The sequence below is a fragment of the Variovorax sp. GW821-FHT06D12 genome (assembly GCF_059419205.1).
The window spans coordinates 56,348-164,690 of the sequence record NZ_JBWKRI010000007.1 but is presented as its reverse complement, the minus strand read 5'-3'; the positions used below and the strand labels follow the sequence as shown (position 1 = coordinate 164,690).

The following is a 108,343-nucleotide window of genomic DNA, read 5'->3' as shown; positions in this document are numbered from 1 at the left end:
CACCGGGCCGCTGCGGATGTCGACGTCGATGCCTTCCTCGGCGAGGTCGACGGTGCGGTTGGTCAGTTGCAGGCTGATGCTCACGTCGGGGTAGTGGCGCATGAAGTCGGCCAGCAGGTCGGGAAACTCGCCGTTGCCCATGCCGTGCGGCGCCGAGATGCGCAGCCGGCCGCCGGGCTGGCTGGCGCGCTCCTGCAACTCGGCCTGGGTGAGCTCGACCATTTCGAGCATCGGGGTGCTGCGCTCGAGCAGCAGCTGGCCGGCGTCGGTGAGGCTGACGGAACGCGTGGAGCGGTTGAGCAGCCGCACGCCGAAGCGGGTCTCGAGTTCGGCGACGTACTTGCTGACCGTGGCCTTCGACATGTCGAGCCGCTTGGCGGCCTGGGAGAAGCTGCCGTGCGAGGCGACTTCCCGGAAGGTTTTGATCAGATCGAGACTGTCCATGTCAGTGAAACCCGTTGTTTTTCGCGAGGGAGCGCGGTGTGTCGATTCTCGGGGGTTTTGCCGGATAGGACCGGCGCGGGGTTCTGGTGTAAGCCGGAAGCAGTCAGGCGCCTTGTGCCCGGTTTTTTGCGTGCACGACTTTGTTGACTGATTGTTTCGCTACAGGAAACACCGTGTCTCTGAACCGAGTGTTTTCCCGAAGGAATTCCGGCTGACACTCGCCGCACAGGCGAGCCAACGTGCAAGCCTGGTGGACATCCCATCTAGCCGAACACAAGGAACAGACATGAAGACCTCGCACATTTTCGCAGCCGCCGCCCTGACCCTCCTGGCCGCCACCGGCGCCCAAGCCGAGACGTACCAAGGCGTGACCCAAGTGATCTCGTCCAAGAGCCGCGACGAAGTCAACGCCGAAGCCCAGCGCACCGCCGCAGCCCCGAACCAGAACGTCGTGCGTGGTTCGCGCGGCGCGGAAACCGTGGCCGTGTCGAAGGACCGTTCGATCGTCGAAGCCGAAGCCATCCGCACCGCCTACGCTCCCGACCAGAACGTGACCTCGGGTTCGCGCGTCAACAGCAAGGTCATCTCGACCATGGTGAACCCGATGGACGCACGCGTTCAAGCCCAGCAAGGTTCGGGCGCCGTCGCCAAGTAATTGGCCGCGAAGCCAGCCGCCTTCCGGGGCGGCCCGAGCTGACAAGAAAAGCCACGCATCTGCGTGGCTTTTTTCATGGGCGCTCGGAAGTGGGGAGGGCGTTCAACGTGTGCGGGCGAGGTAGCGCTTGCGCCAGAAGATCAGGACCAGCAGCACCGCGATGACCAGCATGGCCGACATCGCGATCCAGAAGCCGTCCGCCTTGTGCACCAGTGGGATGAACTCGAAGTTCATGCCGAAGATGCCGGCGATGAGGTTGAGCGGCAGGAAGATGGCGGTGAGCACGGTCAGCACCCGCATGATGTCGTTGGCCCGGTGGCCTTGGACGCTGAAATGCATCTGCACGGCCGTCTCGGCGTTCTGCTCGAGCCGGTGCACGTGGTGCACCACGCGCTGGATGTGCTCCAGCACGTCGCGGCTGCGCACCATGATCAGGTCGCGCTCGCGCTGCGCGGTCTCGCCCTGCGGCACGGGCAGGGTTTCGAGCGAATCGATCCAGTCCTGCATGGCGGCGCGCTGGTCTTCGCAGATCTCGTCCAGCCGGTGCAGCGACTGGCGCGCCTCCATCAGCGCGCTCCAGTTGGTGAAGCGGCTGCGCGGGTCGATGAGCTCGGTCTGCCAGTGGTCGAGCTGCTTCGTGAGCTCGCGCCGCATGTCGAGGTAGCCGTCGACGATCAGGTTGACGATGCGCAGCATCAGGTCGGCGGGGCTCGCCGGCAGGCGGGCCGAGGTGGCGCGCACGTCGAGCGCCGGCGTGCCGCGGTCGTCCGACGAGGCGGCCGCCAGCAGCCGGGCGGCGAAGGCGTCGCGCACCGTGCCGTCCTCGGGGTGCACCGACAGCAGCACGCGGTCGAACACCGCGAAGCCGACCGGGCGGGTGTCGATGCGGCGCAGCACCGGCGGGCCGCCGCGCGACGGGCGTTGCGGCAGTGAGGGTGAGGGTTCGGCGCTGTCCTGGCCGTTGCCCGTGGCCAGGCGACGGAACACCAGGACGTCGTACAGCGAGGTGTAGTCGTAGTGCGAGGGCAGCTGGTCGTTGAGCAGGTCGGCCACGTGCAGGTCGACCAGCTGGGTCTGGCACAGCGTCTGCAGGATCTGCTGCACCTCGGACTGGGCGGCGCGGAATTCGTCGCGCGTCAGCGAAATCCAGAGGTAGCTGGCGGCGGCGCAGGCGCCCGGCACGGCCAGCGGCGCCAGCGAGGCGTGCTCGCTGACCTGCGAGCGGCTGATTTCGAAGATGCGCATGGACACTCGCCCCCGGTGGTTCTTCTTCCACGCCAGAAGTGCCGTGGAGGTGCGGCAGGTATGCCGCAGCAGCTATTATTTTTGTAGCAACCGGGCGGCGTCAAGCGCGAAGTAGGTCAGCACGCCATCGGCGCCGGCGCGCTTGAAGGCCAGCAGGCTTTCGAGCACCACGGCGTCGTGGTCGAGCCAGCCGTTCTGGGCAGCGGCCTTCAGCATGGCGTACTCGCCGCTCACCTGGTAGGCGAAGGTCGGCACGCGGAACTCGTCCTTCACGCGGCGCACGATGTCCAAGTAAGGCATGCCGGGCTTCACCATGACCATGTCGGCGCCTTCGGCGATGTCGATGGCGACCTCGCGCAGGGCTTCGTCGCTGTTGCCGGGGTCCATCTGGTAGACCTTCTTGTTGCTCTTGCCGAGCGTGGCGGCCGAGCCGACGGCGTCGCGGAAGGGGCCGTAGAAGGCGCTGGCGTACTTGGCGCTGTAGGCCATGATGCGCGTGTGGATGTCGCCGCGGGCTTCGAGCGCGGTGCGGATCGCGCCGATGCGGCCGTCCATCATGTCGCTCGGGGCCACAATGTCGACGCCGGCTTGCGATTGTGTGAGTGCCTGCTTCACCAGCACTTCCACGGTGGCGTCGTTGAGGATGTAGCCGGTGTCGTCGAGCAGGCCGTCCTGGCCGTGGCTGGTGTAGGGGTCGAGCGCCACGTCGGTCATCACGCCCAGCTCGGGGAAGCGCGCCTTGAGGGCGGCCACCACGCGGGGAATCAGCCCGTCGGGGTTGAAGGCCTCGTCGCCCGCGGGCGTCTTGAGGCTGGCGTCGATCACCGGGAACAGCGCCATCACCGGGATGCCGGCCTGCACGCACTGCTCGGCCACGGGCAGCAGCAGGTCCAGGCTCAGGCGATCCACGCCGGGCATCGAGGGCACGGCGTCGCGGCGCTTCTGGCCTTCCTGCACGAACACCGGGTAGATCAGGTCGTTCGTCGTCAGCGCATGCTCGCGCACCAGGTTGCGGGTGAAGGCATCGCGGCGCAGCCGTCGCGGGCGGCCGGCGGGGAACATGGCGAGCGGGGAAAATGGTGACGTCATATATCTAAAATTGTGCCTGAAGCGGAAAAACGCAGCCCAGGGCTCCGGGAAGCAAGTTGTCTGACAACTACGGGAATTAATAGAACTTAAGTTCTAGATTTTTGTTGTAAAAGTCAAAGAAACTGCCTCAATCGCTTGAAACCTTGTTTCGTCTTTGTTAAATTCTGAAGCGGGCGGCTTGCCGCTCCCCGCTTTTCCTCCCTGAGCGGGTGCCTTGATGTGTGACAGCAAAAGGGCTTCCCAGCCCGACGTGAAGACGTCGGGCTTTTTTTTGCCCGAAACCTTGGCAAAGGGCCCCAAAAGGGCTCAGTGTGCAGCCACCACTAAACTGCCGCCATGCTCTGGGTCAAATCTCTTCACATTGTTTTCATTGCCAGTTGGTTTGCCGGGCTGTTCTATCTGCCGCGGATCTTCGTCAACCTGGCGATGGTGCCGCCCGAGTCGGTCGCGGAGCGCGAACGCCTGCTGCTGATGGCGCGCAAGCTGCTGCGCTTCACCACCTTTTTGGCCGTGCCGGCGCTGGTGTTTGGCGCCTGGCTCTGGCTGGGCTACGGCATCGGGCGCGGCCCGGGCAACGGCTGGATGCACGCCAAGCTGGCGCTGGTGCTGGTGGCCATCGGCTATCACCATGGCTGCGGCGTGCTGTTGCGCCGTTTTGCGGCCGGCGGCAACCGCCGCAGCGACCGCTGGTACCGCTGGTTCAACGAACTGCCCGTGCTGCTGCTGCTGGGCATCGTGATTCTGGTGGTGGTGAAACCTTTCTGATGCCGTGTCGACGGTAGACATGCCGCACAAGTCTGCCGCGCTCCCCCTGGCGCTGGCCTATGCGGCGCTGATCGTCTATGCCAGCCTGTACCCCTTCGCCGACTGGCGTGACCAGGGGATCGCGCCCTGGGCCTACCTGTCGGCGCCCTGGCCCAAGTACTGGACGGGTTTCGACTTCGGGGTGAACGTGGTGGGCTACGTGCCCTTCGGTTTCCTGTGCGCGCTGACCGTGCTGCGCACGGGGCGCAGCCACAGTGTCTGGCGCGCGCTGCTGCGCGCCACGGTGGCGGGCGCGGCGATCGCTTTTGCCATGGAGACGCTGCAGAGCTATTTGCCGGCGCGCATTCCTTCCAATGTCGACCTGGGGCTGAACACCGCCGGCACGGTGCTCGGCGCGGTGCTGGCCGCGGCGCTGGAGCGGCTGGGGGCGATCGCGCACTGGAGCCGCGTGCGCTCGCAATGGTTCGTCGAAGACGCGCGCGGCGGCCTCGTGCTGCTCGCGCTCTGGCCCTTTGCGCTGCTGTTCCCCGCCGCCGTCACCTTCGGCCTCGGCCAGGTGTTCGAGCGGCTGGAGGCGACGATCTCCGAGTGGCTGCTCGACACGCCCTTCATCGACTGGCTGCCGGTGCGCCAGTTCGAGCTGGAGCCGCTGGTGCCGGCCGTGGAGCTGCTGTGCGTGATGCTCGGGGCGCTGGTGCCGTGCCTGCTGGGCTACTTGGTGGCGCGCAACGTGGTGCAGCGCGCGGTGCTGCTGCCGCTCATCCTGCTCGCGGGCGTCGCGGCCTCGGCGCTGTCGGCGGCCATGAGCTACGGCCCCGAGCATGCGTGGGCCTGGCTCGATCTGCCGGTGCAGGTCGGGCTGGCCGCGGCGGTGTTCGCGGGCGTGCTGCTGCTCTTTGCGCCGCGCCGGCTGTGCGGAGCGCTGCTGCTCATGGGGCTCGTGCTCCAGCTGAGCCTGCTGAACCAGGCGCCCGAGAGCGCCTACTTCGCACAGACCCTGGCCACCTGGGAGCAGGGCCGCTTCATCCGCTTCCACGGCCTGGCCCAGTGGCTGGGCTGGGGTTGGCCCTTTGCGGTGCTGGTCTACGTGGTGGCCGCGCTGTCGCGGCGCCGTCGTCCGGCGCTGCCCTGAGCGCGCTCATAAAATCGGTCGATGCCCAGCACCACTCCCGCCGCGCCGTCCGGCTACTACGGCCGCCACATCTTCTTCTGCCTGAACGAACGCAAGAACGGCGAAGACTCCTGTGCCCTGCACAACGCGCAGGAAGGCTTCGACCGCTGCAAGGCCAAGGTGAAGGAGCAGGGGCTCGCCGGGCCCGGCAAGGTGCGTGTCAACAAGGCCGGCTGCCTCGACCGCTGCGCGGGCGGGCCTGTCGCGGTGGTCTATCCCGAGGCGGTCTGGTACACCTTCGTGGACGCGGAAGACATCGACGAGATCGTCGAGTCGCATCTGAAGAACGGCCAGGTCGTCGAGCGGCTGCTGCTGCCGCCCGACGTCGGCCGCTGAACTTTCCTGCGGACCCCGTGCTCGTACCGTGCACGTTGCCGGCATCGCCGGCCCAGCCAACCCCAGCGCCATGAACTCCCAGACCGAAAAAATCAGCCTCCAGGGCGCCGCGGGCGTGATCGAGGTGCAGCGCGACCTGCCGTCCGGCGACGCGCGCGGCATCGCGGTGATCGCCCATCCGCACCCGCTGTTCGGGGGCACGATGGACAACAAGGTCGTGCAGACCCTGGCCCGCGCCTTCGTGTCCTGCGGCTGGACGGCCGTGCGCTTCAACTTCCGCGGCGTGGGTGCCAGCGAAGGCGTCCACGACGAAGGGCGCGGCGAACTCGAGGACATGCTGCATGTCGTCGGCGAGCTCGCGCCTGAAGGCCAGCTGGCGATCGCCGGCTTCTCCTTCGGTGCCTTCGTGGCCAGCTGCGCGGCCGAGAAGCTCTGGGCCGCGCGCGACGTGCGGCAGCTGGTGCTGGTCGGCACGGCCGCCTCGCGCTTCTCGGTGGCCACGCTGCCGGCCGAGGCGCACGAGCGCGCGCTGGTGGTCCATGGCGAAGCCGACGACACCGTGCCTCTCGCCGCCGTGATGGACTGGGCGCGTCCCCAGTCACTCCCTGTCACGGTAATTCCCGGGGGCGGCCATTTCTTTCACGGACAATTGCCGCTGCTCAAAAGCCTGGTCGCCCGCCATCTGCGCGCGGGCACCGAATGAAAGCCTTTCAGGCTTGTTTCCGCCTCTTCCCACACTCTCCATGAATCGTTTTTTCACTGCGCTTCGCGCACTGGTGCTGACCGCTGCTGCCTCGGTTGGCGTGATCGCCGCCGCCCAGATGCCGGCCCCGCCTGAAATCGCCGCGCGCAGCTACCTGCTGCTGGACGTGACCGCGAACCAGATCCTGGCGCAGAAGGACATCGACAGCCCCGTCGAGCCGGCCTCGCTCACCAAGCTGATGACCGCGTACGTCGCGTTCGATGCGCTGCGCGCCAAGAAGATCACGCTGACCCAGACCCTGCCGGTGAGCCCGCGCGCCTGGAAGATGCCCGGTTCGCGCATGTTCATCGATCCCAAGATGCAGGTGCCGGTGGAAGACCTGATCAAGGGCGTGATCGTGCAGTCGGGCAACGACGCCACGGTCGCGCTGGCCGAAGGCGTGGGCGGCACGGTGGAGCACTTCGTCGAGATGATGAACGCCCAGGCCAAGGTGCTGGGCATGAAGAACACCACCTACAAGAACCCCGAAGGCCTCACGGCGCCCGGCCACACGACCACGGCGCGCGACCTGAGCATCCTGGCCACGCGCCTGGTGCGCGACTTCCCCGAGGAAGCCAAGTACTACGCCATCAAGAAGTACCGCTACCCGGGCACGCCGTCGACCAACGACACCAACCGCAACCTGCTGCTGTTCCGCGACCCGACGGTCGACGGCCTGAAGACCGGCCACACCGACGCCGCCGGCTACTGCATGATCGCCACCGCCAAGCGCGATTTCCCGAACCTGACCGGCGGCCGCCGCCTGCTGTCGATCGTGCTGGGCGCCAGCAGCGAGGCCGTGCGCGCCAACGAGTCGCAGAAGCTGCTGAACTGGGGCTACACGGCCTACGACGCCGTGCGCCTGTTCGACGCCGGCCAGCCGGCCGCCACGCCCGCCGTCTGGAAGGGCAAGGCCAACGTGCTGAAGCTGGGCCGCCCCGAGGCCATCGTGGTCGCCGTGCCGACCGGTTCCGCCAGCAAGATCAAGACGCAGGTGTCGCGCCCCGATCCGCTGGTCGCGCCGTTCACCAAGTACCAGGCTGTCGGCTCGCTCAAGGTCACGCTGGACGACCAGCCCCTGGCGGACGTGCCGCTGGTCGCCCTGGAACCGGTCGAGCAGGCCGGCGTCTTCGGCCGCGCCTGGGACGCCGTGCGTCTCTGGATCAAGTAAGAAGCAGGGAAAAGAGGCCTTGAAACGGGTGGCGGCGGGCGCTCCAGGCGCGTGACATTGCCATTTCAGACCTGCCTGCTATACTCGTGGGCTTTTCGGAATTTTCCGAAGGGTTTCACGTTTTCGTTATTCCCGGCTTCCTTGAGTCACGACCAAGGGCGGTTTCACTACCAAAGTCGGGTTGTTTTGGGACTAATTCATTCATGCCAACCATCAATCAACTGGTGCGTCAGGGTCGAACGGTCGAAAAGATCAATTCGAAGAGCCCTGCCATGCAGAACTCGCCGCAACGTCGCGGTGTCTGCACCCGCGTCTACACCACGACGCCCAAGAAGCCCAACTCGGCGCTTCGTAAAGTTGCCAAGGTCCGTCTGACCAATGGCTTCGAAGTCATCTCCTACATCGGCGGCGAAGGCCACAACCTGCAAGAACACAGCGTCGTGCTGGTTCGCGGCGGTCGTGTCAAGGACTTGCCTGGTGTGCGTTACCACATCGTGCGCGGTTCGCTGGACCTGCAAGGCGTGAAAGACCGCAAGCAGTCGCGTTCCAAGTACGGCGCGAAGCGTCCCAAGAAGGCCTAAGCCTTCCTGTCAGAAAACAAGCGGTGTTCGATGGCCTTGGCGGGCTTGTCGAACGAAGTGACCCAATGTCGGGTCGAGTAAGTGAGAGTCCTGACTGGCTCTCGCGGTATCGGAAACGATGCCAACTGAAGCAAAGAGGTTAGAAAAATGCCACGTCGTCGCGAAGTCCCCAAACGTGAAATCCTGCCGGATCCCAAGTACGGCAATGTCGAGCTGTCCAAATTCATGAACGTGATCATGGAAGGCGGCAAGAAGGCTGTGGCCGAGCGCATCATCTACGGTGCCCTCGACTTCATCGAGAAGAAGAACCCGGACAAGGACCCCCTCGAAGCGTTCACCGTTGCCATCAACAACGTGAAGCCGATGGTCGAAGTGAAGTCGCGCCGCGTCGGTGGTGCGAACTACCAGGTGCCGGTCGAAGTCCGCCCTGTCCGTCGCCTCGCCCTGTCGATGCGCTGGATCAAGGAAGCTGCCCGCAAGCGCGGTGAGAAGTCGATGGCCCTGCGTCTGGCCAACGAACTGATGGAAGCCACGGAAGGCCGTGGCGGTGCCATGAAGAAGCGCGACGAAGTGCACCGCATGGCAGAAGCCAACCGCGCCTTCAGCCACTTCCGCTTCTAAAAAACACACGTCTCTTGAGCGTTGGGGGTTGAGTACCGGGCGAAATCGCCCGTGCTCGACGCCCAGCGCTCAACGCATTTAAACCCGAAAGTACATCATGTCCCGCAAGACCCCCATCGAGCGCTACCGCAACATCGGTATCTCCGCGCACATCGACGCCGGCAAGACCACCACCACCGAACGTATCCTGTTCTACACGGGCGTGACCCACAAGCTCGGCGAAGTGCACGATGGCGCGGCAACGACCGACTGGATGGAGCAGGAACAAGAGCGTGGCATCACGATCACCTCGGCTGCCGTGACCTGCTTCTGGAAGGGCATGGACCACTCGCTGCCCGAGCACCGCATCAACATCATCGACACCCCCGGCCACGTGGACTTCACCATTGAAGTCGAGCGCTCGATGCGCGTGCTGGACGGCGCCGTCATGGTGTACGACTCGGTCGGCGGCGTGCAGCCCCAATCGGAAACCGTCTGGCGCCAGGCCAACAAGTACAAGGTGCCGCGTCTGGCGTTCGTCAACAAGATGGACCGCATCGGCGCCAACTTCTTCCGCGTTCGCCAGATGATGGTCGACCGCCTGAAGGCCAACCCCGTGCCGATCGTGATTCCGATCGGTGCCGAAGACAAGTTCCAGGGCGTGGTCGACCTGCGTCTGATGAAGGCGATCTTCTGGGACGAAGCCTCGCAAGGCATGAAGTTCGAAACGCGCGAGATCCCCGCCGAGCTGGTCGAGCTGGCCAAGGAATGGCGCGAGAAGATGGTCGAAAGCGCGGCCGAAGCTTCGGAAGAGCTGATGAACAAGTACCTTGAAGAAGGTGACCTGACGCTCGAGGAAATCACCCACGGTCTGCGCACGCGCACGATCGCCGGCGAAATCCAGCCGATGCTGTGCGGCAGCGCGTTCAAGAACAAGGGCGTGCAGCGCATGCTCGACGCCGTGATCGAACTGATGCCTTCGCCGCTGGACATTCCTCCGGTGCACGGCACGGACGACGACGAGCAGGACGTGACCCGCAAGGCCGACGACGGCGAGAAGTTCTCGGCGCTGGCATTCAAGCTCATGACCGACCCCTACGTCGGCCAGCTGACCTTCGTGCGCGTGTACTCGGGCGTTCTGAGCAAGGGCGACACCGTCTACAACCCGGTCAAGGGCAAGAAAGAGCGTATCGGCCGTATCGTGCAGATGCACGCCAACGAACGTCTCGAAATCGAAGAAATCCGTGCCGGCGACATCGCCGCCTGCGTGGGCCTGAAGGACGTCACCACGGGCGAAACCCTGTGCGACCCGAACGCCATGATCACGCTGGAGCGCATGGAATTCCCCGAGCCCGTGATCTCGCAGGCCGTCGAGCCCAAGACCAAGGCCGACCAGGAAAAGATGGGCATCGCCCTGCAGCGCCTGGCTTCGGAAGATCCGTCGTTCCGCGTGCGCACCGACGAAGAATCCGGCCAGACCATCATCTCCGGCATGGGCGAACTGCACCTCGAAATCATCGTGGACCGCATGAAGCGCGAATTCGGCGTGGAAGCCAACGTGGGCAAGCCGCAAGTGGCTTACCGCGAAACGATCCGCAAGACCGTCGAAGAGGCCGAAGGCAAGTTCGTTCGCCAGTCGGGTGGTAAGGGCCAGTACGGTCACGTCATCCTGAAGATCGAGCCGCAGGAAGCCGGCAAGGGCTTCGAGTTCGTCGACGCCATCAAGGGCGGTGTGGTTCCTCGCGAATACATCCCCGCAGTGGAAAAGGGCGTTGTGGAAGCACTGACGCAAGGCGTGCTGGCGGGCTACCCCGTCGTCGACGTCAAGGTCACGCTGCACTTCGGTTCGTACCACGACGTGGACTCGAACGAAATGGCGTTCAAGATGGCCGCGATCTTCGGCTTCAAGGAAGGTGCCCGCAAGGCCAGCCCGGTCATCCTCGAGCCGATGATGGCCGTGGAAGTCGAAACGCCTGAAGACTACGCCGGCAACGTGATGGGCGACCTGTCCAGCCGTCGCGGCATGGTGCAGGGCATGGACGACATGATCGGTGGCGGCAAGCTCATCAAGGCTGAAGTCCCGCTGTCGGAAATGTTCGGCTACTCGACGACGCTGCGCTCGGCCACGCAAGGCCGCGCCACGTACACGATGGAGTTCAAGCACTACGCTGAAGCTCCGCGTAACGTCGCCGAAGCCATCGTGGCTGCGCGTTCGAAGTAAGTTTCAAGAATGTGGGGCCGCGCAGTGCGCGGCCCTTCTTGTCTGCGATCCGGTGCCGCCCTGTTCCCGTGCGGGGCGAACCAGCAATCGGATGCAGACATAAAACCAACACACGGGACATGCTCTTTCAAGGATTGAAAAATGGCAAAAGGTAAATTCACCCGCACCAAGCCGCACGTGAACGTGGGCACGATCGGTCACGTTGACCACGGCAAGACCACGCTGACGGCTGCGATCGCCACCGTGCTGTCGGCCAAGTTCGGCGGCGAAGCCAAGGCTTACGACCAGATCGACGCAGCGCCTGAAGAAAAGGCCCGCGGCATCACGATCAACACCGCGCACGTCGAGTATGAAACGGCCAACCGCCACTACGCACACGTGGACTGCCCCGGCCACGCCGACTACGTGAAGAACATGATCACCGGCGCTGCCCAGATGGACGGCGCCATCCTGGTGTGCTCGGCCGCTGACGGCCCGATGCCCCAGACCCGTGAGCACATCCTGCTGGCTCGCCAGGTGGGTGTGGGCTACATCATCGTGTTCCTGAACAAGTGCGACATGGTCGACGACAAGGAGCTGCTCGAGCTGGTCGAAATGGAAGTTCGCGAACTCCTCGACAAGTACGAATTCCCCGGCGACGACACCCCCATCATCCACGGCTCGGCCAAGCTCGCCCTGGAAGGCGACAAGGGTGATCTGGGCGAAGGTGCCATCATGAAGCTGGCCGAAGCCCTGGACACGTACATCCCCACGCCTGAGCGCGCTGTGGACGGCACGTTCCTGATGCCCGTGGAAGACGTGTTCTCGATCTCGGGTCGCGGCACCGTGGTGACCGGCGCTGTCGAGCGCGGCGTGATCAAGGTCGGCGAAGAAATCGAAATCGTCGGTATCCGCCCCACCGTCAAGACCACCTGCACCGGCGTGGAAATGTTCCGCAAGCTGCTGGACCAGGGTCAAGCCGGCGACAACGTCGGCGTGCTGCTGCGCGGCACGAAGCGCGAAGAAGTCGAACGCGGCCAAGTGCTGTGCAAGCCCGGCTCGATCAAGCCGCACGTGCACTTCACCGCCGAGGTGTATGTCCTGTCCAAGGACGAAGGCGGCCGTCACACGCCGTTCTTCAACAACTACCGTCCGCAGTTCTACTTCCGCACGACGGACGTGACCGGCGCGATCGAGCTGCCCGCGGACAAGGAAATGGTCATGCCCGGCGACAACGTCAGCATCACCGTGAAGCTGATCAACCCGATCGCGATGGAAGAAGGCCTGCGCTTCGCCATTCGTGAAGGCGGCCGTACCGTGGGTTCGGGCGTCGTGGCCAAGATCCTCGACATCTAAGCCGGACGCAAAGGAATCACCATGGCTACCAAGCAAAAGATCCGCATCCGCCTGAAGGCATTCGACTACAAGCTGATCGACCAGTCGGCCGCTGAAATCGTGGACACCGCCAAGCGCACCGGCGCGATCGTCAAGGGCCCGGTGCCCCTGCCGACCCGCATGAAGCGTTTCGACATCCTGCGTTCGCCGCACGTCAACAAGACGTCGCGCGACCAGCTGGAAATCCGCACGCACCAGCGCCTGATGGACATCGTCGACCCCACCGACAAGACCGTGGACGCGCTGATGAAGCTCGACCTGCCGGCCGGCGTCGACGTCGAGATCAAGCTGCAGTAATTCGACCTCGCGTCGCATTCCGAGCACAGCCCGCCTGCAGAAATGCAGGCGGGCTTTTTTGTGCTTCACGTTTGTTTCTCAAGTGTGGCATCCTCGCGCACCGGCCTGCGGGACGCAGTGCGCCGGGGCTGAAACGAGGGCAGCACACGTGATGAGCCAGAAGTTCTCTTTTGCATTCGGTGCGGCGTGCATCGCAGCGGCATTGCTGGCAGGTTGCGGTGGGGGAGGCGGTGGTGGCGGAGGCGGCGGTGGGTTTCCCATCGGCCTGCCGATCGTGCTGAACCCGGTCGCCCTGAGCGGGAAAGCCACTTACGACTCGGTGCCGAACAACAACGGGCCCCTCCTGTACGCGAACACCACGGCCAAGCCCGTGCGCGGCGCCACGGTGGAGGTGCTCGATGCCACCACATCGGCGCAGCTCGCGTTGACCACCACAGATGACGGTGGCAATTACGCGGTCTCGGTGCCGGCGAACACGAACATCACCGTGCGCGTCCGGGCCCAGCTGACCCGGACCGGTCCGGGCGCGACCTGGGATGTCACGGTGCGCGACAACACCCGCAGCGACGCGCTGTACTCGATGCAGTCGGCGAGCTTTTCGTCGGGCAGCGCGGCGCTGACGCGCGACCTGCGCGCGGACAGCGGCTGGGATGGCTCGCGCTACAGCGGGACGCGGGTCGCGGCGCCGTTCGCCGTGCTCGACACGGTCTACACCTCCATGCAGAAGGTGCTGTCGGTGGCGCCGGCTTCGGCGTTTCCTGTGCTGAAGGTTTTCTGGAGCGTCAACAACGCGCCGTCGGACGGAATCAATCTTTCGGCGGGGCAGATTGGCACGACCTTCTTCTTCAACAGCGGAAGCAACGGTCGGCAGATCTACGTGCTGGGCAAGGAGGATGTGGACACCGACGAGTTCGATGCACCAGTGATCGCGCACGAATGGGGGCACTACTACCAATCGGCCTTCAGTCGGGATGACTCGATCGGAGGCGGGCATTCGATGGACGATCGTCTCGATCGGCGACTTGCTTTCTCCGAGGGTTGGGGTAATGCGTGGTCGGGCATTGCCCTGGAACGAAGCAACTATGTCGACTCAAAGCTGCCGCAGCAAAGGGGGGGCAGCCCGTTGGATCTCTCGCGTGGTCCTGCAAGCAATCCCGGCTGGTCCCGCGAGTCATCTGTCCAGGCCATCCTGTGGAACCTCAACCGGCAGGCCGGCTTCAAGCCCATCCACGACGCCTTAACCGGCTTCCAGTTCCGAAGCGGCGCGCCGGTCACGTCGATCCACGCCTTCGCCGCCGCGTTCAATGCGACGTCGCCTGGCAACGCCTCGGCGCTGAACAGCCTGCTGAGCGCGCAGAACATCACCTCCAGCGATGCATTCGGCGCGGGCGAATCGAACGACGGCGGGTTGCCCAGCGTGCCCGGCGTGCTGCCGATGTACCGGGCCTTGGCTGTTGGTGCGGTGGTCAACAACGTCTGTGTCTCCAGCGTGGCGGGCACGGGCAACAAGCTCGGCAACATTGCCTACCTGCGCTTCACCGCGCCGGCGAACCGGGACTACCAGGTCACGGTCGGGGGCGCCACGCTGCCGGACTTCGACGTCTTCCGGGGCGGAGAGATCGCCCGGTCGGGCAACCGGGTCAGCCTGAGCGCGGGTGAGTACGTTCTGGCAGTGCGGGATGCTGCAATGACGAGCTCCTCTGCTTCGCCGCTGTGCCTCAGCGTGCTTGTTCAATAGGAAGGGAAGGCTCGCGATGATCCTGAACACTCGCCTCTCTTTGGCTGCCGCGTTGGCGGCGGGACTTGCACTGTCCGCGCTCCCGGTCTCTGCCCTGGCCGACGGCATGCCGCCGGCGCGCACCACTGCGAAGCTGTCGGCTGCAACCTCGAAGGATGCGGCCACCCCCTGGGTGACCGCATCGAGAAAACCCAATGACTCCGGTGTCAAGCTGCAGTACCGGCTGGACGGCGCGCCTCAGGCCGGCAAGCCAACTGTCGTCGTTCTGCAGTTTGACGGCGTCAGCGACCCCGCGGGCGCCAGCGTGACGCTGACGGTCGATGCGGGCCTGACGCTGTCCGGCAGCGCGTCGCTGAGTCTGCCGTCGGGGCAGCGCTCCGACACTTCCGTCACGGTGGTCAGCCAGGGTGACGGTCTGGCCTACCTGAACGTGTTCATCAAGCAGGCTGGTCGGACCAGCGCCATTTCCATCCCGATCCAGACCGGCGCGGCGGCGCCTGCCATGAAGGCCGGCGGCGAGATCAAGTCGCTGCCAGGCGGCGACAACATCATCTCGCTGCCCGCGAAATAGGCCCGAAAGCCAGCCGAAACGGGGCCGGAACCCCCTGAATCCGGCCCGAAAAGGGCCACTTGCGCCCCGGTTCGACTGCGGGCTATAATCTCTGGCTCTGCCCTTGTTGCGTCCGTTCGGGCGCCGTTCTGGCAGAGATTTATCAACCTTCTCTCGCAGGCCGGGAAACCAGCCAAACGCTGTCGCCAATTGAAGTGGCAGCGGCGAAGGAAGTCTTCCATTTTTGGAGAAAACAAATGAGTCTGAGCAACTCCCTCGGGTTGCTGGGCCGCAAGGTGGGGATGATGCGTCTCTTCACCGATGACGGGGACGCAGTTCCTGTCACGGTGGTGGATGTGTCCAACAACCGTGTGACCCAGATCAAGTCCCAAGAGACCGATGGCTACGTCGCCCTGCAGGTGACGTTCGGTTCGCGCAAAGCATCGCGCGTGACCAAGCCCCAAGCCGGCCACCTTGCCAAGGCAGGTGTCGAAGCTGGTGAAATCATCCAGGAATTCCGCGTCACCGCCGATACCGCAGGTCAGCACAAGGCTGGCGGCGTGATCGCGGCGAGCAGCGTGTTCTCCGTGGGCCAGAAGGTGGACGTGCAAGGCACGACCATCGGCAAGGGCTACGCCGGCACGATCAAGCGTCACAACATGAGCTCGCAGCGCGCGTCGCACGGTAACAGCCGTTCGCACAACGTGCCCGGCTCGATCGGCATGGCACAAGACCCCGGTCGCGTGTTCCCCGGCAAGCGCATGACGGGCCACCTCGGCGACGTCACCCGCACGACGCAAAACCTCGACGTGTTCCGCATCGACGAAGCACGTCAGCTGCTGCTCATCAAGGGCGCGATCCCGGGTTCGAAGGGTGGCTTCGTCACCGTGCGTCCCGCCATCAAGGCCAAGCCGCAAGCGGCTGAAGGAGCGAAGTAATGCAACTCGAACTCCTGAACGAACAAGGCCAGGCCGCGTCGAAGTACGACGCCCCCGAGACCGTGTTCGGCCGTGACTACAACGAAGACCTGGTCCACCAGATCGTCGTTGCATTCCAGGCCAACGCCCGTCAAGGCACGCGCGCCCAGAAGGACCGCGAACAGGTCAAGCACTCGACCAAGAAGCCTTTCAAGCAAAAGGGAACGGGCCGCGCCCGCGCCGGTATGACGTCCTCGCCCCTGTGGCGCGGAGGCGGCCGGATCTTCCCGAACATGCCTGACGAAAACTTCTCGCAGAAGATCAACAAGAAGATGTACCGCGCCGGCATGGCCTCCATCTTCTCGCAGCTCGCTCGCGAAGGTCGTCTGGCCGTGGTCGATTCGCTGACCGTGGATTCGCCCAAGACGAAGCCGCTGGCAGCCCGTTTCAAGGCAATGAATCTCGAGTCCGTGCTCGTGATCGCCGAAGAAGTCGACGAAAACCTGTACCTTGCCTCGCGCAATCTGGTCAACATCCTCGTGGTCGAACCCCGTTACGCCGATCCGGTGTCGCTGGTTCACTACAAGAAGGTGCTGGTCACCAAGGGTGCTGTCGACAAGCTCAAGGAGATGTTCGCATGAGCCGCGTGAACCCCACCCCTGCACAACGTAAGTTCGACGAAGGCCGTCTCATGAACGTGCTGGTCGCACCGATCGTGTCCGAAAAGGCCACGATGGTCGGCGAGAAGTCGAACGCTGTCACTTTCAAGGTGCTGCAAGACGCCACCAAGCCCGAGATCAAGGCCGCTGTTGAACTGATGTTCAAGGTCGAAGTCCAGGGCGTGTCGGTGCTCAACACCAAGGGCAAGACCAAGCGCTTTGGCAAGTCCATCGGCCGCCGCGACAACGTGCGCAAGGCTTATGTGACGCTGAAGGCCGGTCAAGAGCTCAACCTCGTCGGGGAAGGCGCTTAATCATGGCCGTCATCAAGATGAAACCCACTTCGCCGGGCCAACGCGGCGCGGTGAAGATTTCGCGTGACCACCTGCACAAGGGTGCGCCTCACGCAGCCCTGCTGGAACCTCAGTTCCAGAAGGCCGGCCGTAACAACAACGGTCACATCACGATCCGCCATCGTGGCGGTGGTGCCAAGCACCACTACCGCATTGTCGACTTCGTGCGCAACAAGGACGGCATCCCGGCCAAGGTCGAACGCATCGAGTACGACCCGAACCGCACCGCCCACATCGCTCTGGTCTGCTACGCCGACGGCGAGCGCCGCTACATCATCGCCCCGCGCGGTCTGGAAGCCGGTGCAACCCTGATGTCGGGCGCCGAAGCCCCGATCCGCGCCGGCAACACCCTGCCGATCCGCAACATCCCCGTGGGTTCGACGATCCACTGCATCGAACTGCAACCCGGCAAGGGCGCGCAGATCGCACGTTCGGCCGGTACCTCGGCCACGCTGCTGGCCCGTGAAGGCGTTTACGCCCAGGTCCGCATGCGTTCGGGCGAAGTCCGTCGCATTCACATCGAATGCCGCGCGACCATCGGTGAAGTGGCCAACGAAGAACACAGCCTGCGCCAGCTCGGCAAGGCCGGTGTGAAGCGTCACATGGGTATCCGCCCGACCGTTCGCGGCGTGGTGATGAACCCGGTCGACCACCCGCACGGTGGTGGCGAAGGCAAGACTGGCGAAGGCCGCCATCCTGTCGACCCGTGGGGCAACCTGACCAAGGGCTATCGCACCCGTAACAACAAGCGCACGCAGGTCTTCATCGTGTCGCGTCGCAAGAAGTAAGGGATAGCCAATGACTCGCTCTCTCAAAAAGGGTCCTTTCGTCGACCACCACCTCGTGGCCAAGGCCGACAAGGCCGTGACGAACAAGGACAAGAAGCCGATCAAGACCTGGTCGCGCCGCTCGATGGTTCTGCCCGAGTTCATCGGTCTGACCATCGCTGTGCACAACGGCAAGCAACACGTGCCCGTGTACATCACCGACCAGATGGTCGGCCACAAGCTCGGCGAATTTGCGCTCACGCGCACGTTCAAGGGGCACCCCGCGGACAAAAAAGTCCAGAAGAAGTAAGGAACGACCATGTCTGAAACACGTGCAGTCCTCCGCGGTGTCCGCCTGTCGGTCGACAAGGGCCGTCTGGTCGCGGACCTGATCCGCGGCAAGAAGGTCGATCAAGCGCTCAACGTTCTGCAATTCACGCAGAAGAAGGCCGCTGTGATCATCAAGAAGGTGCTCGAGTCGGCGATTGCCAACGCCGAGCACAACGACGGTGCCGACATCGACGAGCTGAAGGTCAAGACCATCTACGTCGAGCAAGGTGCAACGCTCAAGCGCTTCACGGCGCGCGCCAAGGGTCGCGGCAATCGCATCAGCAAGCCCACGTGCCATGTGTACGTGACGGTTGGCAACTAAGAAGGCCTGGAAGAAATATGGGACAGAAAATCCACCCAACCGGGTTCCGCCTTGCGGTCACCCGTAACTGGTCCAGCCGTTGGTACGCAAGCGACCGCGATTTCGCGGGCATGCTGGCCGAAGACATCAAGGTTCGCGAATACCTGAAGAAGAAGCTGAAGAACGCTTCGGTGTCGCGCGTCATGATCGAGCGTCCCGCCAAGAACGCACGCATCACGATCTACTCGGCTCGTCCGGGCGTCGTGATCGGCAAGAAGGGCGAAGACATCGAGAACCTCAAGCGCGAACTGGGCAAGCAGCTCGGCGTGCCGGTGGCAGTGAACATCGAAGAAGTGCGCAAGCCCGAAATCGATGCGCAGCTGATCGCCGACAGCATCACGCAGCAGCTCGAAAAGCGGATCATGTTCCGCCGCGCCATGAAGCGCGCCATGCAGAACGCCATGCGTCTGGGTGCCCTGGGCATCAAGATCATGTCGGCTGGCCGCCTGAACGGCATCGAAATCGCACGTACCGAGTGGTACCGCGAAGGCCGCGTGCCGCTTCACACCCTGCGCGCCGACATCGACTACGGCACCTCGGAAGCCAAGACCACCTACGGCGTCATCGGCGTCAAGGTCTGGGTCTACAAGGGCGATACGCTGGGTCGCAACGACCTGCCGGCCGTCGAAACGCCGCGTCCGGACGAAGAGCGCCGCCCGCGTGGTCCCCGCCGTGATGGTCGCCCTGGCGACCGTCCGGGTGGCGACCGTCGTGGTCCCGGCCCCCGTGCCGGTGCCCGTGGTCCGATCGGTGGCAACACCGCTCCGGCCGATGGCAGCGACAAGCCCGCAGAAGCAACCGGCGGTGCCGGTGCAGACTCGAAACCCGCCGTTAAGCGCGTCCGCAAAGCCGCGCCCGCTGCAGCAGCGGACGGTGCCAAGACCGAGTAATCGGTCGCTCCCGGGCACGCAAGTGCCTGGGGCCCTCACGGAGTAACAAAACATGCTGCAACCTGCACGCAGAAAGTTCCGCAAGGAACAAAAGGGCCGCAACACCGGCATCGCAACCACGGGTAACTCGGTTGCGTTCGGTGACTTCGGTCTCAAATGCACCGACCGCGGTCGCCTCACGGCGCGCCAGATCGAAGCCGCTCGTCGCGCGATCTCGCGTCACGTGAAGCGCGGTGGCCGTATCTGGATCCGCGTGTTCCCGGACAAGCCGATCTCTACCAAGCCCGCTGAAGTGCGGATGGGTAACGGTAAGGGCAACCCCGAGTACTACGTCGCTGAAATCCAGCCTGGCAAGATCGTGTTCGAGATCGTCGGCGTGCCCGAAGAACTCGCCCGCGAAGCGTTCCGCCTGGCCGCCGCCAAGCTTCCGCTGCGCACGACGTTCGTCGCTCGCCAGCTCGGCGCCTGAGAGGAGAACATCCATGGCAACACGTAAGAAGAAAGAAACCGCGGCTTCGGCCAAGGTGACGAAGGCCGCAACCCTGCGCACGAAGGACGTCGCAGGCCTGCAAGCCGAAATCAAGGATCTGCAGAAGGCCCACTTCGGCCTGCGCATGCAGAAGGCCACGCAACAGCTGTCGAACACCACGACGCTGCGCGTGACGCGTCGCGACATCGCTCGCGCCAAGACCATTCTTGCTCAGAAAGAGCAAGAGACCCAAGCCGCCAAGTAAGGAGTGAACATGACGGAAGCTAAAAAATCCCTCAAGCGCACCTTGATCGGCAAGGTGGTCAGCGACAAGCGTGCCAAGACCGTGACCGTGCTGGTCGAGCGCCGTGTGAAGCACGAGCTCTACGGCAAGATCGTGGCCAAGACGAGCAAGTACCACGCCCATGACGAAAAGGGCGAGTACCACCTCGGCGACACCATCGAGATCACGGAAAGCCGTCCGATCTCGAAGACCAAGAACTGGGTCGTGACCCGTCTGGTCGAGAAGGCCGTCCTGGTCTGATCAGGCACTCGGTCGCCCTTGAGGCAACCCATCCGGAAACGGCCCACAATGTGGGCCGTTTTTCTTTTTCAGGAGCAATTCACATGATCAAAGTCGGCGACACCCTTCCTTCGGCCACCCTGCAGGAATATTCCGAAGTGGAGGGCGAGGGCTGCAGCATCGGCCCGAACCCGGTCGACGTGACCAAGGCCACGGCGGGCAAGACCATCGCGCTGTTCGCACTGCCGGGCGCCTTCACGCCCACCTGCTCGGCCAAGCACGTGCCGGGCTACGTGCAGCACTTCGACGACTTCAAGGCCGCTGGCGTGGACGAGATCTGGTGCGTGAGCGTGAACGACGCGTTCGTGATGGGCGCCTGGGCGCGCGACCAGAAGACCGGCGCCAAGGTGCGCATGCTGGCCGACGGCAGCGCGGACTTCGCGAAGGCCACCGGCCTGACGCTCGACCTGACCGGCCGCGGCATGGGCCTGCGCAGCAACCGCTACTCGATGCTCGTGAAGGACGGCAAGGTCGCGACGCTGAACGTCGAAGGCCCGGGCAAGTTCGAAGTGAGCGACGCCGACACGCTGCTGGCGCAAGCCCGCGGCTGAGCCCGGTCTAGAGCTCTACCTTGAGGTAGTGAGCCCCGGCGACGGGGTTGTGATAGTAGGGCGGCACCTCCGCGAAGCCCAGGTCTTCGTAGAGGGCGCGCGCCGACTCCATGTCGTCGAGGGTGTCGAGCAGCACGCAGGCATAGCCTGCGCTGCGGGCCGCATCGAGGATGGCCTCGGCCAGCTGCCGGCCGAGCCCGAGCCCCCGGAACCCGGGGCGCACATACAGCCGTTTCATTTCCGCCGCGTTCGCGTAGTCCGTGGTGTCGAGCGGGCGCAGCGCGCAGCAGCCCGCCACATGGGCGATCGTGCCGTCGGCGCGCGTCAGCGTGGGCGCGGCGCGGCCGGCGTCTTCGTTCACGTGGGCGGGATCGACCAGCGCCAGCAGCAAGGTGCCGCGCGGCTCGGCGTATTCGCCGGGCAGTCCGGCCAGCTCGCCGTCGAAATCCTGGAAGTCGAGGTCGATGGCCAGCGAGTCCGCGTAGTCGCGGAAGATGGCGCGCACGGCGTCGACTTCGTGCGGCTCGTCGGGCGTGAGCAGCACCACCGCCGGCGTGTCCGACAGCGGCAGCGGGCGGGAGACGGAAAAGCCGCTCATACGCGCAACGACGCCACCCAGAACGCCACGCCCGCGCACAGCGCGAACAGCACCAGCGCCAGCGTGCGCGACACCGCATCGTCGCGGCTCGGGGCCACGCCGTTGCCATTGCCGTTCCCGTTGGAGGCCGCGCCCGCGACCACCAGCTTGTCGCCCGACAGCATCGGCCCGACCAGCCGGTGCCGCTTGACCAGCACATAGAACAGCACCGCCAGCACATGCAGGCTCACCAGGGCGATCACGATCCACTTGCCCTGCGCCTTGTGCCAGCCTGTCGCCAGGCTCACCATCGCGCCCGACACGAAGCGGGTCAGCGGCCCGGAGGCGGAAATCTCGTCGTCGGCCATCAGCCCGGTGGCGACCTGCAGGATCAACAGCGCCAGCACCGCGAACACCGACAGCGCACCCAGCGGCGTGTGTCCGATCAGGTGGTCGGGGTGCGACTTGCCGCGCAGGTAGGCGATGACCGAGCCCGGCGCATAGATGAAGGCCGCGAAGCGCGACCAGCGCCCGCCCACGACCCCCCAGACCAGCCGGAACAGCAGCAGCGCCAGCACGGTGTAGCCGAGGCGGAAATGCCATTCCATGATGCCGTTCAGGCCCGTCACGATCAGGCCGATCACGGCGAAGGCGAGCGCCCAGTGAAAGAGGCGGGTCGGCAGGTCCCAGACGCGTGTGCGGGCCACCGAGAGGGTGTCGGTCATCGAAAAAGGCGCCGGGGCGCGAGGCTGCGGAAGGCGCAGATTAGCAAAGTCCGGCCCGGTCGTTCCACCGGGTTGTTGCTATGCGCCCGACACGGGCAGCCCCTACACTGCCTGCAGCACCGCGTTCGACGGTGCCCAAACCCCCACACAAGGACCCACGATGACCCGTTTTGCTTCGTTCGCCCTTGCAGCCGCCTGCGCTGCGATGTCCCTGCCCGCCGCGGCACAGTTCGCCAAGCCCGAAGATGCCATCAAGTACCGCCAGAGCGCGCTGTTCGTGATGGCTCAGCACTTCGGCCGCCTCGGCGCCATGGCCAACGGCCGGGCGCCCTACGACGCCGCCGCCGCTGCCGCCAACGCCGAGATCGTCGCCGACATGGCCAAGCTGCCCTGGGCCGGCTTCGGCGCCGGCACCGAAGGCGGCAAGGCCAAGCCCGAAGTCTGGAAGGAAGCCGCGAAGTTCAAGGAGCACCAGGACAAGGTGATCGCCGAGACCGGCAAGCTGGTGGTTGCCGCCAAGGCCGGCAACATCGACGCCCTCAAGGCCCAGTTCGGCCCGACCGGCGCGAGCTGCAAGGCCTGCCACGACAGCTTCCGCAACCAGTAAGCCGCGGGCTTTCGCAATGAAAAAGGCGCTCCGCAAGGAGCGCCTTTTTCGTTCCAGGGATACCGCGGAACCGGCTTTGCCGGGCCGCTGGTATCGCCCCCGGCAGGGGGGTGGCGAAGCGACACGAAGTGCGCGCAGCCTGGGGGCGAGTCAAGCTTCCGCCAGGAGCTTTTCGATCAGCTTGTGCAGCTCGGCGAAGTCGGGCTCGCCCACGTAGCGCTTCACGATCTCGCCCTTTTTGTTGACGATGAAGGTGGTCGGCGTGAGCTTCACGTCGCCCCAGGCCTGCGCCACGCTGCCGGTGTTGTCGATCGCCACCTTGAACGGCAGCTTGCGGGTTTCGGCGAAGTTGACGACGTAGCTCGGCGGGTCGTAGCTCATGGCCACCGCCAGCGTGTCGTAGCCCTGGGCCTTGTACTTGTCGTAGGTCGAGATCACCTTGGGCATCTCGGCCACGCAGGTCACGCAGCTGGTGGCCCAGAAGTTGACCAGCGTGACCTTGCCCTTCAGGTCGGCCGTGCTCTTGGTTGTGCCATCGAGCAGCACAAAGGTCGAGGCCGGGGCGGCCGTGCTGCCCGAACCGAGGTACACGCCCACGCCGGCGGCCAGGGCGATCACGACGGCGGCGGCAGCGATGTATTTTTTCATGGGCACCTGAATGAGAGAGGCGGCGCGATTTTAGTTCCGCGTGCCGGAACGCGTCGGCGCACGCGCTTCATTCCCCGAAGGCCGCTCGATAATCGTCCTCCGATGCCATCGCTTCCTTCCCCCTCCTGGCCCGTGCTGGCCCTGGCCGCCGCGCTGGGCGCCTGCAGCCCCACCTTCAACTGGCGCGAAGTGCCGATCGCCGACGCCGGCCTGGTCGCGCTGCTGCCCTGCAAGGCCGACCGCGCCCAGCGCGCGGTGCCGCTGGGCGCCGAGTCGGTGCAGGTCGACATGACCGGCTGCGAAGCCGGCGGCGCGACCTTCGCCGTGGCCCATGCCGCCGCCACCAGCCCGGCGCAGGCCGAGGCCTGGCTCACGGCCTGGCGCACGGCCACGCACGGCCAGTTGGGCGTGGCACAGGTGATCCAGGGACCGGCCACATTGCCGCGCGCCACGGCCATTCCTGCACCGTGGCGGCTCGACGGGCAATCGGCGCAGCAGGGCGTGGCGCCGGTCCAGGTGCTCTGGTTCGCGCAGTCGCAGAAAGACGGCAGCGTGTCGCTCTACCAGGCCACCGTGCTCGGCCGGCCGTCCTCGCCCGAGGCGACCAAGACCTTCTTCGAGGGCCTGCGCCTGCCATGAGCGAGGGCCGGCCGGCGGGCCGCGATGCGCGGGCCAGCTATCGTTTTCATAGCTGTTGCCGCCGCGCCAACCGACACCCCGGTCACGCGCCCGCCATGGCCGCTTTCCCCGGCTGCCGCGTTGTGTCCTCGATGTCTCTACTTCCTTTGGGCGCCCCCGCATAATCGACGCGTCGTCCTCCGAGCCGCATGAACAGCATCCTCATCATTGCCCACTCCCCGTTCGCACAGGCGCTGCGGCAGTGCGCGCTGCATGTGTTCCCCGACTGCGAACAGGCGGTCGTGGCCCTCGACGTGCTGCCCAACGTGTCGCCCGAGGAAACGCTGGCCGCCGCGCGCATCACGCTCGCGCAGCAGTTGCATGCCCCGCGCTCGCAGGTGCTGGTGCTGGCCGACGTGTTCGGCGCCACGCCCTGCAACGTGGCGCAGAAGCTGGTGGACGGCGTGCGCTCGCGGCTCGTGGCCGGTGTCAACCTGCCGATGCTGCTGCGCGCCGTCACCTACCGCCACGAACCGCTCGACACCCTGGTGCAGCGGGCCCTGGCGGGCGGCACCGCCGGCGTGATGCAGGTGGCGGTGGCGGCTCCCCAGAACCAGGCGAAAAGAAAGCACAGTGATCAAGAAATCCGTGACCATCAGCAATAAGCTGGGCCTGCACGCACGCGCGTCGGCCAAGCTGACCAAGCTCGCCGGCAGCTTCCCCTGCGAGGTGTGGCTGTCGCGCGGCGACCGCCGCATCAACGCCAAGAGCATCATGGGCGTCATGATGCTGGCCGCCGGCCTCGGCGTGACCGTCGAGCTCGAAACCAACGGCCCGCAGGAAGACGAAGCCATGAACGCCATCGTCCAACTGATGGACGACAAATTCGGCGAAGGCGAATAAGGACCCGCGCATGACCTTCGCAGTCCACGGTCTCCCGGTCGCCCGTGGCATTGCCATCGGCCGCGCGGTGCTGGTCGTGTCCAGCCGCATCGACGTGGCGCACTACTTCATCAAGCCCGAAGAGATCGAGACCGAGATCGACCGCGTGCGCACCGCGCGCAATGCGGTGGCCGACGAGCTCACCAAGCTGCAGGCCAGCGTGGCGCAGATGGGCCCCAACGACGCGCCGCACGAGCTCGCGGCGCTGCTCGAGGTGCACCAGATGCTGCTGCAGGACGACGTGCTCAGCGGCGGCGTGAAGCACTGGATCAGCGAGCGGCTGTACAACGCCGAATGGGCGCTGACCACGCAGCTCGAGATCATCGCGCGCCAGTTCGACGAGATGGAGGACCCGTACCTGCGCGAGCGCAAGGCCGACCTCGAGCAGGTGGTCGAGCGCATGCTGCATCGCATGAAGGGCACGGCTGCCGTGCTCGCGCCGAGCCCGCCGCGGCGCAAGCGCGCCGCCGCCGCGCACGACGACGAAGACGACGACCCCACCGCGGGCGACGGTTTCGACGTGCCGCTGGTGCTCATTGCGCACGACCTCTCGCCGGCCGACATGCTGCAGTTCAAGAAGAGCGTGTTCGCGGGCTTCGTGACCGACGTGGGCGGGCGCACCTCGCACACCGCCATCGTCGCGCGCAGCATGGACATCCCGGCCATCGTCGGCGCGCGCTCCGCGAGCCAGCTGGTGCGCCAGGACGACTGGGTCATCATCGACGGCGAGGCCGGCGTGATGATCGTCGACCCGTCGCCGATCATCCTGGCCGAGTACGGCTTCAAGCAGCGCCAGGGCGACCTCGAGCGCGGGCGGCTCGCGCGGCTGCGCCACAAGCCCGCCGTCACGCTCGACGGCCAGCGCGTCGACCTGCTGGCCAACATCGAGATGCCCGAGGACACGGCCGGCGCCGTCAAGGCCGGCGCCGTGGGCGTGGGCCTCTTTCGCAGCGAATTCCTCTTCATGGGCCGTGAGAACTCGGCGCGCCAGACGCGCCTGCCCGACGAAGAAGAGCAGTACCAGGCCTACAAGCGCGCGGTCGAGGGCATGCAGGGCATGCCCGTCACCATCCGCACCATCGACGTGGGCGCCGACAAGCCGCTGGACGGCAAATCGGGCAGCAAGCAGGAGCACCTGAACCCCGCGCTCGGCCTGCGCGCCATCCGCTGGAGCCTGGCCGATCCGGCGATGTTCCTCACGCAGCTGCGCGCCATCCTGCGCGCGGCGGCGCACGGCGAGATCCACCTGCTCATTCCGATGCTCGCGCACGCCAGCGAGATCCGCCAGACGCTGTCGCTGATCGACTTCGCGCGCGCCGAACTCGACAACCGCGGCGCGGTGTACGGCCCGGTCAAGCTCGGCGCCATGATCGAGATCCCGGCCGCCGCGCTCACGCTCAAGACCTTCCTGAAGCACTTCGACTTCCTGTCGATCGGCACCAACGACCTGATCCAGTACACGCTGGCCATCGACCGTGCCGACGAGGCCGTCGCCCATCTCTACGACCCCGCGCACCCCGCGGTGCTCAAGCTCGTGGCCGACACCATCACCGAGTGCCGCCGCCAGGGCAAGGGCGTGTCGGTGTGCGGCGAGATGGCGGGCGATGTCGCCTTCACGCGCCTGCTGCTGGGCCTGGGCCTGCGCAGCTTCTCCATGCACCCTTCGCGCATCCTCGCTGTGAAGCAGGAAGTGCTGCGCGCCGACACCGGCAAGCTCGAGCCCTGGGCGCAGGGCGTGCTCGACGCGGACGATCCCGCGGCGGCACTCGCGGGCTGAGCCCGCGCTTTCGCATACCTTTGTCTTCGTGATGCACCGTGAAAACGGTGGATTGCGGGGCGGACGAAACAAACCGAAATATGGCGATACGGCGGTGAAAGGACTCGCCGCGCCTTGACGCGCACCATCAGGTCTCCTCTTCCAACCCCTGAAAGAAAGGCCTGCATCATGATCGTCAAGTCGTCCTTCTCCCTCGCGCAGCTCGTCGCTGTCGGTTCCTTCGCCATGCTCGCCGCCGCCGGCGCCAAGGCTGAAAGCTACGAGGGCGTCCACGCGCCCGTGTCGGCCATGAGCCGCGCCGATGTCAACGCCGAAGCCGTGCGTGCCGCCGCCGCACCCGACCAGAACGTCGTGCGCGGTTCGCGCGGCCCCGAGACCGTGGCCGTGTCGACCGACCGCGCCCGCGTCATCGCCGAAGCCGTGCGCACTGCCGCCGCCCCCGACCAGAACGTGACCTCCGGCTCGCGCGTGAACAGCAAGGTCATCTCGACGATGCAGAACCCCGTCGACGCGCGTGCCGCCGCCGCGCGCGACAGCGGCAACCGTCTCTGAGCCGACGATGCGGCGCCCCGGGCGGCGCCGCCGTCGCCTCGTCCATCACTGAAGCAGCCCCGCGCAGGGGCGCATGAAGGAGCACCCCCATGAAGCACTGGATCAAACGAACCCTGTTCGGATTCGCCGGCCTGGCCGTCGTCGCCGGCAGCATCGCCGGCTGTGCCGGCCATCGCCACGGCTGGGGCGGCGACAGCGCCGAGTTCCGCGCCAAGATGGTCGAGCGCGTCGGCAGCAAGCTCGAGCTCGATGCCGCGCAGAAGCAGAAGCTCACCGTGCTGGCCGAGAAGCTGCAGGCGCAGCGCCAGGCCATGCGCGGTGCGGGCGGCGCGGGCGATCCGCGCTCGCAGTTCAAGGCGCTGTTCGCGGGCAACACGCTCGACCAGGCCGGCGCCGCGCGCCTGGTCGAAGAGAAGACCGCCGTGGTGCGCACTGGCAGCCCCGAGGTCATCGCCGCCGCGGCCGATTTCTTCGACCACCTGAATCCGGCGCAACAGCAGAAGGTGCGCGACTTCATGGAGCGCGGCGGCCGCCGCTGGTCCCGCCATGGCTGAAATGGGCTCGCCCCCGGGCTGGGGGCGCTTCGTGTCGCTGCATCGACCCGCCCTGCGGGCGCCGCAGCACCACGTCGCCTCCGTGGTGTCCCGCGAACCCGAAGCCCCGGCCATGGACGGCGTGCGCACCGTGCTGCGCTTCGAAGGCGCGGTGGTGCTCGCAGTGGCGCTGGTCGGCTATGCCCAGTTCGGCATGGGCTGGGGCGTGTTCGCGCTCTGGCTGTTCGCGCCCGACCTCTCGCTGCTCGGCTACCTCGCGGGGCCGCGCGTCGGCGCGGCGCTGTACAACGCCGCGCATGCGCTGATCGGGCCGGTGCTGCTGCTGGCGCTGGGCGTGTTCGCGGCGCAGCCGTGGGCGGTGGCTGGTGGGCTGATCTGGCTGGCCCGCGTCGGGCTCGACCATGCGCTGGGCTTCGGCCTGAAGTACGCGACGGGCTTTGCGTCCACCCACCTCGGCCGCATCGGCCGCGCCGATCCGTGGTGAGTGCCGTGGCCCGTTCGCGTCCCCTGATGCGCCCCGCGCTCGCGCGCACCGTGATGCTGGGCGAGGCGTTCACGCTCGCCGCCGCATCGGCGGTGCACGGCGGCTGGCTCGTGGCCGGCCACGCGCATCCGCAGGCGCGCACCGCCGAGGCCGTGATCGCCACCGTGCTGGTGTTCGCGGCGCTCGAAACCTGGCGCCGCCCCGCGCATGCCCGCACGGCGGCGATCGCCGGACAGGGCTTTGCCCTGCTGGGCACGCTGGTCGGCCTTGGCACCATCGTCGCGGGCATCGGCCCGCGCACGGTGCCCGACGTGGTCTACCACGTGCTCTTGCTCGCCAGCCTCACCGCCGGCCTGGTCTGGACGGTGCGATGCCGGCCGGATTGATTGCAAGCCTTGCCATTCGCGCTCTCTTTGCCAGGAGGCACAATCCCGCCATGCCGCGCATCCTGCTGATCGACGACGACGAACACCTCGCCGCGCCGCTGACCACCTACTTCGCACGCTTCGGCTGCACGCTCGACAGCGCCAAGCGCCCGAGCGAGGGCATCGCCAAGCTGCGTGCGGGGCACTACGACGCGGCCATCCTCGACGTCATGCTGCCCGAGATGGACGGCTTCGAGCTGTGCCGCGAGATCCGCAAGGAAAGCGACATCCCCATCGTGATGCTCACCGCGCGCGGCGAGGTGATGGACCGCGTGGTCGGCCTCGAACTCGGCGCCGACGACTACGTGCCCAAGCCCTTCGAGCCGCGCGAACTGGTGGCGCGCGTGCAGACCATCCTGCGCCGCCAGCGCAGCGCGCCGGCGGCGGCCGCCGCCAACGCGCAGCTGCGCGTGTTCGACGGCCTGTCGATCGACCTCGACCGGCGCCAGGTGCTGCGCCACGGCGAGCGCGTGGAGCTCACCGGCACCGAGTTCGACCTGCTCGCGCTGCTGGCCGGCGAGCCCGGCAAGGTGTTCAGCCGCGACGACATCCTCAACCGGCTGCGCGGCCACGAGGCCGAGCTCTTCACGCGCGCGGTCGACATCGTGGTGAGCCGGCTGCGCAAGAAGCTCGAGCCGCTCGACTGCATCAAGACGCTGCGCAACGCCGGCTACACGCTGGCCGTGGCGCCGGGCGAGCCTTCTTCATGAGATTTCCCCGCAGGCGCGCAGGCGCCGTGCCCGCCGACAACGAAGGCCTGTGCCCCGGCAAGGAGCGGCGTCGGCACTGGCATGCGCGCATGCACGCGCACATGCAGCAGCGCTGGCGCAGCTCGGTGCGCGTGCGGATCGTGATGATGTTCGTGGTGCTCGCGCTCGTGATGGCCGCGGTGTTCGTGGGCGGCATGAAGCGTTCGTTCTCCAGCACCTGGGCCGAGGCCGCGCAGCCGATGCTGATGGACTACGCCGACCGCCTCGTTGCCGAACTCGGCACGCCGCCCGACACGGTGCGCGCGCAGGCGCTGGTCGACCGGCTGCCGATCACCATCCGCATCACCGGGCCCACCGTGAACTGGGAGTCGAACCCCGGCAACGACATGCACGCGCGCGGCGGCTGGTTCTACGACCGCGACCGCGAGGAGTCGATGTTCTCCACCGAGCGCTGGTTCGTGCGCCCCACGGCCGACGGGCACAAGGTCATCTTCGGCTGGGCGCCCCGGCTGTGGCAGCTCGCGCCGCGCGCGGCGGGCTGGACCACGCTGTGCGTGCTGCTGCTGCTCGTGGTGGTGGCCTACGCGCTGGTGAGCCGGCTGCTGCGTCCGCTGATCGACATCCGCGAGGGCGCGCAGCGGTTCGGTCGCGGCGAGTTCACGCAGCCCATTCCGATCCGCCGCAACGACGACCTGGGCGACCTCGCGCAGCGCGTCAACACCATGGCCAGCGACATCCAGGCCATGCTCGATGCCAAGCGCGGCCTGCTGCTGGCGCTGAGCCACGAGCTGCGCTCGCCGCTCACGCGGGCCCGGCTCAACGCCGAGCTGCTGCCCGCCACGCCCGAAGGCGAGGCCGAGCGCGAGGCGCTGCTGCGCGACCTCAACGAGATGCGCGACCTGATCAGCGACCTGCTCGAAAGCGAACGCCTCGCGAGCCCGCATGCCGCGTTGCAGCGCGAGCCGGTCGACCTGGCTGCGCTGGTGCGCGAGATCGTGGCCGAGATGCCCGGCGCGCAGGCGGTGCAACTCGACCTCGCGGACGGCCTGGCGCCGCAGCCCGTCGACCGCATGCGCGTGCGCCTGATGGTGCGCAACCTGCTGGACAACGCGCTGCGCTACAGCGCCGGCGCACCGCAGCCACCGACCGTGAGCTTGCGCGCGCCGGCCGACGGCGGTGCCGAGCTGGAGGTGCGCGACTTCGGTCCCGGCGTGGACGACGCGCAGCTCGAACGTCTGACCGAGCCCTTCTATCGCACCGACGGCGCGCGGGCGCGCGCCACCGGCGGTGTCGGCCTCGGCATGTACCTGTGCCGGCTCATCGCTGAAGCCCACGGTGGGCGGCTCACGGTGCGCAACGCGCACCCGGGCCTGCAGATCAGCGTGCGGTTCGGCTGAGGCGCGTGGTGGCTGCCGCTTCGGCAGACCATCCACCGCCGAGCGCGTGGTACAGCGCCACGCTGGCCTGCAAGCGCGCCTGCAGCAACTGCGCACGCGCGTCCTGCGCGGCGAACAGCGTGCGCTGCGCATCGAGCAGCGTGAGCAGCGTTTCGGCGCCCGCGCGGTAGCGCGATTCGGCGAGCGTGCGCGCGCGCTCGGCCTGTGCCAGTTCCTCGTCTTGTGCCACGCGCTGCGCGTCTAGCGCGGCCACGGCCTCGAGCGCGGTCAGTGCGTCGGTGAAGGCAGCCACCGTGGCGGCGCGGTAGTTCGCGAGCAGTTCCTCGCGCCGCGCGGCCGACAGGTCACGCGCCGCCGCGCGCCGGCCACCATCGAAGATCGGTGCCGCGAGCGCCGTCGCCAGGCTGTACACCGGGTGGTCGAACAGCGTGCCGAAGCGCGGCCCCGCGGCCGCGAGGCCGGTACTCAGCGTGAGTGTCGGGAACATCGCCGCGCGCGCCGCGGCCACGTCCGCATCGGCCGCGGCCACGTCCGCATCGGCCGCGGCCAATGCGGCCTCGGCGCGTGCGATGTCGGGCCGGCGCGCGAGCAGGTCGGCCGGCAGGCTGGCGTCCACCGCGGGCAGCGCGAGCTGCTGCAGGCTGGTGGCCGTGATCCGCACCTCGCTGCCGGCCTGGCCGAGCCAGCGCGCCATGCGGATGTCCGCCGCGCGCGACTGCTGGTACAGCGTGGCGGCCGTGCGCCGCTGCGACGCGACGATGCCGCGCTGCTGTGCAAGCTCGAGCGGCGAGGCCGCGCCCGCGCGCGCACGGGCCTCGACCAGTTGCAGCAGCCGTTCGGCATCGTCCAGGCTGCGGCGCGCGATGGCCGTGCGCTCGCGCAGGCCCAGCGCTTCGAGCCAGGCCGCGCCCGCGCCTGCGCGCAGTGCGAGCCGCACCGCGTCGCGGTCGAAGGAACTGGCCTGTCGCGAGGCGCCGGCGCTGTCGCGCTGCGCGCGCAGGCGGCCCCACAGGTCGACCTCGTAGCGCGCGTCGAGCCCGAGCGCGCGCCGGTTGCCGCTCACGTTCGCATCGCCGCCGAGCCGGCCCTGGCGCTGCACGTCGGCGGTGGCCGACAGTTCAGGCCAGGCCGAGGCGCCGGTGATGCGCTCCTGCGCTTCGGCCTGGCGCAGGCGGGCTTCGGCGGCGTCGCCGTCGGGGTTGCCGGCATCGACCGCGGCAACGAAGGCCGGCAGCTCGGTGCTGCCGAAGCCGCCCCACCACGGGTCTGCGACGGGTGGTGTGCGCGCAGGCGCATCGGCCGAAGGCGTCGCGCAGCCTGCGAGCAGCAGCGCCGCCAGGGCCAGCGCGGCGGGAGAGAAGAAAAGGCGCGTCATGGCAGTCGTCATTCGGAAGACAGGGCCGCGACCGGGTCGAGCGCGGCGGCCTTGCGGGCCGGCATGAAGCCGAACACCAGGCCGGTGAGCACGGCGCAGCCGAAGGCGCCTGCGATCGCCGTGAGGGAAAAGATCACCGGCACGCTCCACACGATGAGCGCGGCGCCCACGAGCAGCCCGCCCGCCACGCCCGCGACGCCGCCGGTCACGGTGACCAGCACCGCCTCGACCAGGAACTGCCGCAGGATGTCGCGCTGGCGTGCGCCGGTGGCCATGCGGATGCCGATCTCGCGCGTGCGCTCGCGCACGGTCATGAGCATCACGTTCATCACGCCGATGCCGCCGACCACCAGCGACACCGCCGCGATCAGCCCGAGCATCACGGTCATGGTGCGCTGGGTCTGCGCGCGCGCCTTGATCGATTCGGTCTGGTTGAACACCTGCACGTCGCGCACGTGGCGCTGCGCGGCCAGCACCTCGACGATCTCGGCCGCCGTCTCGGAGGCCTTGTCGACGTCGTGCACGGCCACCGCCACCCAGGTCGGATGGTTGCTGCCGTACAGCCGCGCGGCAGCGGTGGAGAAGGGCACGATCACGCGCTCGTCCTCGCTGGCCTGGCCGCCGCCCGCGCCCTTGGCGGCGAGCACGCCCAGCACGTCGAAGGGCACGTTGTCCAGGAGGATGCGCTGGCCCACGGGGTCGGTGCCGTCGGCGAACAGCGCGGCCTGCACGCGCTCGCCGATCACCGCGACCTTGGCCAGGCTTTGCTCGTCGCTCTCGTCGAAGAAGATGCCGCGCGCGGTCGGCCACTTCAGCGCCTGCTCGAAGTCGGTGGTGGCACCGCCGCCCTCGGTGCGGTGGTCCACGTTGCCGCGCCGCGCGACCACGAAGCCCTCGATGTAGGGCATGGCCACGCGCACGTTGGGCAGGCGGCGGATGGTGTCGACGTCGGCCAGCGTGAGCTTGCCGCCGCGCCCGCGCGCGCTGTCGGGAATGGCGGCCACGTACATCTTGTCGGCGCCGAACAGCGAGATCTGCTTCATCACCGCCTCCTGCGAGCCGGTGCCGACCGCGAGCATCACGATGACCGAGGCCACGCCGATCACGATGCCCAGCAGCGTGAGGCCGGTGCGAAAGCGGTGGATCCACATCACGCGCCAGGCCGCGCGCAGCGCCTCGTGCAGCTCGGAGAGCAGGGCGCGCGGCGTGTCGGCGGCGTCGGCTGTGGTGGCAGGCGAGGGCAAGGGAAGCGGCTCTGGCGGCGCTTCGACGGGCGCGCGTCCGCTGTCCGACACGATGCAGCCGTCGCGGATCTCGATCACGCGGCGCGCGCGCTGCGCCACCTCGCGGTCGTGCGTGATGAGGATCACGGTGTGGCCGGCGGCGGCCATCTCGTCGAGCAGCGCCATCACCTCTTCGCCGCTGCGCGAGTCGAGCGCGCCCGTGGGCTCGTCGGCCAGCACGATGCGCCCGCCGTTCATGAGCGCGCGCGCGATCGACACGCGCTGCTGCTGGCCGCCCGACAGCTGGTGCGGCCGGTGGCCCAGCCGATCGCCCAGGCCCAGCCGCGTGAGCAGCCCGCGTGCGCGCGAGGCGCGCTCGGCGGGCGCCGCGCCGGCGTAGATGGCGGGCATCTCGACGTTCTCCTGCGCCGACTCGGTGGAGATCAGGTGGTAGCCCTGGAACACGAAGCCGAAGGCCTCGCGCCGCAGCCGTGCGAGCGCGTCGGCGTCCATGCCGGCCACGTCCTGGCCGGCGAACAGGTAGCGCCCGCCGGTCGGGCGGTCGAGGCAGCCCAGCAGGTTCATCAGCGTCGACTTGCCCGAGCCCGAACTGCCGACGATGGCGACGAACTCGCCCGCATGCAGCTCCAGCGTGATGCCGCGCAGCACCTCGACGGCCGGCGCGCCGTCGTGGCCGCCGTAGGACTTGCGCAGGTCGTGCAGCGCGATCAGCGGGGTCGTGTCCGTCTCGGTCGCACTCACAGCTGGAACTTCCGCGTGCCGCCGCCGGCCGCGCGCTCGCCGGTGATGAGGCGCTCGCCCTCGGCCAGGCCTTCGAGCACCTCGCCCGAGAGCCGGTCGCGCACGCCGATGCGCACCTCGCGCGGCGCGGGCTGGCCGTCGGGGCCGAGCACGCGCGCGGTGAAGCGCCCTGCCTGGCCCTTCACGGCCGTGAGCGCGGGCAGCGGCGCCACCACCACGTTGCGCGCCGAGGCGGCGACGAAGCTCACCTGCGCGGTCATCTGCGGCATGAGCTCGCCGTCGGCGTTGTCCACGTCGAACAGCACCGTGTAGAGCACGACCTTGCTGGCGGCGGGCGCCTGCGGCACGTCGCCGCCGCCCTTGCCCGCGGGCACGGGCGGCGAGGGCAGCACCTGGCGCACCGTGCCTTCCCAGCGGCGGCGGTCGGCGCCGAGCGTGGTGAAGTACACGGCCATGTCGCGCTTCACACGGCGCACGTCGGCTTCCGAGACCTCGGTCCACACGGTCATGCTCGACAGGTCGGCCACGCGCAGGATGTCGGGCGTCTGGTAGGTGGCGTTGAGCGTCTGGCCCTCGCGCGCCTGCACCGAGACCACACTGCCGGCCATCGGCGCGTAGATGCGCGTGTAGCCCAGGCGCGCCTCGTCGGCCTTCAGCGTGGCCTGGGTCTGGGCGATCTGGGCTTCGAGGTGCGCGATCTTCGCGGCGGCCGAGGCCAGCGTGGCTTCGGCGGTCTGCACGTCTTCGGCGCGCGTGGCGCCCTCGGCGGCCATCTGCTGCTGGCGTGCGAACTGCTGGCGCGCCAGCCGGTGCTGCGCGTGCTGGTCGGCCAGTTGCGCGCGCAGCCCCGCGAGCGAGGCGCGGCCGGCGTCCACCGTGGCCTGCTGCACGCTGGGGTCGATCTCCACCATCAGCTGGCCCTTCTTCACCGCGTCGCCGGGCTGCACGTGCAGCCGCAGGATCTGGCCCGACACCTGCGCGCCCACGTCCACATAACGGCGCGGCTGCAGCGTGCCGATGGCGGTCACGCTGCTTTCGATGTCGCCGCGGCGCAGCACGGCGGTGTCCCAGCCGGGGTCGCGCGGACTCGCCCAAACGTAGGCCACCGCGACGGCGGCCAGGGCCAGCGCCGCGAAGGCGGCGATGCGCAGGCGTGTGCCGGCGCGCGAACGGGAAGCGGGCGCCATCACCGGGCGTCCCTGCAGAAGAAAGCGAGGGTCATGCTGCTAAGACGTGCGAGGCGCGGAAACGGGTAGCCCGCGCGGTGCCTCATGCGGAATGAGACGTTTCGGAGGACAGGACAAACTTTACAAATCTATAATGAGAATAACTCTCAATTGCGTCGCTGCCCGCGATGCCCCTTCACACCATGTCCCATCCGGAAGTCCGGCAGCTGTACGTCGACCACCAGGGCTGGCTGCGCAGCTGGTTGCTGGGCCGCCTGCGCTGCGGCTTCACCGCGGCCGATCTCACGCACGACACCTTTCTCAACCTCATCGAGCTGCCGCAGCAGCCGGTGCTGCGCCAGCCGCGCGCCTTCCTGCAGGTGGTGGCCAGCCGGTTGATGATCAACCGTTTTCGCCGCATGCAGGTCGAGGCCGAGGTGCTGCGCACCGTCGCGCTGATGGCCGAGGACGCCTGCGCGCCCAGCGCCGAGGACAAGGCCTGCGCGCGCGAGCTGCTGGGCCAGGTGCTCGCGCTGCTGGCGACCGAGCTCGACGTGAAGAGCCGCACCGCCTTCCTGATGGCGCGCGTCGAAGGTCGCTCGTACCGCGAGATCGCGGCCGAGCTGGGCGTGTCCGAGACGCGCGTGAAGCAGTACCTCGCGAAGGTGCTGGCGCATTGCCACGGCCGCATGGCCGCGGCCGTGCCCGAAGCGGAAAGCGCCGACGCCCCGGCCCATGCCTGACGCGGCCGCCGAGCGCCTGCGCGAGGAGGCGGCGCTGTGGGCCGTGACCCTCGCCGACGACAGCGTGGACGACGCCACGCGCGCCGCCTGCGCCGCGTGGTGCGCGCTCGACGAGCGCCATGCGCGGCTCCTGGCCGAGATGCGCCGCATGTGGGAGTCGGTCACCCCCGACACCCCCGCGCCGCAGCCCGCGCGCCGCGGCCTCTCGCGCCAGGCGCTGGGCGCGCTTGTGCTGCTGCCCTGCCTGCTCGTGGCGGGCGCCGCGATGCCGTGGCAGGCCTGGCTGGCGGATGAACGCACCGGCACCGGCGAGATCCGCCACCTCACGCTCGAGGACGGCAGCCGCGTCGCGCTGAACAGCGACTCGGCCATCGACATCGATTTCTCCGGCAGCGTGCGCCGCGTGCAGCTGCTGCGCGGCGAGGTCTTCGTCGAGGTCGCGCACGGCGACAAGCCCTTCGCCGTGGTCGACCGCGACGGCAGCGCGCAGGCGCTGGGCACGCGCTATGCCGTGCGGCGCGAGGCGAGCGACACGCTCGTCACCGTCACCGAATCGCGCGTGCGCGTGCAGCCGCTGGACGGCGGCGACGACCGCTGGGTCGACGTGCAGGCGGGGCAGCAGGTGCGCTTCGACCGCCGCGGCGTCACCACCGACACCGTGCCCGCCGCGCCCGGCGGCCTGGCCTGGCCGCAGGGCCGGCTGGTGTTCGACGACGCGCCGGTGGCCGAGGTGCTGCGCCAGCTCGGGCGGCACCGGCCCGGCCTGCTGCTGGCCGACGACGAGGCCTTGGGCGCGCTGCGCTTCACCGGCGTGCTGCCGATCCAGCAGAGCGACGCCGCGCTCGCGCTGCTCGCCAGCGCGCTGCCGAGCTTGCGCGTGTCGACGTTGTCGCCGTGGCTGGTGCGGGTGACGACCACGGCGCCGCCGTGACCGGGCGGGCGAACTTTTTCCGCGCGCGCCGCTACCCGTTTCCCGTGCCCGCTTGTCATAGGTGGTGAAAAGAGATTCACCACACCATGACAGGACCCGCAGACCCGACCGAGACCGCGCACGACGGCGCGCAGCGCTGGCATCGCCTGCGCCGCGCCTTCGCGCTCGCGAGCCTGGTGCTGCTTGCCATGCCGGCTGCCGCGCAAGCGCCCACCGCCGATGCGGCCTTCGAGTGGCACCAGCCCGCGCAGCCGCTGAGCAGCGCGCTGACCGCGCTCGCCGTGCGCACGGGGCTTCTGCTCGGCGTCGATGCCGAGGTGGTGCGCGGCAAGCGCGCGCCTGCGCTGCAGGGCCGCTACACGGCGCGCGAGGCGCTGCTGCAGCTGCTCGAAGGCAGCGGCCTCGAAGCGGTGCGCGGTGCTTCGGGCGGCTACGCACTGCGCGTCGCGGCGCAGCGCCCGTCGGGTCCGAAGCCGCAGGCCGAAGCGCCCGCCGCCGGTGGTGCGCTCAGCGAAGTCACGGTCACCGGCGGGCGCGACACCGGCACCGTCACCGAAGGCACCGGCTCCTACACCACCGACGGCGCGATCGGCACCGCGACGCGGCTCGAGCTCAGCTTGCGCGAGACGCCGCAGTCGGTCAGCGTGCTCACGCGCGACCGCATCGACGACCAGGGCCTGGGCCAGATCAGCGACGTGCTGCGCCAGGCGCCCGGCCTGAGCTTCGTGCAGAGCGGCAACGCCGGTACCGACGCCAACGCCGTCTATGCGCGCGGCTTCGAGGTCGAGAACTACCAGGTCGACGGCATCCCGCAGGCCGGCACCTGGCTGCTGCAGACCGGTGACCTGGCCTTCTACGACCGCGTCGAGGTGGTGCGCGGTGCCACCGGTCTGCTCAACGGCGTGGGCACGCCCGCGGCCACCGTCAACCTCGTGCGCAAGCGCCCGGGCAACGCGCTGCAGGCCAGCGCCTCGTTCAGCGCAGGCACCTGGAACCGGCAGCGCGCCGAGCTCGACATCGGCGGGCCCGTCACCGCCGACGGCCGCGTGCGCGCGCGCATGGTCGCGGCCGTTCAAGATGGCGACTCGTGGATCGAGCGCCACCACGAGAACAAGCGCCTGTTCTACGGCATCGTCGAAGCCGATCTCGCGCGCACAACGCGCCTGAGTGCCGGCTTCGAGCTGCAACGACACGACAACGACGGCGTGGCGCGCGCCGGCCTGCCGCTGCATTTCAGCGACGGCAGCGAGGCCACCTACGGCCGCTCGCGCAGCGCCGCCGCGCGCTGGGCCCATTCGTACCAGGACCAGCGCCAGTATTTCGCCGCGCTCGACCACCGCTTCGACAACGGCTGGGCCGTGCACGCGGCTTTCAACCGCTCGCGCCGCGCCTACGACGACGTCATCGGCTACGCGCTGCGCGGCTACATGGACCGCGCCACGGGTGCGGGGCTCGGCCTGTGGACGAACCGCTGGAACGCGGTGCCGGTGCAGAACGCATTCGACCTGTACGCCAGCGGCCCCTTCGAACTCTTCGGCCGGCGGCATGAGCTGGTGCTGGGCTACAACGCCTCGCGCACGCACAGCGACGCGCCGCTGTACGCGGGCTGGAACGTGGCGGGCTTCGATCCGTGGATCGCGAACTTCAACAGCTGGACCGGCGACCTGCCCGCCCAGCCGCACCAGCCCGTGACCGGCAGCCAGGAAACGGCCACGCGCCAGTCGGGCGCCTATGCCACGGTGCGGTTGCGGCCGACCGATGCGCTCTCGGTCATCGTTGGCGCACGTGCGAGCGACTGGAAGGACGTGACGCGCACCGTCCCCCTGCAGCGCGCCGCCACCCTCACCACGCGCAGCGAGAAGGGCGTCGTCACGCCGTACGCGGGCGTGGTGGTCGACCTCGACAAGCACTGGTCGGCCTACGCCAGCTACACCAGCATCTTCAAGCCGCAGGCCAGCAAGGACCGCAGCGGCACCTACCTCGACCCGCTCGAGGGCCACGCCTACGAAGCCGGCGTGAAGGGCGCCTTCCACAACGACCGCCTCAACCTCAGCGCCGCCGTGTTCCAGGTGAAGCAGGACAACCTCGCCGTGCGCCTGGACAACGAATTCGCGCCCGACGGCTCGGCCGCCTACCGCGCCGCCAAGGGCACGACCACGCGCGGCTACGAATTCGAAGTGGCCGGCGAGCTGCTGCCCGGCTGGCAGGTCGGCGGCGGCTTTGCGCATAGCGTGGCACGCGACGCGGCCGGCCAGCGTCTGAACACGCAGGTGCCGAAGAACCTGCTGAAGCTCTTCACCAGCTACCGCATCGCGGGCATCGGCAACGGCCTCACGGTGGGCGGCGGCCTGAACTGGCAGAGCGACACCTACAGCACGGGCCTGGGCCCCTCGGGCCACGCGCGCTTCACGCAGCGGGCCTACACCACGCTCGACCTCATGGCGCGCTACCCGATCAACAAGCACCTCGCCGTGTCGGTGGCGCTGAACAACGTCTTCGACACGCGCTACCGCACCAGCACCAGCAGCAGCTTCTACGGCGCCCCGCGCCACCTGCTCGTGACCTTGCGCGGCACCTACTGACGCACCGCGTTTTTTCTCCGCAGCCAGGTCGCTGCCGGCCCCTTCGCGGGCGGGTGCGTCGCTAGCCATCTCCTGCCAACGGGCGTTGCCGACATTTCGGGTCGGGCCGCCCCCTTTCTTCATGCCATGAACCAGCATTCGTTTTCACGCGCCCGCTTCCGGCGGTCTCCCGTGGCCCTCGTCGCCCTGCTTTGCTGCGGCGTCGTCAGCGCGCAGCAACAGCCCGCCGCCAGCGGCGCGGCGCTGTCCGAGGTCACCGTCTCGGGCGACCGCAGCGGCCGCACCGAGGGCAGCCGCTCCTACACCGCCGAGCAGGCGTCCACCGCGACGCGCATGGACCTGTCGATCCGCGAGACGCCGCAGTCGGTGACCGTGATCACGCGCGAGCGCATGGACGACCTGGGCAGCGCCCGCATCGACGACGTGCTGGGCCAGACCACCGGCATCATGGTCGGGCAGGCCGACAGCGAGCGCGTGAACTACTCGGCGCGCGGCTTCTCGATCAACAACTTCCAGATCGACGGCATGCCGCGCGGCCCGAATTCGCCGCTGTCCGACACCGTGCTGTACGACCGCATCGAGGTCATCCGCGGCGCCACCGGCCTCATGGGCGGCACGGGCGACCCGTCGGCCACCATCAACTCGGTGCGCAAGCGCCCCACGCGCGAGTTCCAGGGCAGCGCCTCGCTCAGCTACGGGCGCTGGAACCACAAGCGCGCCGAGGTCGACCTGTCGGTGCCGCTCACCGCCGACGGCCGCATCCGCGCGCGCACCGCGCTGGCCTGGCAGGATCGCGACTCGTACATGGACCTGTACCACGAGCGCAAGACCGTGGGCATGGTGATCGTCGAGGCCGACCTCACGCGCTCCACGCTGCTCACCGCCGGCATCGACTTCCAGGACAACAAGCCCACGGGCGCGACCTGGGGCGCCATTCCCTACTGGAACCACGACGGCACGCTCGCCAACCTGCCGCGCAACACCAGCCTGAGCGCGCCGTGGAGCACCTGGGCCAACAAGCAGCACACGGCCTTCGTCTCGCTGCAGCACCGCTTCGACAACGACTGGAAGGTGCACCTGGGCTATGCGCGCACCACCAGCACCAACAACACCACCGTGGCCAACGGCGGCGCGGGCTACCCCAACCGCTTCACCGGCCAGGGCATGAAGCTGTGGAGCGGCGTGTGGGGCGAGGGCGAGTACGTCAACGACAACTTCGACCTGTACGCCACCGGCCCCTTCAGCCTGTTCGGGCGGCGCCACACCTTCATCGCCGGATGGAACGGCGGCAACCAGACCTACACCTCGCAGGGCGGCACGCCGGTGATCCCGTACCCCGAGGCCATTCCCGACTACCGCACGTGGACCGGCAACATCCCGCGCCCGATCTTCCTGGCCGACGGCTCCAAGACCGTGGGCTTCACGCAGCTCAACGGCGGCTACGTGGCGGGCCGCTTCAGCCTCACCGACCCGCTGAACGTGATCGTCGGCGCGCGCGTGAGCAACTACCGCAGGTACACGCACGCCTACAACACGGCACTGCAGTACACGCGCACCACGGGCAAGTCAGAAGCGAAGGACGAGGTCACGCCTTACGTCGGCCTGGTCTACGACCTCGACAAGCGCCACTCCCTGTATGCCAGCTACACCACGCTGTTCAACCCGCAAAGCTCGAAGGATCGCAACGACCAGTACCTTGCACCCGAGACCGGCACCAGCGCCGAGCTGGGCCTGAAGGGCGAGTACTTCGGCGGTGCGCTCAATGCGTCGGCCGCCGTGTTCCAGGTCAAGAAGAAGAACCTGGCCGAGCTGGACCGCAGCGTGCCCGCGGGCTTTCGCCTGCCCGATGGCGGCCAGGCCTACGTGGCCAGCGGCGACGGCGTGACCGCGCGCGGCCTCGAGTTCGACGTGTCGGGCCAGATCACGCCCGACTGGAACGTGGCCGCCGGCTATACGTACCTCGATGCCAAGACCGCCAAGGGCGCGCGTGCCGTGCCCAACCAGCCCAGGCACCTGCTGCGCCTGTCGACCGCCTACCGCTTCAGTGGCGCCTGGCGCGGCCTGAAGGTCGGCGGCGACATGACGGCGCAAAGCGGCATCTACGGCGAGTCGTGGTATGGACAGCCGCCGCTGTTCAGCATGAAGGACCCGCTGCCGCGCATCTCGCAGAAGGCGTACGCGGTCTTCAGCCTCATGGCCAGCTACGAGATCAACAAGAACGTCACGGCGCAGCTGAACATCCGCAACGTCTTCGACAAGAAGTACTACCGCAACGTGGGCTTCTACGACAGCGTGTTCTGGGGCGAGCCGCGCAACGTGAGCCTGACCCTGCGCGCCAAGTTCTGAACAAGCAGCCTTCCATTCCGTCTCAATCCTCAACCAACCCTGGAGCATCGACCATGAAGAAACCCCTGTTCTCCCTTGCCACCCTCGCGGCGGCCGCGTTCGTTTTCTCGGGCGCCGCGCACGCCCACTTCGTCTGGCTCGAACCCGCCGCAGGCGGCGAGGCCAAGGCCTACTTCGGCGAATGGGCCGACGACCTGCGCGAGACCGAGGCGGGCCACCTGAAGCTGGTCAGCGCGCCGCGCGGCATCGCCGCCGACGGAAAGCAGACGCCCGCTACGCGCCATGCCGATCACTTCGTGGTCAAGGCCGACGCCAGCGGCGACGCGCGCCTCGTGGGTGCCTACGTCAGCGACAAGGGCGTGGCGAGCCTCTACCAGGCACGCACCGGCCGCACCGAGACCGTCGCGCGCCACACGCTCGAGCTCGTGCCGCAGGCCGCCAACAGCAACAGCTTCACGCTGCTGCTGGCGGGCAAGCCGCTGCCCAAGGCCGAGGTGGTCGTGTTCGGCCCGCCCAAGTGGGAGAAGAAGTTCACCACCGACGACGCCGGCCAGGTCACGTTGCAGACGCCCTGGCCCGGCCAGTACGTGGTCGAGGTGAACCACACCGACAAGGACGGCAAGGGCACCTGGGACGGCAAGCCCTACACGCAGACGCGCCACGTCGCCACGCTGAGCTTCGTCGTCCGGTGAGGGCGGGGCTTCCGGCGCGGGGGGGCTTTTGATGAGCACCTTCGCGCTGGTGTGCGCCCTGTTCGCGTCGGCGCTCGGCGGCTTCGTCACGTTGAGCCTGGCGATGGACCGGCATTACGAAGACGCCCACGGGCGCGGCCGCACGCCGGGCCCGTCGCGGCCCTGGCAGCAGCTGGGCGGCGCGGCGCTGCTGGGGCTGTCGCTGGTCGCCGCGCTGCGCCTGCGCGGGCCGGCCATGGGATGGGTGCTGTGGCTGGGCGCCCTCACGGCCGCCGCGCTCGTGGTGGTCGGCCTCGTGAGCTACCGGCCCGGCTGGGCGCGGCGCGTCGGCGCCGTGGCCTCCGTGCTGGGCGTCGCCACGGCGGCGGCGTACGGGCTGCTCCTGCTTCCATAGCAGGGTGCCCGGAGGGCGCGCGCGGGCTGTCGCCTGCGCTACGCGCGGGGTCGGGGCCCGCGACTACGATGCGGCTGCGTCGCCGATGCCCGGCACATTCACCCATCAAGGAGACACCATGAGCAGCGCCCTCACCAACCACCAGGTCCGTCTTGCCAAGCGCCCCGAGGGCACGGCCACGCGCGAGCACTGGCGTTTCAGCACCGAGCCCGTGGCCCAGCCCGACGAGGGCGGCGTGCTGGTCAAGACGCTGTCGCTGTCGCTCGACCCCGCCATGCGCGGCTGGCTCAACGACGCCAAGAGCTACATCCCGCCCGTGGCCATCGACGAGGTGATGCGCGCCGGCGGCATCGGCCGCGTGGTGGCCTCGAAGAACCCGCAGTTCGCCGTGGGCGACACCGTGTACGGCACGCTCGGCGTGCAGGAATACATGCTGATCCCGCAGGACCAGATCAAGCGCAACGGCCTCGTGAAGGTCGACCTGCGCGTGGGCACCATCACCCAGTGGCTCAACGTGCTGGGCATGCCCGGCATGACCGGCTACTTCGGCCTGATGGACGTGGGCATGCCCCAGGCGGGCGAAACCGTGGTCGTTTCGGGCGCGGCCGGCGCCGTGGGCCAGACCGTGGGCCAGCTGGCCAAGATCAAGGGCTGCCGCGTGGTCGGCATCGCCGGCGGCGCCGCCAAGTGCGACTGGGTGGTCAAGGAGCTGGGCTTCGACGCCTGCATCGACTACAAGGCCGGCGCGGGCGCCGTGCGCGAAGGCCTGAAGACCCACTGCCCGAAGGGCGTGGACATCTACTTCGACAACGTCGGCGGCGACATCCTGGACGCCGTGCTGGCGCGCCTGGCCCGCAAGGCCCGCGTGATCATCTGCGGCGCCATCAGCCAGTACAACAACGCCAACAGCATGCCGGCCGCCGGCCCGAAGAACTACCTGAGCCTGCTGGTGAACCGCGCGCGCATGGAAGGCATCGTGGTGTTCGACTACGCCGACCGTTACCCGATCGCGATCGCCGAGATGGCCGGCTACCTGAAGGACGGCCGCATGAAGAGCAAGGAAGACATCGTGAAGGGCCTCGACACCTTCCCCGAGTCGCTGAACAAGCTGTTCGCGGGGGAGAACTTCGGCAAGCTGGTGTTGCAGGTCGCCGAGGAATAACCAAAGGGGCGCCGCGGCGCCCCGAACCTCAATCGTCGGTGGGCCGCATCGGAATGTCGCCCATCGCATCGTCCTCGCGCAGGCCGCGCGCGGCCTTCAGCAGTTCGATCGAGAGGCCGTCGCCGTGGCCTGCGAAGCCCTGGGCGATGCCTTCGAGCACGGTCGACAGGTTGGTGTCGCCGTCGGTGCGGGCGTCCATGCTGATGTTCAGGACCCGCGCCGCCATCTGCCGGTAGGTGACGGCGCCCGCGCCCTCCAGCGCGGCCACCAGGTCGAGGTACAGCGCCAGGTTCATGTCGAACACCAGCTTGGGCGTGATCTCGAAATCCTCGGTCTTGTTGTTCTTCTGATCCATGGGGGTGACTCCTTTTTCCTGAGCCTCCACTCTAGCCACAAAAAACGACAAGCTCTGTCGGGCATCGCCCTGATTTGTCTCATTTCGCACGCGTGCCCATCACGGCGGCCGAGATGATCAGCGCCGCCGCCAGCGCGATGCTGGCCGTGAGCGCCCGGCCGGTCACGGCCAGCAGCAGCGCGGTGGAGGCCAGCGGCGTGAGATAGCTCAGGATGCCGATCTGCCGCGCGTCACCGCGCTTGAGCGCCATGTCCCACACGAAGAAGGCCGCGCCCAGCGGGCCCAGGCCGCACAGCGCGACCAGCAGCCAGTCCTTGGCCGACAGCGCCACCGCCGGCTCCAGCAGCGCATGGCAGGCCAGCGAGAGCGCACCCGACACCAGCCCGAACAGGCCGATGGCCGAGGTCGGGAAGGGCGTGACGCGCTGCGTCCACAGCGAGTAGCTGGCCCAGATGAAGGCCGAGCCGGCCGCCGGCAGGAAGCCCCAGTACGTGGCGGGCGCGCCCGGAAGTGCTGCGCTGCCGTTGCGCGCACCGAGGATCGCGATGGCCGCGCCCGCAAAGCCCAGCAGCGCCGCCACCACATGCAGCGGGCGCAGCGACACGCCCGGCAGCAGCACCGGCGCCAGCACCACCATCAGCAGCGGCCAGAGGTAGTTCACGAGGTTGGCCTCGACGGGCGGCGCATGTCGCAGCGCGATGAACAGCAAAAAGTGAAAACCGAAGAGCCCGTACACCCCGAGCGCCAGCGTGCGCGGCGGCACGCGCCAGGCGCGGCGGTCGCGCAGCACCAGCGGCCAGCTCGGCACGCTGCCGACGATCAGCGCCAGCCCGGTCAGCAGGAAGGGCGGCAGGTGCGACAGCGCGGTGCCGAAGGTGGCGAGCGTGGCCCACAGCGCGATGGCGAGCAGGGCGTAGAAGGTGGCGGGCATGGACGCCGAGGCTACGCGCGGCGCTCGTCGCGGCCCGACGGTGCGTCGTCGCGCAACGACGGAGTCAGCGGCGCAGCGCGGCCGTGAGCGCCGACGGCGACCGGTAGCCCGTGCGGCGCGCCGTCTCGGCCACGCTCAAGCCTTCGAGCCGCAGTTCGCGCGCATGGGCCAGCCGCAGCGTGCGCAGCCAGAGCATCGCGCTGCGGCCCTGTTCCTCGCGGCAGCGCTGTGCGAACTGGCTGGGGCTCAGGCAGGCGACCTCGGCCAGGTCGGCGACGCCCAGCGGCCGGTGCCAGTTCGCCTGCGCCCAGGCCGCGAGGGCCGGCCAGTCGATGCGGCGGCGGCGCGTGTCGCTGACCGACGGGGCGGCGCCCCAGGCTTCGAGCAGCAGCGCCGGGCCGTGCTGCAGGGCGAGGGCCGCGTGCTGCGGCTGCTGCAGGCAGTGCGCGAGGTAGCGGGCCAGCGCGTGCAGCCGGGGCGCGTCGGCCGGCGGCTGTTCGACGCAGCGTGCCCACGGGGCGTGCGGGGTGTCGAGCACGAGGCAGACGCTGCCATCGCGCCGGGCCTCGAAGTCGTGCCGGTCGCCGGGCGCGACCACCTGGGCCTGGCCCGTGCCGATGCCCGAGCCGCGGCCTTCGACTTCGATCTCGAGCACGCCGTCGAGCCCGAGCAGCACCTGGAAGTGGTCGTGCGCGTGGCTGCCGCGCGATTGGGTGTAGTCGCGCAGCGAGAGGACAGGGGCGGGCGTGGGCATGGCGGGAGCGATTGTCCGCGCCGCCCCGCCGCCTGTCATCACCCCAGCCGCAGCAGCAGCGCCGAGGCCGCGCACACCAGCAAGAACGGAATGCTGATGCGGTGGAACTCGCGCAGCCCGTGCGGCAGCTTGGCCAGCCGCAGCGCGATGAGGTTGGCCAGCGAGCCCAGCACGCAGCCGAAGCCGCCCACGCTCACGCCGGCCGCGAGCGCGGGCAGGTCGTGCACGTAGCGGTCGAGCAGGATCGCCGCCGGCACGTTGCTGATGACCTGCGAGGCGGCAATGGCCGCGAGGTAGGCGCGCCAGCCCTCGCCGATGGGCCCGTGGCCCAGCAGCGCCGCGATGGCGGGCAGCTCGGCGGCCTGGCGCAGGTCGACGAACATCAGCGCGATGATCGCCAGCAAGGCCCAGTCGATGCCGCGCAGCACGCGCGGGTAGGTGAGCAGCAGCACGCCGAACACCACGCCCAGGCCGGGCAGCAGCCAGTGGCGGTCGAGCGCGACCACGAAGCCGACGAACAGCACGCCGGCCAGCGCCAGCAGGCGCGGCTGCACGGGCGCGGCCTCGGTCTCCTCGCGCAGCGCGATGGGCGTGCGCGGCACCAGCCACCACACGGCCACGAAGAGCCAGAACAACATGATCGCCACGGTCGGGCCCATCATGGCCATGAAGCCGAAGAAGCTCTCGCCCGAGCGGTGCCACAGGTACAGGTTCTGCGGGTTGCCGATGGGCGTGAGCGCCGAGCCGGCGTTCACGGCCAGCGCCTGCAGCACCACCAGCCGCGCCAGCGGCAGGTGCGCCTGCACGGCCAGCACGCGCGTGAGCGGCACCAGCAGGAACAGGCTCACGTCGTTGGTCACCAGCGCCGACAGCAGCGCGGCCGTGGCCGTGAGCGCCATCGCCAGGCCGCGCTGGCTGTGCGTGTGGGCCAGCAGGCGCCGCGCGGCGGCCTGCAGCATGCCGCTCTTCTCGACGCCCTGGGTGATGGCGAGCAGGCCCGCCAGCGCGCCCACGGTCTGCCAGTCGACCAGCCGCAGCCAGTCCATCGGCGCGCGCGGGCGCACGAAGGCGAACACGACCGCCACGGCCACGAGCACCCACAGCAGGCCGTTGCCGCCGCCGTGTTCGGGCGGGGCGGTGTCGGTGCTTGCGGCGCTCACTCGGTCAGACGCTCAGGTCGCGCAGCTCGCGCTTGAGCACCTTGCCGATCGCGCTGCGCGGCAGCTCGTCGATGAAGCGCAGGCGCGCCAGCCGCTGCGTCTTGCCGACCTGCGCGTTGGCCCACTGCAGCAGCGCCTCTTCGGTGGTGGCGTCGCCCTCGCGGCGCACCACGAAGGCCACGGGCGTCTCGCCCCACTGCTCGGACGGCACGCCGACCACCGCCACGTCGGCCACCGCCGCATGGCCGCGCAGCACGCCTTCGAGGTCGCTGGGGTAGATGTTGAAGCCGCCGCTGATGATCATGTCCTTCTTGCGGTCGAACAGCGTGAGGAAGCCGTCGGCGTCGAAGCGGCCCACGTCGCCGGTGCGGATGAAGCGCTTGCCGGTGGCGTCGAACCACTCGGCCTCGCGCGTCTTCGCGGGCTGGCGGTGGTAGCCGGTCATCATGCCGGCCGAATGGCCCACCACCTCGCCGGCCACCTCGGTGTCGCCGCGCGGCAGCTCGTTGCCTTCCTCGTCGATCAGGCGGATGTCGCTGCCCGGCGCGGGCTGGCCCACGGTGTGCAGCTTGGTCGGGTTCAGGTGCGCTTCGAGGATGCAGGTGCCGCCGCCCTCGGTCATGCCGTAGAACTCGACCAGCCCGCCGGGCCAGCGCTGGAGCACGTCGGCCTTGAGCGCCGCGTTGAAGGGCGCGCTGGTGCTGAATTTGTGGCGGAAGGTCGACAGGTCGTGCGCGTCGAAGCGCGGGTGCGCCATCAGGCGCTGGTACTGCACCGGCACGAGCATGGTGTGCGTCACGCGGTGTTGCACGGCCAGCTGCAGGTAGCCCAGCGCGTCGAACTTGGGCATCAGCACCACGCAGCCGCCGAAGGCGAGGGTGGGGAAAAACACCACCAGCGTGGTGTTGGAGTACAGCGGCGTTGACAGCAGCGTGACCGTCTCGGGCCCGTACTCGTACTTGGCGCCGCGCTGGATGTGCGACCAGCGCATGCCGTGGCCCTGCACGATGCCCTTGGGCTCGCCGGTGGTGCCCGACGAATAGATGATGTTGAAGGCCCAGTCGGGCTGCACCTCGACGGGCTCCGGCTTCGCGCCGGGGGCCGCGAGCCAGTCGTCGAGCGCGCGGCCGACGTTGGAACCGTCGAGCGCGATGTGCGGCAGGCCCGTGGCCTGCGCGGCGCCCACCACCTCGGCGGCCGAGGCGTCGGTGAACAGCAGGCGCGCGTCGGCGTCGGTGATCATGCGCGCCAGGCTGGCGGGCGCCGAGCCGGGGGCCAGCGGGGCCACCGCGACGCCGGCGCGCAGCGCGCCCAGGAACACGGCGGCGTAGGGCACCGACGAGGCGGCGCAGACGGCGATGGCGTCGCCGGCGCGCAGGCCGTCGCGCTGCAGGGCGGCGGCGATGCGGTCCATGAGCGCGTCGAGCGCGCGGTAGTCCAGCGTCTGCTGGGCATCGGCCAGCGCGGGGCGCTCGGGCGTGTGTTGGGCGTGGAGGCGGACCAGGTCGGCAAGGGTGCCGAAGTCGCGCGCGGCGGCGTCCTGGAGGGCGGGGTGCAAGTTCAAGGTCGATCCTTCGTCTGGGGCCAGACGGCAGGATAGCGAAGAAGCCCGCCGCGGGGTGTGCCGCCCGCGACGAAACCCGATCAGCCGGCCGTGTCGTCGCCCTGCTGCGCCACCTCGAACAGCGCGCGGATCAGCGGCCGGTCCTTGCGCACCGCCAGGCAGCACAGCGAGTAGCTGATCGACAGCTCGTCGTCATCGATTTCCACCATCTTCAGGCCGGGCAGCGGAATGCACTCGATCTGCGTCACGAAGCCCACGCCCATGCCGTTGGCCACGGCGTGCAGGATGGCCTCGCGGCTGTTGATCTCCATCACGCAATTCATCTGCACGCCCTGCTGCGCGCAGGCGCGCTCCACGCGGTGGCGCGTCTTGGAGCCGGGCTCGCGCAGGATCACCGGCTCGCCCGCGATGTCGCGCGTGGCGATGGTGCGTTTCTTCGCCCACGGGTGCTTCGCGGGCACCACGGCCACGATGCGCTCCACGCGGTACGGCACCTGGTGCAGGCCTTCGATCTCGGGCGGCTCCACGAGGATGCCCACGTCGATGTCGAAGTCCTGCAGCCCGCCGAGCGTGGAGGCCTCGGAGCCGATCGACACCGTCAGGTCGAGCCCGGCATGGCTGCGCTTGAAGCTGCGCGCCAGCTCCAGTGCAATGGGCGGCGACACCGCGCCCACGCGCACCAGCCCCGTGCGCAGCTTGTGGGCGCGCTGCAGGAACTGCATCGCCTCTTCCTCCTGCCCGAACAGGCCCTGCGTGATCGCATACAGCTGCTCTCCCGCGGCCGTGAGCCGCACGGCGCGCCCGCTGCGCAGGAACAGCTCGACGTTGAAGCGCTCTTCCAGCGCCTTGACCTGGTCGGTCACGGTGGGCTGGCCGATGTGCAGGTAGCGCGCGGCCGTGGTGAAGCCGCCGGTCTTGGCGACGGCGTGGAAGCAGCGGATCCACTTGTAGTACTGGTGAAACATGGGGCGATCGTGAGGGGCGTGCGCCGAGCCTCCCTCAGATGCGGCGCTGGCGCCTATGCAGGCTTTCCCGAAGGCATCCATCGGTTTTGGACGGGTTGCACGCGCGAAATGCGATTGGACGCCCCGGTGCGCCGCTTCGACACTGCGGTCCAGACAGAAACCGGAGACAAAAAACATGCCCCACGCCTACCGCAACCCCGTGTCCATTCATTCCGGGCGAGGCAGCCTCGCACGGCTGCCCGCGCTCCTGGCGGGGCGCCGCGTCGCGCTCGTCACCTTCCCCGAGGCCCGCGGGCTCGGCCTGGTCGATCGCCTGCAGGCGCTGCTGGGCGACGCGCTCGTCACCGTGATCGACGACGTGCGCCCCAACCCCGACGTCGCCCACCTGCGCGACCTGTACAACACCTTCTGGCAGTCGGACGCGCCCTGCGACGCCATCGTGGCGGTCGGCGGCGGCAGCGCCATCGACACGGCCAAGGCCCTGATGGTGGGCACGGCCAACGGCCAGTTCGACGAGCTCGTCGCGCTGCTGGCCACCGGCAAGCCCTTCGTGCCCGCCAGCGTCAAGCCGCTGATCGCCGTGCCGACCACCGCCGGCACCGGCAGCGAGGTGACGCCGTGGGCCACCATCTGGGACGCCGGCAACCAGAAGAAGTACTCGCTGCACCTGGACGCCACCTGGCCCGAGGCCGCCATCGTCGACCCCGAGCTCATGCTCTCGGTGCCGGCGGGCACCACGGTGTCGACGGGGCTCGATGCGCTCTCGCACGCGCTCGAAGCGATCTGGAACGTCAATGCCAACCCGGTCTCCGACACCTTCGCCGTCTCGGCCGTGCGCGACATCTTCGACTGCCTGCCGGCGCTGCTGAAAGACCTGGGCAACCTCGACCTGCGCGAGCGCATGGCATTGGCCGCGCTGAAGGCCGGCATGGCGTTTTCCAACACCAAGACGGCGCTGGCGCATTCCATCTCCTACGAGATGACGCTGCGCCACGGCCTGGCCCACGGCATCGCCTGCTCGTTCACGCTGCCCCTCGTGCTGGAAAAAGCCTGGGCCCGCTCGCCCGACCGCGACCAGACGCTGCAGCTGCTGTTCGGTACCGACCTGGCGACCGCCACGCAGCGACTGCGGGCTTTCCTGCAGGGGCTTGGCGTGAAGACCGAGTTTGCCGACTATGGCGTGGCGGACAGCGAGGCGGCGGCCATGATCGCGCGCGCCATGGACGGGGCGCGCGGCAAGAACTTCATCGGCGCGGCGGCGTTGGCCTGACAGGCAGGGACTGCGCAGCGAGAAAAGACAGAGACAGCCAGGCAAGACAGACAGCATGCCGGCCATCGAGCCGGCCCCACGGGCCCCACGCCCGTCAAGACAAGGAGACATACCATGCAAGCGGCCAATCCCATCCTGCAGGCGGGCACCTACGCCCGCCCCCTCGACAATTCGTTCCGCAAGGCGCAGTGGCGGATGCTGCTGGCGGCCATGTTCTGCTACTTCTTCTTCTACACGGGGCGCCAGACCTTCGGCTTCGCCATCCCCGGCATCCAGAAGGAGTTCGGCCTCTCCAAGGAAATGCTCGGCTGGGCCTCGACCTCGCTGCTGTGGTGCTATGCCGTCGGGCAGGCCATCAACGGCAACCTGGGCGACAAGTTCGGCGGACGCCGCGTGATGACCGCCGGCGCCATCCTCTCGTGCGCCGCCAACTGGGTCGTGAGCTTCGCGGTCGGCTTCAAGAGCCTGGCCATTCCGTGGGGCATCAACGGCTACTTCCAGGCCCTGGGCTGGGCGCCGGGCAGCCGGCTGCTGTCGAACTGGTGGGGCGCGGGCGAGCGCGGCAAGGTCTACGGCTTCTACGTGTTCGCCGCCGGCTGCGCCTCGGTGCTGTCGTTCGTGACCTCGATCATCGTCGTCAACGTGCTGCACCTCGACTGGCGCTGGATCTTCCGGCTCCCCGTGCTGCTGATGCTGGTGGGCGGCATCGCCTTCTACCTGATCGCCCGCGAGCGGCCGGAAGACCTGGGCTTCAAGTCGCCCGACACCGGCGTGGCCAGCAACAACCCGCAGGAAGCCGACAAGGCCGGCGTGGCCGACGGCGAGCCGCAGGAAAGCTCGTGGTCGCGCTACAAGGCCGTGCTGAGCAACCCCAAGCTGATGATCGCCGCGCTGGCCATCGGCTTCCAGAACGCGGCGCGCTACGGCCTCATCGTCTGGGTGCCCGTGCACTTCCTGGGCAAGGACTGGGCCAAGGCCGCCGACGGCATGATCGACCCGGCCTGGATCTCGGTGGCGCTGCCCGTGGGCATGGCCTTCGGCGCGCTCACCAACGGCTGGATCTCCGACAAGGTGTTCGGCTCGAAGCGCTACAAGGCCATCGTGCTGTACATGCTGCTGGGCGCCATCGCCTCGATGGGCATGTACCTGCTGCCCACCAGCATCCTCGGCCTGGGGCTGCTGTTCCTGGCGGGCTTCTTCGTCTACGGCCCGGCCTCGTCGTTCTGGGCCCTGTGCCCCGACCTCGTGGGCGCCAAGCGCGCCGGCACCGCCACCGGTGTCATGAACTTCTTCTCGTACCTGCTGGCCGGCCTGGGCGAACCGCTGATCGGCCGGATGCTGGACCACTCGGGCAGCACCTCGGTGGTGTTCCCCATCGTCGCGGCCAGCTGCCTCATCAGCGCCTTCATCGCGCTGTTCATCCGCCGCTGAGGCCTGCGCACCGACACACCCAACTTGCCAAGGAGCATCTCTTCATGAAATCCGACTCACTCGAAGTCAACGGCCGCAGCTACCGCTGGATGGTCCGCCCGGTCGTCGTCGTCTGCGTCGACGGCTGCGAGCCCGCGTACCTCGATGCGGCCATTGCCGCCGGCGTGGCGCCGTACCTCGAGGCCATGCGCAAAGGCGGCGCCGACCTGCTGGCCGACTGCGTCGTGCCCTCGTTCACCAACCCCAACAACCTGTCGATCGTGACCGGTGCACCGCCCGCGGTGCACGGCATCTGCGGCAACTACTTCTTCGACCGCGAGCTGGGCCAGGAAGTGATGATGAACGACCCCAAGTACCTGCGTGCCGGCACGGTGCTCGCCGCCTTCGCCGACGCGGGCGCCAAGCTCGCGGTGGTCACGGCCAAGGACAAGCTGCGCAAGCTGCTGGGCCACAAGATGAAGGGCATCTGCTTCTCGTCCGAGAAGTCGGACCAGGTGACGATGGAAGAGAACGGCATCGACAACGTGCTCGACATGGTCGGCATGCCCGTGCCCTCGGTCTACAGCGCGGAACTCTCGGAGTTCGTGTTCGCCGCCGGCGTGAAGCTGATGGAGTCGCGCCGCCCCGACCTGATGTACCTGTCGACCACCGACTACGTGCAGCACAAGGCCGCGCCGGGCAGCCCTGCCGCCAACGCGTTCTATCAAATGATGGACGGCTACCTCGCGCAGCTCGATGCACTGGGCGCCACCATCGTGCTCACGGCCGACCACGGCATGAACGACAAGCACGGCGCCGACGGTTCGCCCAACGTGATCTACCTGCAGGACGTGCTCGACGGCTGGTATGGCCCGGACCGCGCGCGCGTGATCCTGCCGATCACCGATCCGTACGTGGTGCACCACGGCGCGCTCGGCTCGTTTGCCACCGTGTACGTGCCGAGCGAGGACGAGGTGCCCGGCTGGATCGACCGCATCCAGCGCATCCCCGGCATGCAGCTCGTGCTCTCGCGCAAGGAGGCCGCGCAGCGTTTCGAGCTGCCGCCCGACCGCATCGGCGACATCGTGGTGGTCAGCGAGCAGAGCACCGTCATCGGCACCTCGGCCACGCGCCACGACCTCACGGCGCTCGAAGTGCCGCTGCGCTCGCACGGCGGCGTGTCGGAGCAGAAGGTGCCCTTGATCTGCAACCGCCCCGTCGCGGGCGTGGCGAGCACGCGCCGGCTGCGCAACTTCGACGCGCTCGACCTCGCACTGAACCACGCCCAAGGCCCACTGGTGGCCGCCGCCTGAACTTATTTGACGGAGCATTCCATGAGCAAGTCCGACCACGCCGCCCTGAAGCCCGGCACCGTGTACCGCGAAGCGCTGCGCATCGCGGGCGAGAAAGTCCACCGCGACCGCACCATCGAGGTCACCTACCCGTACACCGGCGAGGTGATCGCCACCGTGCCCAAGGCCACGCTGGACGACGTGCGCAATGCCCTGCGCATCGCCCGCGACTACAAGCCCACGCTCACGCGCTACGAACGCTACAAGATCCTCATGCGCGCCGGCGAGATCATCGCCTCGCGCCTGGATGAAATGTCGCGCACCATCACGCTCGAATCGGGCCTGTCGCGCAAGGACTCGCTGTACGAAGTGGGCCGCGCCTCCGACGTGCTGCTGTTCGCCGCCAACCAGGCGCTGGTGGACGACGGCCAGGTGTTCTCCTGCGACCTCACGCACCACGGCAAGAGCCGCAAGGTCTACACGATGCGCGAGCCGCTCTTGGGCGCCATCACCGCCATCACGCCGTTCAATCACCCGCTGAACCAGGTGATCCACAAGGTGGCGCCGGCCATTGCGACCAACAACCGCATCGTGCTCAAGCCCAGCGAGAAGACGCCGCTCACGGCCTTCCTGCTGGCCGACATCCTGTACGAGGCCGGCCTGCCGCCGCAGATGCTGTCGGTGCTCACGGGCGACCCGAAGGAGATCGCCGACGAGTTGCTGACCAATGCCGACGTCGACCTCGTCACCTTCACGGGCGGCGTGCCCATCGGCAAGTACATCGCGGGCAAGGCCACCTACAAGCGCCAGATTTTGGAGCTGGGCGGCAACGACCCGATCATCGTGATGGAAGACGCGGACATCGAAGAAGCGGCCACGCTGGCTGCCAACGGGTCGTACAAGAACTCGGGCCAGCGCTGCACGGCGGTGAAGCGGATGCTGGTGCATGAGTCGGTCGCTGATCGCTTCGTCGAACTGCTGGTCGAGAAGACCCGCGCGCTGAAGTACGGCGATCCGATGGACCCGGACACCGACATGGGCACCGTGATCGACGAAGCGGCTGCCAAGCAGTTCGAAGCCGTCGTCAACGAAGCCATCGCAGCCGGCGCCAAGCTGCTGTACGGCAACGAACGCCGAGGCGCGCTGTACTCGCCCACCGTGCTCGACCACGTCGACCCCGAGATGACCGTCGCCAAGCACGAGACCTTCGGCCCCGTGTCGCCCGTCATCCGCTTCAAGAACATCGACGAAGCGATCCGCATCTCCAACGGCACGGCCTACGGCCTGTCGTCGTCGATCTGCACCAACCGGCTGGACTACATCACGCGCTTCATCCGCGAGCTGAACGTGGGCAGCGTCAATGTGCGCGAAGTGCCGGGCTACCGGTTGGAGCTCACGCCCTTCGGCGGCATCAAGGACTCGGGCCTGGGCTACAAGGAAGGCGTGCTCGAAGCCATGAAGAGCTTCACCAACACCAAGACCTATTCGCTGCCATGGTGACCGGCGCGGCGCACGAGGCGCATGGCGCGTCGCGCGCCGTGCGTGAGACCCCGCCGCCGATGGCGCTGGCCGTGGCGGCCAAATGGCTGTCGCGCTACAGCCGCGCGCCCGTGCCTTCGTCCAAGGTGACCGACGCGGAAAGCGGGACAGCCGGCGATGGGGACCGCAACGCCGCACGCTGGATCGCCTGACCCGCCAGCACGCGCGCATGCGCATCGGCCGCGAGGATGTCGTCGAGGTTCTCGTGCGCGGACGAGGGCGCGTGCTGCAGGCAGTCTTCCACCACGTGCGCAATGTCGGTGTAGCGCAGGCGCCCGTTCAGGAACGCATCGACCGCCGCCTCGTTCGCCGCATTGAGCGTCACGCTGGCCGCGCACCCCTCGTGCAGCACCTCCAGCGCCAGCCGCAGGCAGGGAAAGCGCTTCAGCTCGGGCGCGGCGAAGCTCAGGTGGGCGAGCTGCAGGAAGTCCAGCGGCGCCACGCCCGAGTCGATGCGTTCGGGCCAGGCCAGCGCGTGCGCGATCGGCGTGCGCATGTCGGGGCGGCCCAGCTGCGCCAGCACCGACTGGTCGGCATAGGCCACCATCGAATGGATCACGCTCTGCGGGTGGATCACCACCTCGATGCGCTCGGGCGGCATCGCGAACAGCCAGCGCGCCTCGATGGTCTCGAGGCCCTTGTTCATCATCGTCGCGGAGTCGACCGAGATCTTGCGGCCCATGCGCCAGGTCGGGTGCGCGCAGGCTTCGTCGGGCGTGACGCGGTCCAGCGCCTCCAGCGGGCGGTGCAGGAACGGCCCGCCCGAGGCGGTGAGCACCAGCCGCTGCACGCCCGCGCCGCCGGCCGGTGCGCCCGCCAGGCACTGGAAGATCGCGTTGTGCTCGCTGTCCAGCGGCAGCAGCGTGGCGCCGTGCGCGGCCACCGCGCGCATGAACAGCGCGCCGGACATCACGAGCGCCTCCTTGTTCGCCAGCAGGATCTTCTTGCCCGCGCGCGCCGCCGCCAGCGACGACAGCAGCCCCGCCGCGCCGACGATGGCAGCCACCACCGTGTCGCAGCCCGCCGACTGCGCGACCTCGCACAGCGCCTGCGGGCCGTGCATCACCTCGGTGCGCAGGCCGGCCGCGCGCAGACGGTTCTGCAACTGCATGGCGTCTTGCGCATCGCCGACCACCGCGACCTCGGGGCGGAAGGCGACGCAGTGCGTGAAGAGCTTGTCGAGGTTGCGGTGCGCCGTCAGCGCGTGCACCGTGAAGCGGTCGGGGTGGCGCGCGACGAGGTCGAGCGTGCTGTCGCCGATCGACCCGGTGGCACCGAGCAGGGTGAGGCGTTGCGTGGCCATGGCGGTGCCTTCAGACGGCAGCGATCGGCACGACGCGCTCGCGCGACGACGGCTTCATCCACGCACCCAGCCGCTCGCGCGCCTCGGCATCGGCGCCGTAGCGCGCGGCCACGTAGGTCTCGACCAGCCGCGTGAAGTCGTCGGCGATGTGCTCGCCCTTGAGCGTCAGCGCGCGCTCGCCGTCGATGTAGACGGGGGCCACGGGCTGCTCACCCGAGCCCGGCAGCGAGATGCCCAGGTGCGCGAGGCGGCTCTCGCCGGGGCCGTTGACCACGCAGCCCATCACGGCGACGTGCATGTCTTCCACGCCCGGGAAGCGCACGCGCCAGGCCGGCGCCTGCGCGTGCAGCCAGCCTTCGATCTGGCTGGCCAGCGACTGGAAGAAGGTGCTCGTGGTGCGCCCGCAGCCGGGGCAGGCGGTCACGCTGGGCGTGAAGGCGCGCAGGCCCATCGACTGCAGGATCTGCTGCGCCACCAGCACCTCGCGCGTGCGGTCGCCGTTCGGCTCGGGCGTGAGCGACACGCGGATGGTGTCGCCGATGCCCTGCTGCAGCAGCACGCCCATCGCGGTGGCCGAGGCCACGATGCCCTTGGAGCCCATGCCGGCTTCAGTCAGGCCCAGGTGCAGCGGGTAGTCGCAGCGCGCGGCGAGCTCGCGGTACACGGCGATCAGGTCCTGCCCCTGGCTCACCTTGGCCGACAGCACGATGCGATCGGGCGGCAGGCCGACGTCTTCGGCGCGCGCGGCGTTCTCCAGCGCCGAGACGATGAGCGCCTGGCGCATCACCTCGTCGGCGGGCTGGGGCTGCGCCGCCTGCGCGTTCGCGTCCATCAGGCGCGCCAGCAGCGCGGGGTCGAGGCTGCCCCAGTTCACGCCGATGCGCACCGGCTTGCCGTGGCGGCAGGCGATCTCGATGAGCTGGCAGAACTGCGCGTCGCGCTTGTCGCCCCGGCCCACGTTGCCGGGGTTGATGCGGTACTTGGCCAGCGCCTGCGCGCAGTCGGGGTACTGCGCGAGCAGGCGGTGGCCGTTGAAATGGAAGTCGCCCACCAGCGGCACGTGCACCTGCTGGCGCGCGAGCGCGTCGCGGATCGGCGCCACCTGCGCGGCGGCCTCCTCGTTGTTGACGGTGAGGCGCACCAGCTCGGCCCCCGCGCGCGCGAGCGCAGCGACCTGTGCCACGGTGGCGGCCGCGTCGGCGGTGTCGGTGTTGGTCATGGCCTGCACGGCCACGGGCGCATCGCCGCCGATGCGCACGGTGCCGACGCGCACCTGCCGCGAGCGGCGGCGTGCGACGGGCGGTTTCATGGCGTGGCCTTGCCGACGCGCGTTGATGATCCGGGCATGGTCGAGGCTCCTTGGTCCATCGTGGCGGCACCCTGGCGCTACGGGCGGTCGAGTACGACGTGGCGCGAGCGCGTCCAGTCCCAGCCGTTGCCGCGGCTGTCCACGTAGCGGTCGTTCTCCAGGATCCAGCGCAGGTTGCCGGCGCACATCAGGCCGAAGCTGTCCAGGTACAGGCCGAAGCGATCGGCGTCGGGGCGATGGGCGTAGCGGCGGCGCAGCAGCTCGCAGGCGTCGACGCGCGTGCGGTCGGCCTCGCGGATGCGCTGGCAGAGGATGTCCGCGGCCTCCTGCGGGCTGTGGCCGTGCGCCATGCGCAGGCTTTCCATCGCGTTGAGGGTCACGCCCACGGCATGCTCCTTGTGATGGGAGAGCAGGTCGTTGACCAGCGCGACGTGCTCGTTGGTGGCCAGGATGGCGCGCTGCAGGTCGGCGTCCTGCGCCAGCAGCTCGGTCAGGTCCAGGTCGTAGATGAACTCGGAGACCGGGAAGTAGGGCAGCAGCCCCGTGTTGGGATGGCGCAGCGCAAGAAACTCGTCGTACGGCAGCACCTTGCCTTCGGCCACCAGCCCGGCCTCCACTTCCACGCTGTCGAACCAGGCCTTCCACTCCAGGCAATAGCGGCGGTAGACCTGCGGCGACATGGACTGCCTGAGCCGGCCGAAGATGTCCGCGGCCGCGCGTGCCAGCGGGTGGCCTTCCAGCAGCGCGACGTCGCCGTCGCCGCACACCGCGTGCCGGCCCAGCGGCATGTCGTCGATGGCCAGGATGAGGCCCGTCACGCACGAGGTCAGGAAGATGCGGTCGGCCGAGCCGATCGGAAACAGCAGGCAATCCCACATCGGAAGGTGCAGGCGCAGGAATTTCAGCCGCGTCGCTTCGTCCGGAAACGGCAGGAACTCGCGGCCCCAGGCGGCATTGCGCTCGTCGATCACCGGGTAGTCGGTGTGGATCTTCGGGGGCACGCTGCAGAACATCTCCGGGATATGGAAGCTCACTTCGGGAAAGACGATGCGGTCGGGGTAGTTCATGGTGGGGTTCCGGTGGTCTTGGGGTGGGCCGTGGGTCAGGAAACAGGCGCGAGGGGCTCTGCCGATGCACCGGCTGCGCCCGCACTCGAGGCCGCCGACGAGACCGGCGGCACCGGGCGGATGGGAAAGACGCGCTTGTCGGTGGACGACGGCGGATAGAACCGGGCAGACCAGCGCCGGAACTCCGCAATCCCGCGATCGCCCCGGAGCAATTTGGGACGGCCGAGGAAGGCGCGGGCGTTCCAGATCGGAAAGTCGATCTGGGCAAAGCTGGCCAGCCAGCGCTTGGCCACCGGACCCAGCAGCGCATAGGCGGCCCGTCGCAGCGGCCGGGGCAGGCGTTCGAAGAGCGCGAGCTCAAAGGTGTCGATCCAGCTCATGGTCCATTCCATGGGCGCGGTGGGCGTGGAGTACAGCATCGTGATCACGCGAAAACCGATGCGGGACATCTCGCTTTCCGCCTGCACATGGCCCATGCCGAACTGCCGCATGCGCATGCGCATCGGCTGCCCGTGCCAGCGCGCGGTCAGCAGCGTTTCCATCCAGCAGTCGCCCACCTCGTAGGTCGCGGCGGTGTCCGTCAATCCGTGGAGCCAGCCGAAATGCACCTGGTCGACGCTGTTCTCGCCAGTGTCCTGGGGATAGCCGCGCATCTCGTGGCTGCTGTGCTGCGGCGGCGATGCGAACGCGCTCAGGTCGCGCTCGGGCACCTCCCAGTTCGGCGGCCGGTTCTCGTGGTCCGCCCACACCATCACCGCGCCGTTGACTTCCTTCGTGTAGCGCAGCGTGAGCGATGCATCGGGAGGCGTGGTGCCCTGCCCGGTGCGCACGCAGCCGCCCTCGGGGCTGAACGCCAGGCCATGGAACGGGCAGACCAGTTCCTCGCCCTGCACCTTGCCTCCCACGCCGAGGTGGGCCCCCAGGTGCGGACAGTAGGGGTCGATGGCGCAGGCGCGCCCCGCGGCCGTCCGGTACAGCACCAGGTCCTGGCCCATGAAGGGCACGGTGCGCACGGTGCCCGGTGGGAGGTCCCGGCTGAAGCAGACCGAGAACCAGCCGTCGGGGTAGGGCAGCGGTGCGCGTGTTTCACCCACGGTGCTGCGCCTGTTCGATGGCATGCCGCCGGATGCGGGCGGGGCGACGTCGCTGGCCGTGGCCTGGGGGAGGGCTGCAGTTCTCGTCATCATCTTCTCCGTTGACGGTGGGCGTGCGCGGGCGCGGCGATGCGCGCACCCGGCGTCATGGCGTGGCCACCTCGGCGGCGGCGGCCTCCGCGGCGAGTTCGGCCGGCAGCCGGAACACCACGTGCTCCTCGCGCCCGGGCAGCGTCAGCAGTTCCACCTCGGCCAGGCGGCGCAGCGCGGCGACCACGTCCTGCACCATGGTCTCGGGCGCCGAGGCGCCGGCGGTGACGCCCACCGCGCCGGCGTCGCGCACCCAGTCGGGCTTGAGCTCGCTGCCCTGCGCGATGAGGTAGCTGCGCACGCCGGCCTGCGCTGCGATCTCGCGCAGGCGCTGCGAGTTGGAGCTGTTCTGCGCGCCGACCACCAGCACCACGTCGACCTGCTGGCTCAGTTCGCGCACGGCCGTCTGCCGGTTCTGCGTGGCGTAGCAGATGTCGCGCGTGTCGGGCCCGACGATCTGCGGAAAGCGCCGCTGCAGCGCGTCGATGATGCCGCGCGTGTCGTCCACCGACAGCGTGGTCTGCGTGATGTAGGCCAGTGGCGTGTCGGCATCGAGCACCAGCGCGTCCACGTCGGCCTCGGTCTGCACCAGCGTAACCGGCGCGGGAATCTGCCCCAGCGTGCCCGTCACCTCGGGGTGCCCGGCGTGGCCGATGAGGATCAGCGCGTAGCCCTTGGCGGCATAGCGACGCCCCTGCTCGTGCACCTTGGTGACCAGCGGGCAGGTGGCATCGATCGCGCGCAGGCCGCGCGCGCGGGCTTCTGTTTCCACCGCGCGGCTCACGCCGTGCGCGCTGAAGATCGCGACCGCGTCGGTGGGCACCTCGGCGAGTTCTTCGACGAACACCGCGCCCTGCGCCTTCAGGCCGTCGACGACGTGCTTGTTGTGGACGATCTCGTGGCGCACGTACACCGGTGTGCCGTGGCGCCGCAGCGCGTGCTCCACCGTGTCGATGGCCCGCACGACGCCGGCGCAGAAGCCTCGGGGCTGGGCAAGGATGACGCGCATGGTGGGAGCTCCTGGTGGGGGTGGTTCATCGTTCCGCCGACGCTCTCAGGACCGGCTCGGTGTCCGCGTCGCCGGGCGGGGTGGCGGGATAGAACTGCGCGGACCAGCGGCGGAAGGCGGCGATGGAGCGGTCGCCCGCCATGAGGGCGGGGCGCTTGAGGAAGGCGCGGGTGCGCCAGAACGGCATGTCCTCGCTGGAGAACGAGATCAGCCAGCGATGCGCCATGGGGTTGAGCACGCGGTAGGCGAGCTTTCTGGCGGGCGAGGGCCAACCGTCGAACCGCGCGACGCTGGGGATGTCGATCCAGCGGAAGGTCCAGCGCAGCGGTGCGATGGGCGTGGCATAGACCAGCGTCGTGACCCGCAGGCCGAACTCCGGCATCTCGTTTTCCGCCCGGGTGTGCCCGAGGCCGAAGTTGGTCAGGCGCATGTTCAGCCGCTTGCCCTTCCAGCGCGCGCTGATCGAGACGGTGAGCGTGTGCTGCTCCATCTCGTGCGTCATCGCGGCCTCGGTGAGGCCGTGAAGCGATCCGAAATGGATCATGTCCACGCTGTTCTCTCCCACGGCGTCGCCGTAGCCGTCGAGTTCCCGCTGTCCGTACTGCGGGTAGATGCGGTCGTCGAGGTCGAGGCTCGGAAAGTCCCATTCGGGCGGGATGTCCTCGCTGTGGCGCCACACCATGACCACGCCGTTCGCTTCCTTGGCGTAGCGGCTCGTCAGCGCTGTGCGCGGCGGGGTCTGGCCCGGGCAGGCGCGCACGCACGCGCCATCGGGACCGAACACCAGGCCGTGGAACGCGCAGGTCAGGTGCTCGCCGTCGATCGTGCCGCCGTGCCCGAGGTGGGCGCCCAGGTGCGGGCAGTACGGCTCGATGACGCGAAGCAGGCCCGACGCCGTGCGGTAGACGACCAGGTCCTGTCCCATGAACGGGACGGTGATCAATGCGCCCGGCCTGACTTCGTGGCTGAAGCACACGGCGAACCATCCGTTGGTGTAGGGCAGCGGCATGCGCGTGTCGCCCGAGGCGCTGCGCGTGTGCAGCAGCGGCTTGCGGGCACTCACGAGCCGCGGGGCGTGCTCGCCGGCGTGGGGGCCGGTCATGAGGCGGGTCGAGGGTTCAGTCATGGCCGAGGCTCCTTGTTCGAAGGCGGGGGGACGCACCTGTGCGCGGGCGGCTCAGTGCGCGCGCTGGATGACCAGGTCGGCCAGCTGGCCGAGACGCCGGGCCCCGGGCCCGAGCGGTGCAAGCGCGGCGTGGGCGCGTTCGCGCAGTTCGCCGGCCAGCGCGCGCGAGGCCGCCAGGCCGAGCATCGACACGCAGGTCGGCTTGTCGTCGTCGGCGTCCTTGCCGGCGGTCTTGCCCAGCGTGGCCGTGTCGGCGGTCGCGTCGAGGATGTCGTCGACCACCTGAAAGGCCAGGCCGATGGCGTTGCTGTAGTCGTCGAGCGCGCGGTACAGCGCGGCGTTGGCCGGCGTGTCGGCCAGGCCGCACAGCGCGCCCATGCGCACGGCCGCACGGATCAGCGCACCGGTCTTCATGCGGTGCATCTGTTCGAGCGCCGGCTGGCTCAGCGACCGGCCCGCGCTTTGCAGGTCGATGGCCTGGCCGCCCACGAGGTGGCGAGAGCCGGCGGCCTGCGCCAGCTCGCGCACCAGCGCGGTGCGACGCTCGGCCGGCAGCGGCAGTTCGCTCAGCGTAAAGAAGGCCTGCGCCTGCAGCGCGTCGCCCACGAGGATCGCGGTGGCTTCGTCGTAGGCCACATGCACGGTGGGCTTGCCGCGGCGCAGGTCGTCGTCGTCCATCGCGGGCAGGTCGTCGTGCACGAGCGAGTAGACGTGGACCATCTCGATGGCGGCGCCCGTGGCGTCGAGCGCATCGGGCGGCGCTTCGGCGAGGGCGCCCGCCGCCTGGCACAACAAGGGGCGGATGCGCTTGCCGCCGCCGAGCGCGGCATAGCGCAATGCCTCGTGCAGGCGCGTGGGCCGGGTGTCGGGCGGCGGCAGGTGCAGGCCGAGGGCCGTTTCGATGCGGCGGGTGGTGCCCTGCATCCACGCGTCGAAGGCACCGGCGGGTTCGATGCCGGTGCGCGGGACCGCGCTTGCCTCGTCCTGCCACGGAGCTTCTTGGTTCACTCAGGTCTTCCCGGGGTGGGGTCGGGTCGGTGCGCGGGACTCAGGTCCGCCGCGCAATGAAGCTGAACGACGAGGCCTTGTCCTTGAGCAGCGCGTCCGAGAAGCTCACCGCAATGTCGCGCAGCTCGGTGAACGTGGCGGTCTTGCTGGTCGGGTGGTGCGCGTCCAGGTTGTCCTTGACCAGCCCGTACCAGCGGATCACCTCCGCGTTCGACGGCAGCACGCGCTGGTCGAGCACCGCGAAGCCGTGGCGCTCGAGCACCTGCTTCACGCCGTCGGGCGTCTTGCGGTAGCCCGACGCGGCGCGGTCGACCTTGTCGGGGATGTGCGACTTGTAGGTCGCCAGGTCCACCTTGTAGAGGCTTTCCGAAATGATGACCGTGCCGCCCGTGCGCATGCGTGCCGACAGCGAGGCCATGGCCTGCTCCAGCACCTCGGGCGTGAAGTGGATCAGGCTGCCGCGCAGGATGGCCAGGTCGTAGGGCACCTGCGCATCGGGCAGCTCGCCGATGTCCTTGGCGTTGCACTGGTACAGCCGCACGCGGTCGGCCAGGCCCTCGTGCGCGATGAGTTCGCGCGCGCACTCCAGCTGCGGCCGGCTCACGTTTACGCCGTCGATGCGCGTGCACTGCGGGTAGCGCTGCGCGATGAACTTCAGCACCGGGCCCCAGCCGCAGCCGATGTCGATCGCGCGGCGCACGGTGGCCGGCGAGAGGTCGGCGCCGGCCTGCTCGGCGAGCTCGAACTGGTGCTCCATGTGGCGCCGCCCCGAGGCGTCGAGCGGGAGGTCGTGCGGGTCCATCTTGTCGTCGAACACGCCGTACTGGTACCAGAGCTCGTTGCCGATCGCCTTGCGCCACTGGTCGGGCGTGTCGGCATAGACCTGCTCGATCTTGTCCTGGTAGTGGTCGAGGCTGCGGCTGTGGATGACGTCGATGCCGACGGCTTGCGCGGATGCTTGCATGGTGTGGGCGCTCCTTGTGGGGGAAATTCAGAGGCGTCGCGCGATGACGCTGTAGGTCGAGAACTTGTCCTTGATCAGCGCGACCGAGAGGCTGACCGCCATGACGCGCAGTTCTTCCAGCGGCGGCGGGATGGTGTCCGGCGTGAAGTTCTTCTCGATGTTTTCCTTCACGTCGGTGAACCAGCGCGCCACGTCGATGTTGCGCGGGAGTACGCGCATGTCTTCGACCACGAAGCCGCTCTCTTCGAGCACGCGGCGGAAGTAGGCCGGCGTCTTGCGGTGCTTGCAGGCGAGGCGGTCGACCTCGTCCTCGATGTCGGAGCGGTAGTTGTCCAGCGGGATGTTGTAGAGGTTGTCGGAGATGACGACCTTGGCCCCCGGGCGCATGCGTGCGGCCACCTGCTTCATCGAGCGTTCGTACAGGTCGTTCGGAAAGTGCGAGATGACGCCGCGGATCGTCACCAGGTCGTAGGGCGTGTCGGGGTTCGGCAGCAGGGCGACGTCCTGCGCGTCGCACAGGTACAGGTTCACGCGGTCGCTCAGGTGCTGCTGGGCGTGGTAGCGGGCGCAGTGCGCGAGCTGCGTCTCGCTGATGTTGATGCCGTCGAGCTGGCGGCACTGCGGAAAGTGCTCCGCGAGGTAGCGCAGGCCGAAGCCCCAACCGCAGCCCACGTCGAGGATGCGCCGGATGGGGAAGGGCGGGGGCTGGTCCAGGCCCGCGATCTCCATCTGCTGGTCGAAGTAGCGCAGGCCCGATTCGTTGAGCGAGATCGGCGGCACCGAGCGCGGATCGTCGTAGACGCCGAACTGGAACATCAGGTCCTCGCCGATGGCCTTGCGCCAGTCCTCGGGGTCGTCCTGGTAGGTGTACTCGACCTTGGCGTGGTACGGGTTGGCCTCGGCACCCCGGATCACTTGAAGCGAGGGCGGGGCGGGCGCATCGATACGGCGTGCGGTGGCTGTGCTCATCGGGTTCTCCTGTGGCTGGCGGTCACGGTGGGTTTCAGGAAACGAGGCTCATGCGAGCCGTGCGGAACGCGGGGGCGTTGGCATCGAAGAACGCCTGGATCGACTGCACCAGCCCGTCGGCATCCAGGCCGTGGGCGGCGAGCAATTTGGCGCAGTCGCCGTGCTCGACGAACTCGTCGGGCAGGCCCAGCTGCAGCGACGGAATCAGCACGCCCTGCGCGGCCAGCGATTCGAGGCAGGCGGCGCCGGCGCCGCCCATCACGCAGCCTTCCTCGACGGTCACGAGCACGTCGTGCGTCTCGGCGAGCGAGAGCACCAGCTCGGCGTCGAGCGGCTTCACGAAGCGCATGTTGGCGACCGTGGCGTCGAGCCGTTCGGCGGCGGCCAGGCTGGGCGCGACCATGGTGCCGAAGGCCAGGATGGCGATGCGCGCGCCCATGGGCTGCGTCGATTCGCGCCGCACCTGGCCGCGGCCGATGCGCAGCGGCTGCAGCGCACGCACGGGCAGCGCGCCGGGCCCGCCGCCGCGCGGGTAGCGCACGGCGGCCGGGCCGTCGTGGCGCAGGGCGGTGTGCAGCATCTGGCGGCACTCGTCCTCGTCGGAGGCGGCCATCACGACCATGTTCGGAATGCAGCGCAGGTAGGCAACGTCGAAGGCGCCCATGTGCGTCGCGCCGTCGGCGCCGACGATGCCGGCGCGGTCGACCGCGAACACGACCGGCAGGTTCTGCAAGGCCACGTCGTGGATCAGCTGGTCGTAGGCGCGCTGCAGGAAGGTCGAGTAGATGGCGACCACCGGCCGCATCCCCGCCGCCGCGAGGCCCGCGGCGAAGGTCACGGCGTGCTGCTCGGCGATGCCGACGTCGAAGTAGCGCTCGGGAAAGCGGCGCTCGAAGTCCATCAGGGCCGAGCCCTCGCGCATGGCCGGCGTGATGGCGACCACGCGCGCATCGGCCTCGGCCTCGTCGCAGAGCCAGTCGCTGAAGACCTGGGCGTAGGTCGGCTTGGCGGGGGCCGACGCGGGAGCGGTCTTGATGCCGGCGGCGGGGTCGAACTTGCCGGGGCCGTGGTACAGGACCGGGTCCTGCTCGGCCGGGCGGTAGCCGTGGCCCTTCTGCGTGACGATGTGCAGCAGCTGCGGGCCCGGCTGCGCCTGCAGCTTCTGCAGGGCCGGGATCAGCGCGCCCAGGTCGTGGCCGTCGATCGGGCCGGTGTAGTGGAAGCCGAATTGCTCGAAGAGGGTGGCGGGCGACAGGCCGAGTTCCGAGGGCTCGCAGGGGGCCAGCGCCGGGCGCATGGCGCGCAATCTTTGCCGGCTGGCTTCATTGGCGCTGGCATAGGCGCGTTCTGAAATCAATCCGCCCAGATAAAGGCGCAGCATGCCTACGGGTGGCGAAATCGACATGTCGTTGTCGTTCAATATCACCAATAAGCGGCCGCAGGCCTGCGTATTGTTCATGGCCTCGAAGGCCATGCCGGCGCTCAAGGCCCCGTCGCCGATCACCGCAATGGCGTGGTCGGTCGAATTGGAAATGCGGGCGGCCTGCGCAAATCCCAGGGCGGCTGAAATGGAAGTGCTGGAATGCGCGGTGCCGAAATGATCGTGTTCGGATTCGGTGCGCCTCGGAAATCCGGAAATACCGCCGAATTGGCGCAAGGTGGGCATGGCCTGGCGCCGGCCGGTCAGGATCTTGTGGGCATAGCTTTGGTGGCCCACGTCCCAGACGATGCGGTCGCGCGGGGTGTCGAACACGTAGTGCAGGGCGACCGTCAGCTCGACCGTGCCCAGGTTGGAGGCGAAGTGGCCGCCCGTGCGGGACACGCTGTTGACGATGAAGGATCGCAATTCATCCGCAAGGCCCGGCAATTGCGCAATGCCGAGCTGGCGCAGCGAATGGGGTGAATCGATGGCTTCGAGCAGGGCATGCATTCCGGTTTCTCCGTGAGATGGAAACGCGCGGGCCGTGGCGACTGAATTCTTTATGCAATGCGGTACTGGCTAATTTCGGACGAAAAAATGCCTTGGAAATTGACGGTTCAATTTCCTTGTCAAAGCCTCCGAGGGAACCTGAAAGCGCGTCGGCTCCGGGTTTTTAATTTCGGGTCGGGCGAAATCAGGAGGTCAGCGTAGGGGATGGATTTGACGCACGCAAGCGAATGCGGCTGCAAATTTTTTGATACCCAGGGTTATTTACCCCCGAGGTTTTAATCAGTTTTTTGGATGGCGCGGCGCGCGCGCACGACCGCCACGGCCGTTCGAAAACGGCCGCGGTGCGAGGTCAGGGGGAGAAGGGGGAGAAGGGGGAGAAGGGGGAGGGAAGGGGTGCGCCGACGCCCGCGCATGGCGGGCGGTCGGGCGGTCGGGCGGTCGGGCGGTGCCGTCAGACGCCGGCGGCGTGCGCCTGCTGGTCGGCGTGGTAGCTGGAGCGCACCATCGCGCCCACGGCGGCGTGGCTGAAGCCCATCTTGTAGGCCTCTTCCTCGAACATCTTGAAGGTGTCGGGGTGCACGTAGCGGCGCACCGGCAGGTGCGAGCCCGACGGCGACAGGTACTGGCCGATGGTCAGCATGTCGATGTCGTGGGCGCGCATGTCGCGCATCACCTGCAGGATTTCTTCGTCGGTTTCGCCCAGGCCGACCATGATGCCGCTCTTGGTCGGCACGTTGGGGTGCAGCGCCTTGAACTTCTTCAGCAGGTTCAGGCTGAACTGGTAGTCGCTGCCCGGACGCGCTTCCTTGTACAGGCGCGGCGCGGTTTCCAGGTTGTGGTTCATCACGTCGGGCGGCGCGGCCTTGAGGATTTCCAGCGCGCGGTCGTCGCGGCCGCGGAAGTCGGGCACCAGGATTTCGATCTGCGTCATCGGCGAGAGCTCGCGGATGTTGGCGATGCAGTCGACGAAGTGCTGGCTGCCGCCGTCGCGCAGGTCGTCGCGGTCGACGCTGGTGATCACCACGTACTTCAGGCGCAGCTTGGCGATGGTCTTGGCCAGGTTGAGCGGCTCGTCCTTGTCCAGCGGATCGGGGCGGCCGTGGCCCACGTCGCAGAACGGGCAGCGGCGCGTGCACTTGTCGCCCATGATCATGAAGGTGGCCGTGCCGTTGCCGAAGCATTCGCCGATGTTCGGGCACGAGGCTTCTTCGCAGACCGTGTGCAGGTTGCTCTCGCGCAGGATCTGCTTGATCTCGTAGAAGCGCGTGGTGGGGCTGCCGGCCTTGACGCGGATCCACTCGGGCTTCTTGAGCACTTCGCCGGTCTGCACCACCTTGACGGGGATGCGCGAGAGCTTGGCCGCGGCCTTCTGCTTGGCCAGCGGGTTGTAGGTTTCGGCGCTCTGGGCGTCGCGGACGACTTCGGTGGTGCTCATTGGTGTGTCAAGGAGCCAGGAAAGTCCCGAGCTTTTGGCTCAGCACTTTGGCGGCTTCTTCCCATGTGGTTTGGACGCCGATTGTAGAAAGGTCGACCGTTTGCAGCCCCGCGTAGCCGCAAGGGTTGATGCGCGAGAAGGGTTCGAGGTCCATCGCGACATTGAGCGACACACCGTGGTAAGTGGCGTGGCGGCTCACCTTGATGCCCAGCGCGGCGATCTTGCCCAGGCCCCGGAACGGGTCGGCGCCGGGCATCGGGCCGGTGAGGGCGGCGTGCGAGAACGGGTCGTCCAGGCGCACATAGATGCCCGGCGCGCCGGCCACGCGGTGGCCCGTCACGCCGAAGTGGGCGAGCGTGCGCAGCACCGATTCCTCGATGCGGTAGACGTATTCCTTGACGTAGTAGCCCGCGCGCCGCAGGTCGATGAGCGGGTAGGCCACCACCTGGCCGGGGCCGTGGAAGGTGACCTGCCCGCCCCGGTCGGTCTGCACGACCGGGATCGGGCCGGGGGCCAGGATGTGGTCGGCCTTGCCCGCCAGCCCCTGCGTGAACACGGGGTCGTGCTCGCAGATCCATAGCGCGTCGGGCGTCTCGGACGTGCGCGCCTGCGTGAAGCGCTGCATCGCCGCGTAGGTGGCGAGGTAGTCGGCCCGGCCGAGCCACTGCGCTTCGAGGGGCGTCAAAGAACGACTTTCACCATCGGGTGCGCGGACAGGGCGCGGTAGAGGTCGTCGAGCTGCTCGCGGCTGGTGGCGGTGACGGTGATGGTCACGCCCAGGTAGTTGCCGGCCTTGCTGTCGCGCAGCTCGACCGTGGTGGCGTCGAAGGCCGGGTCGAAGCGCTCGGCGATCTGCGTGATCGCGTGCACGAAGCCGTCGACCTTCGCGCCCATCACCTTGATGGGGAACTGCGAGGGGTACTCGATCAGCGATTCCTTGCGCGGATCGGGGATCGATGCGGTGTCGGTGGGGGGCGTTGTGTCGGTCATGCGGTGGCTCCTGGCGCGTCGGCGTTGCGTTGCTTGGCCTGTTGGTAGGCGGCATACAAGCTCTGGTAGATGGGGCCGGGACGGCCATTGCCAATGGTCTGGCCGTCGAGTGTGACGACGGGCAACACTTCCTTGGTGGCCGAGGACAGCAGCAGCTCGTCGGCGCCGAACACCTCGTTGCGCGACACGCGCCGCAGCGCGAAGGGAATGCCGCTGTCCTGGCACAGGCGCTCGAGCAGGCCGTAGCGGATGCCGGTCAGCACGAGGTTGTCTTTCGGTGGGCCGATGAGCGTGCCGTCCTTCACGATCCACACGTTGCTCGACGAGGCCTCGCTGAGCGAGTCGCCGCGGAACATCACGGTTTCGGTGGCGCCGGCCTCGACGCTGATCTGCCGCGCGAGCACCGCGCCCAGCAGGCTGGTGCTCTTGATGTGGGCCTTCTGCCAGCGGAAGTCATCGGCGGTGACGCAGGCCACGCCCTTGGCGCGCACCGCATCCGCCACCGGCGGCAGGGGGTTCACCATCGCGAACACGGTGGGGCGCAGGCCGCGCACCATCACGTGGTCGCGCGGCGCCACGCCACGCGAGACCTGGAAGTAGATCGCCTGCGGTGCCTTGCCCTGTGGTGCGGCAAGCTGTGTCGCGATGGCACGCCATTCGTCGCGGGTGTAGGGGTTGTCGATCTGCAGCTCGGCCAGCGAGCGCTCGAGGCGCGCGATGTGTTCATCGAAGCAGAAGGGCACGCCGAAGTAGACGGGGATCACTTCGTAGATGCCGTCGCCGAAGATGAAGCCGCGGTCGAGAACGCTGATCTTCGCGTCGCGCAGAGGGGTGAATTCGCCGTTGAGAAAGCACGGCGTGTCGGGCAGTGCCGAGGTGATGTCTTGCATCCGCAAATTATGGGCGGACGCCACACTCGGTGCAGAACTGTCGACGAAGTGTCACGTTATGGCGGGACCCCGCTAGGTTTTACTTATAATCAATGGCTTTGTAAAATTCTCCGGGGACAAACACGGGGTGCATTCGAATGACAACCAACGCCCCTGTCCCTGAGGTTGACGCCGAAGAATCCGATTTCAAGCCACTGACGGCCGAAGAGGCCCAGAAGTTGCGCGAGCAAAACCCCGAGCTGTCACCCTGGTGGGTGATCGCAGCCCAAGTGGCTGCAGGTGTGGTGGTAGCTTGCCTGGCGTGGATCTGGACGGCGCGATCCGAGGCTGCAATCTCGGCGTTTTACGGAGCCATGACAGTAGCGATCCCCGCGGCCTTGTTTGTCCGCGGTGTCCGGCGCAAACCGGGCATGCCGTCGCAAGCTGTCATGTTGAGGTTTTTTGTGTGGGAGATGATCAAGATCGCGCTGACCGTTGCCTTGCTGGCCGCGGCGCCGTGGCTGATCGGGGGGCTCGTCTGGCTGGCCATGGTGGCTGGCGTGGTGGTCGCCATGAAGATGTACTGGGTGGCACTGTTGGTGCGGCCCAAATTTTTGAACCGGATTTGACTGTTTTGGAAGAGAGACGCTGAAAGATGGCCGCCGAAGGACACGCCCCGACCGCGAGTGAATACATCGTTCACCACCTCCAGCACTGGCAAGTCGACTGGAGCCTCAAGCCCGTCGTTCAATCCGCCATTGTTGACTTCAACGTCATCAACCTCGACTCGGTGCTCTACGCGCTGATCATCGGCGCATTGGGCTGCTTCGTGCTGTGGCTGGCTGCCCGCAAGGCAACGCCCGGCGTGCCCGGCCGTTTCCAGGCGGCGGTCGAGATCCTGGTCGAGATGGTCGACAACCAGGCCAAGGCCAACGTGCACAACGCCGCGAGCCGCAAGTTCATCGCCCCGCTGGCGCTCACCGTGTTCGTCTGGATCTTCCTGCTGAACGCGATGGACATGCTGCCGGTCGACCTGCTGCCGGCCATCTGGACCCAGGTCTACTCGGCACTGGGCCACGATCCGCACCACGCCTACATGCGTGCCGTGCCGACCGCCGACCTCTCGACCACGCTCGGTCTTTCCACTTCCGTGCTGCTCCTGTGCCTCTTCTACAGCGTCAAGGTCAAGGGCCTGGGCGGCTGGGGCCACGAGCTGATCACCGCGCCCTTCGGTGCCCACCCTCTGCTGTGGCCCGTCAACCTGCTGATGCAGGTCATCGAGTACCTGGCCAAGACGGTCTCGCACGGCATGCGGTTGTTCGGCAACATGTATGCGGGCGAGCTCGTCTTCATGCTCATCGCCCTCATGGGCGGTGCCATGGCGGCCTCGTTCTCCGGTGTGTTGCTGCCCATCGGGCACATCATTGCCGGCACTGTCTGGGCGATCTTCCACATCCTGGTGATCACGCTGCAGGCTTTCATCTTCATGATGCTGACCCTGATCTATCTGGGCCAGGCGCATGAGGCGCATTGAGTTTCCCTTTTTCTTTTCGTTTGCTTTAAATCTGTTCTAAGGAGTCATCATGGAAAACATTCTCGGTCTCGTCGCTCTCGCTTGTGGTCTGATCGTCGGTCTCGGCGCCATCGGTGCTTCCATCGGCATCGCGCTGATGGGTGGCAAGTTCCTGGAATCGTCGGCCCGTCAACCTGAGCTCATGAACGACCTGCAGACCAAGATGTTCATCTTGGCTGGTCTGATCGACGCGGCCTTCCTGATCGGCGTGGCCATCGCCCTGCTGTTCGCCTTCGCCAACCCGTTCGCCGCGACCCTGCTGGCCAACCTGCCCAAGTAAGCCGGTTCAACGCCACTCCAGAAAGGTGTTGCCGTGAGTATCAACGCGACCCTGTTCGTTCAGGCCATCGTCTTCCTGCTGCTGGTGCTGTTCACGATGAAATTCGTGTGGCCGCCCATCGCGAAGGCTTTGGATGAACGCGCACAAAAGATCGCTGCGGGCCTGGCGGCCGCCGAGAAGGCCAAGGCTGAACTCGCTTCCGCCAACCAGCGCGTCGAGCAGGAACTGGTTCAGTCTCGCAACGAGACCACCAGCCGCCTGGCCGATGCCGAGCGCCGCGCCCAGCAGATCATCGAAGAGGCCAAGGGCCGTGCAACGGTGGAGGCCAACAAGATCGTGGCCGACGCGCACGCCGAAGCCGAACAGCAGTCCGTGCGTGCCCGTGAAGCCCTGCGTGAGCAGGTTGCTGCGCTGGCCGTCAAGGGTGCCGAGCAGATTCTCCGCAAGGAAGTCAATGCCGGTGTCCACGCCGACCTGCTCCAGCGCCTGAAGACCGAGCTCTGAGGACGATATGGCCGAACTTGCGACCATTGCCCGCCCCTACGCGGACGCGCTCTTCGGGGCTACTTCGAGCGACCTCGAAGGCACGGCCGGATGGATCGGCCAGCTGGCCGCCATCACTGCCGATCCGCAGCTCCTGCAGTTCGCTGCCGACCCGAAGGTGTCGCCGGAACAGATCTTCGATCTGATCTCCGGTCTGCTGCCGCAAGCCTTGCCGGACACCGGCAAGAACTTCCTGCGCACGGTGATCGACAACGGCCGGCTTGCTGCATTGCCTGAAGTCGCGGCCCAGTACCGCGAGCTCAAGAACGCCAAGGGCGGCACGGCCGACGCGGTGATCTACAGCGCCTTCCCGATCGACGCGGCGAGTCTCGCCGAGGTCGCCGTGGCCCTGCAGCGCCGTTTCGGTCGCCCGCTGAACACGCGTGTGGAATCCGATCCTTCGCTGATCGGCGGCATCCGTGTGGTGGTGGGGGACGAAGTCCTCGACACCTCCGTCAAGGCGCGTCTCGAACAAATGAAAGCAGCGCTCACCGCCTGAGGCGGCGAGCCGCGGTTGGCCCTATTTATTGAAAGAAGGAAAGAGTCATGCAACTCAATCCCGCAGAAATTTCCGAACTGATCAAGAGCCGTATCGAAGGCCTTGGCGTCAGCGCCGACATCCGCAACCAGGGCACCGTGGTCTCGGTGACCGACGGCATCGTGCGCGTGCACGGCCTGTCGGACGCGATGCAAGGCGAAATGCTGGAATTCCCGCCCACGGCTGACGGCACGCCGTCGTTCGGCCTGGCGCTGAACCTCGAGCGCGACTCGGTCGGCGCCGTGATTCTGGGCGAGTACGAGCACATCTCCGAAGGCGACACCGTCAAATGCACGGGTCGCATCCTGGAAGTGCCCGTGGGCCCCGAGCTCATCGGCCGCGTGGTGAATGCACTGGGCCAGCCGATCGACGGCAAGGGTCCGATCAACGCCAAGATGACCGACGTGATCGAAAAGGTCGCACCTGGCGTGATCGCACGGAAGTCCGTCGACCAGCCGATGCAGACCGGCCTGAAGTCGATCGACTCGATGGTGCCCGTCGGCCGTGGCCAGCGCGAGCTGATCATCGGCGACCGCCAGACCGGCAAGACCGCCGTGGCCATCGACGCGATCATCAACCAGAAGGGTCAGAACATGACCTGCGTCTACGTTGCGATCGGCCAGAAGGCTTCGTCGATCAAGAACGTGGTGCGCTCGCTGGAACAAGCCGGCGCGATGGACTACACCATCGTGGTGGCCGCATCGGCCTCCGAATCGGCTGCCATGCAGTACGTGTCGGCCTACTCGGGCTGCACGATGGGCGAGTACTTCCGCGACCGCGGCCAGGACGCCCTGATCGTCTATGACGACCTGTCCAAGCAAGCCGTGGCTTATCGCCAGGTGTCGCTGCTGCTGCGCCGCCCGCCAGGCCGCGAAGCCTACCCCGGCGACGTGTTCTATCTCCACAGCCGTCTGCTCGAGCGCGCAGCCCGCGTGAACGCCGACTACGTCGAAGCCTTCACCAAGGGTGAAGTCAAGGGCAAGACCGGTTCGCTGACCGCACTGCCGATCATCGAAACGCAAGCCGGTGACGTGTCCGCCTTCGTTCCGACCAACGTGATCTCGATCACCGACGGCCAGATCTTCCTGGAAACCAGCCTGTTCAACGCCGGCATCCGTCCCGCCATCAACGCCGGTATCTCGGTGTCGCGTGTGGGCTCGTCGGCGCAGACCAACCTGATCAAGAACCAGTCGGGCGGTATCCGTACCGACCTGGCCCAGTACCGTGAACTGGCCGCGTTCGCGCAGTTCGCTTCCGACCTGGACGAAGCGACCCGCAAGCAACTCGACCGCGGTGCGCGCGTGACGGAACTGCTCAAGCAGACCCAGTACAGCCCGCTGCCGATCTCGCTGATGAATGCCACGCTGTTCGCAGTGAACAAGGGCTTCATGGACGACATCGACGTCAAGAAGGTGCTCCCGTTCGAACACGGCTTCCACCAGCTGCTGAAGACGAGCCACGCCGCCCTGCTCGAAACCATGGAAAAGCATGGTGCCAAGTGGGACGTCAAGCCGGCCAAGCCGGACGACAGCGCGGAAAAGCAGGCCTTCAAGAAGGTGTGCCAGGACGCTGAAGCCGAACTGCTGGCCGCAGCCACCTCGTTCAAGAAGTCGTTCGCCTGAGCGACCTTTTGACCGACGCAAGAAGGAGCTCATATGGCAGCTGGTAAGGAAATCCGCGGCAAGATCAAATCGGTGGAGAACACCAAGAAGATCACCAAGGCCATGGAAATGGTCTCGGTTTCCAAGATGCGCAAGGCGCAAGAGCGCATGCGTGCCGCACGCCCCTACAGCGAGAAGATCCGCAACATCGCGGCGAACCTTGGCAAGGCGAATCCCGAGTACACGCACGCCTTCATGAAGAAGAACGACGCCAAGGCGATCGGCTTCATCATCGTGACGAGCGACAAGGGCCTGTGCGGTGGCTTGAACACCAACCTGCTGCGTGCCGTGACGGCCAAGCTGCGCGAAGCGCAGTCGGCCGGCGTGGCGATCGAGTCGGTCGCCATCGGCAGCAAGGGCCTGGGCTTCCTGAACCGCATCGGTGCCCGCGTGGTGGCGCACGTCACCCACCTGGGTGACACGCCGCATCTGGACAAGCTCATCGGCCCGGTCAAGACGCTGCTGGACGCTTACGCGGAAGGCAAGCTCTCGGCCGTGTACCTGTGCTACACGAAGTTCATCAACACGATCAAGCAGGAGCCGCTCGTCGAGCAGCTGCTGCCGCTGGCCGCTGACTCGCTGCAAGTCGAGGAAGGCCAGCACTCGTGGGACTACATCTACGAGCCCGATGCGCAAAGCGTGATCGACGAGCTGCTGGTCCGCTATGTCGAGTCGCTGGTCTACCAGGGCGTGGCAGAAAACATGGCGTCCGAGCATTCGGCGCGGATGGTGGCCATGAAGGCTGCCACCGACAACGCAGGCAATGTGATCAGCGAGCTGAAGCTGGTCTACAACAAGACCCGCCAGGCCGGCATCACCAAGGAGCTCTCGGAAATCGTTTCGGGCGCTGCGGCGGCCGCCGGTGTCTGAGCCCTTCGGACCTCAACAGATTTAAATTTTTATCGGAGCAGACATGGCTCAAGCAGAAGCAGTTCAAGGCAAGATCGTTCAGTGTATTGGCGCTGTGGTCGACGTGGAATTCCCGCGCGACAAGATGCCCAAGATCTACGACGCCCTCAAGTTCGAAGGCAGCGCACTGACGCTCGAAGTCCAGCAGCAGCTCGGCGACGGCGTGGTCCGCACGATTGCGCTGGGTTCTTCCGACGGCCTGCGCCGCGGCCTGATCGTGACCAACACGCAAGCCCCCATCACCGTGCCCGTGGGCAAGGCGACGCTGGGCCGCATCATGGACGTGCTGGGCGCGCCCATCGACGAGCGTGGTCCGGTCGACCAGACGCTGACCGCCTCCATCCACCGCAAGGCTCCCGCGTACGACGAACTGTCGCCCTCGCAGGACCTGCTGGAAACCGGCATCAAGGTGATTGACCTGGTGTGCCCGTTCGCCAAGGGCGGCAAGGTGGGCCTGTTCGGCGGCGCCGGCGTGGGCAAGACCGTGAACATGATGGAACTCATCAACAACATCGCCAAGGCCCACTCGGGTCTGTCGGTGTTCGCCGGTGTGGGCGAACGTACCCGTGAAGGCAACGACTTCTATCACGAGATGGCCGACTCCGGCGTCGTGAACCTCGAGAAGCTCGAAGACTCCAAGGTCGCCATGGTCTACGGCCAGATGAACGAGCCCCCGGGCAACCGTCTGCGCGTGGCCCTGACCGGCCTGACCATCGCCGAGTCGTTCCGCGACGAAGGCCGCGACGTGCTGTTCTTCGTGGACAACATCTACCGCTACACGCTGGCCGGTACCGAAGTGTCGGCACTGCTGGGCCGCATGCCTTCCGCCGTGGGCTACCAGCCGACGCTGGCCGAGGAAATGGGCCGCCTGCAAGAGCGCATCACGTCGACCAAGGTCGGCTCGATCACCTCGATCCAGGCCGTGTACGTCCCTGCCGACGACTTGACCGACCCGTCGCCCGCCACGACCTTCGCCCACTTGGACTCGACCGTGGTGCTGTCGCGTGACATCGCTTCGCTGGGTATCTACCCCGCCGTGGACCCGCTGGACTCGACCTCGCGCCAGCTCGACCCGAACGTGGTCGGCGAAGAGCACTACAACGTGGCCCGCGCCGTGCAAGGCACGCTGCAGCGCTACAAGGAACTGCGCGACATCATCGCGATTCTGGGCATGGACGAACTGGCTCCCGACGACAAGCTCGCCGTGGCCCGCGCCCGCAAGATCCAGCGTTTCCTGTCGCAGCCGTTCCACGTGGCCGAAGTGTTCACGGGTTCGCCGGGCAAGTACGTGCCGCTGTCGGAAACCATCCGCGGCTTCAAGATGATCGTGAACGGCGAAGCCGACCACCTGCCGGAACAAGCGTTCTACATGGTCGGCACCATCGACGAAGCGTTCGAAAAAGCCAAGAAGGTCGCCTAAGGCGGCATGGGAACTCAGATGGCAAACACCATTCACGTCGACGTGGTCAGCGCGGAAGAGTCGATCTTCTCGGGCGAAGCCAAGTTCGTCGCGCTGCCCGGTGAAGCCGGTGAGCTCGGCATCTATCCGCGTCACACGCCGCTGATCACGCGCATCCGCCCCGGCGCCGTGCGCATCGAAACGGCCGACGGCGGCGAAGAGTTCGTCTTCGTGGCCGGTGGCATCCTCGAAGTGCAGCCCGACGCCGTCACCGTGCTGTCCGACACCGCGATCCGCGGCAAGGACCTCGACGACGAGAAGGCCAACAAGGCCAAGGCGGCCGCCGAGGAAGCGCTGAAGAACGCGAAGAGCGACATCGATATCGCGATGGCGCAGTCGGAACTGGCCGTGATGGCTGCGCAGATCGCTGCGCTGCGCAAGTACCGCCAAAAGAAGTAATCGATGCCGCTGCCTTCGGGCAGAAGCAAAGAAAAAAGCCGCCTCCGGGCGGCTTTTTTTCGTCCGTCCGAGCCAGGATGAAGGTGCATTTGATCTGAAATAGGTCGAAGTTCAGCCTTGCCCGGCTGAAGATGCCCTCCTAGTATTCGCCTTCGCCCGGCGACCGATCACCCGATCGTTCGACCGGCGCCTTTCCAAAAAGAGCGGAGACAAACGCGTGGCACCCTGGAGCGGCATCACGACCGACGAAATGCGGTTGCTGGAATCGACCTTCTGGTCGGCCGGCGGCTCTCGCCATGCCATGGCCGAGCAGCTGGGCTTCTCCAAGAGCAAGGCCAACGCGCTCATCGCCGGCCTGGTCGACCAGGGCCTGCTGGCCGAGGCCGGCCTGCAGCGCTCCTCGGGCGGTCGCCGCGCCGAAAACCTCCAGCTCAATGCCGAACTCGGCGTGCTCGTCGGCATCGACATCGGCGCCACCAGCCTGGACGTTGCAGTGCTGCGCCCCGACCTCACGGTGCTGGCCCAGCACGAAGAAGCGGCCGACGTGCGCGAAGGCCCGGCCGTGGTGCTGGCGCGCGTGCGGGTGCTGATGCGCGAACTGCTGGCCCGCTGCGGGCAGGGCCCACGGAACGTGCTGGGCATCGGCATCGGCGTGCCCGGCCCCGTCAACTTCGAGATCGGCCAGCTCGTGAACCCGCCGCTCATGCCGGCCTGGGACAGCTTCTCGATCCGCGACTACCTGCGCGAGGACTATGCGGCGCCCGTGTTCGTCGACAACGACGTCAACCTGATGGCGCTCGGCGAGCTGTGGCGGCTGCGGCGCTCGCTCTCCAATTTCCTCGTCATCAAGATCGGCACGGGCATCGGCTGCGGCATCGTCTGCCACGGCGAGGTGTACCGCGGTGCGGCCGGTTCGGCCGGCGACGTGGGCCACATCTGCGTCGACCAGGAAGGCCCGCGCTGCCACTGCGGCAACCTGGGCTGCGTCGAGGCGATGGCGGCGGGCCCCGCGATCACGCGCATGGCGATGCAGGCGGCCGAAGCCGGTGAAAGCGCGACGCTCGCCGAATGCCTGCGCACGCGCGGGCGCATCGATGCCTTCGACGTGGGACAGGCCAGCCGCGGCGGCGACCCGGCGGCCAACGCCATCATCCAGCGCGCGGGCAGCCTGATCGGGCAGATGCTCGCGTCGGTCGTCAACTTCTTCAATCCCTCGCACGTGTTCATCGGCGGCGGCATCACGCGCATCGGGCCGCTGTTTCTCGCGGCCGTGCGCCAGAGCGTCTACCAGCGCTCGCTCGCGCTGTCGACGCGACACCTGGAAATCCAGTACACGCCGCTGGGCACGCAGGGCGGCCTCGTCGGCGCGGGCGTGCTGGCGATGCAGGAAACGCTCAAGGCCCGAGGGGTAGCGCCATGACGAATACCGTGGCAACCAAGGGCAGCGTGGCCGTCGAGTTCGACGGCGTGGTGAAAGCCTTCGGCCCCGTGCAGGTGCTGCATGGCGTGAGCTTTGCGCTGGCGCCGGGGCGCGTGTACGGCCTGCTGGGCGAGAACGGCGCGGGCAAGTCCACGCTGATGAAGATCCTGTCGGGCTACGAGTCGCTGACCAGCGGCACCTTGCGCATCAACGGCCAACCGCAAAGCTTCACGAGCTCGCGCGATGCCGAGGCACTGGGCATCGTGCTGATCCACCAGGAGTTCAACCTCGCCGAAGACCTCAGCGTGGCGCAGAACATCTTCCTGGGCCACGAGAAGAAAAAAGGCTGGCTGCTCGACGACGCCGCGATGGAGCGCGATGCCGCCGCCGCGCTCGCCGCCGTCGGCCTGGCCATCGACCCGCGCACCAAGGTGCGTCGCCTCATCGTCGCCGAGAAGCAGCTCGTCGAGATCGCGAAAGCCATCGCCCGCCGCGCGCGCCTGCTCGTCATGGACGAGCCCACCGCCACGCTCACGCCCGGCGAGACCGAGCGCCTGTTCAAGCTCATCGCCCAGCTGCGCGCCGACGGCGTGACCATCGTCTACATCTCGCACAAGCTCGACGAGGTGGAGCAAGTCACCGACGAGGTGATCGTGATGCGCGACGGCCGCTTCGTGGCGCGCGCACCGACGCCCGAGGTCTCGCGCCAGCAGATGGCCAACCTCATGGTCGGCCGCGAACTCGCCGACCTGTACCCGCCGCGCGACCTCGTCGTGGCCGCCGACGCGCCCGCCCTGCGCGTGCGCAATTTCAGCGTGCCCGGCTGGGCGCAGGACGCGAGCTTCGAAGTGCGCCCCGGCGAGATCCTCGGCTTCGCGGGCCTCGTCGGCGCGGGCCGCACTGAACTCTTCGAGGGCCTGCTCGGGCTGCGCCCCGCCAGCGGCACCGTCGAGATGCGCGGCGAGCCCGTGCCCCACGGCAAGGGCTGGCGCAACCCGCGCGATGCCGCGAAACACGGCCTCACCTACCTCAGCGAAGACCGCAAGGGCAAGGGCCTGCACGTGCACTTCGGCCTGCGCCAGAACCTCACGCTGATGGCGCTGGAGCGCTATGCGCAGCCCTGGCTGAAGCCCGACGCGGAGCGCGCGGCGCTCGGCGAGGCGGTGAAGGACTACGGCATCCGCACCGGCTCGCTCGACGTGCGGGCCTCGTCGCTGTCGGGCGGCAACCAGCAGAAGCTCGCGCTCGCCAAGGTGCTGCAGCCACAGCCCAAGGTGGTGGTGCTGGACGAGCCCACGCGCGGCGTGGACATCGGCGCCAAGCGCGACATCTATTTCCTGATCCAGCGACTCGCCCGCGAAGGCCTCGCGGTGATCGTCGTCTCGTCCGAGCTGATGGAGCTGATCGGCCTGTGCCACCGCGTCGCGGTGATGCGCGCGGGCCGGCTCGTTGCCACGCTGGACGCGACCCACCTGACTGAAGAGGAGCTCATCGCTCATGCCACCGGAACCGCAGACACCCACGCAGCCTGACGCCGCACAGCAGCCGCAGCAGCCACACCGCAGCGAAGGCACGCCGCGCTGGACCGAGCGCCTGCACGGCCTCGGCCCGGTCATCGGCCTCGTGCTGCTGTGCATCGCGGGCACGCTGCTCAACGGCGACTTCGCCACCGTCGACAACGCGATGAACGTGCTCACACGCACCGCCTTCATCGGCATCATCGCGGTGGGCATGTGCTTCGTGATCATCTCGGGCGGTATCGACCTGTCGGTGGGCTCGATGGCCGCGCTCATCGCGGGCAGCGTGATCATGTTCATCAACTGGGCCGGCCCGGCCTCGGGCTCGCCGCTGATGGCGGTGATGATGGGCGCGGTGCTCGCCGTGGTGCTGGGCGCGCTGTTCGGCCTGGCGCACGGCCTGCTCATCACCAAGGGCCGCATCGAGCCCTTCATCGTGACGCTGGGCACGCTGGGCATCTTCCGCGCGTACCTCACGTACTTTGCCGACGGCGGCGCGCTCACGCTCGACAACGAGCTGTCGGACCTCTACGCGCCGGTGTACTACGCGAGCCTCGCGGGCATCCCCGTGCCGGTGTGGGTGTTCGTGATCGTCGCGGTCATCGGCGGCGTCATCCTGAATCGCACGGCCTACGGACGCTACGTGCAGGCCATCGGTTCCAACGAGCAGGTGGCGCGCTACGCGGCGGTGGACGTCGACCGCGTGAAGATCCTCACCTACGTGCTGCTCGGCGTGTGTGTGGGCATTGCCACGCTGCTGTATGTGCCGCGCCTGGGCTCGGCCTCGCCGACCACCGGCCTGCTGTGGGAGCTCGAAGCCATTGCCGCTGTGATCGTCGGCGGCACCGCATTGAAGGGCGGCGCGGGCAGCATCACCGGCACGGTGGTGGGCGCGATCCTGCTCTCGGTCATCAGCAACATCCTGAACCTCACCAGCATCATCAGCGTGTACCTGAATGCCGCGGTGCAGGGCTTCGTGATCATCGTCGTCGCGTTCCTGCAGCGCGGACGCCGCTAGTTTTTCGTTGTTCGTTCCGTTCCCGTTCCACCACCAAGAGGAGACATCCAGCATGACGACTTTCACCCGACGCCTCGCGCTCACGGCGGTTGCCACCGCAGCGTTCGCCGCCAGCCTGCCCGCGCTTGCCGCGGACAAGGTCAACCTCGGCGTGTCGATTCCCGCGGCTACGCACAGCTTCATGGGCGGCATCAACTACTGGGCCAACCAGGCGAAGAAGGACCTCGAGAAGCAGCACAAGGACCTGAAGATCACGATCAAGACCGCCGCCAATGCGCCCGAGCAGGCCAACCAGCTGCAGGACCTGTCGACGGTCACCAAGATCAACGCGCTCGTCGTGTTCCCGTTCGAATCGGCCGCGCTCACCAAGCCGGTCGCGCAGGTCAAGGCCAAGGGCGCGTATGTCACCGTGGTCGACCGCGGCCTGACCGACACCAGCGCGCAGGACGCGTATGTCGCCGGCGACAACACCGCCTTCGGCAAGATCCCGGCCGAGTACATCGTCAAGCAGCTCGGCGGCAAGGGCAATGTGGTCGCCCTGCGCGGCATCGCCACCACGCTGGACAACGAGCGCATGGACGCCTTCAACGCCGTGCTCAAGGGCAGCCCCGACATCAAGCTGCTCGACGCCAAGTACGCCAACTGGAACCGCGACGACGCCTTCAAGGTCACGCAGGACTACCTGACGCGCTTCAAGAGCATCGACGCCATCTGGGCCGCCGACGACGACATGGCCGTGGGCGTGCTCAAGGCCATCTCGCAGGCCAAGCGCGACGACATCAAGATCGTGTTCGGCGGCGCCGGCGCCAAGGACATGGTCAAGACCATCATGGACGGCAAGGACAAGCGCATCACGGCCGACGTGAGCTACTCGCCCAAGTTCATCTACGACGCGATCAAGCTCACAGCCGAGGCACGCCTGAAGGGCGAGAAGCTGCCGGCGACCACGATCATTCCGTCGGTTCTGATCACCAAAGAGAACGCCAAGGATTTCTACCATCCCAATTCGCCGTTCTAAGGTGACCGAGATCGCTTCACGTCCCCTGCGCTGCGCCATGGTCGGCGGCGGTCGCGACGCCTTCATCGGCGCCGTGCACCGCAAGGCCATGGCGCTCGACGGCCAGATCGCGCTGGTCGCCGGCGCGCTGTCGTCGAGCCCGGACAAGGCGCGCGCCTCGGGCCGCGACCTCGGCCTGGCCGACGACCGCAACCACGGCGACTGGCAGGCACTGCTGGCCGACGAGCTGAAGCGCCCGGCCGATGGGCGCATCGACTTCGTCTCGATCGTCACGCCCAACCACGTGCACTACCCGGTGGCGCAGGCCTTCGCGGAAGCCGGCTTTCACGTGGTGTGCGACAAGCCGTTGGTGCACACGCGCGCGCAGGCCGATGCGCTGGTCGCCACCGTGGCGAAGCAGGGCACGGTGTTCGGCGTGACCTACAACTACACCGGTTACCCGATGGTGCGGCAGGCGCGCGAGATGGTGCGCTCGGGCGAGATCGGCGAGGTCCGCAAGGTCGTCGTCGAATACAACCAGGGCTGGCTCGCCAGCCACGTGGAAGCCGCGGGCGGCAACAAGCAGGCCGACTGGCGCACCGACCCCGCGCGCAGCGGCGCGGCCGGCGCCATCGGCGACATCGGCTCGCACGCCGAGAACCTCGTGGCCACCGTCACCGGCCTGGAGATCGAGAGCCTGTGCGCCGACCTCGGCGCGCTGGTGCCGGGTCGCCTGCTCGACGACGACGGCAGCCTGCTGCTGCGCTTCAAAGGCGGTGCGCGCGGCGTGCTGGTGGCCTCGCAGATCAACACCGGGCTGGAGAACGACCTGCGCCTGCGCGTCTCCGGCACGCTGGGCACGCTCGAATGGCGCCAGGAGCAGCCGAGCCAGCTGGTGCACCTGCCGCACGACGGACCCCGGCGCGTGCTCACGCGCGGCGCGCCCTGGCTGTGCGAGTCGGCGCGGCGCGCGAGCCGCCTGCCGGCCGGCCATCCCGAAGGCTTCATCGAGGCGTTTGCGAACGTCTACGCGGGCGTGGCGGCGGACATCCGCGCGCGGCTCGCGGGGCAGGTGGCCGATCCGCTGGCGGCGGACTATCCGCGCGTGGAAGACGGGGCGCGCGGCGTGCGCTTCATCGAGCGCACGGTGGCGTCGGCTGGAAGCGAATTAAAGTGGACGTCCTGGTAGCCGTGCACGAGCCTCGTTGAAACGAGACGAAGCCGCGGCACCAGCGGCCGCCATGACGCATTCCCCATCTTCTTTCGACGCCCCTTCGCCTCAGCCTTCATGGCCGCGCGCCCTCTGGCAGCGCTGCCGGACGCTGTGGCTGCTCAAGCTGGCCGGCAACACCGTCGCCACGCTGGGCTTCTTCCCGCTGTACTTCTGGGTCATGCACCACGCCGGACCGGCGTGGGTGCTGCCGCTCACGGCCGTCGACCGGCTGATCGCGTTCTGGCCGGCGATGCTGCCGGTGTACCTCACGCTGTGGGCCTACATCGCGCTGCCGGTGCTGCTGGCCAGGGACCGGCGCGAGCTGAACACCATCGCCATCGGCTGCGCGGTGATGACGGCGATCGCGTTGGCCGTGTTCTGGTGGATGCCGACGGCGATCCCGAACTTCGCGATCGAGGCCGCGCCGGGCTCGTCGCTGCACTTCCTCAAGACCTTCGATGCGGCGGGCAACGCCTTTCCTTCATTGCATGTGTCGTTCTCGGTGTTCGCCTGCATGGTGCTGGCACGGCAACTGCGCGAGGCCGGCGCGCCGGGCTGGCTGCGGCTGCTCAACCTCGCGTGGGCGGTGGCCATCGTGTACTCGACGATGGCCGTGCGCCAGCACGTGCTGATCGATGTGCTGGGCGGCCTCGGGCTCGGCCTGGCGATGGGCTTCGCGTTGCGCGAGCGCCCATCGGCGGCCCTGGCGCCGGTCGCGGCTTAGACCGATCGCGGTATTCCGCCGCGCGGGCGCCGACGGTACAAAGCGGCATCGCCGTCCACCGAGCCCGCCATGACCTGTCGCCTGTTCTCCCTCGCCGCCGTCGCCTGTCTTCTCGCCGGCCCCGCGCTGGCCATCGACTACCCGGCGCGCAAGCCGGGCCTGTGGGAAATCCAGACCGGCGAGGGCGGCGCGGCCACGGCCAAGGCGCCGGGCCAGACGATCCAGCAATGCATCGACGCGGCCACCGACAAGGCGATGCGCGAGATGGGGCAGGGCATGGGCAAGGACATGTGCTCCAAGCAGGACCTGCGCCTCGAAGGCGTGAAGCTGGTCATCGACTCGGCCTGCAAGATCGGCCCGACCACCGCGACCTCGCGTGCCGTGATGAGCGGCGACTTCAGCAGCGCCTACCGCGTCGAAAGCAAGTCGACCTACAGCCCGCCGCTCATGGGCCGCACCGAAGGCACGAGCGTCGTCGACGCCAAGTGGGTCGGCCCCTGCAAGCCGGGCCAGAAGCCGGGCGACATGGTCATGGGCAACGGCATGAAGATGAACATGCTCGACGCGATGGCGAAGATGCCGCCGCGCAAGTGAGCGCGGCCGGTTGCTGGATCAGCCCGCGCCGTTCGCCTTGACCCAGCGCACGATGTCGGCCGCGCCCATCGCGCCGGCCTGCCGCGCGACCTCGCGCCCGCCCTTGAACAGCGCCAGCGTCGGGATGCTGCGGATGTTGAAGCGCGCGCCCAGCGCCTGCACCGCCTCGGTGTCGACCTTGGCCAGCCGCACCTGCGGTTCGAGCTGGGCCGCCGCCTGTTCGTAGGCCGGCGCCATCTGGCGGCAGGGGCCGCACCAGGGCGCCCAGAAATCGACCAGTACCGGGATCTCGTTGCGCGCGATGTGGCGATCGAAGGTGGCCACGTCGGGCAGTGCCGTGGAGTGGCCGGTGAACAGCGGGCGGTGGCAGCTGCCGCAGTCGGGCGCGCTGCCCAGTTGCGCCGTGCGCACGCGGTTGGTCGTGTGGCAGTGCGGGCAGACGATGTGCAGCGATTCGGATTCGGTCATCTCCGAAAAATAAGGGCCGGATGCGCGGATTGCAAGGCGCCGGCGCCGAGGGCGCCGGGCCTCAGAGCACCACGGGCGCGTCGGGCAGTTCGTTGGTGTCGGGCTGGTCATCGGCCAGCGGGAAGTGGGCCATCAGCAGCGCCGACACCTCTTCCAGCGCCAGCGTGATGCCGTCCTCGAAGCGGCCTTCGCGGAAGGCCACGGCCATGCGTTGCGTCATGGCGGCCCATTCGGCGGAGCCCACATGGGCGTCGATGCCGCGGTCGGCCACGATCTCGATGGCGTGCTCGGCCAGCAGCAGGTAGATCAGCACGCCGTTGTTGTGCGCGGTGTCCCACACGCGCAGCTTGCCGAACAGCGTCACGGCGCGTTCCCGGGGCGGTGCGTGGCGCCACAGGTAGGACATCGGCAGGCCGGCCTCGACGCAGATGCGGATCTCGCCGCTGTGGCGCCGCTCGCTCGCGGCCACGCGGCCCGCGAGCCGCTCCATCGCGTCGGCCGGCAGCACGCGGCGCACCGCGGCTTCGTCGGTCCAGCGATGCCGCCAGATGCGGCCGAGCTTCGAGAAGAGCGTGGGGTCTGCAGTTGCCATGGGTTCACCAGTCTCCCGAGGCGCCGCCGCCGCCAAAATTGCCACCGCCGCCGGAGCTGAATCCGCCGCCGCCACCTCCGCCGCCGCTGCTCCAGCCGCCACCACCCCCACCGCTGCTCCAGCCACCCCCGCCGCCACCGCCTCGGCCGCCACGACCGGGGCCGAAGCCGGCAAGGCCCGAGAACAGCGAGACCATGAGCGCAATCAGCCCTGCGATCACCGCGATGACCGTGCTGGTCGTGAGAAAGAACGCGACCACGCCGATACCGCCGCCCATGGCGACCGAGCCCATCGTCTTGCCCAGGATGGCGCGCGCGATCGGGGCGCCGACGAAGACGCCGACGAACAGGAAGATCGCGAGGTTCTCCCAGTCGAAGCCGTCGTTGCTGCTGCCACTACTGCTGTTGCGCGAAGGCTCGGGCAGCGGCTCGCCGTCGACCAGGCCGATGAGCCGGTCCACCGCTGCGTTCAGGCCGCCCGCGAAGTCGTTGTTGCGAAAGCGCGGCTTCATCTCCTCGTCGATGATGCGCACCGCCGCGAGGTCGGGCACCGCGCCTTCGAGCGTCTTGGCCGTGGCGATGCGCATCTTGCGATCGTCCTTGGCGACGATGACCAGGAGGCCGTCGCCCACGCCCTTGCGGCCGATCTTCCAGGTGTCGCCCACGCGCTGCGCGTAGCTCGCGATGTCTTCGGGCGCCGTGGTCGGCACCATCAGCACCACGATCTGCGAGCCCTTGCGTTGCTCGAAGGCCGCGAGCTTGGTTTCCAGGCCCGAGCGCTGCGCGGCGTCGAGCGTGCCGGTCTGGTCGATCACGCGCGCCGTGAGCGTGGGGATCGGCAGCAGGCCCTGCGCCAGCGCGGGCAGGCCGGCCCAGGCAAGGGCCGCGATGAAGATCGCTGCCAGTGCGCGGCGGATCAGGGCTGCGGCCATCGGCGCCGCTTCTTACTTCTTCGGTGCGCTGAAATCGACCGTCGGCGGCGTCGAGATCTGGGCTTCGTTCTGCACCGAGAAATTCGCCTTCGGCTTGTAGCTGAAGACCATGGCCGTGAGGTTGGTCGGGAAGCTGCGCGCGAGCACGTTGTACTCCTGCACGCTCTCGATGTAGCGGTTGCGCGCCACGGTGATGCGGTTCTCGGTGCCCTCGAGCGTCACGCGCAGGTCGCGAAAGGCCTGGTTGGCCTTGAGGTCGGGGTAGCGCTCGGCCACCACCATGAGGCGCGACAGTGCCGACGACAGCTCGCCCTGCGCCTGCTGGAACTTGTTGAAGGCTTCGGGGTTGTTGAGCGTCTCGGGCGTCACCTGGATCGAGGTGGCCTTGGCGCGCGCCTCGATCACCTTGGTGAGCGTGTCCTGCTCGAAGCTGGCTTCGCCCTTCACGGTGGCGACGATGTTCGGCACGAGGTCGGCACGCCGCTGGTACTGGTTGAGGACCTCGCTCCAGGCCGACTTGCTGGCCTCGTCGAGGGACTGGAACTGGTTGTAGCCGCATCCGCTGAGGGACAGGACGGCCGCGAGAATCAGGAACCAGCGCTTCATCATCATTTGCATTACCTCCGCAGAAGGAGGCCGAAGTTAGCATAGATGGGGTCATGGCCCTCGATCCCCTCCACGCCCTGCAGGCCGCGAACCGCGCGGTTCCGCCCGCTGCCGCGCCGCCCACCGGCACGCTGCTGATCGCGGGCGCGACCGGCGCGCTCGGCCAGGAGCTGCTGCACCGGCTCGCGGGCCGCCACCGCTTCCAGCGCACGCGCGTGTTGGCGCGCGAGCCCATGCACGACGGGCTGCCCGGCGTCGAGACCGTGCAGTGCCCGGCGCTGCCGATCGCGCAGTGGCCGCCCGTCGCGGCCGACGTGGCGGTGATTGCCTTCGATCCGCCTCGCCTGTACCACGGCCGCGAGCGCGCGCTGTGGCACCCCGAGCCCGCCGACCTGCCCGAACTGGCGCGCTGGCTGCGCGCCAGCGGCGTGCGCACGCTGGCCATCGTGCAGCCGCACGACCGCGGCCGGCTGCCCGAGGCGCTCAAGCGCGGGCTGGCCAGCCTCGACGAGCAGGCCGTGGTCGCCTGCGGCTTCGAGCGCCTGATCCTGCTGCGCTCGGCGCGCAAGCCGGCCGACGTGCGCCTGGCCAACCTGGGCGAGCGGCTCGCGGCCTGGATGCTGTCGATCATGCGATTCATGGTGCCGGCCAACGAGCAACCGGTGCGCGCGCCCAAGATGGCCGAGCTGATCGACCTCGCGTTGCGCGTGGCGCCGCCCGGCGTGCACGTGGCCGCGCCCGAGATGGTGTGGCAGGCCGCGCAGGGCGCCACCGAGGCGGCGGCGCGCGCGTGGCTGATTCCCGCGTCCGCGCCCGAAGCACCCACGGCCGGGTCGCCTGCTGCCACATGGCCGTGACATGGGCAGGGCAAAATCCGGCCTACCCCCTTCGCTCTCGCCCTTCACCGCCATGCCCAAGACCCCTTTCCGCGCCGCCGCGGCCATCGGCGGCACTGCCGACGATGTCGAGGCCGCCTTCTATGAAGCGCTGCAACGCGGCGATGTCGATGCGCTGATGGCCTGCTGGGCCGACGAGGACGAGGTGTTCTGCGTCCACCCGGGCGGCCCGCGGCTGGTGGGCGCGGTGGCGATCCGCTCGGCCTTCGAGCAGATGTTCGCCAACGGTGCCATCCATGCGACGCCGGCGCGTGTGCGCAAGATCGAGTCGCTGGCGAGCGCCGTGCACAACGTGCTGGAGCGCATCGAGGTGCTCACGGCCGAGGGGCCGCGCCATGCCTTCGTGCTGGCCACCAACGTGTATCACAAGACCGCGCAGGGCTGGCGCATGGTGGCGCACCACGCGAGCCCGGGCAGCGCGCGCGAGCCGGACGACGCGAACGATCCACCACAGGTCCTGCACTGAGTCCTGCTTCGAGCGATGGCCTCTCCCTTTCCTTCGTCCTCTTTCTCACCGGATTCCGCGTCGCCCGTTGCCTACGGCGCCATGGGCTACGACGCCCCGCGCTGGCTGCCCGGCGGCAACCTGCAGACCATCTGGGCCGCGCTGTGCGCGCGCCGTTTCGACGGGGCGGCGCCGGTGTACCGCCGCGAACGCTGGACCGCGCCGGACGGCGACTTCATCGACGTCGACTTCGCCGATGCGCCGCAGCCCGGCCCCCGGCCGCTGCTGGTGCTGTTCCACGGGCTCGAGGGCTCGTCGCGCAGCCACTACGCCGAGGCCTTCGCGGCCTTTGCCGCCGCGCGCGGCATGGCTTTCGCGGTGCCGCACTTTCGCGGCTGCAGCGGCGAGCTGAACCTCGCGCCGCGCGCCTACCACTCGGGCGACCACGAGGAGATCGACTGGATCCTGCGGCGCATGCACGCGCAGCACGTGGTGCAGGGCGGCGGCGGGCCGGTGCTGGCGGCCGGCGTCTCGCTGGGCGGCAATGCGCTGCTGCGCTGGGCCTGCGAGGCGGGCGAGAGCGCGCGGGCCTCGGTCGACGCGGTGGCGTCGGTGTGCGCGCCACTCGACCTGGCGGCGGGCGGCGAGGCGATCGGGCGCGGCTTCAACCGGCTGGTCTACACGCGCATGTTCCTCGCGACCATGAAGCCCAAGGCGCTGGCCAAGCTGGCGCAGTTCCCGGGCCTGTTCGACCGCGACCGGCTGATGGCCGCGCGCGATCTCTACGACTTCGACGACGTGTTCACGGCCCCGCTGCACGGCTTTCGCAACACCGACGACTACTGGGCGCGCGGCTCGTCCAAGCTGCTGCTGGGCGCGATCCGCGTGCCCGCGCTGGTGGTGAACGCCCGCAACGACCCCTTCATTCCGGCCCGCAGCCTGCCGGGGCCGAACGAGGTCGGGTCGCACGTCACGCTGTGGCAGCCCGCGGGCGGCGGCCACGTGGGCTTTCCGCTCGGCCTGCCGCCGGGGCACGTGGGCGGAATGCCCGAGCGCGTAGGAGGGTGGCTGGCCCACCACCTCTCGTCGACGCGGGCGCAAAATACGGCCCATGGATGACATCGTCAAACAGGCATTAGCCAAGTGGCCGAACGTGCCGCACTGCTACGGCTGGCTCGGCCTGGACGCGCGCGGCAACTGGTACATGCGCGACGACCGCACGCAGGCGCAGGGCCCGTTTCGCAGCGCCAAGGGCTCGATGCTGCGGCACGACAAGCTGATCGACTTCATCCACCGCAACTACGAGCACGACGCCGACGGCCAGTGGTTCTTCCAGAACGGGCCGCAGCGCGTGTATGTCGAGCTGGAGGCGGCGCCACTGGTGTGGCGCGTGGCGCAGCAGGGCGCGGGCGCGTTCACGGTCGCGGCCCACACGGGCGCGCCGGCCGAGGTGTCGGGCTGCCTGCTCGACGAAGAAGGCCGGCTCTATCTCGTGGCCCCGGCGGGGCTGGGGTTGGTGCACACGCAGGACGTGGGCATCGCCGCCGAAGCCGTGGAGCAGGGCGTCTGGACGCCGGAGCCGGTGCGGGCGGCCGACCTGCCGGGGCGCTTCGGCCATGTGCTGAGCCCGGCAGAGCGCCATGCAGGCGTGGCTGCATAGCTACTGAAAAGATAGCAACCCGGATCGTCCGGGCGTAAAAAAACCGGCCTGAGAGCCGGTTTTTTCATGGGCGCGAGGCGCCGTCGATCGCTTACTTGGCAGGCGCGCTGGCCGCAGCCGACGCACCTTCGGCCGGCGCGGCGGCCGCTGCCGGACGGTCCGGCACCGGGAACTTGGCGCCGCCGGCGTTGGCCAGGTACACCACGGCACGGCCGATTTCGATGTCTTCGAAGTCGCCGCCGCCCTGGGCGGGCATCGCGCCCTTGCCCTTGAGCGCGTGCTCGAGCAGCGTCGCGTAACCCTGGCCGATGCGCGGGCCCCAGGCTGCGGCGTCGTTCAGGTGCGGGGCGCCGGGGATGCCGGGCGCGCCGTGGCAGGCCACGCACTGGGCCTTGAACACGGCATCGCCAGCGGCCAGCGGCCGGTTGGCGTCACGGATCTCGATGGAGCCGACCTTCTTGAGGCGCTCGGCCACTTCACGGTCGCGCGATTCCTTGGTCACGCCGTAGAGCGCCATGTTGTCGCCCTCCGCGGTACCGGCGGGCTTGGTGCCCGAGACCACATAGGACACGAGGCCCACGATGATCAGGATCGGAATGATGAAAGAGAAAAATACCGCGAGCAGCAGTTGCTTCGGGTTCTTGATCGGGCCGGTATGGGCTTCTTCTGTGGCCTGGTTGTGCGGGTCTGCGCTCATGGCGTCCTCAATAACGGGGGGCTCGTCGGGGGCTTTTTCTAACCAACCGGCGATTATAGAGAGGCCCTTTGCCCGCGCGGGCAATTGACCTCTCCATATCGGACGCGCAGGTGTCTCAACCGTTGTTGCGTGTGGCCCAGCCGCCACCCAGCGTCTTGTACAGCGTGACCTGGTTCTGCAGCTGCAGCAGGCGCGTGGCCACTGCCGATTGCTGCGCCGTGAACAGCGAACGCTGTGCGTCGAGCAGGTCGAGCGCGCTGGCGATGCCGTTGCGATAGCGCAGGTCGGACAGCTTGTAGCGCACCGCCTCGGCGTCGGCCTGCGCGGTCTGCGCGCGTGCCTGCTCGCCCAGCGTGGCGCGGCCCGCGAGTGCGTCGGCTACTTCGCGGAACGCGGTCTGCACCGACTTCTCGTACTGCGCCACCGCGATCTCGCGCCCGGCCTTGGCCGAGTTGAGCCCCGCGATGTTGCGGCCCGCATCGAAGATCGGCAGCGTGACCGTGGGCGCGAAGCTCCAGGCCTTGGTGCCGCGGTCGAACAGGTTCGAGAACTCGCTGCTCGCGGTGCCGATCGAGCTGGTGAGCGACACGCGCGGGAAGAAGTTCGCGCGCGCCGCGCCGATGTTGGCGTTGGCCGCGATCAGCTGCTGCTCGGCCGCGCGGATGTCGGGCCGCTCGGTCAGCAGGTCGGAGGGCAGGCCGGCCGGCACGTCGGGCATCGGGCGGATGCCCGCGAGTCCCTTGGTGCCGCCGGCGGTGGCCTCGGCCGGCACCGGTGCGCCCAGCAGCAGGGCGAGCGCGTTCTCGTCCTGCAGGCGGGCACGCTGCTGCTGCGCATAGGCGGCGCGCGCGGTCTCGGCCTGCGAGTTCGCGGCCTGGAAGTCGATCTCGGATGACACGCCGTTGTCGAAGCGCAGCTTGGTCAGTCGCACCGACTCGTCGCGCGTGACCATGGTCTGGCGCGTGATCTCGAGCAGCTCGTCGTCGGCCAGCAGCGTGAGCCAGCCGCTGGCCACGGCCGCGATCAGGCTGATCTGCGCGGCCTTGCGCGACTCTTCGGTGGCCAGGTACTGCGACAGTGCCTGGTCCTTCAGCGCGCGGATGCGGCCGAAGAAGTCGAGCTCCCACGCGGTGAAGCCGAAGTTGACGGCGTACTGCGAGGCCACGCTGCCCTGCGTCGGATCGATCGCCTGGTAGGCGTTGGGGCTCGAGCGCGAGCCCGTGCCCGTGAGGCCGAGCGCCGGGAACAGCGCCGAGCGTTCGATCTGGAACTGCGCGCGCGCCTGCTCGATGTTGAGCACCGACACGCGCAGGTCGCGGTTGTTCGCCAGCGCCGTCTGGATCAGGCCCGCCAGGCGCGGGTCGGTGAAGAAGTCCTGCCAGGGCAGGGCGGCCGCGGCGGGGCCCGACGGCTGCGCCGGGTCGCCCGGGTAGGTCGTCGGCACCGGCGCCGCGGGGCGCTCGTAGGTCGGAATCAGCGAGCAGCCTGCCAGCAGCATCGCGGCGGCCAGCACGGTAGGGATCAGAGGTTTCTTAGTCATGGTGTGTGGTGTCTCCCGTGATGCCGGCCGCTGCCGCATGCCGCTTGTCGGCCTCGTGCTGGCGCGCGCTGCCCTTGAACAGCGTGCGCACCACCACGAAGAACACCGGCACGAAGATCACGGCCAGGACCGTGCCGGTCACCATGCCGCCGAGCACGCCGGTGCCGATGGCACGCTGGCTCGCCGAGCCTGCGCCCGAAGCCAGGACCAGCGGCAGCACGCCCAGGCCGAAGGCCAGCGAGGTCATGATGATGGGACGGAACCGCAGGTGCGCGGCCTCGAGCGCGGCCTCGACCACGCCGCGGCCCTGCGCCTGCAGGTCTTTCGCGAACTCGATGATCAGGATCGCGTTCTTCGCGGACAAGCCGATGATGGTGATCAGGCCCACCTGGAAGTACACGTCGTTGGAATAGGCGCGCAGCATCGTCGCCACCAGCACACCCAGCACGCCCAGCGGCACCACCAGGATCACCGACAGCGGGATCGACCAGCTCTCGTACAGCGCGGCCAGGCACAGGAACACCGCCAGGATCGCGAAGCCGTACAGGATCATGGCCTGCGAGCCGGCGAGCTTTTCTTCACGCGACTGGCCGGTCCACTCGAAGCCGAAGCCTTGCGGCAGCTGGCCGGCGAGCTTTTCCATCTCGGCCATGGCCGCGCCCGTGCTCTGGCCCGGCGCCGCGTCGCCGCTGATGCGGATGGCGGGGTAGCCGTTGTAGCGCACGGTCTGCGTGGCGCCCGAGACCCACTTGGTGGTCGCGAAAGCCGACAGCGGCACCGGTTGGCCCTTGGTGTTGACGGCGTTCAGGCGCAGCAGGTCGTCCGGCTGCATCCGTGCCGGCGCATCGGCCTGCACCACCACGCGCTGCAGGCGGCCGCGGTTCGGGAAGTCGTTGATGTAGCTCGAACCCAGCGAGGTCGACAGCGCGCTGTTGATCGCGTCGAAGCTTACGCCCAGGGCGTTGGCCTTGTCGCGGTCGATGTCGATCTCCAGCTGCGGCGCGTCTTCCAGGCCGTCAGGGCGCACCTGCGCGAGGATCTTGCTCTGCGAGGCCATGCCCAGCAGCTGGTTGCGCGCGTTGATCAGCGCCTCGTGGCCTGCGCCCGCGCGGTCTTGCAAGCGGAAGCTGAAGCCGCTGGCGTTGCCCAGTTCGGGAATCGGCGGCGGGCTCAGCGGGTAGATGAAGGCGTCGCGGATGCCCGACAGCGCACCGAAGGCACGGCCGGCCAGCGCGCTGGCCGAGTTGGCCGGGTCCTTGCGTTCTTCCCAGTCCTTCAGCGTCACGAAGGCGAGGCCTGCGTTCTGGCCCTGGCCGGAGAAGCTGAAGCCCATCACGCTCACGATGCTCTGCACTTCAGGCTGCTTCAGGATGAAGCCTTCGACCTGTTGCATCACCGACAGCGAGCGCTCCTGCGTCGCGCCCGGGGGCAGTTGCACGTTCACGATGATGTTGCCCTGGTCTTCCTCGGGCAGGAACGAGCTCGGCAGGTGCGTGTAGAAGTACGCGACGGCGCCGATGATCGCGGCGTAGATCACGAGGTAGCGTGCGGCGCGGCGCAGGATGCGCGCGACCACGCCTTCGTAGCCCTTGGCCGTGCGCGAGAAGCCGCGGTTGAACCAGCCGAAGAAGCCGCGCTTCTCATGGTGGTGGCCGGCTTCCACCGGCTTGAGCAGCGTGGCGCACAGCGCCGGCGTGAGCGACAGCGCCATGAAGGCCGAGAAGCCGATCGAGGCCACCATCACCGCCGAGAACTGGCGGTAGATGTTGCCGGTCGAGCCCGCGAAGAAGGCCAGCGGCACGAACACCGAGATCAGCACCACGGTCACGCCGATGATGGCGCCCGAGATCTGCTGCATCGCCTTGCGCGTGGCGTCGAGCGGCGACAGCCCCTCTTCGCTCATGATGCGCTCGACGTTCTCCACCACCACGATGGCGTCGTCCACCACGATACCGATCACCAGCACCATGCCGAACATGGTGAGCACGTTGATCGAGAAGCCCAATGCGAGCAGCGTGGCGAAGGTGCCCAGCAGCGCGATCGGCACCACGATGGTCGGGATGATCGTGTAGCGCCAGTTCTGCAGGAACAGGAACATCACCAGGAACACCAGCGCGATGGCCTCGAACAGCGTCTTCACCACTTCGGAGATCGAGATCTGCACGAAGCGCGAGCTGTCATAAGGAATGTCCCACTTCACGCCCTTGGGGAAGTAGCGTTCCAGCTCGGTCATCTTGGCGCGCACGGCCTTGGCCGACTTCAGCGCGTTGCCGGTCGGCGTGGGCTGCACGCCGATACCGACCGCGGGCACGCCGTTCAGGCGCGCCGAGGTGGCGTAGTTCTGGCCGCCGAGTTCGACGCGCGCCACGTCTTTGAGGCGCACGGTCGAGCCGTCGGTGTTGGCGCGCAGCACGATGCTCTGGAACTGCTCGACGCTGTTGAGCTGGCCGTTCACCGTGACGGTGGCGGAGATCGCCTGGCCGGGAATGTTCGGCAGGTCGCCGAGCGTGCCCGACGCCACCTGGGCGTTCTGCGCACGGATCGCGGCATTCACGTCGTTGGCCGACAGGTTGAAGCCTTGCAGCTTCGCCGGGTCGATCCAGATGCGCATCGCGTTCTCGGAGCCGAACAGCTGGGCCTGGCCCACGCCGTCGATCCGCTGCAGTTCCGGCACGATGTTGCGCGCGGCGTAGTCACCGAGCGCCACCGGGTCGAAGTCGGGGTTGTCCGAGGACAGCATCGCGAACAGCAGGAAGTTGTTGCGCGACTTGTCCACGCGCACGCCCTGCTGCGTCACGGCCGAAGGCAGCCGCGGCGTGGCGCGCGAGAGCCGGTTCTGCACGTCCACCTGCGCGAGGTCTTCGTTGGTGCCGGCCTCGAAGCTGATGGTGATGGCGCCGGTGCCGTCGGCCTGGGCCACCGATTCCATGTAGATCAGGCCGGGCGAGCCGTTCATCTCGCGCTCGATCACGGACAGCACGCTGTCCTCGAGCGTTTGCGCGGAGGCACCGGGGTAGGCGACGTTGATCACGATGGCCGGTGGGGCCACCGGCGGGTACTGCGAGATCGGCAACTGCGTGATGGCGACGCCGCCCACCACGATGATGAACAGTGCGATCACCCACGCGAAGATAGGTCGGTCGATAAAGAATTTGGCCATGCGAGGCGCTCCTGATTACTTCTTGTCAGCCGGGGCCGAAGCCGGGCTGGCGGCGGGTGCCGCTGCGGCAGCGGACGCTGCCGGTGCCGGTGCCGCGGGTGCAGCCGCGCCGTTCGGCGTCGGCTTTTGCCAAGGCACCGCCTTCACGGGCGTGCCGGGCGGCATCATCTGCAGGCGCTGGAAGCCGTCGACCATCACCTGTTCGCCGGCCTTCAGGCCGTCGAGCACCACCCACTGGTTGTCCTTGGCGGCGCTGATCTTCACGGTGCGCTGGCTCAGCTTGCCGTCGGCGCTGACCACCGTCACGTGGTCGCCCTGCTGGGTGCGCGTGACAGCCTGTTGCGGCACCGTGATCGCGTTCGTCACCTGGGCCTGCTCGAGCTTCACGCGCACGTACAGGCCGGGCAGCAGCTCGCCCTTGGGGTTCGGGATCTCGGCGCGCAGCGTGACCTGGCCCGTGGTCGGGTCGACCGTGAGGTCGGAGAACAGCAGCTTGCCGTCCTGCCCGTAGTCGGTGCCGTCTTCGAGCACCACGCGGATGCTCGCGGCTTCTTCGCCGCTCGCACGCTTGTACTGGCCGGCGGCCACGGCGCGGCGCAGCTTGAGCACGTCGGAGGCCGACTGCGTGAAGTTCACGTACAGCGGGTTGATCTGCTGCACCACGGCCAGCTCGGTGGCGTCGCCCTGGCCGACCAGTGCGCCTTCGGTGACCAGCGCGCGGCCGATGCGGCCCGCGATGGGCGAGGTGACATCGGCGTAGCCCTGGTTGATCTTGGCGGTCTGCAGCAGCGCGCGGTTGGCGGCCACGTCGGCGTCGGCCGTCTTGGCGGAGGCCACGGCCGTTGCATATTCCTGCTTGCTCACGGCGTTGGCCTCGACCAGCGGCTTGTAGCGGTCGGCCAGCGCCTTGGCCTGCACGGCGTTGGCTTCGGCGCGGGCCAGAGCGGCCTGGGCGTTCTGCGTGGCGGCCACCAGCGGTGCCGGGTCGATGCGGAACAGCAACTGGCCGGCCTTCACGTCGCTGCCTTCGCGGAACTCGCGCTTGAGCAGGATGCCCGGGGTGCGGGCGCGCACCTGGGCGATGCGCGAGGCTTCGAGGCGGCCGGGCAGCTCGGTCACGAGGCCCACGTCGGTGGGCTTGACCGTCACCACGCCGACTTCAGGCGCCGGACGGGCGCCACCGCCACCGCCGCCCGGACCGGCCGGGGCTTCGCTCTTGCCGCAGGCGGCCAGGAACAGAAGGGAGACGAGGGCCACGGTCGCGAGACGCGGCGAAAACGACAAGGACGGTTGACGCGAGACATGCAGAAGAGGCATGTGATTCCTTTGATGCGAAGACGGGAGATGGCGCGTTTGCGGGAGAGATCCGTAAACCAGCACGGGCAGGTGGGCCATCCGAGAAGCGCGCTAGTTTACATACATTCATGGATGTATAGTGACAGCCATGCAATGGCCCCACGATACGCAAAGGGCGTTCGCTTTACAAATCAGGAGACTTGGTGGCACGTCGTACGAAGGAAGAAGCACTGGCGACGCGGAATCGATTACTCGATGCCGCAGAGCTTCTGTTTCAGGCGCAAGGTGTTTCGCAGACCACGCTGCAGCAGATCGCGCAGCAGGCCGGCGCGACCCGGGGCGCCATCTACTGGCACTTCAAGGACAAGGCCGACCTGTTCAACGCCATGATGGAGCGCGTGATCCTGCCGCTGGAGACGCCGCCCAAGAGCGACATCCCCGGCGATGACCCGCTGGTCGAGATCGAGGAAGGCCTGATCCATGCGCTGACGCTCATGGTCGCCGACCCGCAGGTGCGGCGCGTGTTCGACATCGCGACCCACAAGGTCGAGTACACGCACGACATGGCTTCGGTGCAGCAGCGCCACCTGGACGCGCGCAACGCCTGCGTGGTCGATTTCGAAAAGGCCCTGCGGCTGGCCGCGCGGCGCGCCCGCATCCGGCTGCCGTTGCCGGGTGCGGTCGCGGCGCAGGGCATGCACGCCCTGATGGGCGGGCTGATCCAGAACTGGTTGCTCGACCCCACGGCCTTCGACCTCGTGTCGACCGGCCGGCGCACCTTCCGTGTCTACCTGGCCGGGCTCGGTTTCCCGCGCACGCCGGCCGGTGGCGTCCCGACGGCGCACGACGCGGAAACCACCGCGGCCTGATAGGCCATAATGTGTGGCTCCGGTGCATTCCGGAGCACCCCTCTCGCTGTATTTCAACGGATAGAATTCGGCCCTCCGAAGGCTGAGATCCAGGTTCGATTCCTGGCGGCGGGACCACCTTCAAGACCGGAAATTCCGCAAGGGCTTCCGGTTTTTTCACTTCTTCCCCGACCCGGCGCGGCCTTGCAAGACAAGGCCGATCCGGAGATCCGCGCGACCGGGCCGTGACACGCCGTTGCACCCTGTCACCCGGACGCACGCATGTAAAAATTCCCCGCATGATGGAGCTCTCCGAACTGGACGAAACCAGCCTCGCAGCACACGCCGCCGAATGGCGTCGGCGCGCGCTGCGCGGCGAGAAACAGGCCCGCGGCATCGCACATGCCCTGGAGGCCGAGATGCGCCGCCGCTTCGGCGATTCGATTCCGCCGAGCCAGAGCGCCGACCTGGACACCCGCCCCCTGGCCCTGCGCCAGCCGCCGCGCCCGTGGTGGAAGTTCTGGTGAGCCGGCCGCGCGCCTTCGCCGCCTGATCTGACATCCCTCGCAGCCGGTCATCGGTTGCAGCGCCCCGTCGGCCCTGACACCATGGCCGCATGGCATACCAACTTCATTACTGGCCCACGATCCAGGGCCGCGGCGAGTTCGTGCGGCTCGCCCTCGAGGCCGCGGGCGCCGACTACGTCGATGTCGCGCGGCTGCCCGCCTCGCAAGGCGGTGGTGAGTCCGCGCTGGGCCGACGGCTCGGCGACCCCGGCAACCCGCGCGCCGCGTTCGCACCGCCGTTCCTTGTCGACGGCGACATCGTGGTCGGCCAGACCGCCGCGATCCTGCTGTACCTCGGCCCCAAGCTCGGGCTGGCCGGCATCGGCGAATCCGACGGCCTGTGGACCCACCAGCTGCAGCTCACCATCGCCGACGCGGTGGCCGAGGCGCACGACACCCATCACCCGATATCGACCGGCGACTATTACGAAGACCAGCGCGACGCGGCCCTTCAGCGTGCGCGTGCCTTCCGCGAAGCGCGCATTCCGAAATTCCTGAACTGGTTCGAGCAGGTGCTGCAGCGCAACCCTTCGGGCGACCTGCACCTGGTCGGCGACGTGCTGACCTATGCCGACCTGTCGCTGTTCCAGCTGGTGGAAGGCCTGCAGTACGCCTTTCCCAAGGCCGCTGCGCGAGCGCTCGACGCCACGCCCGCGGTCGTGAGGCTGCACGCGAACATCCGGCGACGCCAGCGCGTGCATGACTACCTGCAAAGCCCCCGACGCATCGCGTTCAACGAGGACGGGATCTTTCGGTGCTACGCCGAGCTGGACGGTTGAGGGCTACGCGCCGTCATCGTCGCCGGCTTCGTTGCGGATGCGCAGCGCCAGCTCGTACAGCGTGTTGCGCGGCGCGCCGCTGATCTCGGCGGCCAGCTTCACGGCGGTCTTCACCGGCAGTTCCGCCAGCAGCAGGCGCAGCACGCGCTCGCCTTCCGCACCGCCGTCGCCGCTCACCGCCACGGGGTGCAGCACCAGCGCGAACTCGCCACGCGTGCGGTCGCGGTCGGCGCCGAACCAGTCGGGCAGCGCACTGGCGGCCACGGTGGCGATTTCTTCGAACTGCTTGGTGAGCTCGCGGCCCACGGTGATGCGGCGCTCGCCCAGCACGGCCAGCGCGCGGCCCAGGCTGTCGATGCGGTGCGGCGCTTCCAGCAGCACCACGGCGCGCGGCTCCTGCGCGAGGGCCTGCACGGCGGTGTCGCGTTCGCCGGACTTGCTCGGCAGGAAGCCCGCGAACACGAAGGCGCTGCTGTTGTGCGCGTGGCTGCTCTCGCCGCCCTCGGCCACGAGGCCGGCCGCGCTCACGAGCGTGACGACGCTGCTGGCGCCCGGCAGCGGCAGCACGCGCTGGCCGGCCGCGCGCACGGCGGCGGCCAGGCGCGCGCCGGGGTCGCTCACGCCGGGCGTGCCGGCGTCGCTCACGTAGGCGATGCGCTCGCCCTGCGCGAGCCGCGCGACCACGGCCTGTGCGGCCTCGGCCTCGTTGTGCTGGTGCACCGCGAGCAGTTGCGCGCCGGGGCGTTCGATACCGTAGGCGCGCAGCAGGCTCTGCGTGTGGCGCGTGTCCTCGCAGGCCACGGCGTCCACCAGCTGCAGCACGTGCAGCGCGCGCAGCGTGATGTCGGCCAGGTTGCCGATCGGCGTGGCGACGACGTACAGCGTGCCCTGCGGATAATGCTGCGCGCCCGCGGCGTCGAGCGCGGCCGGCAGGGCCGCGCCGAAGGAAGCAGGGGCGAGTGAAGCCAAGAGGTTTCTCCGTAGGGCAGCGAAAACAAGAACAGGGCAGGGAGCCATGACGACCAGCACCACGACCACGAAGCATCGCGGAGATGCGGCGGAAGACGCCGCGCTCGACCACTTGCGCCAGGCCGGCCTCGTGCCGGTCGCGCGCAATTATCGGACTCCGGGGCGCGGCGGCGGCGAGGTCGACCTGATCATGCGCGATCCGCGCGATGGCACGCTGGTGTTCGTCGAGGTGCGACAGCGCAGCGCGGGCTCGCACGGCGGCGCGGGCGGCAGCATCACGGCGGGCAAGCAGCGGCGCATCGTGCTGGCCGCGCGGCACTACCTGGGCCGTTTGCGCGCATTGCCGCCATGCCGTTTCGATGTGGTGCTGATCGAGGAGAAAATCACCTGGCTGAAAGCCGCCTTCGACGCCGGCTGACGCACCCGCCAGGGAACTGAAGCCTTGCTGAAGGCTCCACCACTCAAACTTCTTGTTTCACGACCCCCAGTTATCATCGCGCCCCATGCTCGAGCAACGGATTCAGCAGCACTTCATCGACAGTGCCGACCTCAAATACCAGACCGGCCCGGTCCTCAGCAAACCCATCTCTCAAGCGATGCAGGCCCTGCTGGCCTGCGTGACCAGCGGCGGCAAGGTGCTGGCCTGCGGGGCCGGCGTGTCGGGCCTGCTGGCCGCGCAGTTCGCCTCGAACTTCGTGGGCCGCTTCGAACGCGAGCGCCCCGAGCTGGGCGCCATTGCGCTGCCCGGCGACACCACCGACCCGGCGGCCGACAGCCCGCAGGCCGCCGATGCCGATCGTTTCGCGCGCCAGGTGCGCGCGCTCGGCCAGGCCGGCGACGTGCTGCTGGTGCTCAGCGCCAGCGGGCAGTCGTCCGCGGTGCTGGCTGCCGTGCTTTCCGCGCATGAGCGCGACATGACGGTGGTGGCGCTGCTCGGCAACGCCGCCACGGGGCTGGCCACCGCGGCGCCCGGCGTCGGCGGCACCGGCGGCGCCATCGGCCGCGCGCTGCGCGAAACCGATGTACAGATCAGCGTGCCGCACGAGCGTGCGGCGCGCATTCACGAAATCCACCTGCTCGCGCTGCATTGCCTGTGCGACGGCGTGGATGCCCAGTTACTCGGAGAACAGGAAGTTTCCTCATGACCATGACGACCCTGACCAAGGCCTCGACCCAACGTTTCGCCCTGGCGCTCACCCTGGGCGCGGCCCTGGTGGCCGGACTGTCCGCCTGCGTGCCGCTCGTCGTGGGCGGCGCCGCGGTGGTGGGCGTGGGCATGGTGGCGACCGACCGCCGCAGCTCGGGCGCGCAGCTCGACGACCAGGGCATCGAGCTGCGCGCCGCGGCCCGCGTGCGCGACATCGCCAACGACAACATGTACGTGAGCGTCACCAGCTTCAACCGCCAGGTGCTGCTGACCGGCGCCGTTGGCAACGACGCCGACCGCCGCCGCGTCGAGGACGAGGTGAGCCGCGTGGTCAACGTGCGCTCGGTGGTGAATGAACTCACCATCGGCGCCCCGAGCACCTTCCAGGACCGCTCGAACGACCTGTACATCACCGGCAAGGTGAAGGCCTCGCTGCTCGACGCCAAGGACATCTTCGCCAACTCCTTCAAGGTCGTGACCGAGCGCAGCACGGTCTACCTGATGGGCATCGCCACGCGCCGCGAGACCGACCGCGCCACCGAGATCACGCGCGGCGTGACGGGCGTGGCGAAGGTCGTGCGCGTGGTCGAGGTGGTGAGCGAGGCCGACCTCGCCGCGAGCCAGGCGGCCAACCAGTCCGCTGCGCAGCGCGGCGGCACGGGCCCCGCACCGGTGAGCAATGCGACGCCATCGACGCCGGGTGCTGCCTCCTCGGGTTCGCGCGTGCCGCTGCCGCCGATGGAGCCTCTGCCCGCGCCGGCCGGTGGCGCGACGACCTCGCCGGTCCGCTGAAACCCAAAAGCCCGCTTCCGCGGGCTTTTTTCATTTGAGCCTGGTGATGAGGCTCGAAGTGTCCCAGCGCCTGCCGCCGGCCTGCTGCACGTCGGCATAGAACTGGTCGACCAGCGCCGTCACCGGCACGCGCGCGCCGTTGCGCTTGGCTTCGTCGAGCACCAGGCCCAGGTCCTTGCGCATCCAGTCGACGGCAAAGCCGAAGTCGAACTTGCCTTCGATCATGGTCTTGCCGCGGTTGTCCATCTGCCAGCTCTGGGCCGCGCCCTTGCCGATGACGCCGAGCACGGCTTCCATGTCCAGGCCGGCGCGCTGGCCGAAGGCGATGGCTTCCGACAGGCCCTGCACCAGCCCCGCGATTGCGATCTGGTTCACCATCTTCGCGAGCTGGCCCGCGCCGCTGTCGCCCAGCAGCGTGACCGCGCGCGAGAAAGCCATCGCGACCGGCTTGATGCGTTCAAACACGGCCGCGTCGCCGCCGCACATCACGGTGAGCGCGCCGTTCTGCGCGCCCGCCTGGCCGCCCGACACGGGCGCGTCGATGAAGTGCAGACCGCGCGCCTGCGCCGCCTTCGACAGCTCGCGCGCCACGTCGGCCGAGGCCGTGGTGTGGTCCACGAGCACGGCGCCGGGCTTCATGCCGGCCAGGGCGCCGTCGTCGCCGAGCACCACCGAGCGCAGGTCGTCGTCGTTGCCGACGCAGCAGAACACGATGTCCGCGCCGGCCGCCGCTTCGCGCGGGGTGGGGGCGTGGCGGCCGGGCGCGCCGAACTCGGCGACCCAGGCCTGCGACTTGGCGGGCGTGCGGTTGTAGACCGTGACCGTGTGGCCGGCCTTGGCCAGGTGCCCGGCCATGGGCCCGCCCATGACGCCGAGGCCGAGAAAGGCCACCGTCTGGGCGGGAACGGATTCGTAGGTGCGGGGGTTGATGCTGCTCATGGCCGACAGCTTAAAGCCAAAGAAAGAAACAAGACCGGCGCGCCCCGCGGTGCGCCGGCGGGGCGGCCTCAGACGATCGCGAAGTGCTCGGTGCCGGCCGCCAGGTCGGTGCTGCGCGCGCGCTGGCTGTTGAGCTTGATCTGCAGGCGCAGATCGTTGGCCGAGTCGGCGTTGCGGATCGCTTCTTCGAAGTTGATCGCGTTGCCTTCGAACAAGTCGAACAGCGCCTGGTCGAAGGTCTGCATGCCCAGGTTGCGGCTCTTCTTCATGATCTCCTTGATCTCGCCCACCTCGCCCTTGAAGATCAGGTCGGAGATCAGCGGCGTGTTCAGCAGGATCTCGACGGCGGCCACGCGGCCCTGGCCGTCTTCGGTGGGCACCAGCCGCTGCGACACCAGCGAGCGCAGGTTTAGCGACAGGTCCATCAGCAGCTGCGCGCGGCGCTCTTCGGGGAAGAAGTTGATGATGCGGTCCAGGGCCTGGTTGGCGCTGTTGGCGTGCAGCGTGGCCATGCACAGGTGGCCGGTTTCGGCGAAGGCCACGGCATGCTCCATGGTCTCGCGGTCGCGGATTTCGCCCATCAGGATCACGTCGGGCGCCTGGCGCAGCGTGTTCTTCAGCGCCGCTTCCCAGCTGTCGGTGTCGATGCCCACTTCGCGCTGCGTCACCACGCAGTTCTTGTGCGGGTGCACGAACTCGACCGGGTCTTCCACCGTGACGATGTGGCCGTAGGAGTTCTCGTTGCGCCAGTCGATCATCGCGGCCAGCGTGGTCGACTTGCCCGAGCCCGTGGCGCCCACGAGGATGGTGAGGCCGCGCTTGGTCATCGCCACGTCCTTGAGCACCTGCGGCATGCCCAGCCCGTCGATGGTCGGCAGCTTGGCGGGAATGGTCCGCAGCACCATGCCGACCTTGCCCTGCTGCACGAAGGCGTTGACGCGAAAGCGCCCGATGCCGGTCGGCGAGATCGCGAAGTTGCACTCCTTGGTGCGCTCGAACTCGGCCGTCTGGCGGTCGTTCATGATCGAGCGCGTGAGCGCCAGCGTGTGCTGCGCGCCCAGCGCCTGCTGCGACACCTTGGTGACCTTGCCGTCGACCTTGATGGCCGGCGGGAAGTCGGCGGTGATGAACAGGTCGCTGCCGTTGCGGCTCACCATGAGCTTGAGCAGGTCGTTGATGAACTGGCTGGCTTGATCGCGTTCCATGATGTCTGTGCTCCGGGTGGCTGTTCGAATCAGCCGGGGAAATTCTCGGGAATCTTGGCCTTGCCGCGCGCTTCGGCGGCAGAGATCGTATTGCGGCGCACCAGCTCTGTCAGGTTCTGGTCGAGCGTCTGCATGCCCGAGCCCTGGCCGGTCTGGATGGTGGAGTACATCTGCGCGACCTTGGCCTCGCGGATCAGGTTGCGGATGGCCGGCGTGCCCAGCATGATCTCGTGCGCCGCCACGCGGCCCTGGCCGTCCTTGGTCTTGCACAGCGTCTGCGAGATCACGGCCTGCAAAGACTCCGACAGCATCGCGCGGATCATTTCTTTCTCTTCGCCCGGGAACACGTCGATGATCCGGTCGATGGTCTTGGCGGCCGACGAGGTGTGCAGCGTGCCGAACACCAGGTGGCCCGTTTCGGCCGCGGTCATCGCGAGGCGAATGGTTTCGAGGTCGCGCAACTCGCCCACCAGGATCGCGTCCGGGTCTTCGCGCAGGGCGGAGCGCAGCGCGTTCGCGAACGACAGCGTCATCGGCCCCACTTCGCGCTGGTTGATCAGGCACTTCTTGGATTCGTGCACGAACTCGATCGGGTCTTCCACCGTGAGGATGTGGCCGTACTCGTTCTCGTTGAGGTAGTTCACCATCGCCGCCAGCGTGGTCGACTTGCCCGAGCCCGTGGGGCCCGTCACCAGCACGAGGCCGCGCGGCTTGAGCGCGAGTTCGCCGAAAATCTTCGGCGCGTTGAGCTGCTCGAGCGTGAGGATCTTCGAGGGAATGGTCCGGAACACCGCGGCCGCACCGCGCGCCTGGTTGAAGGCGTTCACGCGAAAGCGCGCGAGGCCGTCGATCTCGAACGAGAAGTCGACCTCCAGGAACTCTTCGTAGTGCTTGCGGTGCGTGTCGCTCATGATGTCGTACACCATGGCATGCACGGCCTTGTGGTCCAGCGCATCGACGTTGATGCGGCGCACGTCGCCGTTCACGCGGATCATCGGCGGCAGGCCGGCCGACAGGTGCAGGTCGGAGGCTTTGTTCTTGACGCTGAACGCCAGCAGTTGGGTGATGTCCACGGGGCTCCTCAGGCAGGCTTTAGTGACGTTTTGATACGAATTCGGAAGATTATGACGATGATTGGCGACGATCTCCAGCAAGTAAGGGCCCGGATCGACCGGGCCTGTGCGCAGGCCAGGCGCGACCCGGCGGCGGTGCGCCTGCTGGCGGTGTCCAAGACCTTCGGGCCGCAGGCCGTGCGCGAGGCGCACGCGGCCGGCCAGGCGGCCTTCGGCGAGAACTACGTGCAGGAGGGCTTGGACAAGATCGCCGCGCTGGCCGACCTGCGCGCGGGACTCGAATGGCACTGCATCGGCCCTCTGCAGAGCAACAAGACGCGGCCCGTGGCCGAGCAGTTCGACTGGGTCCACAGCATCGACCGCCTGAAGATCGCCGAGCGCCTGTCGGCCCAGCGCCCGGCCCACCTGCCGCCGCTGCAGGTGTGCCTGCAGGTCAACGTGGACGGCGGCGCGAACAAGTCTGGCGTGCCGCCGGAAGAGGCCTTGGCGCTGGCGCGCGCTGTGGCGGTCTTGCCACAGCTGACGCTGCGCGGGCTCATGGCGATCCCCGAACCGGCGGCGGATTTCGCGGCGCAGCGCGAACTGTGCCTGCGCGCGCACGCGGTGTTCGAATCGATCCGGGCGGCGGGCATCGCGCTGGACACGCTGTCGCTGGGCATGAGCGGGGACCTCGAGGCGGCGGTCAGTGCCGGCAGCACGATGGTGCGGGTCGGTACGGCGATCTTCGGCGGGCGGGCGCGCAAGCCCGCCTGAAGTCATAGGCCCCTAGCGCAGGAAGAACAGCAAGCTCATCGTCAGCCCCGTGGCGACGATGCCCGCGCGCAGCCAGGCCGGCGGCAGGCGCCGCGCGCCCCGGGCGCCGAGGTAGCCGCCGAGCAGCGCGGCGCCCGCCATGATCGCGGCCTCGCGCCAGGCGATCAGGCCGCCCCAGGCATAGAGGGCGACCGCGATCAGCGTGAGCAGCGCCGACACCTGGTTCTTGAGCCCGTTGGCGGCCAGCAAACGGTTCTGTCCGAGCAGGCCGAACAGCGCAAGCAGCAGGATGCCCAGCCCGCCGTTGAAGTAGCCGCCATAGACCGTGACGGCGAGCACCGAGGCCCTCGCGACCGCCGGACTGCGCGCGCCCGCCTGCCGCGAGGCCGTGAGGCGCGGCGCCAGCACGAACAGCAGCGTGGCCAGCAGCAGCAGCCACGGCACGACGCGGCGGAAGGTGTGATCGGGCGTGATCAGCAGCAGCGCGGCGCCCGTGCTGCCGCCCAGCAGCGAGAGCAGCACCAGCGCCCGCAGGGACAGTCCGGGCGGCGGCTGGGTGTCGCCGCGAAAGCCCCAGGCCGCCGACAGGTAGCCGGGCAGCAGCGCCAGCGTGCCCGTGGCGTTGGCGCTCACGGCCGGCACGCCCGCGAACACCAGGGCCGGCAGCGTCAGGAAGCTGCCGCCGCCGGCCACCGCGTTCAGGGTGCCCGCCACGAAGGCTGCGGCGATCAACGTCGCATCGACAAGCATCGCGCGACCCTCAGGCGAAGCGGCAGGCTTCTTCGAACGCGAGCCTCGGGTGGCGGTCGAACAGCTGGGCAGGGTCGCCGTGGCCGAGGTTGCACAGGAAATTCGTGCGTACCGACGTGCCATGCCAGAACGCTGCGTCCATGCCTGCGGCATCGAAGCCCGACATCGGCCCGCAATCCAGCCCGATGGCGCGTGCCGCGAGCATGAAGTAGCCCGCCTGCAGGCTCGCGTTGCGAAAGGCCGTGCGCAGCGCGTGCACCTCCTTGTCGGGCCCCGTGAAGTCGTCCTGCATCGACGGCCGGTGCGGAAAGAGCCGTGGCAGCTCGCGGTAGAAGGCCGTGTCGAAACCGAGGATCGCGGTGACGGGCGCCGTCATCGTCTTCTCGACATTGCCGGGCGAGAGCAGCGGCCGCAGGCGTTCGCGGCCTTCGTCGGTGCGCACGAAGACCACGCGCATCGGCGAGCAGTTGGCCGAAGTCGGACCCCACTTCACGAGTTCGTGGATCTGGCGCAGCTGCGCCTCGCTGACCGGGCGGGGCAGCCAGCCGTTGTGGGAGCGGGCCTGGAGAAAGAGGGTGTCGAGGGCGCTGTCTGGAATCATGGGGAACGTGGAAGGTCGAAGGACTGCATCAGCCGCAAGGTCGCCGTCGCGATCGCGCCGTCGGCGCGCGTCAGTTCGTCGAGGATCGAAAAATGGTCGTGACCCGGGCACTCGATGTGGCCCGCATGAAC

117 protein-coding genes and 1 tRNA gene (2 of these 118 cut by a window edge) are annotated in these 108,343 nt (G+C 68.3%); 74 read left to right on the top strand and 44 right to left on the bottom strand.

What is annotated here, in order from left to right; all coding sequences use genetic code 11:
• Window positions 1–444 carry the 5' portion of a LysR family transcriptional regulator gene (locus AC07SQ_RS21985; RefSeq protein WP_070061881.1) on the bottom strand. Its footprint begins 447 nt before the window's first position, so only the first 444 of its 891 coding nucleotides appear in the window; the start codon lies at window positions 442–444; its stop codon lies beyond the left edge, outside the window.
• 286 nt (window positions 445–730) lie between these two features.
• On the opposite strand from AC07SQ_RS21985, the gene AC07SQ_RS21980 reads away from it, so the two are divergent.
• Window positions 731–1,099: a hypothetical protein gene (locus tag AC07SQ_RS21980; protein ID WP_062478764.1), complete on the top strand. Its 369-nt coding sequence runs from the start codon at window positions 731–733 to the stop codon at window positions 1,097–1,099.
• Window positions 1,100–1,201: 102 nt separating this feature from the next.
• Here the strand turns inward: AC07SQ_RS21980 and AC07SQ_RS21975 are convergent, their stop codons facing one another.
• Both AC07SQ_RS21975 and hemB read right to left on the bottom strand, forming a co-directional pair.
• Window positions 1,202–2,344 carry a magnesium transporter CorA family protein gene (locus tag AC07SQ_RS21975; protein WP_495272817.1) on the bottom strand — a complete coding sequence of 381 codons (1,143 nt, stop codon included), beginning with the start codon at window positions 2,342–2,344 and terminating at the stop codon, window positions 1,202–1,204.
• Window positions 2,345–2,419: 75 nt separating this feature from the next.
• Complete coding sequence (gene hemB, locus AC07SQ_RS21970; RefSeq protein WP_495272816.1) at window positions 2,420–3,406, bottom strand: porphobilinogen synthase; 987 nt, start codon at window positions 3,404–3,406, stop codon at window positions 2,420–2,422.
• A gap of 363 nt (window positions 3,407–3,769) precedes the next feature.
• On the opposite strand from hemB, the gene AC07SQ_RS21965 reads away from it, so the two are divergent.
• The 23 genes from AC07SQ_RS21965 (at window position 3,770) to AC07SQ_RS21855 (ending at window position 20,859) form a co-directional block, all read left to right on the top strand.
• Window positions 3,770–4,198, top strand: a complete 429-nt coding sequence (locus AC07SQ_RS21965; RefSeq protein WP_062478845.1) for a CopD family protein — start codon at window positions 3,770–3,772, stop codon at window positions 4,196–4,198.
• A gap of 19 nt (window positions 4,199–4,217) precedes the next feature.
• On the top strand, window positions 4,218–5,330 hold the full coding sequence (locus AC07SQ_RS21960) for a VanZ family protein (RefSeq protein WP_495272815.1): 1,113 nt from the start codon (window positions 4,218–4,220) through the stop codon (window positions 5,328–5,330).
• 21 nt (window positions 5,331–5,351) lie between these two features.
• A complete protein-coding gene (locus AC07SQ_RS21955) occupies window positions 5,352–5,705 on the top strand; it encodes a (2Fe-2S) ferredoxin domain-containing protein (protein WP_062478851.1) in 354 nt (117 codons plus the stop codon).
• A 70-nt stretch (window positions 5,706–5,775) separates the two neighbouring features.
• Window positions 5,776–6,408 (top strand): alpha/beta hydrolase, encoded by a 633-nt coding sequence (locus AC07SQ_RS21950; RefSeq protein ID WP_307697109.1) that lies wholly within the window; start codon window positions 5,776–5,778, stop codon window positions 6,406–6,408.
• A gap of 40 nt (window positions 6,409–6,448) precedes the next feature.
• Window positions 6,449–7,618: a D-alanyl-D-alanine carboxypeptidase family protein gene (locus AC07SQ_RS21945; RefSeq protein ID WP_070061890.1), complete on the top strand. Its 1,170-nt coding sequence runs from the start codon at window positions 6,449–6,451 to the stop codon at window positions 7,616–7,618.
• Between the two features lie 203 nt (window positions 7,619–7,821).
• A complete protein-coding gene (rpsL, locus tag AC07SQ_RS21940; protein WP_013543948.1) occupies window positions 7,822–8,199 on the top strand; it encodes a 30S ribosomal protein S12 in 378 nt (125 codons plus the stop codon).
• A 147-nt stretch (window positions 8,200–8,346) separates the two neighbouring features.
• Window positions 8,347–8,820: a 30S ribosomal protein S7 gene (rpsG, locus tag AC07SQ_RS21935; protein WP_007829591.1), complete on the top strand. Its 474-nt coding sequence runs from the start codon at window positions 8,347–8,349 to the stop codon at window positions 8,818–8,820.
• Between the two features lie 97 nt (window positions 8,821–8,917).
• Window positions 8,918–11,020 carry an elongation factor G gene (fusA, locus tag AC07SQ_RS21930; protein WP_062478855.1) on the top strand — a complete coding sequence of 701 codons (2,103 nt, stop codon included), beginning with the start codon at window positions 8,918–8,920 and terminating at the stop codon, window positions 11,018–11,020.
• A 141-nt stretch (window positions 11,021–11,161) separates the two neighbouring features.
• Complete coding sequence (gene tuf / locus AC07SQ_RS21925) at window positions 11,162–12,355, top strand: elongation factor Tu (RefSeq protein WP_062478858.1); 1,194 nt, start codon at window positions 11,162–11,164, stop codon at window positions 12,353–12,355.
• Between the two features lie 21 nt (window positions 12,356–12,376).
• Window positions 12,377–12,691: a 30S ribosomal protein S10 gene (rpsJ, locus tag AC07SQ_RS21920; RefSeq protein WP_007838118.1), complete on the top strand. Its 315-nt coding sequence runs from the start codon at window positions 12,377–12,379 to the stop codon at window positions 12,689–12,691.
• Window positions 12,692–12,842: 151 nt separating this feature from the next.
• Window positions 12,843–14,429, top strand: coding sequence for a hypothetical protein (locus AC07SQ_RS21915; protein WP_495272814.1), 1,587 nt, complete (start codon window positions 12,843–12,845; stop codon window positions 14,427–14,429).
• Window positions 14,430–14,445: 16 nt separating this feature from the next.
• On the top strand, window positions 14,446–15,000 hold the full coding sequence (locus AC07SQ_RS21910; RefSeq protein ID WP_495272813.1) for a hypothetical protein: 555 nt from the start codon (window positions 14,446–14,448) through the stop codon (window positions 14,998–15,000).
• A gap of 236 nt (window positions 15,001–15,236) precedes the next feature.
• Complete coding sequence (rplC, locus tag AC07SQ_RS21905) at window positions 15,237–15,917, top strand: 50S ribosomal protein L3 (protein WP_062478866.1); 681 nt, start codon at window positions 15,237–15,239, stop codon at window positions 15,915–15,917.
• Complete coding sequence (gene rplD / locus AC07SQ_RS21900; RefSeq protein WP_062478869.1) at window positions 15,917–16,537, top strand: 50S ribosomal protein L4; 621 nt, start codon at window positions 15,917–15,919, stop codon at window positions 16,535–16,537. Before rplC ends, rplD begins: the two co-directional genes overlap by 1 nt.
• A complete protein-coding gene (gene rplW / locus AC07SQ_RS21895; RefSeq protein WP_056576559.1) occupies window positions 16,534–16,869 on the top strand; it encodes a 50S ribosomal protein L23 in 336 nt (111 codons plus the stop codon). Before rplD ends, rplW begins: the two co-directional genes overlap by 4 nt.
• A 2-nt stretch (window positions 16,870–16,871) precedes the next feature.
• Window positions 16,872–17,696 (top strand): 50S ribosomal protein L2, encoded by an 825-nt coding sequence (rplB, locus tag AC07SQ_RS21890; protein ID WP_056576555.1) that lies wholly within the window; start codon window positions 16,872–16,874, stop codon window positions 17,694–17,696.
• A 10-nt stretch (window positions 17,697–17,706) separates the two neighbouring features.
• Window positions 17,707–17,985 (top strand): 30S ribosomal protein S19, encoded by a 279-nt coding sequence (rpsS, locus tag AC07SQ_RS21885; RefSeq protein ID WP_062478874.1) that lies wholly within the window; start codon window positions 17,707–17,709, stop codon window positions 17,983–17,985.
• A gap of 9 nt (window positions 17,986–17,994) precedes the next feature.
• On the top strand, window positions 17,995–18,327 hold the full coding sequence (gene rplV, locus AC07SQ_RS21880) for a 50S ribosomal protein L22 (protein ID WP_007838134.1): 333 nt from the start codon (window positions 17,995–17,997) through the stop codon (window positions 18,325–18,327).
• 17 nt (window positions 18,328–18,344) lie between these two features.
• On the top strand, window positions 18,345–19,256 hold the full coding sequence (rpsC, locus tag AC07SQ_RS21875; protein WP_062478877.1) for a 30S ribosomal protein S3: 912 nt from the start codon (window positions 18,345–18,347) through the stop codon (window positions 19,254–19,256).
• A gap of 52 nt (window positions 19,257–19,308) precedes the next feature.
• Window positions 19,309–19,725: a 50S ribosomal protein L16 gene (gene rplP, locus AC07SQ_RS21870; protein ID WP_007838137.1), complete on the top strand. Its 417-nt coding sequence runs from the start codon at window positions 19,309–19,311 to the stop codon at window positions 19,723–19,725.
• Window positions 19,726–19,780: 55 nt separating this feature from the next.
• Complete coding sequence (gene rpmC, locus AC07SQ_RS21865; RefSeq protein WP_056577224.1) at window positions 19,781–19,990, top strand: 50S ribosomal protein L29; 210 nt, start codon at window positions 19,781–19,783, stop codon at window positions 19,988–19,990.
• A gap of 9 nt (window positions 19,991–19,999) precedes the next feature.
• The gene (gene rpsQ / locus AC07SQ_RS21860) at window positions 20,000–20,269 is read left to right on the top strand and encodes a 30S ribosomal protein S17 (protein WP_062478880.1); all 270 of its coding nucleotides are present in this window, start codon (window positions 20,000–20,002) and stop codon (window positions 20,267–20,269) included.
• A gap of 83 nt (window positions 20,270–20,352) precedes the next feature.
• Window positions 20,353–20,859, top strand: a complete 507-nt coding sequence (locus tag AC07SQ_RS21855; RefSeq protein ID WP_070061892.1) for a peroxiredoxin — start codon at window positions 20,353–20,355, stop codon at window positions 20,857–20,859.
• A 7-nt stretch (window positions 20,860–20,866) separates the two neighbouring features.
• Here the strand turns inward: AC07SQ_RS21855 and AC07SQ_RS21850 are convergent, their stop codons facing one another.
• A complete protein-coding gene (locus tag AC07SQ_RS21850; RefSeq protein ID WP_495272812.1) occupies window positions 20,867–21,457 on the bottom strand; it encodes a GNAT family N-acetyltransferase in 591 nt (196 codons plus the stop codon).
• Entirely contained in the window at window positions 21,454–22,161 is a 708-nt protein-coding gene (locus AC07SQ_RS21845; protein ID WP_369630462.1) for a cytochrome b/b6 domain-containing protein, read from the bottom strand. The genes AC07SQ_RS21850 and AC07SQ_RS21845 overlap by 4 nt, the downstream gene beginning before the upstream one ends.
• Before the next feature lie 160 nt (window positions 22,162–22,321).
• Between AC07SQ_RS21845 and AC07SQ_RS21840 the strand changes: the two genes are divergently transcribed.
• Window positions 22,322–22,768: a c-type cytochrome gene (locus AC07SQ_RS21840; RefSeq protein ID WP_062478890.1), complete on the top strand. Its 447-nt coding sequence runs from the start codon at window positions 22,322–22,324 to the stop codon at window positions 22,766–22,768.
• A gap of 150 nt (window positions 22,769–22,918) precedes the next feature.
• On the opposite strand, the gene AC07SQ_RS21835 is transcribed toward AC07SQ_RS21840, so the two are convergent.
• On the bottom strand, window positions 22,919–23,416 hold the full coding sequence (locus tag AC07SQ_RS21835) for a TlpA disulfide reductase family protein (RefSeq protein WP_062478893.1): 498 nt from the start codon (window positions 23,414–23,416) through the stop codon (window positions 22,919–22,921).
• Between the two features lie 102 nt (window positions 23,417–23,518).
• Between AC07SQ_RS21835 and AC07SQ_RS21830 the strand changes: the two genes are divergently transcribed.
• The 10 genes from AC07SQ_RS21830 (at window position 23,519) to AC07SQ_RS21785 (ending at window position 30,875) form a co-directional block, all read left to right on the top strand.
• Entirely contained in the window at window positions 23,519–24,055 is a 537-nt protein-coding gene (locus tag AC07SQ_RS21830) for a hypothetical protein (RefSeq protein ID WP_495272811.1), read from the top strand.
• Between the two features lie 188 nt (window positions 24,056–24,243).
• Complete coding sequence (locus AC07SQ_RS21825; RefSeq protein WP_062478898.1) at window positions 24,244–24,699, top strand: PTS sugar transporter subunit IIA; 456 nt, start codon at window positions 24,244–24,246, stop codon at window positions 24,697–24,699.
• Window positions 24,668–24,937: an HPr family phosphocarrier protein gene (locus AC07SQ_RS21820; RefSeq protein WP_062478901.1), complete on the top strand. Its 270-nt coding sequence runs from the start codon at window positions 24,668–24,670 to the stop codon at window positions 24,935–24,937. The genes AC07SQ_RS21825 and AC07SQ_RS21820 overlap by 32 nt, the downstream gene beginning before the upstream one ends.
• A gap of 10 nt (window positions 24,938–24,947) precedes the next feature.
• Window positions 24,948–26,753, top strand: a complete 1,806-nt coding sequence (gene ptsP, locus AC07SQ_RS21815) for a phosphoenolpyruvate--protein phosphotransferase (RefSeq protein ID WP_139700413.1) — start codon at window positions 24,948–24,950, stop codon at window positions 26,751–26,753.
• Window positions 26,754–26,921: 168 nt separating this feature from the next.
• Window positions 26,922–27,305, top strand: a complete 384-nt coding sequence (locus AC07SQ_RS21810; protein WP_062478905.1) for a hypothetical protein — start codon at window positions 26,922–26,924, stop codon at window positions 27,303–27,305.
• An 89-nt stretch (window positions 27,306–27,394) separates the two neighbouring features.
• Window positions 27,395–27,859, top strand: a complete 465-nt coding sequence (locus AC07SQ_RS21805; protein WP_495272810.1) for a Spy/CpxP family protein refolding chaperone — start codon at window positions 27,395–27,397, stop codon at window positions 27,857–27,859.
• Window positions 27,852–28,343, top strand: coding sequence for a DUF4260 domain-containing protein (locus tag AC07SQ_RS21800; RefSeq protein WP_307588244.1), 492 nt, complete (start codon window positions 27,852–27,854; stop codon window positions 28,341–28,343). The genes AC07SQ_RS21805 and AC07SQ_RS21800 overlap by 8 nt, the downstream gene beginning before the upstream one ends.
• Before the next feature lie 5 nt (window positions 28,344–28,348).
• Complete coding sequence (locus tag AC07SQ_RS21795; RefSeq protein ID WP_495276209.1) at window positions 28,349–28,729, top strand: hypothetical protein; 381 nt, start codon at window positions 28,349–28,351, stop codon at window positions 28,727–28,729.
• Window positions 28,730–28,779: 50 nt separating this feature from the next.
• A complete protein-coding gene (locus tag AC07SQ_RS21790) occupies window positions 28,780–29,478 on the top strand; it encodes a response regulator transcription factor (RefSeq protein WP_495272808.1) in 699 nt (232 codons plus the stop codon).
• Window positions 29,475–30,875 carry a sensor histidine kinase gene (locus AC07SQ_RS21785; protein ID WP_062478917.1) on the top strand — a complete coding sequence of 467 codons (1,401 nt, stop codon included), beginning with the start codon at window positions 29,475–29,477 and terminating at the stop codon, window positions 30,873–30,875. The genes AC07SQ_RS21790 and AC07SQ_RS21785 overlap by 4 nt, the downstream gene beginning before the upstream one ends.
• Here AC07SQ_RS21785 and AC07SQ_RS21780 read toward each other — a convergent pair.
• From AC07SQ_RS21780 to AC07SQ_RS21770, 3 genes are read right to left on the bottom strand one after another with little or no spacing between them, the layout of a single operon-like run.
• A complete protein-coding gene (locus tag AC07SQ_RS21780; RefSeq protein ID WP_495272807.1) occupies window positions 30,856–32,250 on the bottom strand; it encodes an efflux transporter outer membrane subunit in 1,395 nt (464 codons plus the stop codon). The two genes, AC07SQ_RS21785 and AC07SQ_RS21780, sit on opposite strands and share 20 nt — an antisense overlap.
• Before the next feature lie 8 nt (window positions 32,251–32,258).
• A complete protein-coding gene (locus AC07SQ_RS21775) occupies window positions 32,259–34,235 on the bottom strand; it encodes a MacB family efflux pump subunit (RefSeq protein WP_495272806.1) in 1,977 nt (658 codons plus the stop codon).
• The gene (locus AC07SQ_RS21770) at window positions 34,232–35,422 is read right to left on the bottom strand and encodes an efflux RND transporter periplasmic adaptor subunit (protein ID WP_495272805.1); all 1,191 of its coding nucleotides are present in this window, start codon (window positions 35,420–35,422) and stop codon (window positions 34,232–34,234) included. Before AC07SQ_RS21770 ends, AC07SQ_RS21775 begins: the two co-directional genes overlap by 4 nt.
• Before the next feature lie 182 nt (window positions 35,423–35,604).
• Between AC07SQ_RS21770 and AC07SQ_RS21765 the strand changes: the two genes are divergently transcribed.
• The 7 genes from AC07SQ_RS21765 to AC07SQ_RS21735 all read left to right on the top strand — a co-directional run bounded on the left by AC07SQ_RS21765 (window position 35,605) and on the right by AC07SQ_RS21735 (window position 44,251).
• Window positions 35,605–36,144, top strand: coding sequence for a sigma-70 family RNA polymerase sigma factor (locus tag AC07SQ_RS21765; protein WP_174250314.1), 540 nt, complete (start codon window positions 35,605–35,607; stop codon window positions 36,142–36,144).
• Window positions 36,137–37,075: a FecR family protein gene (locus tag AC07SQ_RS21760; protein ID WP_390348192.1), complete on the top strand. Its 939-nt coding sequence runs from the start codon at window positions 36,137–36,139 to the stop codon at window positions 37,073–37,075. Before AC07SQ_RS21765 ends, AC07SQ_RS21760 begins: the two co-directional genes overlap by 8 nt.
• A gap of 86 nt (window positions 37,076–37,161) precedes the next feature.
• The gene (locus AC07SQ_RS21755; protein ID WP_495272804.1) at window positions 37,162–39,657 is read left to right on the top strand and encodes a TonB-dependent siderophore receptor; all 2,496 of its coding nucleotides are present in this window, start codon (window positions 37,162–37,164) and stop codon (window positions 39,655–39,657) included.
• 171 nt (window positions 39,658–39,828) lie between these two features.
• A complete protein-coding gene (locus tag AC07SQ_RS21750) occupies window positions 39,829–42,003 on the top strand; it encodes a TonB-dependent siderophore receptor (protein ID WP_495272803.1) in 2,175 nt (724 codons plus the stop codon).
• A 53-nt stretch (window positions 42,004–42,056) separates the two neighbouring features.
• Window positions 42,057–42,695: a DUF4198 domain-containing protein gene (locus AC07SQ_RS21745; protein ID WP_307588223.1), complete on the top strand. Its 639-nt coding sequence runs from the start codon at window positions 42,057–42,059 to the stop codon at window positions 42,693–42,695.
• A gap of 31 nt (window positions 42,696–42,726) precedes the next feature.
• The gene (locus AC07SQ_RS21740) at window positions 42,727–43,089 is read left to right on the top strand and encodes a DUF3325 domain-containing protein (RefSeq protein ID WP_447747628.1); all 363 of its coding nucleotides are present in this window, start codon (window positions 42,727–42,729) and stop codon (window positions 43,087–43,089) included.
• Window positions 43,090–43,207: 118 nt separating this feature from the next.
• Window positions 43,208–44,251, top strand: coding sequence for an NADP-dependent oxidoreductase (locus AC07SQ_RS21735; RefSeq protein ID WP_369645443.1), 1,044 nt, complete (start codon window positions 43,208–43,210; stop codon window positions 44,249–44,251).
• A 28-nt stretch (window positions 44,252–44,279) separates the two neighbouring features.
• On the opposite strand, the gene AC07SQ_RS21730 is transcribed toward AC07SQ_RS21735, so the two are convergent.
• From AC07SQ_RS21730 to AC07SQ_RS21705, 6 genes are all read right to left on the bottom strand, one after another.
• On the bottom strand, window positions 44,280–44,606 hold the full coding sequence (locus AC07SQ_RS21730; protein ID WP_062482731.1) for a hypothetical protein: 327 nt from the start codon (window positions 44,604–44,606) through the stop codon (window positions 44,280–44,282).
• 79 nt (window positions 44,607–44,685) lie between these two features.
• The gene (locus AC07SQ_RS21725) at window positions 44,686–45,537 is read right to left on the bottom strand and encodes a DMT family transporter (protein WP_495272802.1); all 852 of its coding nucleotides are present in this window, start codon (window positions 45,535–45,537) and stop codon (window positions 44,686–44,688) included.
• Between the two features lie 64 nt (window positions 45,538–45,601).
• Window positions 45,602–46,291: a helix-turn-helix domain-containing protein gene (locus tag AC07SQ_RS21720; RefSeq protein WP_495272801.1), complete on the bottom strand. Its 690-nt coding sequence runs from the start codon at window positions 46,289–46,291 to the stop codon at window positions 45,602–45,604.
• A gap of 38 nt (window positions 46,292–46,329) precedes the next feature.
• Window positions 46,330–47,451 carry an SLC13 family permease gene (locus tag AC07SQ_RS21715; RefSeq protein ID WP_495272800.1) on the bottom strand — a complete coding sequence of 374 codons (1,122 nt, stop codon included), beginning with the start codon at window positions 47,449–47,451 and terminating at the stop codon, window positions 46,330–46,332.
• A 4-nt stretch (window positions 47,452–47,455) separates the two neighbouring features.
• Window positions 47,456–49,009, bottom strand: a complete 1,554-nt coding sequence (locus AC07SQ_RS21710; protein ID WP_495272924.1) for a class I adenylate-forming enzyme family protein — start codon at window positions 49,007–49,009, stop codon at window positions 47,456–47,458.
• 86 nt (window positions 49,010–49,095) lie between these two features.
• Window positions 49,096–49,980, bottom strand: coding sequence for a LysR substrate-binding domain-containing protein (locus AC07SQ_RS21705; RefSeq protein ID WP_159274710.1), 885 nt, complete (start codon window positions 49,978–49,980; stop codon window positions 49,096–49,098).
• A 175-nt stretch (window positions 49,981–50,155) separates the two neighbouring features.
• On the opposite strand from AC07SQ_RS21705, the gene psrA reads away from it, so the two are divergent.
• The 4 genes from psrA (at window position 50,156) to phnY (ending at window position 55,452) form a co-directional block, all read left to right on the top strand.
• Window positions 50,156–51,250 carry an iron-containing alcohol dehydrogenase PsrA gene (gene psrA, locus AC07SQ_RS21700; RefSeq protein ID WP_495272799.1) on the top strand — a complete coding sequence of 365 codons (1,095 nt, stop codon included), beginning with the start codon at window positions 50,156–50,158 and terminating at the stop codon, window positions 51,248–51,250.
• A 114-nt stretch (window positions 51,251–51,364) separates the two neighbouring features.
• Window positions 51,365–52,681: an MFS transporter gene (locus AC07SQ_RS21695; RefSeq protein WP_495272798.1), complete on the top strand. Its 1,317-nt coding sequence runs from the start codon at window positions 51,365–51,367 to the stop codon at window positions 52,679–52,681.
• A 44-nt stretch (window positions 52,682–52,725) separates the two neighbouring features.
• Complete coding sequence (gene phnA / locus AC07SQ_RS21690; RefSeq protein WP_495272797.1) at window positions 52,726–53,973, top strand: phosphonoacetate hydrolase; 1,248 nt, start codon at window positions 52,726–52,728, stop codon at window positions 53,971–53,973.
• A gap of 21 nt (window positions 53,974–53,994) precedes the next feature.
• Window positions 53,995–55,452 (top strand): phosphonoacetaldehyde dehydrogenase, encoded by a 1,458-nt coding sequence (phnY, locus tag AC07SQ_RS21685; protein WP_487847400.1) that lies wholly within the window; start codon window positions 53,995–53,997, stop codon window positions 55,450–55,452.
• Window positions 55,453–55,546: 94 nt separating this feature from the next.
• On the opposite strand, the gene ispC is transcribed toward phnY, so the two are convergent.
• The 14 genes from ispC to AC07SQ_RS21615 all read right to left on the bottom strand — a co-directional run bounded on the left by ispC (window position 55,547) and on the right by AC07SQ_RS21615 (window position 70,675).
• Window positions 55,547–56,794, bottom strand: coding sequence for a 1-deoxy-D-xylulose-5-phosphate reductoisomerase (gene ispC, locus AC07SQ_RS21680; RefSeq protein ID WP_495272796.1), 1,248 nt, complete (start codon window positions 56,792–56,794; stop codon window positions 55,547–55,549).
• Between the two features lie 10 nt (window positions 56,795–56,804).
• A complete protein-coding gene (ispG, locus tag AC07SQ_RS21675; protein WP_159279642.1) occupies window positions 56,805–58,103 on the bottom strand; it encodes a flavodoxin-dependent (E)-4-hydroxy-3-methylbut-2-enyl-diphosphate synthase in 1,299 nt (432 codons plus the stop codon).
• Between the two features lie 77 nt (window positions 58,104–58,180).
• Window positions 58,181–59,170: a terpene synthase family protein gene (locus AC07SQ_RS21670; RefSeq protein WP_070063787.1), complete on the bottom strand. Its 990-nt coding sequence runs from the start codon at window positions 59,168–59,170 to the stop codon at window positions 58,181–58,183.
• A gap of 35 nt (window positions 59,171–59,205) precedes the next feature.
• On the bottom strand, window positions 59,206–60,354 hold the full coding sequence (locus tag AC07SQ_RS21665; RefSeq protein WP_495272795.1) for a Rieske 2Fe-2S domain-containing protein: 1,149 nt from the start codon (window positions 60,352–60,354) through the stop codon (window positions 59,206–59,208).
• A 55-nt stretch (window positions 60,355–60,409) separates the two neighbouring features.
• Entirely contained in the window at window positions 60,410–61,363 is a 954-nt protein-coding gene (gene ispH / locus AC07SQ_RS21660; RefSeq protein ID WP_495272794.1) for a 4-hydroxy-3-methylbut-2-enyl diphosphate reductase, read from the bottom strand.
• A gap of 25 nt (window positions 61,364–61,388) precedes the next feature.
• Window positions 61,389–62,489 (bottom strand): Rieske 2Fe-2S domain-containing protein, encoded by a 1,101-nt coding sequence (locus AC07SQ_RS21655; protein WP_083259397.1) that lies wholly within the window; start codon window positions 62,487–62,489, stop codon window positions 61,389–61,391.
• 51 nt (window positions 62,490–62,540) lie between these two features.
• Complete coding sequence (locus AC07SQ_RS21650; RefSeq protein WP_495272923.1) at window positions 62,541–63,413, bottom strand: polyprenyl synthetase family protein; 873 nt, start codon at window positions 63,411–63,413, stop codon at window positions 62,541–62,543.
• 124 nt (window positions 63,414–63,537) lie between these two features.
• On the bottom strand, window positions 63,538–64,461 hold the full coding sequence (locus AC07SQ_RS21645; protein WP_495272793.1) for an SAM-dependent methyltransferase: 924 nt from the start codon (window positions 64,459–64,461) through the stop codon (window positions 63,538–63,540).
• Window positions 64,462–64,488: 27 nt separating this feature from the next.
• Complete coding sequence (locus tag AC07SQ_RS21640; protein WP_062480112.1) at window positions 64,489–65,430, bottom strand: SAM-dependent methyltransferase; 942 nt, start codon at window positions 65,428–65,430, stop codon at window positions 64,489–64,491.
• A gap of 34 nt (window positions 65,431–65,464) precedes the next feature.
• The gene (dxs, locus tag AC07SQ_RS21635) at window positions 65,465–67,360 is read right to left on the bottom strand and encodes a 1-deoxy-D-xylulose-5-phosphate synthase (RefSeq protein WP_495272792.1); all 1,896 of its coding nucleotides are present in this window, start codon (window positions 67,358–67,360) and stop codon (window positions 65,465–65,467) included.
• 451 nt (window positions 67,361–67,811) lie between these two features.
• Entirely contained in the window at window positions 67,812–68,795 is a 984-nt protein-coding gene (lipA, locus tag AC07SQ_RS21630) for a lipoyl synthase (RefSeq protein ID WP_307696703.1), read from the bottom strand.
• A gap of 7 nt (window positions 68,796–68,802) precedes the next feature.
• Window positions 68,803–69,480 (bottom strand): lipoyl(octanoyl) transferase LipB, encoded by a 678-nt coding sequence (gene lipB / locus AC07SQ_RS21625; protein ID WP_495272791.1) that lies wholly within the window; start codon window positions 69,478–69,480, stop codon window positions 68,803–68,805.
• Window positions 69,477–69,785 carry a YbeD family protein gene (locus tag AC07SQ_RS21620; protein WP_095747011.1) on the bottom strand — a complete coding sequence of 103 codons (309 nt, stop codon included), beginning with the start codon at window positions 69,783–69,785 and terminating at the stop codon, window positions 69,477–69,479. The genes lipB and AC07SQ_RS21620 overlap by 4 nt, the downstream gene beginning before the upstream one ends.
• Window positions 69,782–70,675, bottom strand: coding sequence for a D-amino acid aminotransferase (locus tag AC07SQ_RS21615; protein ID WP_495272790.1), 894 nt, complete (start codon window positions 70,673–70,675; stop codon window positions 69,782–69,784). The genes AC07SQ_RS21620 and AC07SQ_RS21615 overlap by 4 nt, the downstream gene beginning before the upstream one ends.
• Window positions 70,676–70,812: 137 nt before the next feature.
• Here AC07SQ_RS21615 and AC07SQ_RS21610 point away from each other — a divergent pair, with 137 nt between their 5' ends.
• The 16 genes from AC07SQ_RS21610 (at window position 70,813) to AC07SQ_RS21535 (ending at window position 85,499) form a co-directional block, all read left to right on the top strand.
• Window positions 70,813–71,283 (top strand): ATP synthase subunit I, encoded by a 471-nt coding sequence (locus AC07SQ_RS21610; RefSeq protein ID WP_056576477.1) that lies wholly within the window; start codon window positions 70,813–70,815, stop codon window positions 71,281–71,283.
• A gap of 26 nt (window positions 71,284–71,309) precedes the next feature.
• On the top strand, window positions 71,310–72,188 hold the full coding sequence (gene atpB, locus AC07SQ_RS21605) for a F0F1 ATP synthase subunit A (protein ID WP_095747009.1): 879 nt from the start codon (window positions 71,310–71,312) through the stop codon (window positions 72,186–72,188).
• Window positions 72,189–72,237: 49 nt separating this feature from the next.
• On the top strand, window positions 72,238–72,507 hold the full coding sequence (gene atpE, locus AC07SQ_RS21600; RefSeq protein WP_056576471.1) for a F0F1 ATP synthase subunit C: 270 nt from the start codon (window positions 72,238–72,240) through the stop codon (window positions 72,505–72,507).
• A gap of 33 nt (window positions 72,508–72,540) precedes the next feature.
• Window positions 72,541–73,011, top strand: a complete 471-nt coding sequence (locus AC07SQ_RS21595; RefSeq protein ID WP_062480176.1) for a F0F1 ATP synthase subunit B — start codon at window positions 72,541–72,543, stop codon at window positions 73,009–73,011.
• A 7-nt stretch (window positions 73,012–73,018) separates the two neighbouring features.
• Window positions 73,019–73,549 (top strand): F0F1 ATP synthase subunit delta, encoded by a 531-nt coding sequence (locus tag AC07SQ_RS21590; protein WP_062480178.1) that lies wholly within the window; start codon window positions 73,019–73,021, stop codon window positions 73,547–73,549.
• A 47-nt stretch (window positions 73,550–73,596) separates the two neighbouring features.
• Window positions 73,597–75,210 carry a F0F1 ATP synthase subunit alpha gene (gene atpA, locus AC07SQ_RS21585; RefSeq protein ID WP_062480180.1) on the top strand — a complete coding sequence of 538 codons (1,614 nt, stop codon included), beginning with the start codon at window positions 73,597–73,599 and terminating at the stop codon, window positions 75,208–75,210.
• Between the two features lie 33 nt (window positions 75,211–75,243).
• Window positions 75,244–76,119 (top strand): F0F1 ATP synthase subunit gamma, encoded by an 876-nt coding sequence (atpG, locus tag AC07SQ_RS21580; protein WP_062480182.1) that lies wholly within the window; start codon window positions 75,244–75,246, stop codon window positions 76,117–76,119.
• 43 nt (window positions 76,120–76,162) lie between these two features.
• Complete coding sequence (atpD, locus tag AC07SQ_RS21575; RefSeq protein ID WP_062480184.1) at window positions 76,163–77,578, top strand: F0F1 ATP synthase subunit beta; 1,416 nt, start codon at window positions 76,163–76,165, stop codon at window positions 77,576–77,578.
• Window positions 77,579–77,596: 18 nt separating this feature from the next.
• Window positions 77,597–78,016: a F0F1 ATP synthase subunit epsilon gene (locus AC07SQ_RS21570; RefSeq protein ID WP_062480186.1), complete on the top strand. Its 420-nt coding sequence runs from the start codon at window positions 77,597–77,599 to the stop codon at window positions 78,014–78,016.
• Between the two features lie 250 nt (window positions 78,017–78,266).
• Window positions 78,267–79,436, top strand: a complete 1,170-nt coding sequence (locus AC07SQ_RS21565) for an ROK family protein (RefSeq protein ID WP_139705568.1) — start codon at window positions 78,267–78,269, stop codon at window positions 79,434–79,436.
• Window positions 79,433–80,968 carry a sugar ABC transporter ATP-binding protein gene (locus tag AC07SQ_RS21560; protein WP_495272789.1) on the top strand — a complete coding sequence of 512 codons (1,536 nt, stop codon included), beginning with the start codon at window positions 79,433–79,435 and terminating at the stop codon, window positions 80,966–80,968. Before AC07SQ_RS21565 ends, AC07SQ_RS21560 begins: the two co-directional genes overlap by 4 nt.
• Window positions 80,934–81,971 carry an ABC transporter permease gene (locus tag AC07SQ_RS21555; RefSeq protein ID WP_492687275.1) on the top strand — a complete coding sequence of 346 codons (1,038 nt, stop codon included), beginning with the start codon at window positions 80,934–80,936 and terminating at the stop codon, window positions 81,969–81,971. The genes AC07SQ_RS21560 and AC07SQ_RS21555 overlap by 35 nt, the downstream gene beginning before the upstream one ends.
• A 52-nt stretch (window positions 81,972–82,023) precedes the next feature.
• The gene (locus tag AC07SQ_RS21550; protein ID WP_139705524.1) at window positions 82,024–82,989 is read left to right on the top strand and encodes a substrate-binding domain-containing protein; all 966 of its coding nucleotides are present in this window, start codon (window positions 82,024–82,026) and stop codon (window positions 82,987–82,989) included.
• A gap of 37 nt (window positions 82,990–83,026) precedes the next feature.
• Entirely contained in the window at window positions 83,027–84,157 is a 1,131-nt protein-coding gene (locus AC07SQ_RS21545; RefSeq protein WP_495272922.1) for a Gfo/Idh/MocA family protein, read from the top strand.
• 52 nt (window positions 84,158–84,209) lie between these two features.
• Window positions 84,210–84,905 carry a phosphatase PAP2 family protein gene (locus AC07SQ_RS21540; protein WP_495272788.1) on the top strand — a complete coding sequence of 232 codons (696 nt, stop codon included), beginning with the start codon at window positions 84,210–84,212 and terminating at the stop codon, window positions 84,903–84,905.
• Between the two features lie 69 nt (window positions 84,906–84,974).
• Window positions 84,975–85,499, top strand: a complete 525-nt coding sequence (locus AC07SQ_RS21535) for a DUF3617 domain-containing protein (RefSeq protein ID WP_495272787.1) — start codon at window positions 84,975–84,977, stop codon at window positions 85,497–85,499.
• 18 nt (window positions 85,500–85,517) lie between these two features.
• On the opposite strand, the gene trxC is transcribed toward AC07SQ_RS21535, so the two are convergent.
• The 4 genes from trxC to AC07SQ_RS21515 all read right to left on the bottom strand — a co-directional run bounded on the left by trxC (window position 85,518) and on the right by AC07SQ_RS21515 (window position 88,102).
• Window positions 85,518–85,967 (bottom strand): thioredoxin TrxC, encoded by a 450-nt coding sequence (gene trxC, locus AC07SQ_RS21530; protein WP_070063801.1) that lies wholly within the window; start codon window positions 85,965–85,967, stop codon window positions 85,518–85,520.
• Between the two features lie 61 nt (window positions 85,968–86,028).
• Entirely contained in the window at window positions 86,029–86,559 is a 531-nt protein-coding gene (locus AC07SQ_RS21525; protein WP_095950149.1) for a TPM domain-containing protein, read from the bottom strand.
• Window positions 86,560–86,563: 4 nt separating this feature from the next.
• Window positions 86,564–87,490 (bottom strand): TPM domain-containing protein, encoded by a 927-nt coding sequence (locus tag AC07SQ_RS21520; protein ID WP_495272786.1) that lies wholly within the window; start codon window positions 87,488–87,490, stop codon window positions 86,564–86,566.
• Window positions 87,491–87,502: 12 nt separating this feature from the next.
• Window positions 87,503–88,102 (bottom strand): LemA family protein, encoded by a 600-nt coding sequence (locus AC07SQ_RS21515; RefSeq protein WP_175497129.1) that lies wholly within the window; start codon window positions 88,100–88,102, stop codon window positions 87,503–87,505.
• Between the two features lie 47 nt (window positions 88,103–88,149).
• On the opposite strand from AC07SQ_RS21515, the gene AC07SQ_RS21510 reads away from it, so the two are divergent.
• The 4 genes from AC07SQ_RS21510 (at window position 88,150) to AC07SQ_RS21495 (ending at window position 91,097) form a co-directional block, all read left to right on the top strand.
• Window positions 88,150–88,953 carry a Rossmann-fold NAD(P)-binding domain-containing protein gene (locus tag AC07SQ_RS21510; protein WP_495272785.1) on the top strand — a complete coding sequence of 268 codons (804 nt, stop codon included), beginning with the start codon at window positions 88,150–88,152 and terminating at the stop codon, window positions 88,951–88,953.
• 52 nt (window positions 88,954–89,005) lie between these two features.
• Window positions 89,006–89,458, top strand: a complete 453-nt coding sequence (locus AC07SQ_RS21505) for a YybH family protein (RefSeq protein ID WP_495272784.1) — start codon at window positions 89,006–89,008, stop codon at window positions 89,456–89,458.
• Window positions 89,459–89,539: 81 nt separating this feature from the next.
• On the top strand, window positions 89,540–90,556 hold the full coding sequence (locus AC07SQ_RS21500) for a YheT family hydrolase (protein WP_495272783.1): 1,017 nt from the start codon (window positions 89,540–89,542) through the stop codon (window positions 90,554–90,556).
• Complete coding sequence (locus AC07SQ_RS21495) at window positions 90,549–91,097, top strand: DUF2946 family protein (RefSeq protein WP_495272782.1); 549 nt, start codon at window positions 90,549–90,551, stop codon at window positions 91,095–91,097. The genes AC07SQ_RS21500 and AC07SQ_RS21495 overlap by 8 nt, the downstream gene beginning before the upstream one ends.
• A gap of 91 nt (window positions 91,098–91,188) precedes the next feature.
• Here AC07SQ_RS21495 and AC07SQ_RS21490 read toward each other — a convergent pair whose 3' ends face one another.
• From AC07SQ_RS21490 to AC07SQ_RS21475, 4 genes are all read right to left on the bottom strand, one after another.
• Window positions 91,189–91,794 (bottom strand): c-type cytochrome, encoded by a 606-nt coding sequence (locus tag AC07SQ_RS21490; protein WP_062481762.1) that lies wholly within the window; start codon window positions 91,792–91,794, stop codon window positions 91,189–91,191.
• A gap of 115 nt (window positions 91,795–91,909) precedes the next feature.
• The gene (locus AC07SQ_RS21485; RefSeq protein WP_062481759.1) at window positions 91,910–93,334 is read right to left on the bottom strand and encodes an efflux transporter outer membrane subunit; all 1,425 of its coding nucleotides are present in this window, start codon (window positions 93,332–93,334) and stop codon (window positions 91,910–91,912) included.
• Window positions 93,327–96,494 (bottom strand): efflux RND transporter permease subunit, encoded by a 3,168-nt coding sequence (locus tag AC07SQ_RS21480; protein ID WP_495272781.1) that lies wholly within the window; start codon window positions 96,492–96,494, stop codon window positions 93,327–93,329. Before AC07SQ_RS21480 ends, AC07SQ_RS21485 begins: the two co-directional genes overlap by 8 nt.
• A gap of 15 nt (window positions 96,495–96,509) precedes the next feature.
• Window positions 96,510–97,811 carry an efflux RND transporter periplasmic adaptor subunit gene (locus tag AC07SQ_RS21475; RefSeq protein WP_495272780.1) on the bottom strand — a complete coding sequence of 434 codons (1,302 nt, stop codon included), beginning with the start codon at window positions 97,809–97,811 and terminating at the stop codon, window positions 96,510–96,512.
• 182 nt (window positions 97,812–97,993) lie between these two features.
• On the opposite strand from AC07SQ_RS21475, the gene AC07SQ_RS21470 reads away from it, so the two are divergent.
• From AC07SQ_RS21470 to AC07SQ_RS21455, 4 genes are all read left to right on the top strand, one after another.
• Window positions 97,994–98,659: a TetR family transcriptional regulator gene (locus AC07SQ_RS21470; RefSeq protein WP_370869694.1), complete on the top strand. Its 666-nt coding sequence runs from the start codon at window positions 97,994–97,996 to the stop codon at window positions 98,657–98,659.
• A 42-nt stretch (window positions 98,660–98,701) separates the two neighbouring features.
• A tRNA-Arg gene (locus AC07SQ_RS21465) sits at window positions 98,702–98,776 on the top strand.
• A gap of 161 nt (window positions 98,777–98,937) precedes the next feature.
• The gene (locus AC07SQ_RS21460; RefSeq protein WP_062481748.1) at window positions 98,938–99,165 is read left to right on the top strand and encodes a hypothetical protein; all 228 of its coding nucleotides are present in this window, start codon (window positions 98,938–98,940) and stop codon (window positions 99,163–99,165) included.
• An 89-nt stretch (window positions 99,166–99,254) separates the two neighbouring features.
• Window positions 99,255–99,983 (top strand): glutathione S-transferase, encoded by a 729-nt coding sequence (locus AC07SQ_RS21455; protein WP_495272779.1) that lies wholly within the window; start codon window positions 99,255–99,257, stop codon window positions 99,981–99,983.
• A gap of 3 nt (window positions 99,984–99,986) precedes the next feature.
• Here the strand turns inward: AC07SQ_RS21455 and rsmI are convergent, their stop codons facing one another.
• Complete coding sequence (gene rsmI, locus AC07SQ_RS21450; RefSeq protein ID WP_495272778.1) at window positions 99,987–100,952, bottom strand: 16S rRNA (cytidine(1402)-2'-O)-methyltransferase; 966 nt, start codon at window positions 100,950–100,952, stop codon at window positions 99,987–99,989.
• 46 nt (window positions 100,953–100,998) lie between these two features.
• On the opposite strand from rsmI, the gene AC07SQ_RS21445 reads away from it, so the two are divergent.
• The 3 genes from AC07SQ_RS21445 (at window position 100,999) to AC07SQ_RS21435 (ending at window position 102,891) form a co-directional block, all read left to right on the top strand.
• On the top strand, window positions 100,999–101,370 hold the full coding sequence (locus AC07SQ_RS21445) for a YraN family protein (protein ID WP_139701305.1): 372 nt from the start codon (window positions 100,999–101,001) through the stop codon (window positions 101,368–101,370).
• Window positions 101,371–101,455: 85 nt separating this feature from the next.
• Window positions 101,456–102,097 carry an SIS domain-containing protein gene (locus AC07SQ_RS21440; RefSeq protein WP_062482322.1) on the top strand — a complete coding sequence of 214 codons (642 nt, stop codon included), beginning with the start codon at window positions 101,456–101,458 and terminating at the stop codon, window positions 102,095–102,097.
• Window positions 102,094–102,891 carry a BON domain-containing protein gene (locus AC07SQ_RS21435; protein WP_495272777.1) on the top strand — a complete coding sequence of 266 codons (798 nt, stop codon included), beginning with the start codon at window positions 102,094–102,096 and terminating at the stop codon, window positions 102,889–102,891. The genes AC07SQ_RS21440 and AC07SQ_RS21435 overlap by 4 nt, the downstream gene beginning before the upstream one ends.
• A gap of 30 nt (window positions 102,892–102,921) precedes the next feature.
• Here AC07SQ_RS21435 and AC07SQ_RS21430 read toward each other — a convergent pair whose 3' ends face one another.
• The 3 genes from AC07SQ_RS21430 to AC07SQ_RS21420 form a co-directional block, all read right to left on the bottom strand.
• The gene (locus tag AC07SQ_RS21430; protein ID WP_495272776.1) at window positions 102,922–103,830 is read right to left on the bottom strand and encodes an NAD(P)-dependent oxidoreductase; all 909 of its coding nucleotides are present in this window, start codon (window positions 103,828–103,830) and stop codon (window positions 102,922–102,924) included.
• Between the two features lie 68 nt (window positions 103,831–103,898).
• Window positions 103,899–105,035, bottom strand: coding sequence for a PilT/PilU family type 4a pilus ATPase (locus tag AC07SQ_RS21425; protein ID WP_062482331.1), 1,137 nt, complete (start codon window positions 105,033–105,035; stop codon window positions 103,899–103,901).
• A 29-nt stretch (window positions 105,036–105,064) separates the two neighbouring features.
• Window positions 105,065–106,108 (bottom strand): type IV pilus twitching motility protein PilT, encoded by a 1,044-nt coding sequence (locus tag AC07SQ_RS21420; RefSeq protein WP_062482334.1) that lies wholly within the window; start codon window positions 106,106–106,108, stop codon window positions 105,065–105,067.
• 51 nt (window positions 106,109–106,159) lie between these two features.
• Between AC07SQ_RS21420 and AC07SQ_RS21415 the strand changes: the two genes are divergently transcribed.
• Window positions 106,160–106,861 carry a YggS family pyridoxal phosphate-dependent enzyme gene (locus tag AC07SQ_RS21415; protein ID WP_495272775.1) on the top strand — a complete coding sequence of 234 codons (702 nt, stop codon included), beginning with the start codon at window positions 106,160–106,162 and terminating at the stop codon, window positions 106,859–106,861.
• 12 nt (window positions 106,862–106,873) lie between these two features.
• On the opposite strand, the gene AC07SQ_RS21410 is transcribed toward AC07SQ_RS21415, so the two are convergent.
• The 3 genes in view from AC07SQ_RS21410 to AC07SQ_RS21400 are tightly spaced (at most 10 nt apart) and all read right to left on the bottom strand, a layout consistent with a single transcriptional unit that may run on beyond the window.
• A complete protein-coding gene (locus tag AC07SQ_RS21410) occupies window positions 106,874–107,611 on the bottom strand; it encodes a sulfite exporter TauE/SafE family protein (RefSeq protein WP_495272774.1) in 738 nt (245 codons plus the stop codon).
• 10 nt (window positions 107,612–107,621) lie between these two features.
• Window positions 107,622–108,212, bottom strand: a complete 591-nt coding sequence (locus tag AC07SQ_RS21405; protein WP_495272773.1) for a malonic semialdehyde reductase — start codon at window positions 108,210–108,212, stop codon at window positions 107,622–107,624.
• Window positions 108,209–108,343: the final stretch of an alpha/beta hydrolase gene (locus AC07SQ_RS21400; protein ID WP_495272772.1), read on the bottom strand. Its footprint extends 708 nt past the window's final position; only the last 135 of its 843 coding nucleotides appear in the window; the start codon falls outside the window, past its right edge; it ends in the stop codon at window positions 108,209–108,211. The genes AC07SQ_RS21405 and AC07SQ_RS21400 overlap by 4 nt, the downstream gene beginning before the upstream one ends.

Bases quoted from the DNA above. Each gene is read 5' to 3' on its own strand.
- AC07SQ_RS21540 (WP_495272788.1), top strand. From the start codon at position 84,210: ATGACGCATTCCCCATCTTCTTTCGACGCCCCTTCGCCTCAGCCTTCA.
- AC07SQ_RS21645 (WP_495272793.1), bottom strand. From the start codon at position 64,461: ATGCAAGCATCCGCGCAAGCCGTCGGCATCGACGTCATCCACAGCCGC.
- AC07SQ_RS21650 (WP_495272923.1), bottom strand. From the start codon at position 63,413: ATGCAGGGCACCACCCGCCGCATCGAAACGGCCCTCGGCCTGCACCTG.
- rplB (WP_056576555.1), top strand. From the start codon at position 16,872: ATGGCCGTCATCAAGATGAAACCCACTTCGCCGGGCCAACGCGGCGCG.
- AC07SQ_RS21620 (WP_095747011.1), bottom strand. From the start codon at position 69,785: ATGACCGACACAACGCCCCCCACCGACACCGCATCGATCCCCGATCCG.
- AC07SQ_RS21830 (WP_495272811.1), top strand. From the start codon at position 23,519: ATGCCATCGCTTCCTTCCCCCTCCTGGCCCGTGCTGGCCCTGGCCGCC.
- atpB (WP_095747009.1), top strand. From the start codon at position 71,310: ATGGCCGCCGAAGGACACGCCCCGACCGCGAGTGAATACATCGTTCAC.
- atpD (WP_062480184.1), top strand. From the start codon at position 76,163: ATGGCTCAAGCAGAAGCAGTTCAAGGCAAGATCGTTCAGTGTATTGGC.
- AC07SQ_RS21915 (WP_495272814.1), top strand. From the start codon at position 12,843: ATGAGCCAGAAGTTCTCTTTTGCATTCGGTGCGGCGTGCATCGCAGCG.
- trxC (WP_070063801.1), bottom strand. From the start codon at position 85,967: ATGACCGAATCCGAATCGCTGCACATCGTCTGCCCGCACTGCCACACG.
- dxs (WP_495272792.1), bottom strand. From the start codon at position 67,360: ATGCATGCCCTGCTCGAAGCCATCGATTCACCCCATTCGCTGCGCCAG.
- AC07SQ_RS21785 (WP_062478917.1), top strand. From the start codon at position 29,475: ATGAGATTTCCCCGCAGGCGCGCAGGCGCCGTGCCCGCCGACAACGAA.
- AC07SQ_RS21430 (WP_495272776.1), bottom strand. From the start codon at position 103,830: ATGAGCAGCATCAACCCCCGCACCTACGAATCCGTTCCCGCCCAGACG.
- AC07SQ_RS21560 (WP_495272789.1), top strand. From the start codon at position 79,433: ATGACGAATACCGTGGCAACCAAGGGCAGCGTGGCCGTCGAGTTCGAC.
- AC07SQ_RS21670 (WP_070063787.1), bottom strand. From the start codon at position 59,170: ATGAACTACCCCGACCGCATCGTCTTTCCCGAAGTGAGCTTCCATATC.
- rplP (WP_007838137.1), top strand. From the start codon at position 19,309: ATGCTGCAACCTGCACGCAGAAAGTTCCGCAAGGAACAAAAGGGCCGC.
- rplW (WP_056576559.1), top strand. From the start codon at position 16,534: ATGAGCCGCGTGAACCCCACCCCTGCACAACGTAAGTTCGACGAAGGC.
- rplC (WP_062478866.1), top strand. From the start codon at position 15,237: ATGAGTCTGAGCAACTCCCTCGGGTTGCTGGGCCGCAAGGTGGGGATG.
- AC07SQ_RS21720 (WP_495272801.1), bottom strand. From the start codon at position 46,291: ATGCCCACGCCCGCCCCTGTCCTCTCGCTGCGCGACTACACCCAATCG.
- rplD (WP_062478869.1), top strand. From the start codon at position 15,917: ATGCAACTCGAACTCCTGAACGAACAAGGCCAGGCCGCGTCGAAGTAC.
- phnY (WP_487847400.1), top strand. From the start codon at position 53,995: ATGAGCAAGTCCGACCACGCCGCCCTGAAGCCCGGCACCGTGTACCGC.
- AC07SQ_RS21945 (WP_070061890.1), top strand. From the start codon at position 6,449: ATGAATCGTTTTTTCACTGCGCTTCGCGCACTGGTGCTGACCGCTGCT.
- rpsG (WP_007829591.1), top strand. From the start codon at position 8,347: ATGCCACGTCGTCGCGAAGTCCCCAAACGTGAAATCCTGCCGGATCCC.
- AC07SQ_RS21525 (WP_095950149.1), bottom strand. From the start codon at position 86,559: ATGGCAACTGCAGACCCCACGCTCTTCTCGAAGCTCGGCCGCATCTGG.
- AC07SQ_RS21590 (WP_062480178.1), top strand. From the start codon at position 73,019: ATGGCCGAACTTGCGACCATTGCCCGCCCCTACGCGGACGCGCTCTTC.
- AC07SQ_RS21440 (WP_062482322.1), top strand. From the start codon at position 101,456: ATGCTCGAGCAACGGATTCAGCAGCACTTCATCGACAGTGCCGACCTC.
- AC07SQ_RS21825 (WP_062478898.1), top strand. From the start codon at position 24,244: ATGAACAGCATCCTCATCATTGCCCACTCCCCGTTCGCACAGGCGCTG.
- AC07SQ_RS21810 (WP_062478905.1), top strand. From the start codon at position 26,922: ATGATCGTCAAGTCGTCCTTCTCCCTCGCGCAGCTCGTCGCTGTCGGT.
- AC07SQ_RS21740 (WP_447747628.1), top strand. From the start codon at position 42,727: ATGAGCACCTTCGCGCTGGTGTGCGCCCTGTTCGCGTCGGCGCTCGGC.
- AC07SQ_RS21460 (WP_062481748.1), top strand. From the start codon at position 98,938: ATGATGGAGCTCTCCGAACTGGACGAAACCAGCCTCGCAGCACACGCC.
- AC07SQ_RS21845 (WP_369630462.1), bottom strand. From the start codon at position 22,161: ATGACCGACACCCTCTCGGTGGCCCGCACACGCGTCTGGGACCTGCCG.
- ispH (WP_495272794.1), bottom strand. From the start codon at position 61,363: ATGCGCGTCATCCTTGCCCAGCCCCGAGGCTTCTGCGCCGGCGTCGTG.
- fusA (WP_062478855.1), top strand. From the start codon at position 8,918: ATGTCCCGCAAGACCCCCATCGAGCGCTACCGCAACATCGGTATCTCC.
- AC07SQ_RS21565 (WP_139705568.1), top strand. From the start codon at position 78,267: ATGCGGTTGCTGGAATCGACCTTCTGGTCGGCCGGCGGCTCTCGCCAT.
- AC07SQ_RS21520 (WP_495272786.1), bottom strand. From the start codon at position 87,490: ATGGCCGCAGCCCTGATCCGCCGCGCACTGGCAGCGATCTTCATCGCG.
- ispC (WP_495272796.1), bottom strand. From the start codon at position 56,794: ATGGCCACGCAACGCCTCACCCTGCTCGGTGCCACCGGGTCGATCGGC.
- AC07SQ_RS21950 (WP_307697109.1), top strand. From the start codon at position 5,776: ATGAACTCCCAGACCGAAAAAATCAGCCTCCAGGGCGCCGCGGGCGTG.
- AC07SQ_RS21640 (WP_062480112.1), bottom strand. From the start codon at position 65,430: ATGAGCACAGCCACCGCACGCCGTATCGATGCGCCCGCCCCGCCCTCG.
- rplV (WP_007838134.1), top strand. From the start codon at position 17,995: ATGTCTGAAACACGTGCAGTCCTCCGCGGTGTCCGCCTGTCGGTCGAC.
- atpA (WP_062480180.1), top strand. From the start codon at position 73,597: ATGCAACTCAATCCCGCAGAAATTTCCGAACTGATCAAGAGCCGTATC.
- AC07SQ_RS21855 (WP_070061892.1), top strand. From the start codon at position 20,353: ATGATCAAAGTCGGCGACACCCTTCCTTCGGCCACCCTGCAGGAATAT.
- AC07SQ_RS21415 (WP_495272775.1), top strand. From the start codon at position 106,160: ATGACGATGATTGGCGACGATCTCCAGCAAGTAAGGGCCCGGATCGAC.
- AC07SQ_RS21550 (WP_139705524.1), top strand. From the start codon at position 82,024: ATGACGACTTTCACCCGACGCCTCGCGCTCACGGCGGTTGCCACCGCA.
- AC07SQ_RS21535 (WP_495272787.1), top strand. From the start codon at position 84,975: ATGACCTGTCGCCTGTTCTCCCTCGCCGCCGTCGCCTGTCTTCTCGCC.
- AC07SQ_RS21760 (WP_390348192.1), top strand. From the start codon at position 36,137: ATGCCTGACGCGGCCGCCGAGCGCCTGCGCGAGGAGGCGGCGCTGTGG.
- AC07SQ_RS21500 (WP_495272783.1), top strand. From the start codon at position 89,540: ATGGGCTACGACGCCCCGCGCTGGCTGCCCGGCGGCAACCTGCAGACC.
- phnA (WP_495272797.1), top strand. From the start codon at position 52,726: ATGAAATCCGACTCACTCGAAGTCAACGGCCGCAGCTACCGCTGGATG.
- AC07SQ_RS21445 (WP_139701305.1), top strand. From the start codon at position 100,999: ATGACGACCAGCACCACGACCACGAAGCATCGCGGAGATGCGGCGGAA.
- AC07SQ_RS21765 (WP_174250314.1), top strand. From the start codon at position 35,605: ATGTCCCATCCGGAAGTCCGGCAGCTGTACGTCGACCACCAGGGCTGG.
- AC07SQ_RS21835 (WP_062478893.1), bottom strand. From the start codon at position 23,416: ATGAAAAAATACATCGCTGCCGCCGCCGTCGTGATCGCCCTGGCCGCC.
- AC07SQ_RS21570 (WP_062480186.1), top strand. From the start codon at position 77,597: ATGGCAAACACCATTCACGTCGACGTGGTCAGCGCGGAAGAGTCGATC.
- AC07SQ_RS21485 (WP_062481759.1), bottom strand. From the start codon at position 93,334: ATGACTAAGAAACCTCTGATCCCTACCGTGCTGGCCGCCGCGATGCTG.
- AC07SQ_RS21975 (WP_495272817.1), bottom strand. From the start codon at position 2,344: ATGCGCATCTTCGAAATCAGCCGCTCGCAGGTCAGCGAGCACGCCTCG.
- psrA (WP_495272799.1), top strand. From the start codon at position 50,156: ATGCCCCACGCCTACCGCAACCCCGTGTCCATTCATTCCGGGCGAGGC.
- AC07SQ_RS21910 (WP_495272813.1), top strand. From the start codon at position 14,446: ATGATCCTGAACACTCGCCTCTCTTTGGCTGCCGCGTTGGCGGCGGGA.
- AC07SQ_RS21755 (WP_495272804.1), top strand. From the start codon at position 37,162: ATGACAGGACCCGCAGACCCGACCGAGACCGCGCACGACGGCGCGCAG.
- AC07SQ_RS21545 (WP_495272922.1), top strand. From the start codon at position 83,027: ATGGTCGGCGGCGGTCGCGACGCCTTCATCGGCGCCGTGCACCGCAAG.
- AC07SQ_RS21850 (WP_495272812.1), bottom strand. From the start codon at position 21,457: ATGAGCGGCTTTTCCGTCTCCCGCCCGCTGCCGCTGTCGGACACGCCG.
- AC07SQ_RS21770 (WP_495272805.1), bottom strand. From the start codon at position 35,422: ATGGCGCCCGCTTCCCGTTCGCGCGCCGGCACACGCCTGCGCATCGCC.
- AC07SQ_RS21730 (WP_062482731.1), bottom strand. From the start codon at position 44,606: ATGGATCAGAAGAACAACAAGACCGAGGATTTCGAGATCACGCCCAAG.
- AC07SQ_RS21840 (WP_062478890.1), top strand. From the start codon at position 22,322: ATGACCCGTTTTGCTTCGTTCGCCCTTGCAGCCGCCTGCGCTGCGATG.
- atpG (WP_062480182.1), top strand. From the start codon at position 75,244: ATGGCAGCTGGTAAGGAAATCCGCGGCAAGATCAAATCGGTGGAGAAC.
- AC07SQ_RS21475 (WP_495272780.1), bottom strand. From the start codon at position 97,811: ATGCCTCTTCTGCATGTCTCGCGTCAACCGTCCTTGTCGTTTTCGCCG.
- AC07SQ_RS21435 (WP_495272777.1), top strand. From the start codon at position 102,094: ATGACCATGACGACCCTGACCAAGGCCTCGACCCAACGTTTCGCCCTG.
- AC07SQ_RS21615 (WP_495272790.1), bottom strand. From the start codon at position 70,675: ATGCAAGACATCACCTCGGCACTGCCCGACACGCCGTGCTTTCTCAAC.
- AC07SQ_RS21455 (WP_495272779.1), top strand. From the start codon at position 99,255: ATGGCATACCAACTTCATTACTGGCCCACGATCCAGGGCCGCGGCGAG.
- AC07SQ_RS21480 (WP_495272781.1), bottom strand. From the start codon at position 96,494: ATGGCCAAATTCTTTATCGACCGACCTATCTTCGCGTGGGTGATCGCA.
- rpsS (WP_062478874.1), top strand. From the start codon at position 17,707: ATGACTCGCTCTCTCAAAAAGGGTCCTTTCGTCGACCACCACCTCGTG.
- AC07SQ_RS21490 (WP_062481762.1), bottom strand. From the start codon at position 91,794: ATGAGCGCAGACCCGCACAACCAGGCCACAGAAGAAGCCCATACCGGC.
- AC07SQ_RS21510 (WP_495272785.1), top strand. From the start codon at position 88,150: ATGGCCCTCGATCCCCTCCACGCCCTGCAGGCCGCGAACCGCGCGGTT.
- AC07SQ_RS21790 (WP_495272808.1), top strand. From the start codon at position 28,780: ATGCCGCGCATCCTGCTGATCGACGACGACGAACACCTCGCCGCGCCG.
- AC07SQ_RS21805 (WP_495272810.1), top strand. From the start codon at position 27,395: ATGAAGCACTGGATCAAACGAACCCTGTTCGGATTCGCCGGCCTGGCC.
- lipA (WP_307696703.1), bottom strand. From the start codon at position 68,795: ATGAGCACCACCGAAGTCGTCCGCGACGCCCAGAGCGCCGAAACCTAC.
- AC07SQ_RS21655 (WP_083259397.1), bottom strand. From the start codon at position 62,489: ATGACTGAACCCTCGACCCGCCTCATGACCGGCCCCCACGCCGGCGAG.
- AC07SQ_RS21555 (WP_492687275.1), top strand. From the start codon at position 80,934: ATGCCACCGGAACCGCAGACACCCACGCAGCCTGACGCCGCACAGCAG.
- AC07SQ_RS21725 (WP_495272802.1), bottom strand. From the start codon at position 45,537: ATGCCCGCCACCTTCTACGCCCTGCTCGCCATCGCGCTGTGGGCCACG.
- rpsL (WP_013543948.1), top strand. From the start codon at position 7,822: ATGCCAACCATCAATCAACTGGTGCGTCAGGGTCGAACGGTCGAAAAG.
- tuf (WP_062478858.1), top strand. From the start codon at position 11,162: ATGGCAAAAGGTAAATTCACCCGCACCAAGCCGCACGTGAACGTGGGC.
- ptsP (WP_139700413.1), top strand. From the start codon at position 24,948: ATGACCTTCGCAGTCCACGGTCTCCCGGTCGCCCGTGGCATTGCCATC.
- AC07SQ_RS21965 (WP_062478845.1), top strand. From the start codon at position 3,770: ATGCTCTGGGTCAAATCTCTTCACATTGTTTTCATTGCCAGTTGGTTT.
- AC07SQ_RS21410 (WP_495272774.1), bottom strand. From the start codon at position 107,611: ATGCTTGTCGATGCGACGTTGATCGCCGCAGCCTTCGTGGCGGGCACC.
- AC07SQ_RS21695 (WP_495272798.1), top strand. From the start codon at position 51,365: ATGCAAGCGGCCAATCCCATCCTGCAGGCGGGCACCTACGCCCGCCCC.
- rpsC (WP_062478877.1), top strand. From the start codon at position 18,345: ATGGGACAGAAAATCCACCCAACCGGGTTCCGCCTTGCGGTCACCCGT.
- hemB (WP_495272816.1), bottom strand. From the start codon at position 3,406: ATGTTCCCCGCCGGCCGCCCGCGACGGCTGCGCCGCGATGCCTTCACC.
- AC07SQ_RS21960 (WP_495272815.1), top strand. From the start codon at position 4,218: ATGCCGCACAAGTCTGCCGCGCTCCCCCTGGCGCTGGCCTATGCGGCG.
- atpE (WP_056576471.1), top strand. From the start codon at position 72,238: ATGGAAAACATTCTCGGTCTCGTCGCTCTCGCTTGTGGTCTGATCGTC.
- AC07SQ_RS21495 (WP_495272782.1), top strand. From the start codon at position 90,549: ATGGATGACATCGTCAAACAGGCATTAGCCAAGTGGCCGAACGTGCCG.
- rpsQ (WP_062478880.1), top strand. From the start codon at position 20,000: ATGACGGAAGCTAAAAAATCCCTCAAGCGCACCTTGATCGGCAAGGTG.
- AC07SQ_RS21665 (WP_495272795.1), bottom strand. From the start codon at position 60,354: ATGACGAGAACTGCAGCCCTCCCCCAGGCCACGGCCAGCGACGTCGCC.
- ispG (WP_159279642.1), bottom strand. From the start codon at position 58,103: ATGAAACCGCCCGTCGCACGCCGCCGCTCGCGGCAGGTGCGCGTCGGC.
- AC07SQ_RS21515 (WP_175497129.1), bottom strand. From the start codon at position 88,102: ATGATGATGAAGCGCTGGTTCCTGATTCTCGCGGCCGTCCTGTCCCTC.
- rpsJ (WP_007838118.1), top strand. From the start codon at position 12,377: ATGGCTACCAAGCAAAAGATCCGCATCCGCCTGAAGGCATTCGACTAC.
- AC07SQ_RS21735 (WP_369645443.1), top strand. From the start codon at position 43,208: ATGAGCAGCGCCCTCACCAACCACCAGGTCCGTCTTGCCAAGCGCCCC.
- AC07SQ_RS21780 (WP_495272807.1), bottom strand. From the start codon at position 32,250: ATGACGCGCCTTTTCTTCTCTCCCGCCGCGCTGGCCCTGGCGGCGCTG.
- AC07SQ_RS21745 (WP_307588223.1), top strand. From the start codon at position 42,057: ATGAAGAAACCCCTGTTCTCCCTTGCCACCCTCGCGGCGGCCGCGTTC.
- AC07SQ_RS21800 (WP_307588244.1), top strand. From the start codon at position 27,852: ATGGCTGAAATGGGCTCGCCCCCGGGCTGGGGGCGCTTCGTGTCGCTG.
- AC07SQ_RS21505 (WP_495272784.1), top strand. From the start codon at position 89,006: ATGCCCAAGACCCCTTTCCGCGCCGCCGCGGCCATCGGCGGCACTGCC.
- AC07SQ_RS21955 (WP_062478851.1), top strand. From the start codon at position 5,352: ATGCCCAGCACCACTCCCGCCGCGCCGTCCGGCTACTACGGCCGCCAC.
- AC07SQ_RS21425 (WP_062482331.1), bottom strand. From the start codon at position 105,035: ATGGAACGCGATCAAGCCAGCCAGTTCATCAACGACCTGCTCAAGCTC.
- AC07SQ_RS21610 (WP_056576477.1), top strand. From the start codon at position 70,813: ATGACAACCAACGCCCCTGTCCCTGAGGTTGACGCCGAAGAATCCGAT.
- AC07SQ_RS21405 (WP_495272773.1), bottom strand. From the start codon at position 108,212: ATGATTCCAGACAGCGCCCTCGACACCCTCTTTCTCCAGGCCCGCTCC.
- AC07SQ_RS21705 (WP_159274710.1), bottom strand. From the start codon at position 49,980: ATGTTTCACCAGTACTACAAGTGGATCCGCTGCTTCCACGCCGTCGCC.
- AC07SQ_RS21980 (WP_062478764.1), top strand. From the start codon at position 731: ATGAAGACCTCGCACATTTTCGCAGCCGCCGCCCTGACCCTCCTGGCC.